This is a genomic window from Methylobacter sp. (assembly GCF_030680395.1).
Classification (GTDB): Bacteria; Pseudomonadota; Gammaproteobacteria; order Methylococcales; family Methylomonadaceae; genus Methylobacter_A.
This window is the reverse complement of the sequence record NZ_JAUXVR010000027.1, coordinates 1-115,343: the sequence shown is the minus strand read 5'-3', so window position 1 is coordinate 115,343 and position 115,343 is coordinate 1. Positions and strand designations below refer to the sequence as shown.

General features: G+C 47.4%; 108 protein-coding genes and 1 tRNA gene (1 of these 109 running past the window's edge). 54 read left to right on the top strand and 55 right to left on the bottom strand.

All coding sequences use genetic code 11. From position 1 onward, the window contains the following. On the bottom strand, positions 1 to 391 hold the beginning of the coding sequence (locus Q8L79_RS12000; RefSeq protein WP_305271560.1) for a hypothetical protein. Its footprint begins 1,262 nt before the window's first position; only the first 391 of its 1,653 coding nucleotides appear in the window; its start codon is at positions 389 to 391; the stop codon falls past the left edge of the window. Positions 392 to 630: 239 nt separating this feature from the next. After that, complete coding sequence (locus tag Q8L79_RS11995) at positions 631 to 1,074, bottom strand: prepilin-type N-terminal cleavage/methylation domain-containing protein (RefSeq protein WP_305271558.1); 444 nt, start codon at positions 1,072 to 1,074, stop codon at positions 631 to 633. A 243-nt stretch (positions 1,075 to 1,317) separates the two neighbouring features. Here Q8L79_RS11995 and Q8L79_RS11990 point away from each other — a divergent pair, with 243 nt between their 5' ends. Continuing rightward, positions 1,318 to 1,776 (top strand): tetratricopeptide repeat protein, encoded by a 459-nt coding sequence (locus Q8L79_RS11990; protein WP_305271556.1) that lies wholly within the window; start codon positions 1,318 to 1,320, stop codon positions 1,774 to 1,776. Positions 1,777 to 2,425: 649 nt separating this feature from the next. Here Q8L79_RS11990 and Q8L79_RS11985 read toward each other — a convergent pair. The 5 genes from Q8L79_RS11985 to gatC form a co-directional block, all read right to left on the bottom strand. Continuing rightward, positions 2,426 to 2,548, bottom strand: coding sequence for a hypothetical protein (locus Q8L79_RS11985; RefSeq protein ID WP_305271555.1), 123 nt, complete (start codon positions 2,546 to 2,548; stop codon positions 2,426 to 2,428). Between the two features lie 71 nt (positions 2,549 to 2,619). Beyond that, positions 2,620 to 4,056, bottom strand: coding sequence for an Asp-tRNA(Asn)/Glu-tRNA(Gln) amidotransferase subunit GatB (gatB, locus tag Q8L79_RS11980; RefSeq protein WP_305271552.1), 1,437 nt, complete (start codon positions 4,054 to 4,056; stop codon positions 2,620 to 2,622). Positions 4,057 to 4,071: 15 nt separating this feature from the next. After that, positions 4,072 to 4,677: a Uma2 family endonuclease gene (locus tag Q8L79_RS11975; RefSeq protein ID WP_305271549.1), complete on the bottom strand. Its 606-nt coding sequence runs from the start codon at positions 4,675 to 4,677 to the stop codon at positions 4,072 to 4,074. A 12-nt stretch (positions 4,678 to 4,689) separates the two neighbouring features. After that, on the bottom strand, positions 4,690 to 6,141 hold the full coding sequence (gene gatA / locus Q8L79_RS11970) for an Asp-tRNA(Asn)/Glu-tRNA(Gln) amidotransferase subunit GatA (RefSeq protein ID WP_305271547.1): 1,452 nt from the start codon (positions 6,139 to 6,141) through the stop codon (positions 4,690 to 4,692). Positions 6,142 to 6,158: 17 nt separating this feature from the next. Further along, positions 6,159 to 6,446, bottom strand: coding sequence for an Asp-tRNA(Asn)/Glu-tRNA(Gln) amidotransferase subunit GatC (gatC, locus tag Q8L79_RS11965; RefSeq protein ID WP_305271545.1), 288 nt, complete (start codon positions 6,444 to 6,446; stop codon positions 6,159 to 6,161). A gap of 129 nt (positions 6,447 to 6,575) precedes the next feature. Between gatC and Q8L79_RS11960 the strand changes: the two genes are divergently transcribed. The 16 genes from Q8L79_RS11960 to Q8L79_RS11885 all read left to right on the top strand — a co-directional run bounded on the left by Q8L79_RS11960 (position 6,576) and on the right by Q8L79_RS11885 (position 22,781). Continuing rightward, positions 6,576 to 7,619 carry a rod shape-determining protein gene (locus Q8L79_RS11960; RefSeq protein WP_006890546.1) on the top strand — a complete coding sequence of 348 codons (1,044 nt, stop codon included), beginning with the start codon at positions 6,576 to 6,578 and terminating at the stop codon, positions 7,617 to 7,619. A gap of 312 nt (positions 7,620 to 7,931) precedes the next feature. Next, positions 7,932 to 8,828: a rod shape-determining protein MreC gene (gene mreC / locus Q8L79_RS11955; RefSeq protein ID WP_370869957.1), complete on the top strand. Its 897-nt coding sequence runs from the start codon at positions 7,932 to 7,934 to the stop codon at positions 8,826 to 8,828. Next, on the top strand, positions 8,828 to 9,310 hold the full coding sequence (gene mreD / locus Q8L79_RS11950) for a rod shape-determining protein MreD (RefSeq protein ID WP_305271629.1): 483 nt from the start codon (positions 8,828 to 8,830) through the stop codon (positions 9,308 to 9,310). Before mreC ends, mreD begins: the two co-directional genes overlap by 1 nt. A gap of 16 nt (positions 9,311 to 9,326) precedes the next feature. After that, entirely contained in the window at positions 9,327 to 11,180 is a 1,854-nt protein-coding gene (mrdA, locus tag Q8L79_RS11945; RefSeq protein WP_305271538.1) for a penicillin-binding protein 2, read from the top strand. Next, complete coding sequence (gene rodA / locus Q8L79_RS11940; RefSeq protein WP_305271536.1) at positions 11,161 to 12,294, top strand: rod shape-determining protein RodA; 1,134 nt, start codon at positions 11,161 to 11,163, stop codon at positions 12,292 to 12,294. The genes mrdA and rodA overlap by 20 nt, the downstream gene beginning before the upstream one ends. Positions 12,295 to 12,409: 115 nt before the next feature. Then, complete coding sequence (mltB, locus tag Q8L79_RS11935) at positions 12,410 to 13,432, top strand: lytic murein transglycosylase B (RefSeq protein WP_305271533.1); 1,023 nt, start codon at positions 12,410 to 12,412, stop codon at positions 13,430 to 13,432. Then, positions 13,429 to 14,223 (top strand): septal ring lytic transglycosylase RlpA family protein, encoded by a 795-nt coding sequence (locus Q8L79_RS11930; RefSeq protein WP_305271530.1) that lies wholly within the window; start codon positions 13,429 to 13,431, stop codon positions 14,221 to 14,223. The genes mltB and Q8L79_RS11930 overlap by 4 nt, the downstream gene beginning before the upstream one ends. 37 nt (positions 14,224 to 14,260) lie before the next feature. After that, a complete protein-coding gene (locus Q8L79_RS11925) occupies positions 14,261 to 15,430 on the top strand; it encodes a D-alanyl-D-alanine carboxypeptidase family protein (protein ID WP_305271527.1) in 1,170 nt (389 codons plus the stop codon). Beyond that, positions 15,420 to 16,262 carry a D-amino acid aminotransferase gene (locus Q8L79_RS11920; RefSeq protein ID WP_305271524.1) on the top strand — a complete coding sequence of 281 codons (843 nt, stop codon included), beginning with the start codon at positions 15,420 to 15,422 and terminating at the stop codon, positions 16,260 to 16,262. The genes Q8L79_RS11925 and Q8L79_RS11920 overlap by 11 nt, the downstream gene beginning before the upstream one ends. Further along, positions 16,259 to 16,522, top strand: a complete 264-nt coding sequence (locus Q8L79_RS11915) for a YbeD family protein (RefSeq protein ID WP_305271522.1) — start codon at positions 16,259 to 16,261, stop codon at positions 16,520 to 16,522. Before Q8L79_RS11920 ends, Q8L79_RS11915 begins: the two co-directional genes overlap by 4 nt. Positions 16,523 to 16,547: 25 nt before the next feature. Continuing rightward, complete coding sequence (gene lipB / locus Q8L79_RS11910) at positions 16,548 to 17,156, top strand: lipoyl(octanoyl) transferase LipB (protein ID WP_305271519.1); 609 nt, start codon at positions 16,548 to 16,550, stop codon at positions 17,154 to 17,156. Further along, complete coding sequence (gene lipA / locus Q8L79_RS11905; RefSeq protein ID WP_305271516.1) at positions 17,153 to 18,115, top strand: lipoyl synthase; 963 nt, start codon at positions 17,153 to 17,155, stop codon at positions 18,113 to 18,115. Before lipB ends, lipA begins: the two co-directional genes overlap by 4 nt. Before the next feature lie 204 nt (positions 18,116 to 18,319). After that, entirely contained in the window at positions 18,320 to 18,571 is a 252-nt protein-coding gene (locus Q8L79_RS11900) for a DUF4160 domain-containing protein (protein ID WP_305271513.1), read from the top strand. Further along, positions 18,543 to 18,980: a DUF2442 domain-containing protein gene (locus Q8L79_RS11895; RefSeq protein WP_305271510.1), complete on the top strand. Its 438-nt coding sequence runs from the start codon at positions 18,543 to 18,545 to the stop codon at positions 18,978 to 18,980. The genes Q8L79_RS11900 and Q8L79_RS11895 overlap by 29 nt, the downstream gene beginning before the upstream one ends. Positions 18,981 to 19,271: 291 nt before the next feature. Further along, on the top strand, positions 19,272 to 20,276 hold the full coding sequence (locus Q8L79_RS11890) for an AAA family ATPase (RefSeq protein WP_305271507.1): 1,005 nt from the start codon (positions 19,272 to 19,274) through the stop codon (positions 20,274 to 20,276). Between the two features lie 15 nt (positions 20,277 to 20,291). Further along, positions 20,292 to 22,781 carry a S8 family peptidase gene (locus Q8L79_RS11885; RefSeq protein ID WP_305271502.1) on the top strand — a complete coding sequence of 830 codons (2,490 nt, stop codon included), beginning with the start codon at positions 20,292 to 20,294 and terminating at the stop codon, positions 22,779 to 22,781. Between the two features lie 39 nt (positions 22,782 to 22,820). Here the strand turns inward: Q8L79_RS11885 and Q8L79_RS11880 are convergent, their stop codons facing one another. The 8 genes from Q8L79_RS11880 to uvrD form a co-directional block, all read right to left on the bottom strand. Further along, positions 22,821 to 23,768, bottom strand: a complete 948-nt coding sequence (locus Q8L79_RS11880) for a class I SAM-dependent methyltransferase (RefSeq protein WP_305271499.1) — start codon at positions 23,766 to 23,768, stop codon at positions 22,821 to 22,823. A gap of 165 nt (positions 23,769 to 23,933) precedes the next feature. Further along, on the bottom strand, positions 23,934 to 24,602 hold the full coding sequence (locus Q8L79_RS11875; protein ID WP_305271496.1) for a flagellar brake protein: 669 nt from the start codon (positions 24,600 to 24,602) through the stop codon (positions 23,934 to 23,936). Positions 24,603 to 24,700: 98 nt separating this feature from the next. After that, positions 24,701 to 25,249 carry a putative Fe-S cluster assembly protein SufT gene (gene sufT / locus Q8L79_RS11870; protein WP_305271494.1) on the bottom strand — a complete coding sequence of 183 codons (549 nt, stop codon included), beginning with the start codon at positions 25,247 to 25,249 and terminating at the stop codon, positions 24,701 to 24,703. A gap of 10 nt (positions 25,250 to 25,259) precedes the next feature. Next, the gene (locus Q8L79_RS11865; RefSeq protein WP_305271492.1) at positions 25,260 to 25,988 is read right to left on the bottom strand and encodes an SDR family NAD(P)-dependent oxidoreductase; all 729 of its coding nucleotides are present in this window, start codon (positions 25,986 to 25,988) and stop codon (positions 25,260 to 25,262) included. Continuing rightward, positions 25,979 to 26,656 (bottom strand): HAD family hydrolase, encoded by a 678-nt coding sequence (locus Q8L79_RS11860; RefSeq protein WP_305271490.1) that lies wholly within the window; start codon positions 26,654 to 26,656, stop codon positions 25,979 to 25,981. The genes Q8L79_RS11865 and Q8L79_RS11860 overlap by 10 nt, the downstream gene beginning before the upstream one ends. 3 nt (positions 26,657 to 26,659) lie before the next feature. Next, positions 26,660 to 27,367, bottom strand: a complete 708-nt coding sequence (gene ubiG / locus Q8L79_RS11855; protein WP_305271627.1) for a bifunctional 2-polyprenyl-6-hydroxyphenol methylase/3-demethylubiquinol 3-O-methyltransferase UbiG — start codon at positions 27,365 to 27,367, stop codon at positions 26,660 to 26,662. Positions 27,368 to 27,582: 215 nt separating this feature from the next. Next, positions 27,583 to 28,662: a class II fructose-bisphosphate aldolase gene (gene fbaA, locus Q8L79_RS11850; protein WP_305271488.1), complete on the bottom strand. Its 1,080-nt coding sequence runs from the start codon at positions 28,660 to 28,662 to the stop codon at positions 27,583 to 27,585. A gap of 185 nt (positions 28,663 to 28,847) precedes the next feature. After that, on the bottom strand, positions 28,848 to 31,025 hold the full coding sequence (uvrD, locus tag Q8L79_RS11845) for a DNA helicase II (RefSeq protein ID WP_305271485.1): 2,178 nt from the start codon (positions 31,023 to 31,025) through the stop codon (positions 28,848 to 28,850). Between the two features lie 138 nt (positions 31,026 to 31,163). Between uvrD and Q8L79_RS11840 the strand changes: the two genes are divergently transcribed. After that, positions 31,164 to 31,424, top strand: coding sequence for a DUF2892 domain-containing protein (locus tag Q8L79_RS11840; protein ID WP_305271483.1), 261 nt, complete (start codon positions 31,164 to 31,166; stop codon positions 31,422 to 31,424). Positions 31,425 to 31,491: 67 nt separating this feature from the next. Here Q8L79_RS11840 and Q8L79_RS11835 read toward each other — a convergent pair whose 3' ends face one another. Next, a complete protein-coding gene (locus tag Q8L79_RS11835) occupies positions 31,492 to 31,929 on the bottom strand; it encodes an FxsA family protein (RefSeq protein WP_305271478.1) in 438 nt (145 codons plus the stop codon). Between the two features lie 100 nt (positions 31,930 to 32,029). Between Q8L79_RS11835 and cutA the strand changes: the two genes are divergently transcribed. From cutA to Q8L79_RS11730, 21 genes are all read left to right on the top strand, one after another. Then, positions 32,030 to 32,356 (top strand): divalent-cation tolerance protein CutA, encoded by a 327-nt coding sequence (cutA, locus tag Q8L79_RS11830; protein WP_305271475.1) that lies wholly within the window; start codon positions 32,030 to 32,032, stop codon positions 32,354 to 32,356. Beyond that, complete coding sequence (gene dsbD / locus Q8L79_RS11825; protein WP_305271472.1) at positions 32,338 to 34,569, top strand: protein-disulfide reductase DsbD; 2,232 nt, start codon at positions 32,338 to 32,340, stop codon at positions 34,567 to 34,569. The genes cutA and dsbD overlap by 19 nt, the downstream gene beginning before the upstream one ends. Further along, positions 34,566 to 35,081 carry a TlpA disulfide reductase family protein gene (locus Q8L79_RS11820; RefSeq protein ID WP_305271469.1) on the top strand — a complete coding sequence of 172 codons (516 nt, stop codon included), beginning with the start codon at positions 34,566 to 34,568 and terminating at the stop codon, positions 35,079 to 35,081. The genes dsbD and Q8L79_RS11820 overlap by 4 nt, the downstream gene beginning before the upstream one ends. Before the next feature lie 24 nt (positions 35,082 to 35,105). Beyond that, a complete protein-coding gene (locus tag Q8L79_RS11815; RefSeq protein WP_305271466.1) occupies positions 35,106 to 37,922 on the top strand; it encodes a DEAD/DEAH box helicase family protein in 2,817 nt (938 codons plus the stop codon). A 43-nt stretch (positions 37,923 to 37,965) separates the two neighbouring features. Continuing rightward, positions 37,966 to 39,651 carry a type I restriction-modification system subunit M gene (locus tag Q8L79_RS11810; protein ID WP_305271463.1) on the top strand — a complete coding sequence of 562 codons (1,686 nt, stop codon included), beginning with the start codon at positions 37,966 to 37,968 and terminating at the stop codon, positions 39,649 to 39,651. Beyond that, positions 39,648 to 41,792: a restriction endonuclease subunit S gene (locus Q8L79_RS11805; RefSeq protein ID WP_305271460.1), complete on the top strand. Its 2,145-nt coding sequence runs from the start codon at positions 39,648 to 39,650 to the stop codon at positions 41,790 to 41,792. Before Q8L79_RS11810 ends, Q8L79_RS11805 begins: the two co-directional genes overlap by 4 nt. After that, positions 41,789 to 43,549, top strand: a complete 1,761-nt coding sequence (locus Q8L79_RS11800; protein ID WP_305271457.1) for a restriction system-associated AAA family ATPase — start codon at positions 41,789 to 41,791, stop codon at positions 43,547 to 43,549. Before Q8L79_RS11805 ends, Q8L79_RS11800 begins: the two co-directional genes overlap by 4 nt. After that, positions 43,549 to 44,631, top strand: coding sequence for an HNH endonuclease (locus tag Q8L79_RS11795; protein ID WP_305271454.1), 1,083 nt, complete (start codon positions 43,549 to 43,551; stop codon positions 44,629 to 44,631). The genes Q8L79_RS11800 and Q8L79_RS11795 overlap by 1 nt, the downstream gene beginning before the upstream one ends. Before the next feature lie 567 nt (positions 44,632 to 45,198). After that, the gene (aroQ, locus tag Q8L79_RS11790; protein ID WP_305271452.1) at positions 45,199 to 45,645 is read left to right on the top strand and encodes a type II 3-dehydroquinate dehydratase; all 447 of its coding nucleotides are present in this window, start codon (positions 45,199 to 45,201) and stop codon (positions 45,643 to 45,645) included. Positions 45,646 to 45,648: 3 nt separating this feature from the next. Then, positions 45,649 to 46,086 carry an acetyl-CoA carboxylase biotin carboxyl carrier protein gene (accB, locus tag Q8L79_RS11785; protein ID WP_305271449.1) on the top strand — a complete coding sequence of 146 codons (438 nt, stop codon included), beginning with the start codon at positions 45,649 to 45,651 and terminating at the stop codon, positions 46,084 to 46,086. A gap of 19 nt (positions 46,087 to 46,105) precedes the next feature. Next, on the top strand, positions 46,106 to 47,449 hold the full coding sequence (gene accC, locus Q8L79_RS11780) for an acetyl-CoA carboxylase biotin carboxylase subunit (RefSeq protein ID WP_305271446.1): 1,344 nt from the start codon (positions 46,106 to 46,108) through the stop codon (positions 47,447 to 47,449). A gap of 187 nt (positions 47,450 to 47,636) precedes the next feature. Then, positions 47,637 to 48,515, top strand: a complete 879-nt coding sequence (gene prmA, locus Q8L79_RS11775; RefSeq protein WP_305271443.1) for a 50S ribosomal protein L11 methyltransferase — start codon at positions 47,637 to 47,639, stop codon at positions 48,513 to 48,515. After that, positions 48,496 to 49,014 (top strand): DUF3426 domain-containing protein, encoded by a 519-nt coding sequence (locus Q8L79_RS11770; RefSeq protein WP_305271440.1) that lies wholly within the window; start codon positions 48,496 to 48,498, stop codon positions 49,012 to 49,014. Before prmA ends, Q8L79_RS11770 begins: the two co-directional genes overlap by 20 nt. 1 nt (position 49,015) lies before the next feature. Continuing rightward, on the top strand, positions 49,016 to 50,212 hold the full coding sequence (locus tag Q8L79_RS11765; RefSeq protein ID WP_305271437.1) for a class I SAM-dependent rRNA methyltransferase: 1,197 nt from the start codon (positions 49,016 to 49,018) through the stop codon (positions 50,210 to 50,212). Between the two features lie 16 nt (positions 50,213 to 50,228). Continuing rightward, positions 50,229 to 50,417 carry a metal-binding protein gene (locus Q8L79_RS11760; protein WP_305271434.1) on the top strand — a complete coding sequence of 63 codons (189 nt, stop codon included), beginning with the start codon at positions 50,229 to 50,231 and terminating at the stop codon, positions 50,415 to 50,417. 13 nt (positions 50,418 to 50,430) lie between these two features. Then, entirely contained in the window at positions 50,431 to 50,958 is a 528-nt protein-coding gene (locus Q8L79_RS11755; protein WP_305271432.1) for a hypothetical protein, read from the top strand. Positions 50,959 to 51,042: 84 nt separating this feature from the next. After that, complete coding sequence (gene dusB, locus Q8L79_RS11750; protein ID WP_305271430.1) at positions 51,043 to 52,026, top strand: tRNA dihydrouridine synthase DusB; 984 nt, start codon at positions 51,043 to 51,045, stop codon at positions 52,024 to 52,026. A gap of 1 nt (position 52,027) precedes the next feature. Then, a complete protein-coding gene (locus tag Q8L79_RS11745; protein WP_305271428.1) occupies positions 52,028 to 52,312 on the top strand; it encodes a helix-turn-helix domain-containing protein in 285 nt (94 codons plus the stop codon). A gap of 44 nt (positions 52,313 to 52,356) precedes the next feature. Further along, the gene (gene purH, locus Q8L79_RS11740) at positions 52,357 to 53,913 is read left to right on the top strand and encodes a bifunctional phosphoribosylaminoimidazolecarboxamide formyltransferase/IMP cyclohydrolase (RefSeq protein WP_305271425.1); all 1,557 of its coding nucleotides are present in this window, start codon (positions 52,357 to 52,359) and stop codon (positions 53,911 to 53,913) included. 189 nt (positions 53,914 to 54,102) lie between these two features. Further along, positions 54,103 to 55,380 (top strand): phosphoribosylamine--glycine ligase, encoded by a 1,278-nt coding sequence (purD, locus tag Q8L79_RS11735; protein WP_305271423.1) that lies wholly within the window; start codon positions 54,103 to 54,105, stop codon positions 55,378 to 55,380. 128 nt (positions 55,381 to 55,508) lie between these two features. Beyond that, positions 55,509 to 56,366 carry a hypothetical protein gene (locus Q8L79_RS11730; protein ID WP_305271420.1) on the top strand — a complete coding sequence of 286 codons (858 nt, stop codon included), beginning with the start codon at positions 55,509 to 55,511 and terminating at the stop codon, positions 56,364 to 56,366. Positions 56,367 to 56,481: 115 nt separating this feature from the next. Here Q8L79_RS11730 and Q8L79_RS11725 read toward each other — a convergent pair whose 3' ends face one another. From Q8L79_RS11725 to msrB, 4 genes are all read right to left on the bottom strand, one after another. Continuing rightward, positions 56,482 to 56,679 (bottom strand): 2-oxoisovalerate dehydrogenase, encoded by a 198-nt coding sequence (locus tag Q8L79_RS11725; protein ID WP_305271417.1) that lies wholly within the window; start codon positions 56,677 to 56,679, stop codon positions 56,482 to 56,484. A 211-nt stretch (positions 56,680 to 56,890) separates the two neighbouring features. After that, positions 56,891 to 57,475 carry an alpha-ketoglutarate-dependent dioxygenase AlkB gene (locus Q8L79_RS11720; protein ID WP_305271415.1) on the bottom strand — a complete coding sequence of 195 codons (585 nt, stop codon included), beginning with the start codon at positions 57,473 to 57,475 and terminating at the stop codon, positions 56,891 to 56,893. A gap of 148 nt (positions 57,476 to 57,623) precedes the next feature. After that, a complete protein-coding gene (locus Q8L79_RS11715) occupies positions 57,624 to 58,931 on the bottom strand; it encodes a M18 family aminopeptidase (protein ID WP_305271412.1) in 1,308 nt (435 codons plus the stop codon). Beyond that, a complete protein-coding gene (gene msrB, locus Q8L79_RS11710) occupies positions 58,928 to 59,326 on the bottom strand; it encodes a peptide-methionine (R)-S-oxide reductase MsrB (RefSeq protein ID WP_305271409.1) in 399 nt (132 codons plus the stop codon). Before msrB ends, Q8L79_RS11715 begins: the two co-directional genes overlap by 4 nt. Positions 59,327 to 59,491: 165 nt before the next feature. On the opposite strand from msrB, the gene Q8L79_RS11705 reads away from it, so the two are divergent. The 3 genes from Q8L79_RS11705 (at position 59,492) to Q8L79_RS11695 (ending at position 62,924) form a co-directional block, all read left to right on the top strand. After that, positions 59,492 to 59,734: an OadG family protein gene (locus Q8L79_RS11705; RefSeq protein WP_305271406.1), complete on the top strand. Its 243-nt coding sequence runs from the start codon at positions 59,492 to 59,494 to the stop codon at positions 59,732 to 59,734. Positions 59,735 to 59,892: 158 nt separating this feature from the next. Continuing rightward, entirely contained in the window at positions 59,893 to 61,701 is a 1,809-nt protein-coding gene (gene oadA, locus Q8L79_RS11700; protein WP_305271404.1) for a sodium-extruding oxaloacetate decarboxylase subunit alpha, read from the top strand. A 95-nt stretch (positions 61,702 to 61,796) separates the two neighbouring features. Next, on the top strand, positions 61,797 to 62,924 hold the full coding sequence (locus tag Q8L79_RS11695) for a sodium ion-translocating decarboxylase subunit beta (protein ID WP_305271402.1): 1,128 nt from the start codon (positions 61,797 to 61,799) through the stop codon (positions 62,922 to 62,924). Between the two features lie 115 nt (positions 62,925 to 63,039). Here Q8L79_RS11695 and Q8L79_RS11690 read toward each other — a convergent pair whose 3' ends face one another. The 6 genes from Q8L79_RS11690 to Q8L79_RS11665 all read right to left on the bottom strand — a co-directional run bounded on the left by Q8L79_RS11690 (position 63,040) and on the right by Q8L79_RS11665 (position 67,456). After that, complete coding sequence (locus Q8L79_RS11690) at positions 63,040 to 63,909, bottom strand: hypothetical protein (protein WP_305271399.1); 870 nt, start codon at positions 63,907 to 63,909, stop codon at positions 63,040 to 63,042. Positions 63,910 to 64,046: 137 nt separating this feature from the next. Beyond that, complete coding sequence (locus Q8L79_RS11685; RefSeq protein WP_305271396.1) at positions 64,047 to 64,250, bottom strand: hypothetical protein; 204 nt, start codon at positions 64,248 to 64,250, stop codon at positions 64,047 to 64,049. Positions 64,251 to 64,276: 26 nt separating this feature from the next. Continuing rightward, complete coding sequence (locus Q8L79_RS11680; RefSeq protein WP_305271393.1) at positions 64,277 to 64,867, bottom strand: DUF502 domain-containing protein; 591 nt, start codon at positions 64,865 to 64,867, stop codon at positions 64,277 to 64,279. Between the two features lie 14 nt (positions 64,868 to 64,881). Continuing rightward, positions 64,882 to 65,604, bottom strand: a complete 723-nt coding sequence (locus Q8L79_RS11675; protein ID WP_305271389.1) for a TSUP family transporter — start codon at positions 65,602 to 65,604, stop codon at positions 64,882 to 64,884. A 147-nt stretch (positions 65,605 to 65,751) separates the two neighbouring features. Beyond that, complete coding sequence (gene draG / locus Q8L79_RS11670; protein WP_305271386.1) at positions 65,752 to 66,636, bottom strand: ADP-ribosyl-[dinitrogen reductase] hydrolase; 885 nt, start codon at positions 66,634 to 66,636, stop codon at positions 65,752 to 65,754. 10 nt (positions 66,637 to 66,646) lie between these two features. Further along, a complete protein-coding gene (locus Q8L79_RS11665; protein ID WP_305271383.1) occupies positions 66,647 to 67,456 on the bottom strand; it encodes an NAD(+)--dinitrogen-reductase ADP-D-ribosyltransferase in 810 nt (269 codons plus the stop codon). Between the two features lie 335 nt (positions 67,457 to 67,791). Between Q8L79_RS11665 and Q8L79_RS11660 the strand changes: the two genes are divergently transcribed. Then, a complete protein-coding gene (locus Q8L79_RS11660; RefSeq protein WP_305271380.1) occupies positions 67,792 to 69,090 on the top strand; it encodes a chloride channel protein in 1,299 nt (432 codons plus the stop codon). 74 nt (positions 69,091 to 69,164) lie between these two features. On the opposite strand, the gene Q8L79_RS11655 is transcribed toward Q8L79_RS11660, so the two are convergent. Together Q8L79_RS11655 and Q8L79_RS11650 are read right to left on the bottom strand one after the other, a co-directional pair. Then, positions 69,165 to 72,986 carry an AAA family ATPase gene (locus Q8L79_RS11655; RefSeq protein WP_305271378.1) on the bottom strand — a complete coding sequence of 1,274 codons (3,822 nt, stop codon included), beginning with the start codon at positions 72,984 to 72,986 and terminating at the stop codon, positions 69,165 to 69,167. Further along, positions 72,986 to 74,278, bottom strand: coding sequence for an exonuclease SbcCD subunit D C-terminal domain-containing protein (locus tag Q8L79_RS11650; RefSeq protein ID WP_305271375.1), 1,293 nt, complete (start codon positions 74,276 to 74,278; stop codon positions 72,986 to 72,988). Before Q8L79_RS11650 ends, Q8L79_RS11655 begins: the two co-directional genes overlap by 1 nt. A 340-nt stretch (positions 74,279 to 74,618) precedes the next feature. On the opposite strand from Q8L79_RS11650, the gene Q8L79_RS11645 reads away from it, so the two are divergent. Both Q8L79_RS11645 and Q8L79_RS11640 read left to right on the top strand, forming a co-directional pair. Then, positions 74,619 to 75,968, top strand: coding sequence for an AAA family ATPase (locus Q8L79_RS11645; RefSeq protein ID WP_305271372.1), 1,350 nt, complete (start codon positions 74,619 to 74,621; stop codon positions 75,966 to 75,968). After that, complete coding sequence (locus Q8L79_RS11640) at positions 75,961 to 76,572, top strand: hypothetical protein (RefSeq protein WP_305271369.1); 612 nt, start codon at positions 75,961 to 75,963, stop codon at positions 76,570 to 76,572. Before Q8L79_RS11645 ends, Q8L79_RS11640 begins: the two co-directional genes overlap by 8 nt. Positions 76,573 to 76,711: 139 nt before the next feature. Here the strand turns inward: Q8L79_RS11640 and dapB are convergent, their stop codons facing one another. The 7 genes from dapB to Q8L79_RS11605 all read right to left on the bottom strand — a co-directional run bounded on the left by dapB (position 76,712) and on the right by Q8L79_RS11605 (position 85,512). After that, positions 76,712 to 77,515, bottom strand: a complete 804-nt coding sequence (gene dapB, locus Q8L79_RS11635; RefSeq protein WP_305271366.1) for a 4-hydroxy-tetrahydrodipicolinate reductase — start codon at positions 77,513 to 77,515, stop codon at positions 76,712 to 76,714. 3 nt (positions 77,516 to 77,518) lie between these two features. Further along, a complete protein-coding gene (gene dnaJ / locus Q8L79_RS11630; RefSeq protein ID WP_305271363.1) occupies positions 77,519 to 78,646 on the bottom strand; it encodes a molecular chaperone DnaJ in 1,128 nt (375 codons plus the stop codon). A 196-nt stretch (positions 78,647 to 78,842) separates the two neighbouring features. Further along, the gene (gene dnaK, locus Q8L79_RS11625; RefSeq protein ID WP_305271360.1) at positions 78,843 to 80,774 is read right to left on the bottom strand and encodes a molecular chaperone DnaK; all 1,932 of its coding nucleotides are present in this window, start codon (positions 80,772 to 80,774) and stop codon (positions 78,843 to 78,845) included. A 70-nt stretch (positions 80,775 to 80,844) separates the two neighbouring features. Next, positions 80,845 to 81,456 carry a nucleotide exchange factor GrpE gene (grpE, locus tag Q8L79_RS11620; protein ID WP_305271358.1) on the bottom strand — a complete coding sequence of 204 codons (612 nt, stop codon included), beginning with the start codon at positions 81,454 to 81,456 and terminating at the stop codon, positions 80,845 to 80,847. A gap of 62 nt (positions 81,457 to 81,518) precedes the next feature. Next, on the bottom strand, positions 81,519 to 82,700 hold the full coding sequence (gene hrcA / locus Q8L79_RS11615; RefSeq protein ID WP_305271355.1) for a heat-inducible transcriptional repressor HrcA: 1,182 nt from the start codon (positions 82,698 to 82,700) through the stop codon (positions 81,519 to 81,521). A 365-nt stretch (positions 82,701 to 83,065) separates the two neighbouring features. Continuing rightward, positions 83,066 to 83,242: a hypothetical protein gene (locus tag Q8L79_RS11610; RefSeq protein ID WP_305271352.1), complete on the bottom strand. Its 177-nt coding sequence runs from the start codon at positions 83,240 to 83,242 to the stop codon at positions 83,066 to 83,068. Positions 83,243 to 83,244: 2 nt separating this feature from the next. Then, on the bottom strand, positions 83,245 to 85,512 hold the full coding sequence (locus Q8L79_RS11605; RefSeq protein ID WP_305271349.1) for a DNA translocase FtsK: 2,268 nt from the start codon (positions 85,510 to 85,512) through the stop codon (positions 83,245 to 83,247). A 213-nt stretch (positions 85,513 to 85,725) separates the two neighbouring features. On the opposite strand from Q8L79_RS11605, the gene trxB reads away from it, so the two are divergent. Further along, positions 85,726 to 86,682, top strand: coding sequence for a thioredoxin-disulfide reductase (gene trxB, locus Q8L79_RS11600; protein WP_305271346.1), 957 nt, complete (start codon positions 85,726 to 85,728; stop codon positions 86,680 to 86,682). Positions 86,683 to 86,746: 64 nt separating this feature from the next. After that, complete coding sequence (aat, locus tag Q8L79_RS11595) at positions 86,747 to 87,439, top strand: leucyl/phenylalanyl-tRNA--protein transferase (protein ID WP_305271342.1); 693 nt, start codon at positions 86,747 to 86,749, stop codon at positions 87,437 to 87,439. On the opposite strand, the gene Q8L79_RS11590 is transcribed toward aat, so the two are convergent. Both Q8L79_RS11590 and Q8L79_RS11585 read right to left on the bottom strand, forming a co-directional pair. Next, entirely contained in the window at positions 87,436 to 88,929 is a 1,494-nt protein-coding gene (locus tag Q8L79_RS11590; protein WP_305271338.1) for an HDOD domain-containing protein, read from the bottom strand. The two genes, aat and Q8L79_RS11590, sit on opposite strands and share 4 nt — an antisense overlap. Positions 88,930 to 89,067: 138 nt before the next feature. After that, entirely contained in the window at positions 89,068 to 89,541 is a 474-nt protein-coding gene (locus Q8L79_RS11585) for a CBS domain-containing protein (protein ID WP_305271336.1), read from the bottom strand. Positions 89,542 to 90,255: 714 nt separating this feature from the next. Between Q8L79_RS11585 and fusA the strand changes: the two genes are divergently transcribed. Next, the gene (fusA, locus tag Q8L79_RS11580; protein WP_305271333.1) at positions 90,256 to 92,340 is read left to right on the top strand and encodes an elongation factor G; all 2,085 of its coding nucleotides are present in this window, start codon (positions 90,256 to 90,258) and stop codon (positions 92,338 to 92,340) included. Between the two features lie 183 nt (positions 92,341 to 92,523). On the opposite strand, the gene Q8L79_RS11575 is transcribed toward fusA, so the two are convergent. The 3 genes from Q8L79_RS11575 to surE form a co-directional block, all read right to left on the bottom strand. Next, the gene (locus tag Q8L79_RS11575; protein ID WP_305271330.1) at positions 92,524 to 94,161 is read right to left on the bottom strand and encodes a tetratricopeptide repeat-containing response regulator; all 1,638 of its coding nucleotides are present in this window, start codon (positions 94,159 to 94,161) and stop codon (positions 92,524 to 92,526) included. A gap of 566 nt (positions 94,162 to 94,727) precedes the next feature. Beyond that, on the bottom strand, positions 94,728 to 95,390 hold the full coding sequence (locus Q8L79_RS11570) for a protein-L-isoaspartate(D-aspartate) O-methyltransferase (RefSeq protein ID WP_305271327.1): 663 nt from the start codon (positions 95,388 to 95,390) through the stop codon (positions 94,728 to 94,730). Further along, a complete protein-coding gene (gene surE, locus Q8L79_RS11565) occupies positions 95,387 to 96,142 on the bottom strand; it encodes a 5'/3'-nucleotidase SurE (RefSeq protein ID WP_305271324.1) in 756 nt (251 codons plus the stop codon). The genes Q8L79_RS11570 and surE overlap by 4 nt, the downstream gene beginning before the upstream one ends. Positions 96,143 to 96,216: 74 nt before the next feature. Between surE and Q8L79_RS11560 the strand changes: the two genes are divergently transcribed. Continuing rightward, positions 96,217 to 96,768: a Smr/MutS family protein gene (locus Q8L79_RS11560; protein ID WP_305271321.1), complete on the top strand. Its 552-nt coding sequence runs from the start codon at positions 96,217 to 96,219 to the stop codon at positions 96,766 to 96,768. Positions 96,769 to 96,802: 34 nt separating this feature from the next. Here the strand turns inward: Q8L79_RS11560 and Q8L79_RS11555 are convergent, their stop codons facing one another. The 15 genes from Q8L79_RS11555 to rnr all read right to left on the bottom strand — a co-directional run bounded on the left by Q8L79_RS11555 (position 96,803) and on the right by rnr (position 110,414). Then, positions 96,803 to 97,879 (bottom strand): phosphotransferase, encoded by a 1,077-nt coding sequence (locus Q8L79_RS11555; protein ID WP_305271319.1) that lies wholly within the window; start codon positions 97,877 to 97,879, stop codon positions 96,803 to 96,805. 78 nt (positions 97,880 to 97,957) lie between these two features. Then, a complete protein-coding gene (locus tag Q8L79_RS11550) occupies positions 97,958 to 98,164 on the bottom strand; it encodes a SlyX family protein (RefSeq protein WP_305271316.1) in 207 nt (68 codons plus the stop codon). 8 nt (positions 98,165 to 98,172) lie between these two features. Next, positions 98,173 to 99,552: an oxygen-independent coproporphyrinogen III oxidase gene (gene hemN / locus Q8L79_RS11545; protein WP_305271625.1), complete on the bottom strand. Its 1,380-nt coding sequence runs from the start codon at positions 99,550 to 99,552 to the stop codon at positions 98,173 to 98,175. Next, positions 99,552 to 100,781 (bottom strand): c-type cytochrome biogenesis protein CcmI, encoded by a 1,230-nt coding sequence (ccmI, locus tag Q8L79_RS11540; RefSeq protein ID WP_305271624.1) that lies wholly within the window; start codon positions 100,779 to 100,781, stop codon positions 99,552 to 99,554. The genes hemN and ccmI overlap by 1 nt, the downstream gene beginning before the upstream one ends. Positions 100,782 to 100,783: 2 nt before the next feature. Next, on the bottom strand, positions 100,784 to 101,257 hold the full coding sequence (locus Q8L79_RS11535) for a cytochrome c-type biogenesis protein (RefSeq protein WP_305271313.1): 474 nt from the start codon (positions 101,255 to 101,257) through the stop codon (positions 100,784 to 100,786). Then, positions 101,257 to 101,787, bottom strand: coding sequence for a DsbE family thiol:disulfide interchange protein (locus Q8L79_RS11530; RefSeq protein WP_305271310.1), 531 nt, complete (start codon positions 101,785 to 101,787; stop codon positions 101,257 to 101,259). Before Q8L79_RS11530 ends, Q8L79_RS11535 begins: the two co-directional genes overlap by 1 nt. After that, positions 101,780 to 103,753 (bottom strand): heme lyase CcmF/NrfE family subunit, encoded by a 1,974-nt coding sequence (locus Q8L79_RS11525; RefSeq protein ID WP_305271307.1) that lies wholly within the window; start codon positions 103,751 to 103,753, stop codon positions 101,780 to 101,782. The genes Q8L79_RS11530 and Q8L79_RS11525 overlap by 8 nt, the downstream gene beginning before the upstream one ends. Continuing rightward, on the bottom strand, positions 103,750 to 104,199 hold the full coding sequence (ccmE, locus tag Q8L79_RS11520) for a cytochrome c maturation protein CcmE (RefSeq protein ID WP_305271304.1): 450 nt from the start codon (positions 104,197 to 104,199) through the stop codon (positions 103,750 to 103,752). Before ccmE ends, Q8L79_RS11525 begins: the two co-directional genes overlap by 4 nt. Positions 104,200 to 104,202: 3 nt before the next feature. Beyond that, entirely contained in the window at positions 104,203 to 104,361 is a 159-nt protein-coding gene (gene ccmD, locus Q8L79_RS11515; protein ID WP_305271301.1) for a heme exporter protein CcmD, read from the bottom strand. Next, entirely contained in the window at positions 104,361 to 105,122 is a 762-nt protein-coding gene (locus Q8L79_RS11510) for a heme ABC transporter permease (RefSeq protein ID WP_305271299.1), read from the bottom strand. The genes ccmD and Q8L79_RS11510 overlap by 1 nt, the downstream gene beginning before the upstream one ends. A 50-nt stretch (positions 105,123 to 105,172) precedes the next feature. Beyond that, the gene (locus Q8L79_RS11505) at positions 105,173 to 106,066 is read right to left on the bottom strand and encodes a hypothetical protein (RefSeq protein WP_305271622.1); all 894 of its coding nucleotides are present in this window, start codon (positions 106,064 to 106,066) and stop codon (positions 105,173 to 105,175) included. A gap of 50 nt (positions 106,067 to 106,116) precedes the next feature. After that, the gene (gene ccmB, locus Q8L79_RS11500) at positions 106,117 to 106,791 is read right to left on the bottom strand and encodes a heme exporter protein CcmB (RefSeq protein ID WP_305271297.1); all 675 of its coding nucleotides are present in this window, start codon (positions 106,789 to 106,791) and stop codon (positions 106,117 to 106,119) included. Next, entirely contained in the window at positions 106,791 to 107,414 is a 624-nt protein-coding gene (ccmA, locus tag Q8L79_RS11495) for a cytochrome c biogenesis heme-transporting ATPase CcmA (RefSeq protein WP_305271294.1), read from the bottom strand. Before ccmA ends, ccmB begins: the two co-directional genes overlap by 1 nt. A gap of 16 nt (positions 107,415 to 107,430) precedes the next feature. Further along, positions 107,431 to 108,177 carry a 23S rRNA (guanosine(2251)-2'-O)-methyltransferase RlmB gene (rlmB, locus tag Q8L79_RS11490; protein WP_305271291.1) on the bottom strand — a complete coding sequence of 249 codons (747 nt, stop codon included), beginning with the start codon at positions 108,175 to 108,177 and terminating at the stop codon, positions 107,431 to 107,433. Then, positions 108,174 to 110,414, bottom strand: a complete 2,241-nt coding sequence (gene rnr / locus Q8L79_RS11485) for a ribonuclease R (RefSeq protein WP_305271288.1) — start codon at positions 110,412 to 110,414, stop codon at positions 108,174 to 108,176. The genes rlmB and rnr overlap by 4 nt, the downstream gene beginning before the upstream one ends. Before the next feature lie 248 nt (positions 110,415 to 110,662). Here rnr and Q8L79_RS11480 point away from each other — a divergent pair. The 5 genes from Q8L79_RS11480 to Q8L79_RS11460 all read left to right on the top strand — a co-directional run. Beyond that, positions 110,663 to 110,749: transfer RNA gene (locus Q8L79_RS11480), tRNA-Leu, on the top strand. 621 nt (positions 110,750 to 111,370) lie between these two features. Next, positions 111,371 to 112,210 (top strand): hypothetical protein, encoded by an 840-nt coding sequence (locus Q8L79_RS11475; protein ID WP_305271285.1) that lies wholly within the window; start codon positions 111,371 to 111,373, stop codon positions 112,208 to 112,210. A gap of 57 nt (positions 112,211 to 112,267) precedes the next feature. After that, the gene (locus tag Q8L79_RS11470) at positions 112,268 to 113,554 is read left to right on the top strand and encodes an outer membrane beta-barrel protein (protein WP_305271282.1); all 1,287 of its coding nucleotides are present in this window, start codon (positions 112,268 to 112,270) and stop codon (positions 113,552 to 113,554) included. 79 nt (positions 113,555 to 113,633) lie between these two features. Then, a complete protein-coding gene (locus Q8L79_RS11465) occupies positions 113,634 to 114,227 on the top strand; it encodes a polysaccharide biosynthesis/export family protein (protein WP_305271279.1) in 594 nt (197 codons plus the stop codon). 150 nt (positions 114,228 to 114,377) lie between these two features. After that, positions 114,378 to 115,343 (top strand): GumC family protein (locus Q8L79_RS11460; RefSeq protein ID WP_305271276.1); only part of this gene is annotated, 966 nt, incomplete at its 3' end.

Sequence of the window (115,343 nt, the reverse complement as noted above, 5' to 3'; positions counted from 1 at the left end):
CAGCCGCATAGACCGAGGCAGGATGCAATGCAAAAATCAATGCGCCAAAAAAGGCTAACCAGTATGGCGACAGGGTCGTGCCACTATCGGGGAGAACCCGTTCAAACAGTCGGCGCAAAAATAGAAACAGCGTGATGATCGTGGCAAGATGCAGCGCCAAGTTACCCAGGCGGAACCCGATCAGATCCAAGCCGAACAGCGCATGAGTCCATTCCAAAGTAGCATAAGGCAACCAGCGCAAATCAAAACTGAATAACTTGCCTAGATATTGCTCGTGTATTGAGCCATCGAAAAAATAGATATCATCAAAGACGACGGGATTCCAGAAAAATTGCCCATAAAGGAGGGTGACCGGCAAACATAAAGCCAGTAAGGAAAGAACAGTTCTCATGATGTTACCTTGTTTCAATCCTGTGCATTAGCGCCTAAACTGTAAAAATTATGAAGCGCGACGAGATGGCTGGCAACGCTTAGGCAATAGGGTTCGCCTATATAACTAAAGATCACAACAACCCTCGGGCACACAATAAAACCACTGAACGGACGCGCATAAAAAAACCGCCCAAGGTTTTGCCTGAGACGGTTTATCGGCGTTTATTGCTGGGTTACGAAACCCAACCTAGCCAGTTATTAGCAAAAACCAGCAGTCTTACAGACACTGGTAGCATCCGACCAAGTTACCTTACTATTAGCGTCCGCTGTTGGTATCAGAATATATGTATCAGTAGTTGCAAATCCGTTGGCTGCAGTAGGAGATACTGTAATTGTGCCATTGTCAGCTGTTGTAACACTATTAATATTACCTAAGACTGTTAAGTCAGCCGGCACTCCATTGGAACCGCCTCCACAACCAGTAATAGCTACGCCAGCAATGGCTTGTGTTTGGACGCAAAGCTCGACAGCAGATTTTGGCGCAGTTGCAGCCATAACAATTTCTGTATAGCGAGCTTTTTTAGTATATTGTGAATAGGCTGGCAACGCAATCGACGCCAAAATACCGATGATCGCGACCACGATCATCAATTCGATTAAGGTGAAACCTTGTTGTGTTTTTTTCATAGATAATGCGTTCATGGGTAAATTCTCTTTTAAGTTAAAAACAAACTACAAAAAGATATAAGCAGGAGCCATGCCAAATAGTCGATCTATTCCCAGAGCAGCCATGTAGGCTGGGTTAGCGTAGCGTAACCCGGTCTACACACTGATCGAAAAATCTGCCGCAATAGAAATGCCTGCCAAAAAGCCCTGCCATGATAAAATGCTGCTTCAAAAGCCCTGCCAAACCCATTGCGCTCATTTGAACCCACGGAATGCCACATGCAACACCTCAGCCTTCAAGCAGCCACTACGCTAACCGAATGGAGCGAGCGCACCCTAAGACGCCGCCTTGCCGATGGCACATTACAGTGCGCCGCCGATAATGAGGCTTATTACAAAACCATGATCTGTTTCGATTCGATCAAACACGACATTTGCATCCCCCTTAATCCTAATGATATTGAGCTGATCAAAAGCGCCGACGCCGGGGATGCAAAAGCGCAAAATGATTTGGCGTTGCTTTTTTTGGAACAAAACAAGCCCAAAAGCGCCGTTTATTGGCTCGAACTGGCGGCCAAGCAGCAGGTTAGCGATGCGATGCACTTGCTGGGCTGTTGTTATTTGGAGGGCAATGGCTTACCTAAAGACGATAATCTGGCCATTATGTGGATTGCCAAAGCGGCTTCGTTGGGTCATCCAATAGCGCTTGCGCAGATTCAGTCGATACGCCTGACTTGAAAGCCTGCGGGGGTGCATATATCGCTTGCACCCAGTCAGTTTGAAATGACTGCGGCGCTGGATTTTCTGTTTCAGGGATTCTGAGAAAATAAAAATGGAGCAATGGACTTTTTGACCCCTAACACCTATCAGCGGTAGGGTACGCGATGCGTACCCTACCGGGCTACAAATAACCGGGAACGCCGAACCCCAGCTCGGCAATGTTCATAATTGCAGACACTCGCCAAGCGGGGGCTTGACATTCCCGGCCACCACCTTAAAACTGTCCCGGCTTAAATGGGTAGCCCACCCAAGCTAGCAGCCGTGCCGCTTCGCTTACTGAAAACGCCAATCGTATCACTTGCATCCGGGCAATTTGAAATGACTGCGGCGCTGAATTTTCTATTTCAGGGATTCTGGGACGCAGCTAAGCCGTAGGGTACGCATCGCGTACCCTACGGGGCTTTAAACAAGAGCTGGACACTTGATATTTCAGATTAAACAACCGCGCTCAATTTAATCAACAACGCTGTAATTAGCGCAGTTTGTAACAGGCCGACACTGACAATCCAGCGGATAAGTTCGCTTTTGGTTTCAGCAAACTTAACCTCGCTTTTTAATTCAGCCTCCCGAAGTCGACTTATCAAGCGATTGATTAGTCGCCAGATTATCAGAGATCATAATCATGCCGCGCTTGCTCAAACGTCGAAGTTACCGCCACCTTTTGTAGCTTGGTAATAATTTCAGCCTGCTCTTTGATAAACTCGCGGGTGTCGAACGTGATGGTTGACATGGCCACTTCTCTATTTTTGATAGTTTAACGTAATAGGGTGGGCAAAAATACGCTGCCCACCCTATATATGTTTACTTTAACTTTTCTTTAAGCATTTTGTTCACTTCGCCGGGGTTTGCCTTACCCTGCATTTCTTTCATCACCTGCCCGACAAAAAAACCGAAGACCTTATCTTTACCGCTACGGTATTGCTCAACCTGATCCTGGTTGTCGGCAATGATTTTATCGATAATGGCTTCTATCGCGCCGGTATCGGTAATTTGTTTCAAGCCTTTCGCTTCGATAATTTCATCAGCTGTAGCCGTGCTCTGCCACAGCTCTTCGAATACCTGTTTAGCGATCTTGCCGGAAATAGTGTCATCGCTAATACGCTTTAACAACCCGGCCAAGCGCTCATGACCGACCGGCGAGTCGGTAATTTCCAAGTCGGCTTTGTTAAGCGCAGCCAAAAGATCACCGGTCATCCAGTTAGCGCACATTTTTGCTTCGCAGCCCGACTCTTTAACCACTGTTTCGAAATAATCAGCTAGCGGACGGGAAGATGTCAGCAGGGTGGCGTTCTCTTCATCCAGCGCATAGTCATCTTTAAATCGCTGTTTTTTTGCTTGGGGCAATTCAGGCAATTGGGCCTTTATTTGCGCTTTAAAATCTTCATCAATCAGCACCGGCAACAGGTCTGGATCGGGAAAATACCGGTAATCATTGGCCTCTTCCTTACTGCGCATGGAACGGGTTTCATCCTTGACCGAATCATACAGGCGGGTTTCCTGAACAACGGCGCCGCCGTTTTCTATTACCTCTATTTGCCGCTCGATTTCGTGATTAATAGCTTTTTCGACAAACTTGAACGAGTTGATGTTTTTGATTTCAGCCCGTGTGCCGAATTCTTTTTGCCCCTTGGGACGCACCGACACATTGGCATCGCAACGGAACGAGCCTTCCTGCATATTCCCGTCGCAAATGCCCAGATAGCGCACCAGCTCGTGCATTTTCCTCATGTAGGCTACGGCTTCTTTAGCCGAACTCATTTCAGGCTCGGAAACGATTTCCAATAATGGCGTACCGGCACGATTTAAATCGATCCCGGTCAAGCCGTGAAAATTGCCATGCAACGATTTGCCCGCATCTTCTTCCAGATGGGCGCGAGTGATGCCGATGCGTTTGACTACTCCATCGACGTCAATATCCAAATGCCCGACACCGACGATAGGCAACTCCATCTGACTGATTTGATAGCCCTTAGGCAAGTCCGGGTAAAAATAATTTTTTCTGGCAAACACAGAATACGGTGCGATATGCGCTTCGATGGCCATGCCGAAGATGACTGCCATACGCACAGCTTCTTCATTCAATACCGGCAATACGCCCGGCAAGCCTAAATCGACCGCGCAGGCCTGGGTATTGGGTTCCGCACCGTAAGCGGTGGACGCTCCGGAAAAAATCTTTGATTTGGTGGCGAGTTGGGCGTGAATTTCCAAGCCGATGACTGTTTCCCATTGTGTATTCATTTTAGTAATTCCGTATTATTCGGCAAAAACGTCGGCCAGATCGATGTCCAGCTCAGGAAAAAGATAGGGTTTTGCGATGTCGTCACCGGCATGCATGGCGAATAGTTGGTATTTTTCGGTATCCTTATCCAGCAGAAATTGATAGACCGCTTGCTCGTAGGGATAAACCAGCCAGTACTCGGTGACGCCGTTTTCCTGGTAAAGGTCGTATTTAAGGCGCATTTCTTTCTTGCTGTTACCAGGCGAGAGCACTTCGATAATCCAATCCGGTGCGCCGTTGCAACCTTGTTCGGTGAGTTTTTCTTTATCGCAGATCACGCATAAATCGGGCTGGACGACACTGAAAACTTCCTGATCGGTTAGTTTTGATTTTTTGCTGTTGTAGAGTTTGACATCGAATGGCGCGTAAAAAAGTTTGCAGGATCTTTTGTGAAAATACTGATAAAGACTTCCACCCAGATTGGTAATAACGCTCTGATGCTTCAGGCTAGGCGCGGGGGACATTGCCATGATCTTACCCTTGAACAGCTCGACCGTTTCGTCCAGCCGCCAGGTCAAATAATCGGCATAGCTGTAAGTACCGTTTAGATCCAATTGCGAAAGTTCTGTGATTTTCGTCATGAGAGCTTCTCCTTATTCAAAACCTTTTGGCATTTGTTGGTGCCAATCGGTGACTTGTTGATACTGGTGGGCAATATTCAACAGCCGGTCTTCGGCAAAATAATTGCCGATGATCTGCAAGCCCACGGGCATGCCTCCAGCAAACCCTGCGGGAACCGACATGGCTGGAACACCGGCAAGATTGATCGCAATCGTGTAAATATCGGATAAATACATTTCAATCGGATTGCCTATTTTCTCGCCGATACCAAACGCGGTTGACGGTGTTACCGGCCCCATAATGACATCGACTTCCGATAGCGCTCTTTTAAAATCTTCGCTGATCAGACGGCGGATTTTTTGCGCCTTAATATAATAAGCGTCGTAATAACCTGCCGACAGCGCATAAGTCCCCATCAAAATGCGACGCTTAACTTCCTTGCCAAAACCTTCACCCCGTGAGCGAGTGTAAAGGTCAGCTAAGTCCGCCGGATTTTCGCAGCGGTAGCCGAAACGCACCCCGTCAAAACGCGACAGGTTCGCGGAGCACTCGGCAGGAGCAATGACGTAATAAGCGGGAATGGCCAACTTAAGCGTGGGCATGGATATTTCCGTTACCTTTGCGCCTAATTTTCGATACTCGTTAATAGCGGCTTCCAGCGTTGCAGCCACATCGCTGTTTAGTCCTTCGCCAAAAAATTCTTTGGGCAAACCGATTGTCAAACCTTCGAGTTTTTTGCTTAACCCGGCCCTATAATCAGGAACAGGCAAATCGACGCTGGTTGAATCCTTTTCATCAAAACCGGCCATGGTTTGCAGCATGATAGCCGCATCTTCGGCACTGCGAGTCATCGGCCCGCCTTGATCCAGACTGGAGGCGTAAGCGATCATGCCGTAACGGGATACCCGGCCATAGGTCGGCTTTAATCCGGTAATGCCGCACAGGGCGGCAGGTTGACGTATCGAGCCGCCGGTATCCGTGCCTGTCGCGCAGACTGTAAGCCGTGCTGCAACAGCCACCGCCGTGCCGCCTGATGATCCGCCGGGAACGGTATTAATATCCCAGGGATTTTTGACTGCGCCGTAATAACTGGTTTCGTTGGATGAACCCATCGCGAACTCGTCCATGTTCAGCTTGCCCAGCATCACCGCACCGGCATTGTTAAATTTATTCACCACGGTTGCATTGTAGGGTGCAATAAAATTATCCAGAATTTTTGAACCGCAGGTTGTTTTAACGCCCTCTGTACAAAAAATGTCTTTTTGAGCAATCGGGATGCCGGTTAAAAGTTCCGCATCGCCTTTTGCCAGCCTTAAGTCGGCTGCTTCGGCTTCCTGCAAGGCCAAGTCTTCGGTGACTGTAATATAAGAATTAAGTGAGCTGTGCTGCTTGATTCTGTCTAAAAAAGCCGTGGTCAATTCCACGCTTGAAAACTCGCCGGAACGCAGGCCCTTGGCTAATTCCGCAATTGTTTTGTTATGCATAGTTATTACTGTTCCCTTTACTCAATTACTTTGGGCACTAGATAAAGTCCCGCTTCTACTTGTGGCGCAATGGCTTGGAATTTTTCGCGGTTATCCTGCTCGGTGACCACATCGGCTCGTAACCTTTGCACTTGATCCATCGGGTGAGCCATAGGCTCGACTCCGTCAGTGTCAAGATCGCTCATCCGTGTCATCAAATCCAGCATCCCGGACAGATCTTTTGCATATGAGACAACATCTTGCTCCTCGATTCCCAATCGTGCTAAATGCGCTATTTTCTTCACATCATCCGCCGTTAAAGACATTTTTAACTCCCAATAAAATTTCAGCGATTCTAAATATTATTGTGTTTATAATACTTTATATCTTGCTCAAACACTCGCTTGATTGATAAAGTAATACAATTTTTATTCCCCCAAAGGATACAGCTAAAAATGTTCAAAAGAATTCGCGGCCTTTTCTCCAACGATCTCGCTATTGACTTAGGAACCGCCAATACATTGATCTACATTCCCGGACAAGGAATCGTACTTAATGAACCATCGGTCGTTGCTATCAAAGAAGACAGAATTCGGGGCAATAAAACTATTGCTGCTGTCGGTCTTGATGCAAAACTTATGCTGGGACGCACCCCAGGCAATATTACTGCAATCCGCCCACTAAAAGACGGCGTAATCGCCGACTTTGCCGTCACCGAGCGGATGCTGAGATTTTTTATCGAAAAAGTCCACCAAAGCAAGTTGCTGCGCCCCAGTCCACGCATTTTAATCTGCGTCCCTTGCGGTTCAACTCAGGTTGAACGTCGCGCTATTCGCGAGTCTGCGGCAATGGCCGGTGCGCGCGAAGTTTACTTGATTGAAGAACCCATGTCGGCGGCTATTGGTGCAGGCTTACCTGTTGATGAGGCCTGCGGCTCAATGGTTTTAGACATTGGTGGCGGCACTTCTGAAGTGGCTGTTATATCAATAAACGGCATCGTCTATTCCTCGTCTGTCCGTATCGGCGGCGATCGCTTTGACGAAGCCATTATCAATTATGTGCGCAGAAACTACGGCACCTTGATTGGCGAGGCCACCGCAGAAAGAATAAAGCATGAAATCGGCACGGCTTACCCCGGCAGCGAAGTCAGGGAAATAGAAGTTAAAGGCCGCAATCTGGCTGAAGGCGTGCCCCGCAGTTTCTCCTTAAACAGCAATGAAATCCTGGAAGCACTGCAAGAGCCGCTATCCGGTATTGTCGGCGCGGTAAAACTGGCATTGGAGCAAACCCCGCCTGAACTCGGTTCGGATGTAGCGACTCGCGGTATATTCTTAACCGGCGGCGGTGCCTTATTGAAGGATATAGACAGACTGATAGCCGAAGAAACAGGCCTGCCGGTCTATATCGCTGATGATCCGCTAACCTGTGTCGCACGAGGCGGCGGCATGGTTCTGGAGATGCTGGATAAAAAAGGAGTCTCTACTTTCTCCTTAGAGTAATGATGTTCATTCTTTAAAATCATTTATTTTGGCAGCAACAAAGTTCGTAGGTTAAGTTACGACTACACGGACAGATGTTTTTCTTCATGCAAGAACTGCATTCCCCACATCCTTACGGGGAATGCAGTAGCCGCGCTGCGGTGTCCCGAGGCGCATCATTTTGCGCCGTAACTCAACAGGCGCGGCAATGACTTGTCGAGTTACATACGCTACGCTAACTCGATCTACGCGTTACCAACATTTTTTAACTGGATAAAGAGGCATCCCGCTATAAAACTTTTATTTGCTACCGGTCCTTCTATTAACACTCGTCTGCTTGTGGCGATAATTGCTTCAGTTGCTTTACTGATAACTGAGCACAGAAGCCACCGACTGGACGCACTTCGAGCCACATTATCAGTTATTGTCGACCCGCTAAAATATCTGGTCGATTTACCGACAGTAATGATCGAGCAGACCGCCGACTCTGTCAGCTCATATTCGACCTTAAAAAAAGAAAACACCCGATTACGCGAAGAACAATTCATCGATAAAACCCGCTTGCTTAAATTCGACTCTTTGGAAAAAGAAAATATTCGTTTGCGAGCCTTATTGGAAAATTCCTTTAAACTCGGCGAACAACTGCTGATCGCGGAATTATTATCGATAAATACTGCGCCCTACGAAAATATAGTGATAGTCAACAAAGGTACTCGCTTCGGCGTCCACCCCCAGCAACCGGTACTGGACGCGAACGGTGTGGTCGGGCAGGTTTTTCGTGCGTTGCCGTTCAGTTCCGAAATCATGTTAATTACCGATCCGAATCATGCCATTCCCGTTCAGGTCAACCGTAACGGCCTGTTGACTATCGCTGTAGGCAGCGGCCAACTGAACCGGCTTAACTTGCCTTTTTTACCTAATAATGCGGATATTCGCCCCGGCGACTTACTGATAACATCGGGTTTGGGCGGTACTTTTCCGTCGGGTTATCCGGTTGCCATTGTCGATGATTTTACCCCAATGTCTAACAAACCTTTTGTCAACATTACGGCCACCCCCAAAGCTATGCTGGACCGAAACAGGGAGCTGCTGATTGTCTGGAGCGACTCATCCCCTGTATCACTCAGCTCACCGCCCACATCGCACGAAAAAGCATCTGAGACGCACCCCAACGACCTACCCACCGGGAGCGAAGCGACTGAAGGGGCACAGACAGGGACTCGTCCGTGATGAATAACTACTACAGCTTTGGTCGTATTACTTTGACTATTATCATGGCGATGTGTTTAAGGATTGTGCCTTGGCCCAGCTTTTTAGTCAGCATAAACCCAGACTGGGTACTTCTGGTGCTTATCTATTGGACAATTGCCGTACCTGAACGTATCGGTATCTTTCATGCATGGACAATCGGGTTGCTGACCGATGTGCTGACCGGGAGAGTATTCGGTCAATATGCACTAGCCTATTCATTAATTATCTATTTTTGCCTGATACTGCATAAACGTTTGCGCCAATTTCCATTGCCTCAACAGGGTTTGTTTATTTTCTTTTGTCTGCTATTTTCCCAAATGCTGCTTTTCTGGTTAAAAAATATTCAACACCCCGCTCAACTGCATACTTCTTTCTGGCTGCCTGTTTTTACCGGCACACTATGCTGGCCCCTGATCTATACAGCACTGCGCCGCGTCCGTTTGTCGCGTCGCGCTAAATAAAGACTTCGTAGTTGCTATGTCCCGTATCTATACTATTAAAAATAAGTTAGTAGAGAGCCGTCTATTTCTTAACCGTATTATTGCCGCATTTATTGTCGTACTGTTATTAACTTCCGGGCTGATTATCCGCCTGGTTTACCTGCAAATTGTCGGGCACGAACATTACGCAACACTGGCAAAAGACAACAGCATTAAAATCGAACCCCTGGTACCGACGAGGGGTATTATTTACGACCGGCACGGCAAAGTCCTGGCCGACAACACGCAGTCTTTCAGCCTTGAGCTAATCCCCGAGCAAATCAGCGATCTTAATGACACGCTGCTGCGCTTGCAAAAACTGCTTAATATCTCCGACGAAAAAATCGACCAATACCAGAAACAACGCAAACGACAAAAACGCTTCGTCAGCACGCCTTTATTGATCAGCATGACCGACGAAGAAATTGCCAAATTTGCCGTAGTCAGGCCTTATTTTCCCGGCGTTGATATTCAGGCACGCCTGGTTCGACATTACCCCTACGCCGAGTTAGCCTCTCATGTGGTCGGCTATGTAGGCCGCATCAACGAAGCGGAAATGAAGTCGCTGCCCATCGCCGAATACCGGGGTTCGAGTCATGTCGGCAAAATAGGCATAGAAAATACCTATGAAACCGAGCTACACGGCAAGACCGGCTATGCGGAAATAGAAACCAATGTCCAGGCACGTGCGATCAATACAGTGAACTCAGTCCCTCCCGTGGCGGGTGAAAATCTTTACTTGACCCTGGATATCGATTTACAAAAAACCGCCTATGATGCTTTAGGTACTTTCAATGGCGCAGTAGTCGCTATTGATATTAAAACCGGCGGTGTACTGGTCTTCGCCAGCCGCCCCGGCTTTGATCCCAATCCTTTTGTGATCGGCATCGCCAATGATGCGTATCAGGCCCTGCAATCCTCCGAGAACCAACCGCTCTATAATCGGGCACTGCGTGGCTTATATCCCCCGGGATCAACTATTAAGCCGTTTATCGCACTGGCCGGACTCGAATACAATGCGATAAACGCCGAGCACAAACTGTTCTGTCCCGGTTATTATCAACTGCCGAATGTCAGCCACCACTATCGGGACTGGAAAAAAGGCGGCCATGGCTCGGTTAATATTACCGAAGCCATTACTCAATCCTGCGACGTGTATTTTTACAGCCTGGCGTCAATGCTGGGCATAGACCGTATGCATAGTTTTCTCCAGCACTTTGGCTTTGGCGAAAAATCAGGCATTGATCTGTCCGGGGAAAAGCCTGGATTATTGCCTTCGCGCGAATGGAAACGCAGTCAACGCAATCAGTCCTGGTATCCGGGGGAAACACTGATCACCGGCATAGGCCAGGGATTCCTTCAGGTTACGCCGATACAGCTTGCCAAAGCTACGGCTACATTGGCCAATAAAGGTAACATCGTCACTCCCTTTCTGGTGAAAAACACCGTCAACCCGAATCCCATCGAGCCTGACACGGAACGTCCACCGAGCAATATTACGGTTAAACCCGAAAATATTAGTAGCATCATCTCAGCCATGGTCAATGTTATTCATGACCCGCACGGCACAGCCAAGAGTATCGGCAAAGACATTAACTATCAAATCGCGGGCAAAACCGGGACGGCACAGGTTTTTAACATTAAGCAGGATGCCAAATACAACGAAAACGACATCGACTTCAAATTACGCGACCATGCCTTATTTATCTCTTTCGCCCCGGCTGATGATCCCAAAATTGCGGTTGCCGTCATCGTTGAGAACGGCGGTCACGGTGGCTCAGTCGCAGCCCCCATCGCGGGGCAAGTTATCAAGCAATTTTTAGGGGGCAACAATGAAAACCGAAACCCGTAGCGAACAATTCCATCCGCCGTCAGTTATCGGTAATATCCTCAGAAAACTCCACATAGACATTCCTTTATTCATCGGCTTGTCACTTATCTCCCTGTTGAGCTTTATTATTCTTTACAGTGCGGGCAGTCAGGATATGGATGTATTGATACGGCAAGCGGCGCGCGTCGGATTGGCTTTTCTGTTAATGACCGCGCTGGCTCATGTTGATCCTTATCAGTTTAAGCGCTATTCCGCACTGCTATTCGGTTTGGGAATCTTGCTGCTCGTTGCGGTACTGGTTATGGGGCAATTCGGAAAAGGCGCGCAACGCTGGCTGGATCTTGGTTTTTTTCGCTTCCAGCCCTCGGAAATGATCAAGATCACCACGCCTATGATGGTCGCCTGGTATTTGGCGGAACACGCATTGCCGCCCAAACCGAAACAATTGCTGATAGCCAGCATACTGATCATTGTTCCGACCTTATTAATTGCCAAACAACCTGATTTGGGCACCGCGTTACTGGTTGCCAGCTCCGGCGCAGCCGTGCTGTTTTTTGCTGGCCTCTCCTGGCGCTTCATGCTGGCAATCTCCACCGTGCTGGCAGGATTGACGCCTATACTCTGGCATTTTATGCGTCCCTATCAACGCGACCGGGTGCTGACCTTTTTAAATCCGGAAGCCGACCCGCTGGGCAGGGGCTACCATATTATCCAATCGAAAATCGCTATCGGCTCCGGCGGCATCTATGGCAAAGGTTGGCTGGGTAGCACCCAGTCGGAACTGGATTTTTTACCGGAAAGCTCTACCGACTTTATTTTTGCGGTCTTTGCCGAAGAGTTCGGGCTATTCGGTTGTTTAGGCCTGCTGTCTTTGTACCTGCTGATCATCAGCCGCTGCCTGTATATTGCTTCGCAAGCTCAGGATACCTACAGCCGCCTACTAGCCAGCAGCCTGGCTTTTACCTTTTTTGTTTATGTTTTTGTCAACATCGGCATGGTGATCGGTGTACTACCGGTGGTCGGTGTGCCATTGCCCTTAATCAGTTACGGTGGCACTTCGATAGTAACGTTGCTGGCCGGTTTCGGTATTCTTATGTCAATTCATACCCATAAAAAGTTTCTACCGCATTCATGAATGGAAAAGCAGGCTAAAGGCTAAAAAATTGTGGGCCTTTGCGTCTTCGATTGATACCTTAACATTTCTGTCTCACTTGTGAATCCCACACAAGCTCAAACACAAGGCTAAAAAGATGCACAAATACAACCTTATATACCGGCTCAGAAGCATCCCCCGCGTCCTTCGCCTTTCGCCATTCGCCTTGTGCCTTTTACTCGCCTCTTGTACCGGCAACATAAAAGACACCGAATCAGTTCATACCTTTATCGAACAAATGGCAGCCAAACACCAGTTCGATGAATCGGAACTTGATGATTTGTTTGAGACAGTCGAGATTAAGCCAGACATACTCAAAAGAATCGCCTCACCCTCGGAAGGCTTGCCCTGGTATAAATACCGCAAAATATTTCTGACCGAAGCGCGCATCGACGCCGGCGTACAATTCTGGCGGGACAATGCAGTGACGCTCGCCGCTGCGGAAAAACAATATGGCGTTCCGGCTGAAATCATTGTCGCCATTATTGGCGTTGAAACGCTGTTCGGAAAAAATACCGGCAACCATCGCGTAATCGATGCCCTGTCTACACTGGCTTTTGCCTATCCACCGCGCAGCAAATTCTTTCTCGGTGAACTTGAAAACTTCCTGCTGCTCTGCCGCGACGAACGCATTAACCCGGCCGATCCAATAGGCTCTTATGCCGGCGCCATGGGCATGCCGCAATTCATGCCCAGCAGTTTCAGAGCTTATGCCGTTGATTTCGATAACGATAATCGCCGCGACATCTGGCACAACAACAGCGATGTCATAGCCAGTATCGGCAATTATTTCGCGAAACATCATTGGCAAACCGGTCAAGCCATTGCTGTTCCCGTTACAGCTAAATACAAAAACTATGAAGCAGTTCTCAATAATGACCTTAAGCCGAATTTAAGTGTTGCTAAGTTAGAATCGCTCAACTTAATTACATCGAGGCAATTACCTTTAGACAGTAAAGTGAAACTGCTTAGCTTTGAACAGCAGCAACAAGGCGAAGAACTCTGGGCGGCATTAGACAATTTTTATGTCATTACCCGCTACAACCACAGTCCTTTATATGCCATGGCCGTTTATCAGTTAAGCCTATCTATTTTAAATAAAAAAGGCTCATTCCCATGAATAAGATCATACCGATATTCCTAATTTTTGTTTTATGCAGTTGTACCGCCGAACAAATCAAAACCAGCGACATCTCAAGCCAAACACCCGTTACAACTGCCCCCTCCAGACATCATTCAAGATTGAATGTTGGTAGTTCAGATACTACCAACACCGCCGACGAAGAAAATCTACTACCCCGTATCGCCCGCTACCTGAAACAGGGTGTAGCCTCCTGGTACGGCTCCGATTTCCACGGCAAAAAAACCGCATCCGGCGAAATATACGACATGTACGCCATGACCGCCGCTCACAAAACACTGCCTATTTCATCTTACGCTCGCGTCACCAACCTGGAAAATCAGCGTAGCGTTATTGTTCGTATCAATGACAGGGGCCCTTATCATGGCAATCGCGTTATGGATTTGTCTTACGCTGCCGCCCAGAAACTGGATCTTGAACAGGCGGGAACAGGGGCCGTTGAAATCAAGGCGATAGCGCCCGATCAGGCTTTAGCGCAACTGCAAAATGCCGCTGAGCAACAAGAAAAAAGCGTCTATTTGCAAGTAGGCACCTTCGGCAACAAAAAGAAGGCGCAGAAATTGCAAAATAAAATTTCCGCCCATCAATTACCTCAGCCTGAAATATTACCCTCAACACACAAAGGCTCTACTCTCTACAAGGTCCAAATGGGGCCTATCAAATCATCGGAAAGTGTCCACAAACTGAATATACAGCTGGCAAAGCTGGGTATAACAGCGACCCAATTTGTTACTGAGGCAGATCAAAAACAAATCGCCATGATACAATAAACATATGTTTTACTGAGCCCAACACCATTAGAGAGCAATGATCCTTTTTAAAAATATCCCCGTTTTATTATTTTTTAGCTTGTTGATTGCCACGACCACGGCAAACGCAGAAGGCACCGAAATCACAACCCCGGCAGCACCTACCATTGCTGCCAGCGGCTATATATTGATGAACCATGACACCGGCAAAGTACTGGCAGAAAACAATGCCGATGTTAAGCTTGCCCCCGCCAGTCTCACCAAGATCATGTCTGTTTATGTGGTGTTCAGGGAAATCAGCAATGGTCACTTACATTTAGACGACCTGGTCACCATCAGCCAAAAAGCCTGGGAAACGCCCGGCTCGCGCATGTTTGTCGAAGTCGGCAAGCAGGTTAAGGTTGAAGACCTGTTATTGGGAATCATCATTCAATCCGGTAACGATGCCAGCGTTGCTTTGGCTGAACATATCGCCGGCAATGAAACCACTTTTGCCGACATGATGAATCAACATGCCGAGCGTCTGGGCATGAAAAACAGCCACTTTCAGGATAGCAACGGGCTACCCATCGACAATCATTACACCACCGCACGAGATCTGTCGATACTCACCAGAGCTTTAATCAAAGAATTTCCCGACTACTACCGTTGGTTTTCACAAAAAGAATTCACCTTCAACAACATCGTTCAGCATAATCGCAATCAGCTGCTTTCTCGTGATGAGACCGTGGATGGCGTTAAAACCGGATTTACCGATGCCGCCGGCTATTGCCTGGTTGCCTCTGCGTTAAGAAACGACATGCGCCTGATTTCCGTGGTGATGGGCGCCAGCAGCCCTAACGCCAGAGCGAATGAAAATCAAAACCTGCTCAATTATGGTTTTCGTTTTTTTGAGGCGCACAAACTGTATCAAGGAAAAACGTCTCTGTCCGAAGCAAGAGTTTGGAAAGGCGACACTAAAAACCTGCAACTTGGCTTGGCGGAAGATCTTTATGCCACGATTCCCCGTGGCCATTACGCTGACCTGAAAGCCGTTATCACCATTGATAAAAAAATTACCGCGCCTGTTAAAGAAGGCACAAAGCTGGGCACTGTCAACGTCACGCTTAAAGATGAAGTGGTCGCCAACAAAGACCTGATAGCTCTTAAATCGGTAGAGCAAGGCAACATTATTCAACGTATCTATGACAGTGCAATGATGATGTTGGAGAAGTCGGATGCACAATAAAGCTGTCTATTTAAATGGGCAGTATCTGCCGCTTTGCGATGCCAAAATATCGGTTATGGATCGCGGCTTTTTGTTTGGCGACGGGATTTATGAAGTAATCCCCTCTTACTCGGGCTCATTGTTTCACTTTCAGGAACACATGGAACGGCTGGAAAACAGCCTGTCCTCGATTCGCCTGACTAATCCGCATGACCGGGCGCAATGGTTGGAAATCCTGACGCCATTGCTGGATAAAAATCTGGATCAATATATTTACCTGCAAATTACCCGTGGCGTCGCCTCCAAAAGAGACCATGCTTTTCCGGAAAACGTTACGCCTACCGTGTTCGCGATGTGCTCAAACATCGTGCCATTTGAAAACCTGGATTCCGGAGTAAAAGCCATCAGCGTTGATGACAGCCGCTGGGAACTGTGCAACGTTAAGGCCACCACGCTGTTGGCCAATATTCTGCTCAGACAACAGGCTGTAGAAAAAGGGTGTGCGGAAGCCATCCTGGTTAAAGACGGCTATGTAACCGAAGGCGCAGCAAGTAACATATTTGCCGTCATTGACGGCATCCTGATTACGCCGCCCATAGGCCATGAAATATTGCCGGGCATAACCCGCAACGTCATTCTGGACATCGCCAGGGAAAACGACATTCCCTACAGTGAAGACATCATTGCATTGGATGCCTTAAAAACAGCCAGCGAAATCTGGTTAACCAGCTCTACGCGCGAAATCGTACCGGTTGTTCAGCTTGATGATGAAACCATTGCAAACGGCAAACCCGGCCCCATATGGCGAACCATGAATCAATTATTCCAGGCTTACAAGCAATCCCGACCATGAGTGAAGAAACCCTATTAGAATTCCCCTGCCGATTCCCAATCAAGGCAATGGGTAAAGCCGATCTGGAACTCGACCTGCTGGTTATAGAAATCGTGCGTCGCCATGTCCCCGACATTCACGAAGGCGCGGTAACGACTCGCCCCAGCAAAGACGGCAATTACATCGCCGTAACCGTTATAATAGAGGCCTCCAGCAAGCAGCAACTGGATGCCATTTATCAGGATTTAACCGACCATCCTTATGTCTTGATGGCTTTGTAGAATCGTTGCAGCGCAACGTCGCCTCATGCCGATAACTATCCGCAATCTGGGCATCCAGCCCTATGAATCCACTTGGCAAGACATGCAGCGATTCACCCAAAATCGCGATGCAGAAACCGCCGATGAAATCTGGCTCACCGAACATCCTCCCGTTTATACGCTGGGCTTAAACGGCAAGCGTGAGCATCTGCTGGATACCGGCGCCATACCCGTCATTAATTCCGACCGGGGCGGACAGGTTACCTATCACGGCCCCGGCCAGCTGATTATTTATACCCTGATCGATATTAAACGGCTGAATCTCGGCGTCCGCCAACTGGTCACAACGCTGGAACAAGCCATGATCTTTGCCTTGGCACAATACGGCATTATCGCCATAGCCAGAGCCGATGCCCCCGGCGTTTACGTAGATAACAAAAAAATCGGTTCCATCGGCCTACGCATTAAAAGAAATTGCAGTTATCATGGCCTGAGTATTAACAATCATATGGATTTGCGCCCTTTCGACCACATCAATACCTGCGGTTATTCAGGACTTGAAGTTACCCAACTGGCCGATCTGGGCGTGACTGTCAGCAATGCTGAACTCTCCATTCCTGTTACCCAAGCTATCATGACGGCATTACAAAAATGACTTATCAAGCACCCTCCCGCTCCACTCCCGACTCCCACCAGCGCAACACCGAAAAGCTGGCAAAAATCCCGATCAAGGTGGAGCCGGCGGAAACGACTTTACGCAAACCCGAGTGGATACGCATAAAAATATCGGCCAGCGACGAAGTCGTCCGCATCAAGCAGTTGTTACGCGAAAACAACCTGCATACCGTTTGCGAAGAAGCCGCCTGCCCCAATCTGAGCGAGTGTTTCCAGCACGGCACTGCCACGTTCATGATCATGGGCGATTTGTGTACACGTCGCTGCCCTTTTTGCGATGTCGCGCATGGCAAACCGCTGGCGCTGGACAAAGACGAACCCCAGCATCTGGCCGATGCGATACAGGTAATGGCCTTGAAGTACGTCGTCATTACCTCAGTGGACCGTGATGATTTAAGAGACGGCGGAGCGGGACATTTTGCCGAATGCATCAGAAAAATCCGCCTGCAAACCCCCACTACCAAAATAGAAATCCTGGTGCCCGACTTTCGCGGACGCATCGAAAAAGCCGTAGCCATATTAGCCGAAGAACCCTGCGACGTATTCAATCACAACTTGGAAACCGTCCCCAGACTGTACAAACAAGTCCGCCCCGGTTCCGACTACCAAGGCTCGCTGAATTTACTTCAGCAATACCACCAAGCCCAGCCGCAAGTCCCCACCAAATCCGGTTTAATGCTTGGTGTAGGCGAACAGCCGCACGAAGTTCATCAGGTCATGAAAGATTTATTGGCCCACGGCTGCTCAATGCTGACCATAGGCCAATACCTGCAACCCAGCAAAGCTCATTTGCCGGTTGAAAGCTACATCACACCCAAACAATTCGACGAATACGGCGCAGTTGCCAAGGCCCTAGGGTTTAAGCAAGTCGCCAGCGCACCGATGGTCAGATCGTCATACCATGCTGACCTTCAGGCTAAGGGCGTAATGCTCGACTGACATACATCGCTATTCTCATCACGCTTATAAATTCGGCACTTTCTACTGACCAGCAATTCTAAGCTACGCGTCATCCCGGCATCTCCTGCCGGGATGACGCGTTATATGAGCTCCTATACATTCAAAGGATAGGCCGGGCTTTTAATCATCCTGTTCTCGCAACAAGGCGGTTGACTTATTCAAATTATTCCATACCATTGCAATATGGCTACGAAACATCGCTTTCGCAACAAATACCGACTTGAGATAAGAGAAGACGATTCTCCGCCGATGCATGCGCACTTGGTTGGAGGCAATTTTGATGTATTTATTAACCTGGAGACCCTGAACTGCACCGGTACCTTCCCGCGCGGATTGCGCAAAGAGGTAATGGAGTGGGTTACGGAAAACCGTGATGAATTGATTGAGGAATGGAATAGTGGCATCAATGAAACGACCCCGCCTGGCAGCGGTTGAACCTTTACCGAACTATCAGCTAAAAATGACCTTTATTAACGGCTGCATAATGACCGTGGATAAGGGTGAAGCTATTTTCGCCAAACCGAGCCTCACGCCTTTGCGCGACCCGGCCGCCTTTGCCAAGGTTCAGCTCGCAAACAGCATAGGTTGGACGATCGAATGGCCGGATTTTGACATTCAAATAGGAGCCGATACCTTGTGGTTGGAAGCGCTGCTTCAAGCGGCCACCGATGAAGACACCCGCACATTCATCGCCTGGCGGCTGCATAACGGGCTGTCGTTAGCCGGTGCAGCCCAAGCATTGGGCATGACCACACGCACCATGAGCGCCTACGGAACCGGTGCCCGCCCCGTCCCGCACCACATTGCCCTGGCCTGCAAGGGCTGGGAAGTTGAGAATCGTTAAGGGGGCTTAATAGGGATGTTTGAGATGTATCGGGCAAAACAAAAATCCGTCGCCATATTGGTCATAAGCTACATGCCCGATCAATACGGCTGATCGTTCGACCGTTTAGTTGTGTTGGTACGCATCGAGTGCCATTTCCCAACCATAACCCTCCAAACTGCCAGATGCGTGCCCTACTGGACTTCGTTGAATTTATAAGTCATTGACGAATCCAGTAATCTTTTATCATTATCATAGGACATACTGATATACTTTTCTTTTCTTTCTAAAACACAGAGTCACCCCACAACCATGGCTAGCGCGGACCAACTCAAAGCCTTACTCAAATCGCATATCGACGGTGACGATGGTCATTTTTACGCTGTCGCAATGCAAGTGGCTGCGCATGAGGCTAAACTGGGTCACGGCAAGCTGGCGGAAGATTTGCGCTCAATGATCGACGCCGGCAAGGTACACCGCTCTACTGTTTCCATCGAAAAACGGCCAACCCCAATCATCCAGCCGCGTGGAGAAATGACCACACTGCTTGACGCTTCTTATCCGAAAGCACGCCTGGCTGAAATTGTGTTGGACATAACTACTGAGGAACATTTGCAGCGGATTATCAAGGAACAACGGCATTTTGCCAAAATTCAAGCTCATGGTCTGTCTCCGCGCCGCAAAATTCTCTTGGTCGGCCCCCCTGGTACTGGCAAGACACTCACTGCCTCGGTGTTGGCTGGAGAATTAGGTATTCCATTGTTTGTGGTTCGGTTGGATGCGTTGATCACTAAGTTTATGGGCGAAACTGCCGCCAAACTGCGGCAGGTTTTCGATAGCATCGCCTCAGTGCGCGGTGTTTATTTCTTTGATGAGTTTGATGCTATCGGTGCGCAACGCGGCTTTGTTAACGATGTAGGAGAAATTCGTCGAGTTCTCAATAGTTTTCTGCAAATGCTTGAACGAGACGAGTCAAACAGTGTCATTATTGCCGCCACGAACCATCCGCAAGCACTTGATTATGCGTTGTTCCGGCGTTTTGACGATGTCATCGAATACGGTTTGCCAAACCGTACGCAGATCATTGAGGTTTTGAAATTCAAACTGTCCGGTTTCAAAATCGTTAAACCAGTATGGGCCAGCCTAGCCGAAATCGCCGAAGGCTTGAGCCATGCTGAGTTGACTCGCGCAGTTCAAGATGCGATTAAGGATGCGGTTATCCATGACAGGAACACTCTGACTTCTGCTGACTTGAAAAAGATGTTGAGAGAGAGGCAAATCATGAAGCAACGCAAAATTTTTACACCTGAAACTTAATTCTCTAGTGACCTTATGGATGAAAGTCGAACCTCCCGCCGATATCATTTTGTTCTTTCCAATACATCACAAACCGAGCCTTACACTCCGATAACGAAAGGGGGCGGAGACAAAAAACTCCCCGAATTGGATCGTGCCACTCATGGACAAACATTGCTTGGTCAGCTATCCAGCCTTAAATCTATCGCTAATGAAGCCAAACATCAACAACAGCAAGCAGGAATAACATCCGGCCTTGGCTTGCAAATCCAATTCTCAAGTCTGCCTGATGTGGAGTTGGCTATACAAAGCCTCTCTAATGCCCGCGCTGGAATCGAACTGTTAAATGTCCGGCGCGATGACCACCACACCTATGCCACTGTATTTGTGCCAGATGGTAAGCTGGATGTGTTCGAACGAAAAATTCAGGATTACATTGCGGAACGTAAAGGCAACAAGGGGCAGGCACTAGACAATAAACCACTAATAAATACCATCAGTGAAATCCGCAACGCCGCTTTCAACGAGTTATGGACAGACGATCCATCGGCCTTACCTGCTACGGAACAGGAACCAATTTGGTGGGAAGTATGGCTTCCTATTCTTAAAGACAGGATGTCAACTATCCATCGCTTTCGCTCTGTTGCCGAGCAAATCGGTTTTGGACTTTCTGCCGACGAGCTGCATTTTCCCGAACGCAGTGTATTGCTCATGTATGGCACACAAGAGCAGATTCAACAGTCCATGATGCTACTCAACAGTGTCGCTGAACTCAAACGCGCAAAAGAAACCGCTGAATTTTTCGACACACTGAACCCAACAGAGCAACGGGAGTGGGTCGATGAATTGCTCGAACGGACGCAATGGCCTTTGGAAAATGTACCCCATATCTGCATACTCGATACCGGCGTTAATATTGGGCATCCATTACTTGCACAAAGTTTGAACGTCGACGACCTGCATACCAATGAACCTGCCTGGGGTGTCGCTGATCAAGCCGGTCATGGTACGGAAATGGCCGGTTTAGCGGTCTGGGGTGACCTGACTCATAGCTTGGCAAGCTCTAATCCAGTCGTACTGACCCACCGTCTTGAATCCGTGAAAATTTTACCTCACAACGGTGGAAATATCGGCCGCCATCACGGCAATTTGACATTGGAAGCGGTCGCTCGACCAGAAGTCTCGGCACCGTATCGTCAACGAGTTTTCAGTATGGCAATCACTGCCAAGGACAATAGAGATCAAGGCAAACCTTCCGCTTGGTCTGCGACGCTAGATCGTCTAGCTTGCGATGTGGATGGTGAAGGACTTATACCTCGTTTGATTATTGTATCCGGCGGCAATATTGACGATATTAATGCTTGGGGCGGCTATCCATTCAGCAACAGTACTGACAGCATTCACGATCCAGGGCAAGCTTGGAATATTCTTACAGTTGGGGCTTACACCGAAAAAACTAACATCACTGAAGCGGACACCCAAGGCTATTCAGCTGTTGCTCCTTTCGGTGGATTAAGCCCTTTCAGCACAACATCAAGGACTTGGCAAAAACATTGGCCTTTAAAACCGGATGTGGTTTTTGAAGGCGGAAATGTGGCAAAAAGTGCGTTAGGGCCAGTGACTATACACAGTCTCAACTTGCTGACAACGCATCACGAACTTACTGAACGTTTACTGACTACAACTAATGCAACCAGTGCTGCCACAGCTTTGTGTTCACGCATGGCCGCGCAACTCATGGCCCAGTATCCTAATCTCTGGCCGGAAACGGTGCGAGCTTTGATTGTGCATTCGGCAGAATGGACCGAGCAAATGAAGGCCGATTTTTTGGACGTACGTGAGCGAAGCGGAGATTATCAACACTTGATTCGTCATTGCGGCTTTGGTGTACCCAACCTGGAGCGCGCCTTATGGAGCGCGTCCAACTCGTTAACCCTAATCGTCCAAGACGAACTTCAGCCGTTTGTACGAGAAGACGATAAGGGAGAGCCAAAATTGCGTGAAATGCATCTGCATTCCCTACCTTGGCCTCAAGAAGCCTTAATGAATTTAGGAGAAACCCCAGTTGAGATGCGTGTGACACTTTCTTATTTTATCGAACCTAGTCCCGGTATTGTTGAACGAGGCGCGGGCGGACGCTATCGTTATGAATCCCATGGTTTACGTTTTGATGTTAAACGTCCTGAGGAAAAAAATGATAATTTTCGTGCCCGCATTAACCAACGGGTACGCGATGCGGAAGATGGAAGCTATTCCGGCGGTGGCTCCGACTATAATTGGCAGTTGGGGACAGCCTTGCGCCATCTTGGCTCACTGCATTCCGACACGTGGACAGGGACAGCGGCAGCACTTGCCGAGCGGGGCGTTCTCGCCGTATATCCGGTGACAGGTTGGTGGAAAACCCGCAAGAAAGAGGGACGTTACGACAAAAAAGCGCGCTATGCCCTTACTGTTTCTATTCGCACACCCAAGACAGATATTGATTTATATAACGCTATCGAAAGCTTGGTCGCGATTGCCACGTAGAAATAAGGTTTAGGCCAGCAGCGCGCATTCTAAATCGCCTTACTTGACCGCCCGCAACAAATTGCCGCAATACAGCTCCTTGCCGGTTTTTGTCCGCATCCATAGTTGTTTTATTTCCAGTTGATTTGCAGAAAAATACTGCCCGGCAGATGCTGCCAAATCTGCCAGCTCTACTTTGGGTGAGTAAGTGTTAAGAATTAAAAACGCCCCCGGATTCATCAGCCCGTACGCTGTTTCTATCAAGCCGGACAGGTGATTTTCCAATTTCCATTTTTCGCCTTTAGCGCCTAATCCCCAGGCGGGTGGGTCCATGATGATGCCGTCGTATTGTTTGCCCCGTTTCAATTCGCGTTGAGCAAATTTTAACGCATCCTCAAGCACCCATTTAATACCGGAAAGATGACTCGGCAATTGCTCCATGCATTGCTCTACCTCCTGCATCTCTGCAGTCGTGCGTTCCATATTCTCGTTGGCCCAGGTGATCATTTGCCTGACCGAATCCACATGCGTCACTTCCGCTCCACTGCCGCGGGCAACCAGCGATGCAGCGCCGGTGTAGGCAAATAAATTCAAGACCTTTTGCCCGGCACTAACCCGTTCTTTAATAAAATGCCAGTTTGCCTGTTGTTCGGGGAATAATCCCACATGCTTGAATTTGGTCAGCTTTAAGCCGAAATTGAAGTTTCCGTAGGAAATAAGCCATTGTTCTGGCGCATGCGGCTTGATGTTAAGCCAGCTGCCTTGTGTTGAGGATTGTTCTTCAAATTCCCAATGCGCCCTGTCTTGCCATTGGGCATAAGACCATCCCGGTTTGAAATTGGCTTGGATTTCCGGACGAATAGTAATGACCGTTCCCCAGCGTTCAAGCTTCTTGCCGTCGCCTGCATCAAGCAGCTCGTAATCAGGCCAGGGCTGGCCATATTCGCGTGGAATTATTCCGGTTTGTGTTTCTTCGTTCATGCAATCGCCATTTTCATTGGCAGACATATCAATATTTCATTTATAAGACATCAAAATCTTTTGCACTAAACTTGCACGATCTTGAATGTTGACGCGTCCGCCGTATTGTAGCATCGAATCGATATTGAATTGACCTGCCTCAAGGCAACATAAGCCCGCCAATAAACTTAGCGCAGCAGCTTGCTCACGCCGCTAGATCAATCTATTCATCGATTCATAGACAAGGTTTAACAACATCACCTGATTGGTAAGCCCAAGCTCATGAAACAGTACCCCATGCGAGAACTTTGGTAGCGCATCTTTCTTTTTGCTGGGCAACTGCTGAATACTTCGAATCGTCACGCTGGTATCTATATGCGCGCTCTGATTGGTCGGTTTTATAGGAAAGTCGAAAGAAATTAAAGCTTCTTCATTAAGCTCACCCAGTGCACTATCGGTAATTATTGCGGCGCCTGTGACACTGATATCGGCAATGACACCGGCTTGAGCTATGCCGTTGATCTGCACCGGCAGATTCACTTTGGCTCTGATAGCACCGCGTAATGTGACGGATTTAATATCCGTGGGAAAGCTTAGATGCATATAATGGTGCGGGGCTCTGAAGATGGTTTTTACATTACAAGTCAACGTAAACACATCCACTCCTGACAATATCCGCAGGGTAACCTGCTCACCTAGCTGAATTTGAATGGAAAGCCCATTCTCAACAGGTGTCTTTATTATCAAGTACTCTTTATCTACGTAGCCGATGAGCTCTGTATAATAAATTAATTGCTTGGAGCCATTTTGCATCGCCATTTGCAAGCGTGCTCCGACTTGCAGATTAATATCCTTAAAAATAATCATCTTGTTTTCATCCAAATTCTAATGCGCTTTTGATTATACAAATAAACAACACAACTAGAAAGGATACTCTCTACCCTACTGACTACCAAGCATAGAATCTACACACGACAACTTCAATACAAGCCCAATTGTAACTGGGCCACTTCCGACATCATTTCTCTCGACCAGGGCGGATCAAGCACCACTTCGACATTAACGCCGGCAACTCCGGGCAATGCGCGGATGCATTTTTCCACGTCGCTCTGGATAACAGGCCCCATTCCGCAGCCTGGGGCGGTCAGGGTCATGATGACATGGACATCATTCAGGCCTTCATCTACCGGGGTTACTTTGCACTGATAAACCAGCCCAAGATCAACGATATTGACCGGGATTTCCGGATCGTAAACCGTCTTCATCACTTCCCAGCAGTTTTTTTCAACCGCCGCCGCATCGGTTTCCGATACCAGCGTATGCAGTTGATTCGGTTCCTTGCCCAAAGCATCGGCATCCGCTCCGGCAATACGCACCATGTGACCGTGTTCGGTGACCACGGTATAGTTGTCGCCGAGCGCCTGATGAATGGTGACTATCTGGCCTTGACTTAAAGTTCCGGTATTGCCGTCAGGGATAGTAACAATATTGACATCTCGGGTTAAAACAACGTCTTCTCTTTCAGCCATAATAGTTCAGTTATAGATAGAAGGTTCGGGCATCGATAGCCTGGCCGGTTACGCCTATACTTTCTGAGCCGAATAAATACAGATAAATGGGAGCCAATGATTGCATTGATGGCAGTCTGCTTTTATCTTCCGCCGGATAGGCCCGTTTTCTTAACGGGGAGTCTACCGGCCCCGGTATCAGGGTATTGACCCGGATTTTGCCGAAGGCTTCATGTTCATCGGCCAGTATGTTTGCCAAGCCTTCCAAGGCTATTTTTGAAACGCCGTACGCGCCTGCATAGGCGGGCGCTTTTCTGGCGGAAGAATCGGACGTGAATACGATAGACGCATGTTCGCTCTTTTGCAGTACCGGTAATAAAACCCTGCACAGTAAAAAAGGCGCATTCAGGTTGACGTTTAAAGTATGCCCCCAATCTTTGGTTTTGTGCGTGGCGATTGGGGAAAAGGCGCTGAACTCTACCGCTGAATGCAAAATGCCTTGCAGCGAACCGTAATTTTCACCAATCTTGTCGGCCAATTCCTCATACTCGTTTTCATTGGCACCGGCCAAGTCAAACGGATAAATGATCGGCTCAGGCGCCTTGATTGTCAGAATCGCATCGTAAACCGCTTCCAGTTTGGCGATGTTTTTATCCAGTAAAATGATGTGCGCACCGTGTTTGGCCAGCGCCAGAGCAGCAGTGCTGCCAAGACCTCCGCCGGCACCGGTAATTAAGATGACTTGATTTGTTAACGGCATGGTAGGGAGGCTATCCAGGTTGATATTTGATCGGGCGACTCGATTAATGCATCAGCGCCCCAGGTTTCCGGAGTATCTCCGGGTTTAATGTAACCGTAAAGCGCAGCCAGTGTTTTCATCTGCGCATTTTTCCCGGCAGTAATGTCATGCAGGGCATCGCCGATATAGACGCATTCCTGCGGATCGACCTCCGCCTGTTTGCAGGCTAGCAGCATCGGTTCCGGATGGGGTTTGGGGTTGGCGGTAGTATCCCCGCTGACGATGCAGGCGGCGCGGTCGGTCAGCTTTAACGCCGCCATCAACGGGTTGGTGAAACGCTCCCGCTTATTGGTAACCACGCCCCACTTCAGTCCTTGCGCTTCAATCGCAGCCAGCGTATCGACCATACCCGCGAAAAAAACCGTGTGTTCGGCAATATTATTCTGATAATGAGTCAGCATGGTTTCCAGAATATCGGTCTTTGATTGATCGTCAAGTTCAGGTTGGCTGGCTTTGATCATTGCCGCCGCGCCATATGATATAAACGGTTTGATAATTTCAGCTGCAACGGTATCAAAGCCGTGGATGTTTAGCGCGCGGTTCAGGCATGAAATCAAATCCGGCGCGGTATCCACCAGAGTACCGTCAAGGTCGAATAATACGCAGGATAATTTGAAATCGGCAGACATGTCTTACGCGGAACGCTTAAAGGCAGCGATGTAATTGACGTCAATGTCTTTGCCAAGGCTGAAATGTTTGGTGAACGGATTGTATTCAATGCCTACCATGCCCTGCAACTCAAGACCTGCCGCACGCGCCGACTGACACAACTCCGACGGCTTGATGAAGGTTTTAAAATCATGAGTACCTTTGGGTAACATTTTCAGGACATACTCCGCTGCAAAGATGGCCAATAAATACGCCTTGGGTTTACGGTTGAGCGTCGAAAAAAACACCATGCCGCCGGGTTTAACCATTCTGGCGCAAGCGGAGATGATCGAGCCGGGATCAGGCACATGCTCGAGCATTTCCATGCAGGTCACATGATCAAAATTTTCCGGCTGCTGTTCGGCCAAGGCTTCGGCGCTGATTTTTTGATAATGCGCGTTAATACCGGACTCAAGCCCGTGCAGGTCGGCAATATCAATCAGGTCTTCGCTAAGATCAATACCCAACGCATCAGCGCCGTGTTTAGCCAGGCCTTCGGTTAAAATACCCCCGCCGCAACCGACATCAACGATGCGTTTACCTGCAATATCCGCATAACGCTGGATAAACTGGAGTCGTAGCGGGTTAATATCATGTAGGGTTTTGAATTCGCCCTGAGTATCCCACCAGCGTTCCGCCATCGAGCCGAATTTATGGATTTCGTGCGGGTGTACATTGTCTGTTGCTGTCATCATGCTAACCATAATTTGAGGTTGATATAGTGTACTATATTACTAGGTTATTCGTCATATGTTGTTCTACGCAAACAGTTTTTATAATACCTGATTTGAGTAAGACACATCCATCATAACGACACCTCATTAATTTTTTATTTTAGGTGTTTGTTGTCTGCCGGACAAAAAAAAGGCCGATGCAACCGCATCGGCCTTCTATTTAACCCATCAATTTACAGGGTATTAACTGCATTCAATTCCTGAAAAGCTTGTTCCAAACGAGTCGCCATGCCGACTTCACCGGCACGTTGCCAGACGCGTGGATCGTAGTATTTCTTGTTTGGTTTGTCGTCACCGTCAGGGTTGCCGATTTGACCTTGCAAATAACCTTCGTTTTGTTTGTAGTAGTTCATGATACCTTCCCAAGTTGCCCATTGGGTGTCGGTATCGATGTTCATCTTGATAACGCCGTAGCTAATCGATTCCTTGATTTCTTCAGGTGTTGAACCTGAACCGCCGTGGAATACAAAATTCAGAGTGTTGGTTGGAACGCCGAATTTTTCAGAAACGTATTTTTGTGAGTTAGCCAAAATGCTGGGCGTCAATTTAACGTTACCCGGCTTATAAACACCGTGAACGTTACCGAATGAAGCCGCAATCGTGAAACGATGGCTTATTTTACTTAACTCGTCATAAGCATAGGCTACATCTTCTGGCTGAGTGTACAGCATGGAATGATCCATATCACTGTTGTCAACGCCGTCTTCTTCGCCGCCGGTGCAACCTAATTCGATTTCCAGGGTCATGCCCATTTTGGTCATGCGCGCCAGATATTGACCGCAGATTTCGATGTTTTCTTGCAGGCTTTCTTCAGATAAATCGAGCATATGCGAACTGAATAATGGCTTGCCGGTTGCTGCAAAATGTTTTTCGCCTGCATCTAACAAGCCGTCAATCCAAGGCAATAGTTTTTTAGCTGCATGGTCAGTGTGCAAAATGACCGGTACGCCATAAGCTTCAGCCATTGCGTGTACGTGTTGAGCGCCGGAAATTGCACCCAAAATAGCGGCTTGCTGGCCTTCTGCTTTAAGGCCTTTACCGGCAACAAATGCTGCGCCGCCATTGGAAAACTGGATTACGACAGCCGATTTTACTTTCGCGGCCGCTTCCAACGCTGCATTAATCGAATCAGTGTTAATGACATTTACCGCAGGCAATGCAAAATGGTTTTCTTTGCAAATCGCAAAGATTTTTTGTACGTCATCGCCAGTTACAACACCGGGTTTTACTATATCTAAAATTTTCTGTGACATTAAGGGTTCCTGTTTCAATCTGTTACGTTGAGAATAATCAAGCCGAGAGTCATTGCGGTTGCGGGTACAAATACCCACAGCCCAATGCGGTCTGCCGGCTATTATAAAGTGTGTTCATATAATAGGCTACTTGCCAATATGGTGACCCAGTGACAATTGCCCATTATTCGGGGCTAAAGCCCCTCCTACAGTACATCCAATTGCGCATAAGCCAGTATCAGCCACTTGAGGCCTACTTGCTTGAAGTTGATCTGCACTCTTTCCTGCGCACCGTCGCCTTCCATCTGCAACACCACGCCTTCACCGAACTTGGCATGACTGACGCGTTGCCCCAGCTTGTATTTCCCCTCTGTTTGCAACAGCTGCGCCTTCGGTTTTACCGAGGTCACCGGACGCGTCACGGTGGCGCGCATCCTGACTTCCTGGATATGTTCCGCCGGAATCTCGCGCAGAAACCGTGACGGCTTGGGATAAGTTTCCCGGCCGTATAAACGCCGGGATTCGGCATAGGTCAGATACAACTGCCGCATGGCGCGGGTAATGCCGACATAGCAAAGCCTGCGTTCCTCTTCCAGCCGCCCGACATCGTCAACAGACTGCTGCGACGGAAACAAGCCTTCTTCCATGCCGACCAGAAACACCTGCTTAAACTCCAGCCCTTTGGCGGAATGCAGGGTCATCAGCTGCACACAATCCTCGAAGTCGTCGCCTTGCAGCTCACCGGATTCCAGTGTCGCATGCGTCAGAAACATATCCAGCTCGCCCAGATTTTCTTGATCTTCCAGATCGCCGATGGTGGTGGTGTCAAAAAGCCGCGCCGCATTGACCAGCTCTTCCAGGTTTTCTACTTTTTCTTCGCCTTTGTCCGCCTTGTCCTTTTGATACAGCTCGATCAGGCCGCTTTTTTCGACCACCAGTTTGACCTTTTCAAAAAGCTCCAAGCCTTCCGCCTGCCCGTCAAACCGCTTAATCAACTCCAAAAAACCTATCAGCGCATTAGTCGCCCTTGCCGACAGGGTGCGCTGATTAATCAGCACGATCGCTGCCGCCCATAACGAAAGGCTTTGATCTCTGGCAATGCTCCGAATGTCGTCGATGGTTTTGGCGCCTATGCCGCGCGTCGGGGTGTTGATCACCCGTTCAAACGAAGCATCGTCATCGCGGTTGGACATCAGCCGCAAATAAGCCAGCGCGTTTTTAATTTCCACCCGCTCAAAAAAGCGCAACCCGCCGTAAACCCGGTAGGGTGTGCCGGTGGTCATCAATCTTTCTTCAAACTGCCGGGACTGGGCGTTGGATCGATACAGAATGGCGGTATCCTTGCGCAGTCCGCCCTCATTGACCCAAGCCCTGATGCGCTCGACCACAAAATGGGCTTCATCCTGTTCGTTAAATGCCGCGTACAGAGAAATCAAATCGCCATCACCGGCATCGGTCCATAGCTCTTTGCCCATGCGACCGTCATTAACGCTGATCACTTTGTTGGCGGCTTTCAGGATATTGCCGGTCGAGCGGTAATTTTGTTCCAGCTTGATGACTTGATGATTCGGGTAATGCTTTTGAAAGCTGTAGATATTCTCGATTTTCGCGCCGCGCCAGCCGTAGATGGACTGATCGTCATCGCCCACCACGAAGATATTATCCTTACCCTCGGTCAACAACCGCAACCAGGCATATTGTATGGTGTTGGTATCCTGAAACTCATCGACATGGACCTGCCTGAAACGCTGCTGATAAAAATCCAGCACATCGGGATTATCGCGCAGCAATTCATGCGCCCGCAGCAGCAGCTCGGCAAAGTCCACCAAACCGGAGCGATCGCACAGTTCCTCATACGCCTTATATATAATCAGCATTTGCCGCTGGTAAGGATCGCCGGTCTCCATCATATGCCGCGCCCTGATGCCCTCGTCTTTTTGCGCATTGATATACCACTGCACTTGGCGCGGAGGCCACTTGTCGGCATCGAGATTAAGCGTACTTAACAGGCGCTTGATCAGCCGCAGCTGGTCGCCGGAATCCATCACCTGAAAAGTTTCCGGCAATTTGGCTTGCTTGGCATGTCGCCTTAATAACCGGTGCGCTACGCCGTGAAAAGTGCCTATCCACATGGATTGTGCGGACATGTTGAGCAAATCCTCAATCCTGCCGCGCATTTCCTTGGCCGCTTTATTGGTAAAAGTGACCGCCAGAATACTATGCGCCGACACGCCCAGCACCTGAATCTGCCAGGCGATGCGATGTACTAAAACACGGGTCTTGCCGCTACCCGCTCCCGCCAAAACCAGCATGGCTTGGGAAGGTGCGGTAACTGCCTGACGCTGGTCATCATTGAGGGGATCGATTATTGAAGTTACATCCATTGCCTAAGGCACCTACTGTTGATATTTTTTCGCTTGCACATTTTTCGGAGCTGTGTATATTGCATGAGGTTCAATAATGACGAACTGAACCGTTGCTTTGTTTAAAGATAATAATAACTACACACAGAGGATTTTAAGATGAATTTTGATTTTAAACGTATGCTTAAATTTGAACACAATGTTGGCGAGAAGGAAAAGAAATACCGTCTATATGCGGGATCGGCACTTCTGGTTATTTCTCTTTTCGTTCCTGGCGGTGAGGTTCTTTTGTTATTGGTGGGCTTGGTTCTTGTTGCAACAGGTTATTCAGGTTGGTGCCCGGTCTATTCAGGGCTTAACAAAAATACCTGCGAAACAACTGAAGGCAGCTCCACAGAAAGCGATTCTACAGAAAGCTAAGCTACAAAGGCACAAGACAAAAACCGGAATTTAGTCTTGTGCCTTTTGTCTTAAATTTCTCATCTTCCTACTCTTCTTTACGAAATTCACCTTCCAACACATTATTTTCAGCCGCTTTTGCCTGCTGAAAGTGCGCTCCAGCCTGTACAAGATAATGTTCAATCACATATTGAGCAATTTTTCTGCGTAATTGTGGAATTAAACAGGCAAAGCCAATTATATCCGTAATAAAACCCGGTGTTAGCAATAAAGCTCCCCCTACCAGAATAAGAGGCCCTTCTACCATTTCATAAGCGGGAATCACTCCTTGCGCCAAACTCTCCTGAAACCGCTGAAATGTTGCAAAGCCTTGCTGTTTCAATAGCCAAGCGCCCAGCATCGCAGTAAACACCACCAGCAAAATGGTCGGAAATGCACCGATAATTGCTCCCACCTGTATCAACAAATAAATTTCTGCAAAAGGAATAATCAGAACGACCAGAAATAGTGTTTGAAAAATTTTCATCTAAAGTACTCTTATTGTAATCATCGTTATTACAATATAAGGGCAATTCCGGTTAATTTCTAGGATAATATCTGACGCTCCAGTTTTTATGACCTGTAACATGCCTGCTAACCATCAAATAATCTTCTGCACTTGCCCTGATAAAGACACGGCGGAAAAAATTGCCCGACTGCTGGTCGCAAATAACGAGGCCGCCTGTGTAAATATTTTACCCGGCATGACCTCTATTTACACATGGAAGGAACAAATTGAATCTGCCCAAGAACATCTACTGCTGATCAAGGCGCATAAAGATCGCTATCAGGCTATTGAAACCACCCTGCGCAATCATCATCCTTACGAACTGCCTGAAATAATTGCCATCCCCATTGAGCGGGGCTTACCTGAATACCTGAATTGGATAGATTCATGCCACTCTTTAAAATAATTGTTCTCTGCTTCCTGTCGCTTGTCAGCCAATCAGCCTTTGCGCTGGGCGCTGACGAAGTTCTGCCGCCTAACCAGGCCTTTAAGGTTTCGGCAAAAGCGCTTGCTGCCGATCGGATTGAAATTTCCTGGGATATAGCCGAAGGTTATTATCTTTACCGCAATAAAATGCATTTTGAGTCCAAAACCGGGCAAATCCGGTTAGGCGAACCCGGTTTTCCGACCGGCCAAACCAAGCATGACGACAACTTTGGCGATGTGGTTATTTACCGCAACGCCCTGAACATCCCGGTTGGCTTAACCATTGAAAACGGCGCATCGTCCCTGCAACTGTCGGTGCAATATCAAGGCTGTGCCGATCAGGGTATTTGCTATCCGCCTCAGAAAACCACTTTCGATCTCAAGCTACCCACGCCTGTTGTCAACGTCGACCCGGTCAAGCAACTGATAAAAGGCGCTCAAAGCTTAAAACTTAACTTGTTTGAAGATGACCAATCCGCCAGGAGCGGATTGGCCCGTTATGAACTGCTGCCGCCGGATCAGGCTTTCGAGTTTTTTGCGTCGGTCAAAGATGATCATTCCCTGCATGTTAACTGGCATATTGCAGACGGTTATTACCTTTACCGGGAAAAAGTTCAATTTGAATTGATTAACGCCGACGGCGTAAAGCTTGGGACTTATGACATTCCCAGAGGTACGCCTAAACAGGATGAAGCCTTTGGTCAGGTTGAGACGTTCCACAACGAACTCGACTTTGACCTGCCTCTTATCCGTTCCAGCCAAGCAGCGCAAACCATTACCCTGCTGGCCAAATACCAGGGTTGCGCCGACCGCGGCGTTTGCTATCCGCCGATGAGCAAAAAAATCGACCTGGCCTTGCCAATAGCACAGCAACGAGCCGCGCAGGAACTTTCCGAACAGGATCAAATCGTGCAGTCCTTGCGCAAGGACAGCTTGCCGATAACCTTGCTCAGCTTTTTCGGGTTCGGCTTGTTGTTATCGCTGACCCCGTGCATTTTTCCGATGATTCCGATTTTATCGGGCATTATCGTCGGACATGGCAACCGGATCACCACCACCCGAGCCTTTTTACTGTCGCTCAGTTATGTCGTCGCCTCAGCACTGACCTACACGGTGTTCGGCATACTTGCCGCGTTGTTCGGCAGCAACTTGCAAACCACTTTTCAGCAGCCTTGGATTATCGGCCTGTTCAGCGCTATTTTTGTGCTGCTGTCCTTGTCCATGTTCGGCTTTTATCATCTGGAACTGCCCAAATCGTTACAGGTCAAGCTGCATAATTCCAGCGAAATACACCGCGACGGTTCGCTTTGGGGCGCCGCTATCATGGGCTCGTTATCCTCACTGATCGTCGGCCCCTGTGTCGCCGCGCCGCTGGCGGGTGCGCTGATTTATATCGGCCAGACCGGCGACGCGGTGTTAGGCGGCAGCGCCTTATTTGCGTTGGGCCTGGGCATGGGCGTACCGTTACTATTGCTGGGTGCCTCCGCCGGAAAACTGTTACCCAAGGCCGGAAACTGGCTTAATTCCACCAAAGCGGTATTCGGCGTGATTATGCTGGCAGTTGCGGTATGGATGCTCAGCCGGATTTTACCGGGCAACGTGATCATGATGCTGTGGGCGATGCTGCTGATATTTCCGGCCATTTACCTCAGCGCCGTCGATCCGCTGCCCGAAAACAGTTCCGGTTGGCGCAAGCTGTGGAAAGGCCTAGGCTTGATGATGCTGGCTTACGGCCTGTTATTATTGATTGGTTTCAGCCTGGGCAACAGCAATCCGTTAAAGCCGCTGCAAGGACTCGGCTTGAGTACTGCTCAAGCCGCAGAGCCGGGGATCGTTTTTGAACGAGTCTCCTCAATAGCGACGCTGGAAGCCCGAATCAAGCAGGCCGCCGCCAATCATCAACCGGTGCTGCTGGATTTTTACGCCGACTGGTGCATCTCGTGCAAGGAAATGGAAACTTATACCTTTGCAGACCCGCGCGTAAAACAGGCGCTCAAAGGCTATGTACTGCTACAAGTTGATGTCACTAATAATTCGGATGACGATAAGGCGCTGTTGACTAAATTCAACCTGATCGGGCCTCCGGCCATTTTGTTTTTCGGTTTGGATCATCAGGAAAAAATCGCCAACCGAGTCATCGGTTATCAGGATATCGAAACCTTTATTAAATCGCTGCCGCGCACCCCATCATGAAACAGACAGGCCTGATTATTATTACCGCGATTATTGCCTTGGCTCTTGGCGTAACCACCCGGCATCTTTTTCCATCTGCTGAGAAAACCGGCATTAGCGCTTTACCCGAGTTCAACCTGCCTGACCTGTCCGGCCATCAGCACAACATTTCCGAATGGCGGGACAAAATATTAGTGATCAATTTCTGGGCGACATGGTGCCCGCCCTGTCTTAAAGAAATCCCCGGCTTTATCGCCTTGCAGGAACAATATGCCGACCAAGGCGTACAGTTTATCGGCGTCGCTTTGGAGGACAGGGAGCCGGTTGCCAAGTACGCCGCCGCAACCAACATCAATTATCCGATTCTATTGGGCAGCGATAATGGCATCGCCTTGGCTCATCAACTGGGCAATAGCGTCGATGCGGTTCCCTACACCCTCATTGTTGACCGGCAAGGGCAAATCATAAGTCGACATCCGGGGGAGTTTTCCAAAGAGCAAATAACGGAAATTATTACTCCCTTATTAAACTAAACATCACCGGCTTAAAGTTAAAAAATGAGTACGGAACAGCAAACCAGAAAAAACATCATCGACAAAGCGCTTGAGTCCGCAGGCTGGAAGATCAACGATCCAACCCAAGTCATACTGGAGTTCGATATAAATGTAGGTTTGCATCCAGATATATCTGAACCGCAAACACCTTACCAAGGCCACCAGTTCAGTGACTATGTGCTGCTTGGTAAAGATGCTAAACCTCTTGCAGTGGTAGAAGCAAAAAAAACCAGCAAAGACGCAGCCTTAGGCCGTGAACAAGCCAAACAATACTGCTACAACATGCAAAAAGACAAAGGTAGCGAACTGCCTTTCTGCTTTTACACAAATGGATTGGAAATCTATTTCTGGGATCTGGAAAATGGCCCGCCTCGCAAGATCGTTGGCTTCCCTACCCTTGATGACCTGGAGCGTTTTAGCTATATTCGGCGAAATAAGAAATCACTTACAGAAGAACTCATCAACACCGAAATCGCAGGGCGCGATTATCAAATCCGGGCTATCCGCGCTGTGCTGGAAGCGATTGAGCGCAAACAGCGTGACTTTTTATTGGTCATGGCTACCGGCACAGGTAAAACCCGTACCTGCATTGCATTGGTCGATGCGCTGATGCGCGCTAGTCATGTCGAGCGGGTATTGTTTTTAGTCGACCGTATCCCCCTGCGCGAACAGGGATTAGCCGCATTTAAAGAATATCTGCCCAACGAACCGCGCTGGCCCAAGGTAGGAGAAAAGCTGATTGCCAAAGACAGGCGAATCTACATCTCTACCTACCCAACCATGCTCAACATTATTCGCGACGAATCCGGCAGCTTATCGCCGCATTTTTTCGATTTGATTGTCATCGATGAAAGTCACCGCTCCATCTACAACACCTACGGCGAAATTCTCGATTATTTCAAGGCCATTAATCTGGGCCTGACGGCGACGCCGACGGACGTGTTAGACCACAACACGTTCAAATTGTTCACCTGCGAAGATGGCCTGCCCACCTTTGCCTATACCTACGAGGAAGCGGTTAATAACCACCCGCCGTATCTATGCAATTTTCAGGTGATGAAAATTCAAACCAAATTCCAGATGGAAGGCATCAGCAAGCGCACCATTAGTTTGGAAGATCAGAAAAAACTTATCCTTGAAGGTAAAGATGTCGAAGAAATTAACTTTGAAGGAACCCAGCTGGAAAAACAGGTCATCAACAAAGGCACCAATACCCTTATCGTTAAAGAATTTATGGAGGAATCCATTAAAGACGGCAATGGCGTATTACCGGGTAAAACCATCTTCTTCTGCGCTTCCATAGCCCACGCTCGCCGTATCGAAGAAATTTTCGACAAACTCTACCCTCATTATCATGGTGAACTTGCCAAGGTATTAGTCTCCGATGATCCAAGGGTTTATGGTAAAGGTGGGCTACTCGACCAGTTCACCAATAATGACATGCCGCGCATCGCTATCAGCGTGGATATGCTCGACACAGGTATCGACGTGCGTGAAATCGTCAACCTCGTTTTTGCCAAACCGATTTATTCCTACACCAAATTCTGGCAGATGATCGGTCGCGGCACGCGTTTACTCGAACCTAAAAAAATCAAACCTTGGTGTACCGAGAAAGACGTTTTTCTGATTCTCGACTGTTGGGACAACTTTGAATACTTCAAACTACAACCCAAAGGCAAAGAGCTTAAGCCGCAACTGCCTTTGCCGGTGCGTTTGGTGGGTATTCGACTGGATAAAATCGAAAAAGCGCTGGAGTTAGGTTGTAAGGACATCGCCGTCAAAGAAAGCACCATCCTGCGCCTGCAAATTCAAGAACTTCCGAAAAACTCCGTAGTCATCATCGAAGCAGCTTCAGCACTGAATCAGATTGCCGATGATAACTACTGGAGCAAACTCAACGCGCAGAAAATCGAATTTCTGCGCGTTGAAATCAAACCTCTTTTTAGAACAATATCGCAGGCTGATTTTAAGGCCATGCGTTTTAGCAAAGATGTACTGGAAATTTCACTGGTCTTATTAAGCAAAGAAATTTGGTCAACAGAAGAAAAAGACCAATTTGAAACGTTAAAAGACGGCTTGGTTGAACAAATCAGCGAGCTGCCTCTAACCGTGCCTATGGTGGCCCGCGAAGAAAACCTGATTAAAAGCGCCCAACAACATTATTATTGGTCAAACTGCACAGATGCCACACTGGACGAGCTGGCGGAAAAACTCGGTCCACTGATGAAATTCCGCGAGCTGCAAAATCCCGGTGCAGGCCCGGTAAAACTCGACCTCACTGATGTCCTGCACAACAAAGAAAAAGTGGAGTTCGGTCCGCAAAATGAGGCAGTTAGTATCACTCGCTACAGGGAAATGGTCGAGGAACTAATAACTGAACTCACCAACAACAACCCGATACTCCAGAAGATAAAAGAGGGCGCTGACATATCAGATTTTGAAGCGGAAATGTTAGCCAAGTTGCTCAACGAAAAACATCCGCATATTACCGAAGACTTACTTCGCAACGTCTATAGAAACCGAAAAGCACGGTTTATCCAGTTTATTCGGCATATACTCGGTATCGAAATACTTACCAGCTTCCCTGATACCGTCAGCAAAACCTTCGATCAGTTTATTGCCGAGCATACCCACCTCAACAGCCGTCAGCTGGAGTTTTTATGTCTGTTAAAGAACTTCATCATTGAACGTGAAAAAGTCGAAAAACGCGACCTTATCCAATCACCGTTCACAGTGATTCATCCCCAAGGCATACGTGGCGTATTCAGCCCCGCTGAAATTAATGAGATTTTAGAATTAACCGAACGATTAGCGGCTTAAGATTAAAAGCAAGCCACGCACAACAAAGATAAGAGAAAAATAAATGCTACAAAATAACCCAGCCCTGAAAAGTAAAATCGACCAACTTTGGAACAAATTCTGGAGCGGCGGCATTTCCAATCCGCTGACCGCCATCGAGCAAATCACCTATTTGCTGTTTATGAAACGTCTGGATGACCTGGATTTAAAGCAACAGGCCGATGCCGAATTTACCGGAGATAAATTTACATCGCGTTTTGCCGGAAGCTGGATTCCGCCTGAGCATCGCGACAAAACAATAGACGATCAGAAATCCTTTGCAGTTGATAAACACAGCTTGCGCTGGAGCGAATTCAAACGCATGTCGGCTGATAACATGCTGAGCCATGTGCAAACAAAAGTCTTCCCGTTCTTAAAAGATTTAAACGGTCAGGCGTCCAGCTTCACCCACCACATGAAAAACGCGGTGTTCATTATCCCCAAACCTTCGTTATTGGTGGAAGCGGTTAAAACCATCGATGAAATGTATGACGAGATAGAAAAAGATTCCGCAGAAAAAGGTCAGGCGTTTCAGGATATACAGGGCGATGTTTACGAATACCTACTTTCTGAAATTGCCTCCGCCGGTAAAAACGGCCAGTTTCGTACGCCACGCCACATCATCAAACTCATTGCCGAATTGGTGCAGCCGCAACTGGGCCACCGTATAGCGGACCCGGCCTGCGGTTCGGCTGGTTTCCTACTGGGCGCTTATCAATACATCGTCACCCAGTTAGCGATAAAAACCGCTAAAAATAACGACAGTAGCGCGGCACAACTGCAAACCGACGAAGACGGCTTTAAACGTACCTCGGTCAGCGCCAGCCTGACCGAAACCGCCAAAAGCATCCTCAATGAGAGTTTGTGGGGGTATGACATCGACAGCACCATGGTGCGCTTAGGTTTGATGAACTTGATGATGCATGGCATCGACGAGCCGCATATCGATTATAAAGACACGCTCAGTAAAAGCTTTGATGAAGCCAGTTACTACGACATCATCATGGCGAACCCTCCCTTTACCGGCAGCATCGACAAAGGCGACATCAACGAGAACCTAAGCCTTGGCACCACCAAAACCGAGCTGTTGTTTATCGAAAACATCTACCGCCTGCTGAAAAAAGGCGGCACCGCCGGGGTGATTGTTCCGCAGGGTGTGCTGTTCGGTTCCGGCAAAGCCTTTGTTGCAGCGCGTAAAATTTTGGTGGATCGTTGTGATTTAAAAACCGTGATTACGCTACCCAGCGGCGTGTTTAAACCCTATGCCGGTGTCAGCACCGCCATTTTGTTATTCACCAAGGTCTACGACTCGCAAGACAAAGTCGATGAACCTGCCACGCAACAGGTCTGGTTTTATGAGATGCAAAGCGATGGCTATACACTGGATGATAAACGCAATAAGCAGGAAGGCTACGGCGATTTACAGGACATCGTCGAAAAATACCACAGCCGTTTGACGGCACAAGAGTCCGAGCGCACCCAAAAATTCTTTAGTGTGCCACGAAAGGAAATTGTCGATGAAAATTACGACCTCAGCTTAAGCCGCTATAAAGAAGATGTGTTTGAAGAAATTCACTATGAAAAACCGGAAGCGATTTTGCAGAAATTGCTGGTCAGCGAAGTGGGTGAGGATTTTGATGTGCAGGCGCTAAGCCAGATTCAGGGGGGGATTGTGAAGGAGTTGTTGGCGTTGAAGGAGATGGTGGGATGAGAAAAATCCCCTTCAACGAAGTTATTACAGATGTAACTTCGAAGTTTAAAAAAATCAAACAAAGCGATTACCAAAAAAATGGGCTATTCCAGATTATTGACCAAGGTAAAGTACATATTGCGGGCTATACCGATAATGCGAATTTGGTAAATGCAAAGCTATCACCAGTCATAATTTTTGGTGATCACACTCGCGTATTTAAATACGTAGAAACTCCAATAGCATTAGGGGCGGACGGAGCGAAAGCACTTTGGATTAACCCTGAAATCGCAAACAGCCGTTATGTGTTTTTGTACCTGAAATCGGTGAAGCTGAATGATGCAGGTTATAGCAGGCACTTTAAGTTTCTGAAGGAATTAAAAATTCCGATTCCATATAAAGATGAAAATCCAGCTCTTGACGACCAAATCCGCATCGCCACATTACTCAGTCGCGTCGAGATGCTCATTGCTACTCGCAAAGACAACCTGCATCAGCTGGATGAATTTCTGAAAAGCACGTTTTTGGAGATGTTTGGTGATCCTGTGCGAAATGACGGATCGTGGGAAAAGAAACCTCTTCAAATTCTAGGTTCAATTAACAGAGGTGTATCGAAACATAGGCCTCGCAATGCCCCAGAACTTCTTGGGGGAAAGTATCCTCTCTTACAAACTGGTGAGGTTTCAAATGCTGGGACTTACATTACTGAATATAAAAATACTTACTCTGAAATTGGATTCAAACAGAGCAAAATTTGGCCTGCTGGCACACTCTGTATAACTATTGCGGCAAACATTGCACAGACCAGTATTCTCACTTTTGATGCGTGTTTTCCTGATAGCGTAGTTGGATTTATAGCTAATCCTAAAGAATCTCATATCCTCTATATTCATTTTCTATTTGGCTTTTTTCAAAGAATATTGGAAAAAAATGCCCCTCAAGCGGCTCAAAGAAATATCAACCTTGAAATTCTTAGAAATCTAGAAGTTCCTGCTCCACCTATTCCATTGCAGGAAAAATTCGCTGTCATTGTCGAAAAAGTAGAATCTCTAAAAAACCACTACCAGCAAAACCTCACCGAACTGGAAAATCTTTACAGCGCACTCAGTCAAAAAGCCTTCAAAGGCGAACTGGATTTATCTCGCATTCCATTGAACCACAAAACACTCGCAGACCTCGAAAATGATCAAGATGAAGTCGTTGCCACTGTTGAAGGGGTTGTACCCGAGAACATCAGTACTACTCTGACAGCCCTAAATGCATTTAATCAAAGCGCAACTAGCTTTAAAGCCGTTGAGAGAGCCGCGCGGGTTTCATCATTGAATCCGGCACAATTCGAATCGGTCAAACAAGCTGCGGCACAACTTGCCGCCTATCATTCTCCTATGGAACAACTGAAGAATATGTCGAGCATTACCTCGGCCATGGAACAGTTCGAGTCAACAATCAAGCCATTAAACCTCAGCCAATTTGATTCTATCTCCAAAAGTGTCGAATTAGCTCGTAACATCGCTTCCGCAATACCCAAGATAGACATGGGCTGGCTTGAACAACACAATGATGTGTTGAAATACGTTGCTGCGCCTTTTGAGGCTATGCATTCAACCATGGCAAAGATCGAATCATTAAATTACGATCGAATTAATTCTATTGCAAAAAAAATGGAATCGGCTCTTGGTCATACAACTGCTATCCCAATATCTAACATTGGATTGTCTGATCAATACAGCGAAGCGCTCAGAAAAATGACTGATCCTTTTGGGAATATGCGTAACGCTGTGGAACGAGCAAGTGCATCTAGCATATACACTCAATACTTAGAAGCTACCAAATGGCTACAAAGCCCCATTCCAGATTTCACCTCTTTGCAAAGACTCGCCAGCAATCCATGGGGAATGTATCTCGATAATGAGGCAGTTTATACCAAGCTGCAATTTCATCATGAGGATGTTATAGATATTCTGGACAATGCAGGTGAACCACTGTCATTCGAGAGTTTAATGCAGCAGCTTGGCGAATTGGAAACGGTCGATTTTGCCGAATATGAAACAATCAAGGACATTCTTTTCGACTTATTGGCGGGGAATCTGGTGACGCAAGTTTTCGACGAAAAACAAAAATCACTTCGGTTCGCTTTAGTTGAAAATGGATTGGAGCAATGAAGCTGCTGCGGCTGAAACTCAACGAGCCGTTTCGTAGCCTGCAAGCCGGTTTTGAGTTACATTTTCTGCGCGAGTGGGATCGTTCAGAAAGCGCCGATGTCAGTGATAGGGAGTTTGCACCTTATATTCTTGCTGGCCCTAATGGCAGCGGCAAATCCAATGTTTTAGAAGTGCTGGCAGCGATTTTTTATCACATTGAATGTCAGCACCTGACTTACCGGCCAGAAACCTTTGCTTTTGACGAAGAGACTAATCCCCAAGGCTTTAAAGAAGAATACGCACAACCCAACGCCTTTGAATTGGAGTATTTGATTCCTACACCGGAAAGACTTCAGGAAGGTGGGGCAGATTTAACGGCTCATATAAAGATCGTTAAAACACCTGATAGCGGTGCGCAACTATTTTGGATCAATCATCCAGGGTTTGGCGAAGAAAAGCCGCTATCGCGTATCGACGCAGTGGAAATGTTGCCGGATTTCGTCTTGGCTTATTCCTCCGGTGAGAACGAAATTCTTAGCCTGCCTTTTTTTAAAATGCGTTTTATCCAACTGGATGAATATCTGGATACGCTTAAGCAGGACTTGCCCTATGCAGGCAGTCCGGAATCCAGGCAAATCTATTTGGATAATGCTTTTAGTCAGGCTATTTTGCTGTGTAATTTGTTGTTTGAAGACGATGAAACACTTGCGCCTTTTAAGCAGGATGTAGGCATTGGAACCTTGCAAGAATTTCGTATCATTCTAAAAAACCGTATTGAAATTTCTGCCGAGCAAGCCAACCTTTATCCAGAAGATTTTTTGATAGTTGAGGAAACTGAGACAGAAGTCAAAAGCTACTTTTTACCCATACTGAAAAAGTTTGAATCAGAACCGGATTCAGAGTTCACTTTTGAGCCGGTTATTAACCGCTTGCGACGCTGCGCAACCAGTTATTTTCAAGATGATGAAACAGGTTGCCTATATTTGGACTATTTGGTTAATGATGCGACCAGGGAAGCCTTTAAAAACAACTTCGAATCAGCCATCGATTTGTTTCAGTCATTTCGTATTTTGTTGACACTAAACTTGTATTCCGTAAGCGACAGCTTAAAAAAAGACCTTTACAGATCTGATAGCTTATATGCGAATGAAACCATCCCCACTTTGCCTTCCGATGAACGCATTATGCGCTTTAAATTTGTGAAGTTTAACAAGACCGATGTGCCCAATGCCGTCATGCTGAAAGACCTTTCCGACGGCGAGCATCAATTTTTACATAGCCTGGGTCTTTGCTTGCTGTTTAAAAATTCCAACAGCCTATTTCTGTTGGACGAGCCGGAAACCCACTTTAACCCCGATTGGCGTTCCAAGTTTATCTCCCGCTTGCGTGATTGTTTTAAGCCTATGGATTCCAAATTGGATGAAAAGAACGTTCAACGCGAAATGCTTATTACCACCCATACGCCGTTTTTGATTTCCGACAGCAAGCCGGAACAGGTGCTGGTGTTTACCAAAGAGGACGGTATCGTTGATGTTAAGCGCCCAGACTACAATACGCTCGGTGCTTCCGTCGATCAGATTACCATGCTGACATTTAATAAATCTTCAACTATTGGGGGATATGCAGAGGATAAATTGCATGAAATGCAACGACGATTTGAAGCAGGAGAAGACAAAAACGCACTGATCAAGGAAATCAATAAACAATTGGGCGATTCTGTTGAAAAAATGCTGTTGATTCGTACCATCCTAGACGGCAGAAATAAGGAAGATGTTTAATGCTTTTCCCATACAAATATGTATCTCATCCAATTGAGAAAATGCAGGAGTATGTAGACTTCATTTTTAATGAGGTATGGTGTAAGGCACCGAATTCTGAATATGGTATTGAATTATTTGAAGAAAATTCTGATTTGAAAGGCATAGTGGAATATTTATGGGATTATGAGTTGGCTGGAAAACCTAAAAAAAGTGCTGTGTTTTTCTTGACTGGACTCAATAAAATATTTAATGCATTTAAAGAACTTGAGCCACCGGATATTGCTCAGTTTAAAGCTTGGTATGCGTCTAATAATGATATTGAAAAATGCTGTTGCAACGATGCTGCTATAGCGCCTATTCGGTATGATCAGCTTACTGTCAAATTTGAAAAGTTGACCGAGGAACTTGAAGAATTCTTTAAGAATTTATATTCCCATAATTTTTTGGCGTTAGAAACCATTAAAAACCATATAGGAACAGTATCAGATCATTATTTAAAATTTGTTCAGCAGAACGATGAAGACATATGCCCATTTTGCGGAATCATGCCGATGGATGGTCAGTTTGACCCAACTCGTGATGCGTATGATCATTATTTGCCTAAGAGTAAATATCCATTTAACTCTATTAATTTTAAAAACCTACCGCCTGCCTGTAATACTTGCAATTCTAAAAACAAGGGTGCCAAAGATCCAATCAATGTTAATGGGGCGACTCGTAAAGCTTTTTATCCTTTCACTCATACCCCATACAAACTGGAATTTGAAATAACATTTAGCCCAAGAAACTGGAATGAATATAAACCTGGGGAAATAACGATATCCGTTGGACCCACGCAGTATGATAACGAAATTAAAACATGGTTTGATGTCTACAGTATCGAAGACCGTTACAAGGCTTTGATGTGTAAAAAAAACGCTGGCAAATACTGGATTACACAAGCACAAAGTTGGGTCAGGAGAGGAGGAAAAGCAGAAGAGTATTTTGTAGAACTTGCAGAGCTTGAAAGTATTTCTCCGTATGCAGATTTTAATTTTCTGAAAAAACCGTTTTTAGAAGCTTGTTATCAATCGGGATTATTTATGATAAATGGCACATAGACTGATAAAAATCGATACTGAAAGTAAAAATTGGTCGCTGTTTTACAGATAGATACTCGCCTGCAAAACTGGAATCTTCCATATTAATTCGATAACGGTTTGGTCATGGGGTCTTGATGCGCTGTTAGGCGGCATGAGGTATTCAGCTAGTTTAATGTTGGGGCGTGGTTTTTGTCTGGCTTGCCAGAGGTCGTATTCTGCTTTTCTCGTTCCCACGCGCCGCGTGGTAATGCAGTTTCAATACGCTACGTTGAGGAGAAAGCCGTAGCGCGTAAGAGCTAGCGCAAATCCTACACCGGCATCCCGGGGAGTTTTCCAAAGAGCAAATAACGGAAATTATTAATCCGTTGCTAAACTAACATCACCGGTTTAAATCAGGCCGTTATTGAAATAAACAACCCTCGCACAAATAACTTTCAAAATCCGCTGACTTGTGCGCAATGACTCCAAACAGCCTGAATTGTGTCGCTATCTTTTGCTAAAAATAGAATATCTGGACAAAACCTTACAAATTGGGCAAAATTAGCGGCTAATTATGCTTTTAAACCCTAACCGACTTGCAGATTGATGGCGACTATTACCGTTCTAAATGGGCCGAATTTAAACCTGTTGGGCATTCGCGAACCCGGTCTTTACGGCAATCAAACTCTCGCGGACATTAGGCAGCATCTGGAGCAAAAGTCTGTGGAACTGGGGCATCAGCTTAACTTCCATCAAAACAACGCAGAACACCAGATTGTAGAATTAATACACGCGGCCTATCATGCCCACGTTGATTTCATCATCATGAATCCGGCAGCCTTTACCCATACCAGCGTCGCCATTCGCGACGCGCTGCTGGCAACCAAGATCCCCTTTATTGAAGTTCATTTATCAAACGTTCATGCACGTGAACCTTTTAGAAAACATTCCTATTTCTCGGATATTGCCAAAGGCGTTATCTGCGGATTAGGCGCAACAGGGTACGAATTGGCCTTACTGGCCGCTCATCAGATATTAGCCGAGAGACACTAAACTATGGATATTAGAAAAATAAAAAAACTCATCGAAATTATCGAGGAATCAGGCATTGCCGAACTTGAAATCAAAGAGGGCGAAGAATCCATTCGCATTAGCCGTTATTCTGCCGCTCCCGCTGCTGTCGCCTATGCGCCTGCAACGGTTGCCGCCGCTCCTGCCATAGCCGCTTCGGCAGCTGTGCCTGCGGAGGAAAAAATTACCGGTCATGTGGTCAAGTCGCCGATGGTCGGCACCTTTTATCGCTCCGCTTCACCCGGCACCAAGGTTTTCGCCGAAGTAGGCCAATCCGTTCAGGTCGGCGATACATTATGCATCATTGAGGCAATGAAAATCCTTAATCAGATCGAGTCGGATAAAAGCGGAACCATCACCAAAATTCTGGTTGAAAACGCCGAACCTGTCGAATATGGCCAGCCATTATTCATCATTGAATAACACAAGGAACGGGGAACTCATGTTCGATAAAATCGTTATCGCCAATCGCGGCGAAATAGCTCTGCGCATTTTACGTGCCTGCCGGGAACTGGGTGTCAAGGTGGTTGCCGTGCATTCCGAGGCGGATCGGGATCTAAAACACGTACGTCTTGCCGATGAATCCGTTTGTATCGGCCCTGCCGCATCTGCCGACAGCTACTTGAATATTCCGGCCATTATCAGCGCCGCCGAAGTGACCGATGCGGAAGCCATTCATCCCGGTTACGGCTTCTTGTCTGAAAATGCCGATTTTTCCGAAAAGGTAAAACAAAGCGGCTTTGTTTTTATCGGCCCGAATGCGGAAACCATCCGCATGATGGGTGACAAGATTTCCGCCAAGAAGGCCATGCTGGAGGCCGGAATTCCTTGCGTTCCCGGCAACAACGACCCCTTGTCGGATGACAGTAAAAAGAACCTGAGACTGGCCCATGAAATCGGCTATCCGGTTATCATCAAGGCTGCCGGCGGCGGCGGCGGAAGAGGCATGCGTACGGTACATACCGAAGCGGCGTTATTAAACGCCATCGCCATGACCAAAGCCGAGGCGGGTACTGCTTTCGGCAACCCTACTGTGTACATGGAAAAGTTCCTGGAAGACCCACGGCACATCGAGTTTCAGATTATGGCCGATTCGCATGGTAACGCCATACATTTAGGTGAACGCGACTGCTCCATGCAGCGCCGCCATCAAAAAGTGGTTGAAGAAGCCCCGGCACCGGGCATCACCGAAGCGCAACGTAAAACTATCGGTGAACGTTGCGCCAAAGCCTGTGTCGACATCGGTTATTTGGGCGCCGGCACTTTCGAGTTTTTGTATGAAAAAGGCGAGTTCTATTTCATTGAAATGAACACCCGGGTACAGGTTGAGCACCCCGTCACCGAAATGGTGACCGGTTTTGACATCGTCAAGGAGCAACTGCGCATTGCAGCCGGTGAACGGCTGTCTATTACTCAGGATCAGGTTAAAATTCAGGGCCACGCCATTGAGTGCCGGTTAAATGCTGAAGACCCCAGAACCTTCATGCCCTGCCCCGGCACCATAGACCAGTTTCATATGCCCGGCGGCCCCGGTATCCGTTGCGAGACCCATATCTACAACGGCTATAAAGTGCCGCCTTATTACGACTCCATGATCGGCAAACTGATTGCCCATGGCGAAGACCGCAAGAGCGCCATTGCCCGTATGAACACCGCATTAAGTGAAATCATCATCGACGGCATTAAAACCAATATCCCGCTACAGCACGACATCATGAATGACAGTGCCTTCGCAGTCGGCGGACAAAACATCCATTACCTGGAAAAAAAGCTGGGCATTTATTAAAAATTCACCACGAAGGCACGAAGAGCACGAAGATTTTAAGTTTATACGTTGAGCTATCGTAATTGCTCCATGCAGTCGCGTAGAGCACGCTGTACGTACCCTACGCAATTCTAAAACTTCGTGTCCTTCGTGCCTTCGTGGTGAATAACTAACCCATCATCCGCTCCTACACATACATTTCCAAATCATGGCCTGGCACCAAATTACCGTTATAACCAATGAAGACATCGCCCCCCGGCTTGCCGACTTTTTCGACAATCTCGGTGCCGTGTCCGTTACTTATATGGACGCTGAAGACGAGCCAGTTTACGAACCGGCTATCGGCGAAACCAAAATATGGAGCAACACCGAAGTCATTGCACTTTATGAATTGGATGCCGAACCCGAGCTGATCAAGACGCTGGTTTACGCCCAGTTTAAAGCAGAGCAATTGCGCAACTGGAAATATGAAGAAGTTGCCGACCAGGAATGGGAACGCGCCTGGATGGAATTTTATAAACCGATGAAGTTTGCCGACAAACTCTGGGTTTGTCCGACCGATCAGGAACAGTACGAGTCCGGCACGGTTTGCCTGACCCTCGATCCGGGCCTTGCTTTCGGCACCGGCACTCATCCGACCACCGCGTTATGCCTGGAATGGCTGGCGAGCCACGACTTGACCGGCAAAACCGTCATCGATTACGGCTGCGGCTCCGGAATACTGGCCGTTGCGGCGATATTGCTAGATGCCAAGGAAGCTCATGCGGTGGATATTGATCCGCAAGCAATCACCGCAACGCAGAGCAACGCGCTAAAAAACAAGGTGCAAGATAAAATTGCCTGCTATCTGCCCGAGCAATTTACGCCGTTTCAGGCGGACATCGTGCTGGCCAACATACTGGCAAAGCCTTTAATCGACATGGCGGAACAGATTTGTAACCTCGTCGCTCCCACTGGTCAACTGGTTTTGTCCGGCATTTTGCATGAACAGGCCGAGGCGGTGATGAACGCTTATCAGCAACACATAGCGTTCAACGCGCCGGTGCAACAGGAAGACTGGATCAGGCTTGACGGCATCAAGCGCTAAGCAGCCCTGTTTACCATGGGATCGAGAGAGCGTACCCGGTAGCACTTATTGGGGCCCAGGACTGATTGTTGCTGTACTGCTGCTGGCCGGGCAAATAGTGTATTTTGAAGGCACGGCGCTCAGCCGGAACCCGGCCTTTCGGCCCGGACTGGAAAGAATATGTCGACAACTGAATTGCCAACTGCCCGCCTACAAGAATTCGGGTGAGTTCGCGGTATTGCAGAGCTCATGGTTCGCTTTACCGGATCACAGCCTGCTATTCAGGGCGGTGATCCGCAACCGGGCCGCTTTTGCGCAGCCTTACCCGAACCTGGAACTGGCCTTGCTCGACTACGCTGAAAATCCATTCGCCCGACGCGTTTTTCGAGCCCAAGACTATTTGCTCAAAACCCAGGCTGCAACGTCAGTCATGTCCCCTGATGCGACTGCCGCAATCAGCCTGAACATCGCCGCACCAAAAACCAATGTCGGCGGTTATAATTTTAAACTCATTGATTAATATGGCTCATCCAGAAATTTATTTAAAAAAGAACGAAGACAAACGTCTGCGCAAAGGCCATCTATGGGTTTTCAGTAACGAAGTCGACACCAAGCGCTCACCGCTTGAACAATTCAGCGCAGGCGACCTGGTCCAGGTAAAAAGCGACGACGGCAAGGTGATGGGCACAGCCTATATCAATCCTCAAGCCCTGATATGCGCGAGAATTCTATCCAGAAAACCCAACTTGAAATGCGGCGCCAATTTCTTCAAAGAGCGTTTGACTACCGCGCTGGCGTTGCGCGAAAAACTCTTTGACAAGCCCTACTACCGCCTTGTTTTCGGCGAAAGCGACGGCTTGCCCGGCTTGGTCATCGACCGTTTCGGCCCGGTTTTGTCGGTGCAAATAACCACCGCCGGTATCGATCAGCGCAAAGAAGCACTGTTTGCCGCGCTGATTGAATTGCTGAGTCCCGAGGCCATTATCCTGAAAAACGATAACAGCCAGCGGCAACAGGAAGGCTTAAGCCTTGAATCCGAGCTGGCCTACGGCAAGCTCCCCGAATCGCTGATCATTGAAGAAAATGGCGCGCAATTTAAAATCGATATTCTGGGAGGGCAAAAAACCGGCTGGTTTTACGATCATCGTAGCAGCCGCGCCCAATTGGCGGGCATTGCCAAAAACCAGCGAGTGCTCGATTTATTTTCCTATACCGGCGCCTGGGGCATTCCTGCCGCGATGGCCGGAGCCTTGGAAGTCACCTGCGTAGATGCCTCGGAAAGCGCACTGGCATTGGCCGTGGAAAACGCAGCGCTGAATCGGGTTCAGGATAAAATGCGCTTTGTGCGCAACGATGTGTTTGAATTCCTGAAGCAGGCCCGTTTGGAAAACCAGCTCTATGACATTATCGTTCTGGACCCTCCCGCTTTAATTAAGCGCAAAAAAGATTTCAAACAAGGCTACGAAGCTTACCGCCGCCTGAATCACTTGGCCCTGCAAGTACTGTCCAAAAACGGCATACTGGTCTCGGCATCCTGCTCTCACCACCTGAGCCGTGAAAACCTGCATGAGATTCTACGCTCGTCAGGGCGACACATAGATCGTCATCTGGTGTTTTTTGCCGGAGGCGGGCAGGGGCCGGACCACCCCATCGACCCGGCAGCGCCCGAGACCGAATATTTGAAAACTTTTTTTTGTTCTGTCTCTTCAAGCTTGTAAAATGTGAGGTCTTTTTATGCTCAATGGAAAAGATAAGGAACCCTGTGTACTCTGCGGTCAGCCGGTAGAAATCACCGGGTTTTCTCTAACCACCAGTGACGGCTTGCAGAAATTTTGCTGCGCCGGCTGCCTGAGCATTTATCAGTTATTTAATGAGGATAATACCAAACCGACTATCACCCCCCTGCTAACAACAAAAAAATGAGGATATAAAAATAATGAAAGCCTGTGAGTCTTGTTCCGGCCGCGTTGAAATCGGCAAAAACCATCAAAAAGTTCCGGTATTGCAAAGAGCCATTGGTATGGTCCTGGTCTACATGCCCATATTTACCCTTCCCTTTGTATTTGCCAGCGCCTATATGACTTACTGGCACTTGCTCATGATGGGCGCCAAAAACCTCAAAACCTATTCCGATTTCCTGCCTGACCGGGCCAGCCATCGCTATACCTTAAAAAATCAAATCATCATGGACGGCTCGTTCAAAGCCAGCGCGTCCCAGTCAAAACTGTTCTGGATACTGAACTGCACCTGGTACTGCCCTTACAGTGTCGCCCTGTTCGAATGGCATGCTTATATGGTCAAGATTGTTGAGAACTGGTGGTGCCCGTTCTCTCATGATAAAAAAGAAAGCTATAACAATGCCAAGATCGATAAGTCTTTCTGGCATATCTATGCTGAAGATGTTGTCAAGCTGGAACCGGAAGACCGCGACAATCCAATCTGGAATGAGGACGGCGATAAGTGACTTAGGTGAAAGGTTCAAGGTTCAAGGCGAAAGAATCATACCCTTGCACCTTGCACCTTGCACCTTGCACCTTTCTCCTCTCTTATGCACATCGGCCCTTACCAACTTAAAAACAACCTGATTCTTGCGCCTATGGCCGGTATCAGCGACCGCCCGTTCAGGGAATTATGCAAACAATTCGGCGCAGGCCTGGCCGTGTCCGAAATGGTGGCATCCAATCCGGCTTTACGCCAGCATAAAAGAACACTATTAAAAGTCGATCATGGCGGTGAAACCGGCATACGTTCTGTACAGATTCTGGGTACCGACCCTCAACAAATGGCAGATGCGGCAAAGCTCAATGCACAACGGGGCGCTCAAATTATCGATATTAATATGGGCTGCCCGGCAAAAAAAGTCTGTTCAGTCGCCGCGGGCTCCGCGTTATTGAAAGATGAAGCGCTGGTAAAGCGAATACTGGATGCAGTCGTTAATGCCGTCGATATTCCGGTTACGTTAAAAATCCGTACCGGCTGGGACTTGCATAGCCGCAATGCCGTTGAAATAGCCAAAATAGCCGAAAATGCGGGCATTGCCGCGTTGACGATTCACGGACGAACCCGTGCCTGCAAATTTGACGGTCAGGCCGAACATGAAACCCTTAAAAAAGTGAAGCAAACAATCAGCATTCCGGTTATCGCCAATGGCGATATTGATTCACCCGAACAAGCCCGGTTTGTGCTTCATTCAACCGGTGCGGACGCCATTATGATCGGTCGGGCCGCCCAAGGAAATCCATGGTTATTTAGCCAAATAAGTCACTTTATCAATCACGGCAAACACCTTGAAAAGCCAACAATTACCGACATACACAGCACACTCATGAATCATTTGGACAAACTATATAGCTTCTACGGCAATGCGAGCGGTGTTAGAATAGCAAGGAAACACATAGCCTGGTATTTCAAGCATCTTGGGTCCGTAGCTCAGGAGACCCAAAGCACTATCAATCAGGCACAATGTCCATCCCAACAAATAACGCTGATTAATTCGGCATTTAATCTTTTAACCACCGACCGTGCTGCATAATATGAACGCATCCCAAAAAAGTGCTGAACTCATTAGCATAGACAGCATAAAAACCGTAACCATACCTTTATGCGTACATGTTAAACAAACGGTGGAGCAATATTTTTTGCATCTCAACGGTCATGATGCGGTAGGTTTGCATGCGATGGTCATCGCCGAAGTTGAAAAGCCTTTATTGCAGGCAACGCTGGAACATTCAGGCTATAACCAAACCAAAGCGGCCAAAGCATTGGGCTTGAGTCGCAGCACCTTGCGCAAAAAACTGGAATTCTACGGCCTGTCCTGATACCCAAACAAGGCTGGCTCCCCCCCTTTCATTCTGAGATCTGCATGAACAAAAAAGTCACTCGCGCGCTGGTCAGCGTATCCGATAAATCCGGTATCGTGGATTTTTGCCTGGAGCTTCATCAATTAGGCATCGAAATCCTGTCCACCGGAGGTACCGCCAAGACACTGGCTGAACATAACATTCCTGCGACTGAAGTTTCCGATTACACCGGTTTCCCCGAAATGATGGACGGCCGGGTCAAAACCTTGCATCCCAAAGTCCACGGCGGCATTTTAGCGCGTCGGGGCATAGACGATGCAGTGATGGCCGCGAACGGCATTAATCCGATCGATATGGTGGTGGTTAACCTGTACCCCTTCGAACAGACTATCGCTAACCCTGACTGCGATTTAGACACAGCCATTGAAAACATCGACATCGGCGGCCCGACCATGATCCGCGCTGCGGCCAAGAATCATGCCGATGTTGCCGTCGTCGTCGATCCGGCCGATTACTCATCGATAGTTGCCGAACTGAAAAACAACAACAGCCTTTCGCATCAAACCCGCTTCAAGCTGGCGCTAAAAAGCTTTGAACACACCGCCCGTTATGACACCGCGATTTCGGCCTACCTAGGCAACATTAGCGGCGTCCAGTTTCCCGACACGCTGAATTTGCAGTTTTACCGTAACCAGACCATGCGTTACGGCGAAAACCCGCATCAAAACGCGGCGTTTTACCGGGAAAAAACACCGGCTAGCGGCACGATTGCCGCCGCCAAGCAATTGCAAGGCAAGGAACTGTCCTACAACAATATTGCCGATGCCGATGCCGCGCTGGAATGCGTTAAATCATTCGGCGACCAGCCCACCTGCGTTATCGTCAAACATGCCAACCCCTGCGGCGTAGCCCAGGCTGACAGCCTGCTTGCTGCTTACGACAAGGCTTATGCCACCGACCCGACCTCGGCGTTCGGCGGCATTATCGCGTTCAACCGTGAACTGGACGAACAAACTGCCGCTGAAATCGTCAAACGTCAATTTGTCGAAGTCATTATTGCACCGTCTATCAGCGCAGCCGCACAAACCGTTTTGGCTGCAAAACAAAATGTGCGCGTGTTGGAATGCGGCCTCTGGAACAGCTCCAACCAAACATCTCTCGATTTCAAACGCGTTGCAGGCGGCTTACTGGTTCAAGACAAAGACATCGGCGAAATCAGCGCATCCGACCTCAAAATAGTCAGCAAGCGCGCTCCGACCGAACAGGAACTGGCCGATTTGCTATTTGCCTGGAAAGTCGCCAAATTCGTCAAATCCAATGCGATTGTCTACTGCAAAAACGGCCAGACTATCGGCGTAGGCGCGGGACAAATGAGCCGTGTCTATTCGGCCAGAATCGCCGGTATCAAAGCCGCCGATGCGGGTCTGGATGTTCCGGGTTCAGCCATGGCTTCCGATGCCTTTTTCCCGTTCAGGGACGGTATCGATTCCGCCGCCGAAGCGGGCATTACCGCCGTCATCCAGCCCGGCGGTTCGATGCGGGATAATGAAGTCATTGCCGCAGCCGATGAGCATAATATCGCCATGGTCTTTACCGGCATGCGTCATTTCAGGCATTAATATTTTAAAAGCATTCACCATGAAGACACGAAGAGCACGAAGTTTCACCTTTTTTCTTCGTGTCCTTCGTGTCTTCGTGGTGAATTAATCAATCTGCTTACGCTTTATTGATTAAATATACGAACTTTCTGTTTCAATCAATTGTTATGGGTGACCGCCCGGTCGTTCTTGCAACTAACGAGTATCATTATGAAAATCCTCATCGTCGGCAGCGGCGGCCGTGAACACGCCCTCGCCTGGAAAGCCAAGCAATCAGCCAAAGTCGAAAAAGTGTTTGTCGCGCCCGGCAATGCCGGTACCGCGCTGGAACCGTCTGTTGAAAACGTCGCCATTGCCGTCGACGATATTAACGCGCTGCTGGCATTCGCCCAACAAGAAGCGATCGACCTGACTATCATAGGCCCCGAAGTGCCTCTGGTTTTGGGCATCGTCGACCGTTTTCAGGAAGCGGGACTCAAGTGCTTTGGCCCGACCGCAAAGGCCGCGCAACTGGAAGGCTCGAAGACCTTTTGCAAAGACTTCATGATCCGCCACAATATTCCGACCGCCGCTTTCAAGTCCTTTACCGACCAGCAGCAAGCCATCGCTTATATCAAGCAACAAGGCGCGCCCATTGTGGTCAAGGCCGACGGTTTAGCAGCAGGCAAAGGCGTCATCGTCGCCCAAACCGAACAGGAAGCGATAGCCGCCGTCGAAGACATGTTATCCGGCAATGTGTTCGGCGAAGCAGGCAACCGTGTGGTCATCGAAGAATTCCTGACCGGCGAGGAAGCCAGCTTTATCGTCATAGCCGACGGCAAACACGCCTTGCCGATGGCGACCTCCCAGGATCACAAAGCCCGCGACAATGGCGACCAAGGCCCCAACACCGGCGGCATGGGCGCTTACTCCCCTGCTCCCGTCGTCACCCCTGAAATACACGATAAGGTCATGCGCGATGTGATCGAACCAACCTTAAAAGGCATGGCGGAAGACGGACTGCCGTATATCGGTTTTCTATACGCCGGATTGATGATTAGTGCCGACGGTTCCATTAAAGTGCTGGAATACAACTGCCGCTTTGGCGATCCTGAAACGCAACCGATCATGATGCGCTTGAAAAGCGACCTGGTAGAACTTTGCGAGGCTGCGCTAGCTGGAAATCTCGACAAAACCAGCAGCGAGTGGGACGAACGCGCCGCATTAGGCGTAGTTTTGGCAGCGGGCGGTTATCCCGACACCTATCAAAGCGGCGCGGCCATTTCCGGCTTACCTGCCGAGGAGCACGAAGACCGCAAAGTGTTCCATGCTGCCACCCAACAAAGCGACAGCTATCTGGTCACGGCTGGCGGACGGGTTTTATGCGCCTGCGCCTTGGGTCATGATATTAAGGAAGCCCAAAGCAAAGCCTATGCGCTGGCTAACAGCATCCACTGGGATAATGTTTATTACCGCACCGATATTGGCTTTAAGGCCATAAAAGGGTAAGGGATGATGAATCCTGGGTTTCTCAAGCTTCATCCAGGCTATCTGGTTTCGATGATATGAACCAGAACACATCCGCAGCAGCGGACATACGAAGATTCGGATACTACATCCCTAAACCCGACGGAACCATGAATATTGTCGTGCGTGGCAGAGTTGCAAATGGAGAAAATATCACCGAATTTCATGAAGTTATTAGTGTCATCTTCAATCTTCAACCAATCATATTTGCTTTTAATGTGATTGAAAGAAATTATCAGGAGCTTACCGATTCAATTCAAGAGCATTGTTCGCAATTGGACAATTCGCTGACGATAACTGCGAAGCCTATTTCGCTCATCATGAATGGAAAAATTTTGGCCATTCAGAAAATCTCCAATTTTCTATCATCTACAAGCGCCTTTCTCGATCAAACAGAAACGCAACTCCGTCGCGTACACGGCGAAGATTCACCCGAGCTAAATGCGTGGGATGAGAAGCGAAAAGACCTGCACGCGTCCACCTTTTCGTACCGTTTTTTGTATGAGCTTCGTCATTTCTCCCAGCACAGAAGCCTTCCTTTTTCGAGCTTCAACATTGCTGGAAGACGCACCTCCCAAAATGCGCCTCTCCTTTTTAGAGCAGAACCCTTGATTTTGCGTGATGAACTTCTCAAAGACGGATGGAATTGGAAAAAACTTCAAATAGAAATTCAGCAGCAGCCTCCTGAGTTCGAATTGTTGCCACTTATCACGGAATATCTTCACTGTTTGCGCCAGCTCTGTCTGGAGGCAGTGCAATTCCAGAGTGTGCGACTTGCTGAGTGTGCCCACTACTTCGATGCGATGCGTAGATCACTAGAAATTCCGACAGGCGCTGTCCCCGTCATTTTTATTGGAGAATCAACCTCAAAGGAGATACCTCCATCACGACACGAGGCAATCCCCATGGAGCAATTTGAATATCTTCTCCGAGAATATGACAAACTACTCAATACTTGCGAAACATAGCACTGTAGGCCGGAATAAGTCGGTTCGAGCGACAGCGAAAACTGGCGTTTCCGGCGTATCGTGCAAATCGCCGGAAACGCCACCTCGCGCTACGCTTGGGTGGTCTTATTCCGGCCTACATGACTTCGTGAACGAAATGCAGGCGAATCATCTTTGGCTTTTTGTCTTCATCGAAATGACAGCGGACTGCATCCTGGACGTTGGCGTGGAGCTCTTCAAGATTGTCCGCATCAGTGTAAATCGATTCGCCGAGCGCCTTGGCCGTATAACCGCCTTCCGGGGCATCTTCTACAATAAAGAAAATTTCGTTCATATTCGCTCCTTTGTCTGCTACGGAAACTAACAAAAATCGCAATTTTATTCTCAGCTCTTCGTGATGTGTACCTGCTTTAAATTTCAGGGCATTTGGAGCCGCGACTTCAGTCGCGGTGATGACTGTTATCATCACTGCCTACGCATGAAGGCTCATGCGCGACTAAAGTCGCGGCTCCGTTTGTGGTTTTCCCTGCCGTTTAAAGAAGACATCAATCCTGCTTAATCCGCCGAAACGTCAAATTAATCCTCGGCGTTTTCATTTTTTTGGTTTTAGGCACCGAATGCATCCAGTGGTGTTGCAAGGTTCCGGCCATCACCAGCAAATCGCCGTGACCTAAAACAATATCCAGTTTTTCTTTGCATTTTTTATGATGCAGCTTGAATACGCGCTCGTCGCCCAGGCTCAATGACGCAATCACCGGGTTCGGCCCCAGCTCTTTTTCATCATCGGCATGACAGCCCATCGAATCGTTACCGTCACGGTACAAATTGGCTAATACGCTATTAAAAGTACAGTGACATTGCCGCTCCACCTTCTCCCTGATTGCCTGCAACATCGGTGTCCACGACATCGGCTGATGATTAACGCCCGAATAACGGTACCAGGCATCATTATCCCCGTACCAGCACATCAGACGAGGCACTTTTACCCACCTGCCGTAGATAAAAATGGCTTCTTCCTGCCAAGCCAAATCGGCGTGTAACTTTGCAAACAGCAGATCGGCCTCCGGCAAGCTGTAAAACTGCTTGATTAAATAAAGCTCGCCGTCAAAGGGGGCTAGATTAACGGTCATCTACGTGTAGTAGAAAATCGACAATTGTCATTTTAATTATTTATCGAAATCATGACATGAAGCACCTTCCGGCAGACGGGGCGGGGCTTATTTTAACCATTATGGTAGGGCGTGCGGTGCGCGCCCTACGCAACTTCGTCTTTGGCCTTTACTCGGCAAAAAACCGTTTCATCACTCTGATCATGTACTCATGATCCAGCACCCCGGCGCTTTCCCTGAGGCTGTGCATAGCCCACATTGGATTGCCGACATCGATTGAGCGGATGCCCAGTTTTGCGGATGTAATCGGCCCGATGGTGCTACCGCAGGGTAGATCGCAACGGTGCGAATATGTCTGATACGGCACATCAGCCTGTTCGCACCAGTTGGCAAACATAGCCGCCGAGACGCTTTCCGAGCTGTAGTTGTGGTTGGCGTTGACCTTAATCACAGGGCCTTTATTGACGCTGACTTTATGATCGGGGTCGTAAGCATTTGGGAAGTTGGGTTGGTAGGCATGCGCCATATCCGCGCTGATCATGAAGCTTTTCGCCAGCGCCCTGGCATAATCCTCGTCATCGGTTGCGGTCGCCAAAGCGATGCGCTGGAGCACATCGGGCAGGAAGCTGCCGTCAGCGCCTTTGTTGCTTTGGCTGCCGATTTCTTCATGGTCGAATAACGCACATACTCGGGTACTGTCCGGCTGTAAATCTGCATTATCAAGCAACGCCTGCAATGCGGCATGGCAGGAGGCCAGATTATCCAGCTGGCTGTTCGCATAAAATTCGCTTTCCGCCCCCCAGAAAGCGCCTTTCTGCGTGTCATACACGGCTAAATCCCAGGATAAAATACGCTCAGCAGCTATGCCTGATTGTTGTTGCAGCAACGCTGAAAAATAAGCTCGCGGCAATTGTTCTTCGGTCGATACCGACAAGATCAACGGCAATTCGGTCTGCTTTTGCAGTTTCAGGCCTTCTTCGTTAACCGCCCTGTTCATGTGGATTGCCAGATTAGGCAAACGCAGCAGCGCTTGATCGAATTTGACCAGCACGCCCGTTATCTGATCCTGATCGTTTTTATAAGCGATTCTTCCTGCAAGGCTCAAATCCCTGTCGGTAAAGGTCGCCAGTATGGGGCCGCCGTATATCTCGACACCCAGTCTCAACAAGCCGTCCGCGCTACTTGCTGCATTCGGCTTTATTCTTAAGCCGGGGGAGTCGGTATGTGCGCCGATAATTTTAAAGCCGGTTTCAGCCAGCGGTTTTTGTCCTTGTATAAACAAAACGATAGACGAATCATCGCGTACCACGTAATACCGGCCGCCCGGCTGCAATGTCCATTTGGCGGTTTCGTCAAGACGTTGCCACGCCGGTGTTTGTGTCGCAAGCTGAGTTTCAATGGTTTTAACGACATGCCAGGGGCTGGGACTGGCATCGATAAAATCCAGTAAACTTTGAACCTGAGCCCTACTATTCATGATCTTTCTTTCAAATCTAATGCCGCTGAATTAATGCAATAGCGCAGCCCTGTTGGTTGCGGACCGTCCTCAAACACATGGCCTAAATGCGCATCGCAGGATTTACAAGTCACTTCAACCCTGCGCATACCGTGACTGGCGTCAACATGTTCAGCAACACTGTTCTCAGACAATACATCCCAAAAACTCGGCCAGCCGGAGCCTGAATCATATTTGGTCGTCGAGTCGAACAACGGATTGCCGCAGCAAATGCAATGATAAATACCGTCTTTTTTGCAATCGGCATATTTGCCGGTAAAAGGCGGCTCCGTGGCTTTCAGTCGGCAAATGTTAAATTGCTCAGGCGTTAATTTCTGTTGCCATTGTTCGTCTTTGTTACGTTCTTTATCTGTCATATTTTTACCTCATAATAACCATTTATAATGGTATGTATTGTACGCGTTCAAGACCGCATCGCCAAAAGACCGGCGATCGCAATCGATATGGAAGAAACAACGATTAGTTATGAATTTTGCCTATGATACAATGCAATAGTTAAGAAATTTAATAAGTGATCAACTATGACAGAACAAATGACTAGCGGGATCGAATTAATGTTTACCGGGATGGGCATAGTATTCCTGTTTTTGACCATGTTGGTAGTCGCTATCAACCTCATGTCGGCATTTGTGCAACGCTATTTCCCGGACATACCGGCCTCAAGGACAGTCCCCGGCATCACCAATGATATTGATAAAAGTGTTGTTGCGGCGATCACTGCTGCCGTGCACCAATATCGCAACGACCGCAAGGGCAGGAAATGATCCAGTCATTTCTCTGCATTCACCACATCCATGTGGTTTATGCGGGAGGTAGAGCAACGCAGGGAGCGGTTGCCGAGAAGCATAACTAACGACACCAAAATTAATGACCCTAGGGTCAATGATTAAAATTTACAAAGGTTTCAGGAGAAACAACAAGCATGTCCACCGATATAAAGCAGCCCTTAGGTATCACCGAAGTCGTTCTGCGTGATGCTCATCAATCCATTTTGGCAACCCGGTTGCGCATTGAAGACATGCTGCCGATTTGCGAAAAACTCGACCAAATCGGTTATTGGTCGATTGAGTCCTGGGGCGGCGCGACCTTTGATGCCTGTATCCGTTACCTGGGCGAAGACCCTTGGGAAAGACTACGCCTGCTGAAAGCCGCCATGCCCAATACGCCTCAGCAAATGCTGTTTCGCGGACAGAATATCCTGGGCTACCGGCATTATGCCGACGATGTCGTGGATAAATTTGTCGAGCGTTGCGTAGTCAACGGTATCGACGTGTTCCGGATTTTTGATGCAATGAACGACATGCGCAACATTGACCATGCCGTCAAGGCCGTGCTCCGCACCGACGCTCATGCCCAAGGTACCATCTCCTACACCACCAGCCCTGTGCATACCATGGATTTATGGGTGGATCTGGGCAAACAGATTGAAGACATGGGCGCGCATTCGATTTGTATCAAAGACATGGCAGGCTTGCTCAAGCCCTACGATGCCTTTGAACTGGTCAGCCGCCTGAAAGCCAGCACCGATATACCGATCCATCTGCATTGCCATGCGACCACCGGCTTGAGTGTCGGCACGCTGATCAAGGCTGCCGAGGCGGGCGTCGACAATGTCGATACCGCCATTTCATCGATGAGCATGACTTACGGACACAGTCCCACCGAGACCATCGTTGCCAGCCTGGAAGGCACCGGCCGCGATACCGGCCTGGATTTGGTAGAACTGGAACATATCGCCACTTATTTCCGGGACATCCGCAAAAAATATGCGCAATACGAAGGCAGCCTGAAAGGCGTCGACAGCCGCATCCTGATCTCCCAAGTACCGGGCGGCATGCTGACCAACATGGAAAGCCAGCTCAAAGAACAAGGCGCCGCCGACAAGTTCGACGAAGTCATGCTGGAAATTCCCCGTGTGCGCGAAGACTTGGGTTTTATTCCGCTGGTCACGCCGACTTCGCAAATCGTCGGCACCCAGGCCGTGATTAACGTAATGAACGGCGAACGCTACAAAAACATCACCAAGGAAACCGCCGGTGTTTTAAAAGGCGAATACGGCGCAACGCCTGCGCCGGTCAACAAAGCCCTGCAAGACAAAGTACTGAACGGCACACAAGCGATTACCTGTCGTCCGGCCGATCTGATCGCGCCGGAAATGGACAAGCTGATTGCCGAAGTGCGCGAGAAAGCCCAAGCCGAAGGCGTAACCCTGGCCGCCAACGTCGAAGAAGATGCTTTGATCAACGGTTTGTTCGCGCAAGTCGGCTGGAAGTTTCTGGCTAACCGGGGTAATCCGGCCGCCTTTGAAGCGACCCCGGATGCGCAAGCCTTTGCCGCCAACAACGCACCTCAGGCAAAATCATCCACTGCCGACAACGCAACCACCCAGCCACAAATGGAAACCTACACCGTCAACGTTGATGGCAGAAATTTCAGCGTCATCGTCGGAGCTAACAACGCAGCCCTGACTATTCAACCTGCGATCAGCAGTGCAACCCATGCCGCACTGATAGCCAGCAGCGGCGCCGTGGTTGAATCTCCAATGGCCGGTAATATTCTGAAAGTCCTGGTCACTGTGGGCAGTATCGTTGCCGAAGGCGATATCGTAGTCATTATGGAAGCGATGAAAATGGAAACCGAAGTACGCTCCAAAACAACTGGAATCGTCAGCACTGTTAATATAAAAGAAGGCAGTGCCGTTGCCGGGGGCGATGTGCTGATTTCTTTATAAAAGGATAACCACAGAAAACACGAAAAACCGTAGTACCCGCGGGCATAAAGAGCGATCATCCGGTCGCTCTACATGATTTAATAAAGAGACATCTCATGGAAAATCTCATTTCACTCTGGCATAGCACCGGCATATACAACTTCACCGGTGGACAGGCCTTTATGATGCTGGTCGGCTTTTTGCTGCTGTTTCTGGCCATTAAAAAAGGCTTTGAGCCCTTGCTGTTGTTGCCGATAGGCTTTGGCGCCATACTCAGCAATATTCCGGTTGCAGGTATCGCCGATGAAGGCGGTATTTTGTATTATTTGTATTTCGGTATTAAAACCGGCCTGTTTCCGTTGCTCATATTTATGGGCGTGGGCGCGATGACCGATTTCGGTCCCATGCTGGCTAACCCTAAAACTTTGCTGCTGGGCGCTGCGGCGCAGTTCGGTATCTTTGCCTCACTATTGGGAGCGCTGGCGCTCAATGCCGTACCGGGCCTGGAGTTTACTTTAAAAGATGCCGCCGCAATCGGCATTATCGGCGGCGCCGACGGTCCGACTGCTATTTATGTGGCCTCAAAATTGTCGCCTGACTTGTTGGGAGCCATTGCTGTCGCGGCTTATTCCTACATGGCTCTGGTACCGCTAATACAACCGCCGATCATGCGCGCCTTGACCACCGAAGATGAACGCAAAATCGAAATGCAACAGCTGCGCGTAGTGGGCAAGACCGAAAAAATCGTCTTTCCGTTAATGCTGCTCGTTATTTGCACCTTGCTGTTACCGTCGGCCGCGCCTTTAATCGGCATGTTTGCACTGGGTAACCTGATGAATGCATGCGGTGTGGTTGAACGCTTGAGTCAAACCGCACAAAACGAACTCATCAACATCGTCACTATTTTCCTGGGACTAGCGGTAGGTTCAAAGCTCAGCGCCGAAGCTTTTTTACAAGTCAAGACACTGGGTATCCTGGCCTTGGGAGCGATTGCTTTCAGCATCGGCACGGCGGCCGGCGTGATCATGGCAAAAATCATGAATAAATTCAGCAGCACCCCGATTAATCCACTGATTGGCGCAGCCGGTGTTTCCGCAGTGCCGATGGCCGCACGGGTGGTCAACAAAGTCGGATTGGAGAGCAATCCACATAACTTCCTGCTAATGCATGCCATGGGGCCTAATGTCGCCGGAGTGATTGGTTCTGCGGTGGCTGCGGGCGTTTTATTGAGTTTGGTTAAATAACCATGCAAGGACGAGAAGTAATACTGTTGCTTTAAACTGTTCTTGATGAAGACAGGCGACCAACCCTCTCGGTCGCCTCGTCATTTTTAGACGCCTGAAGGCGACTATCCTTTATCTAAGCGGCTTCCATCTTGCGCTTGCCATCCCAAAAAGATGATTTTTTTACTACATCGGCAGCTTTTTCAAAACCCTGTTCAGCTCCTGATTTTAACTGCTCAATCAAGCGCTTCAGTAATGCCTCTGCATTGGCGCCAAGCTCTTTTCCAACAACAGGTAACGCTTCTATTTTCTGCATAGCGGGTCCTGCCAGCCACACTTGAAAAATAACCCGACTCTCCATCGGTAGCGCCTGCACAACGACAACAACTTTGTCATACCACAGTTTGCCTGGATATATGATTTTTTGCTCGATCAGATACTGACCGTTTTTTACATTGTTGTCGACCAATCCAACAACTTCCTTGACCACCAACCTGGCCGGTTCAACAACCCATTTTTCAAAATACCTTATCGCTTGATCAGGACATTGCTGGACCATATTTGAAGTCGTATGGATATTTTCGTGAATCAGCATTTTTTTCTTGCTGATGAGATCTCTGGCTTCATAGACAATGCCCTGAATAACCTCAATCTGCTGCTGAATTTGCGCTAACGCAGGGTTGATTATTTTTCCGTCAATTCCGTTTTTGATTTGATCCCTGCATTGGTGAATTGTGAAGATCGCTTTTTTCAACAACGATTGTTGAGCATATATCAATTTTGATTCTAATTCATGAATCTTTAAATCGCGCTCAGTCAAAGATTTTTTCAACAAAACGATAGTTTTCTTATTTGCTTTCAGCTGCTCGGAAAGCTTGGCTACCTCCGCTTCCAGCTGAGTTAATTTCGCCAACCTGCCTGTTTTGGTGCCGTTATCAGATCCCATACCCATCCCCCTCTTATGTAATTGTTTATTATTATTTTTTGCCGGTAAAGGCAGGATCATTCATAACAAACAAGCAACTCAAAGTCAACAAAAATGCTTTCAGCAACTTTCTACACAGGTTTTTCCTTACTGACGCCGACACCGCATAACAATCTGTAGCCTCTGGATGACAGAAAACACATCACTACCCTTCCAAATTATTGCGTTCCCGTCTCTATTTTTTGACTCTGTTGCTCCGCAGCATCCTGAATCTGTTGCTCAACCTGCTTGGCCTGCTCCAACGTTTCCAGTTGCGTTTTTAACGGCCCTGCATCAGCAGTTTTAACCTGTTTATCGTCTTTATCGCAGCCTGAAATTGAAACCAGCATCAGGATCGCCGCCACTCCAATTAATAATTTCATCTATATTCCCATACTACAGTTCAAATTTAGGGTAGTTGACTCATTTCCGAAACCTTGCCGTAATCAACGCCCACACTGATGATAAAACTACTGGCCTCTTCGATATTCATGGCGGATTTAATGACCTTCGATTTCTCGACAATCACCGTAAAACCGGAAGTCGGGTTAGGCGATGTAGGAATAAACAGTACGTATTTATCGTCGTGCCGGTTCGTAACATAAGCAGTCATCCACACACCCTCTTTCGGGTATTCGACATAAACCACTTCCTTTGCGATAGTCCGGTCGTGGGATGAAAACATATTGACAACTTTTTTCAGCACCCGATAAAGCGTATTCATTAATGGAATCCGCTCAATAACATGGTCAAACGCGCCAATAACCCAGGAACGGCCTTCCTGGACTAATTTACGACCAATGTATACCAGAATAAAAAAACTGACCGCAAAAACCAGAATCGTATAAAGATAATTATCTGCATAGCCGTAAACCAGTTGAAACAAATCGGAAACCCGATCTTTTACAAAAATCATGATTTGTAAAATAATGACAATGGGAATAACTGCAAAAATGCCGATCAAGAAATAATTCAATAGTTTTTTAACCAATTCTTTCATTTTTCTCTCCAGTTTTATAAGGATTTCACTATTAACAGAATACCTGATGCAAATAAAAACATTGCAAATATCTTGCTGTATTTTTCATTATCGATTCCGTTATAAAGTATTTCTTCAGTCAATAAAAACATCACCACAGCAATCTGAATAAAGCTTATCTTGTCGGCAAATGACACTGTAAACTCACTGTCTATTAACAATAACGTTGCCAATTGACACAAGGCAAACGTCGCATAGCTGGCCGCAGCCGTTACTCGCATTCTGTTTTTGGGATAGTGCTTGCTGTAAATTATCACTGTTAACATTGAGCCACCCAGGTTGCTCATACCATGAACCAGACCTACCGCCATCAGATAAATCCTTTCATACTTGACTATGAAGCGCAGTGTTTTTTCAATGGTTATTGAAAAATTCTTTAACGCGACAAAAATCAATACGCCGCCAATCACCAGGCTGATATTAATTTTAATCGTAGTAACCAGTAATAAAAGCAGCACTACCAAAGGCGTACTGTAAATCAGTACGTTTTTATAAAATGCGACGTCAACATCTTCATAGTGCCTTATAAATTGTAAAGCGCTTATGGCAATAGAAACCGGTAGCAACACTCCCAGCGCATCGACAAAGCCATATCCGAGTAAAAGCAGCAGCGGGGTGCCAAATAATAATACGCCTACTCCAAAAATAGACTGAACGACGGATGTTGCAAGAACCGTAAGTAAAATATCGACCGGCATTGTGTTCCTCTTTAGATTGATGTTATTTCAGCATGGCATTATACCCGAGGCCGAAAGTAAGCGAATTTATGATTCCCGAATTCCGTTAGAGCAAAGCATCAATTTTTCTACTGTCAAACAACGCAATGCCGATCGAACAGAATGGATTTACAGCAACCCCGCAAGCCGGATAAGTTCCGCTGTTTGCTGACGTATTTGAGCGACAATCTGTTGATCCAACTGCTTTAGCCAACGCTCCGGAATCTGCTCAACGCCATATTTAGCACCTGCCAGCATACCGACCAACGCACCGGTAGTGTCGGCATCGGCACCCTGATTAACGGTTGCAATCAGGCAGGACTCAAAACTGTCGGCGCTAAAAAAATAATGTAAAACCGTCTGTACGGTATCGACAATATAAGCCGAGGCTTTGCCCAGATAGGGGCTGTAGGCAAATTCGCCGTGTTGACTGATCAACTGCTCGACTTCCTGTTGGCAGGCATCCGTATCCAGCCCGTTAATCAAATGATTGACGATTCGCCCCAGTGTTAAGGTGGCGGCATTGGACAACGGATTGTTATGGGTAATGTGGCATTGTTGCAAGCTCCACTCGTTAAAACAGTCCGGCCGATTTAAGGTCGCCAGCACCACCGGCAGGTTACGCATACAAGCCCCGTTGCCTGCATCGTCAGCGCGAGGCAAACCGAACAGTTCGCCGCTATCCCGGTAGCGCATGATGCCGCGCCGACAGGTATTACCTATATCCGGCGGATCGCTTTCCAGCCATGCGACAAAATTATCGGCGACAGCCTGAATATTCCAACCCTGATGATCGATAATGGCCTGCCCTACGGCGAGCGACATTTGCGTGTCGTCAGTGATTTGGCCTGCTTCCAGACCCAGCCAGCCGCCACCGATCATATCCCGATGCACGCCGTAGCGTTTTTGGATTTGTTTCGGCGACATAAACTCTACCGTAGCGCCGAGCGCATCGCCGCAGGCAAAACCTAAATAGGCGCCCAGCGCCCTGTTCAACACTTGATCTGTAGACATATTCCCTCCCTTAACGCTGTACTTTGACTCGATAGTCGCCGCCAATCACCAGATACTCGGCTTCGCCGTGCAAAGCATGGCGCGGTAGCAGCTCATTAAAAAAAACCAGCTTAACCATTGGCACTTCAACTTCCAGAATATACGCGCCGAACTCACTGGCAATACTGCAGCGGTCGGTAAAAGAAACAATACTATTGAAGCGAACGATTTTATGCAGCTTATCTTCATCCTGAACAAGCCAATGATCATCCAGTGAGTTAACGCCACGATAGAGGGTTTTATGGGTTGCCGCCGGAAACTGAAAACGTTCGATAATCCACTGACAATATTCGTAAAGCAGATCCAGTTGCATGTAAATGCAGTTGTTGTGATAACGGCTGTTCATCTTTTCTTCGATATACATGACCCAGTCCTTGCTGATGAAACTGGCTATGTGCTGCTTATGATACGTGGGAAACAGTCCGAAGCGGCTTTCGACCCAGCCTTTAAAAACCGCGCCTTGGGCATTGTTTGAATCCAGCCCCCAATCCTGAATTAACCTGAGATAACTGTTGCGGTAACGGCGCATTCCTGAGTGATCATCGCGCAGTCTTTGCTCCGTTTCAAAGCCGAAAACGACACACATATAGTCTTGAAATATCCGGCCGCAGTCATCGCGTGTCGATTGCCTGCCCAATTGCTCGAACAAACCTGAAGCCGACTCGCGGGTGCCTGCAATATGCATCGGCTTGGGATTTTCGTTAAAGGCATGGCTGGCCATACAAGCAGTCGCCAAACCGATTAAGTTGGTGCTGTGTCCGTGTTGAGAAATATCCGGCATTGGTTGATCAAGGAAGTCTTCAGGCAATGAATGAAACAATCTTTACATGAAATTGTCCGTTTAGCCAGAGAGGGCACGCCGATACAACATGCATCAAGCCATCAGAGCACCCCGTATAGAGGGAATGGAAAGAAATAGGTCGAGTCTGCCAACCCGATGTAGACGACTTGAATACAAGGGATAGAGCACCTATACTGATAAACACGGGTATAGTTTCAGCCTTATTTTCCTCATGTTAGCCGTAAAGTTGCACGGAAAATTTATTCTGCGTTGGTAATACTTACGGAAGAGTTACATTTACCGACGTTAATCTTACGATAGATGGAATTCTTATTTTGGAACAGCCCTTTTCTTTTCTTTCCTATATTGCCTGGAAGCAGCGCCTTGTATTTTGGATAGGCGCAATCATTGTCGGACTGGTTATCGTTATGATGACCTTGCTCAGCGAATGGGCAGCACAAACCTACCGCCTCCTTTCATTACAATACCCCTGGTTTCATTTTATCATTCCACCTGTCGGAATGGGATTTACGGCATGGGTCACTTTTCGCTTCTTTCCCGGCAGCGAGCGCAGCGGCATTCCCCAGGTCAAAACAGCGTTAGGAATTTCCAGTAATCTAAATGAACGATCCAAATTAATTTCCTTAAGAATTGCTTTCGGAAAAATGTTCCTGCCTATTATGGGCCTGCTTTCCGGAGCATCGATTGGTTTTGGCGGCCCCGCTGTACACGTCGGCGCCTCTATTATGTTGTCGCTCGGCAAGACCGTTAAATTCCCGCCTCATTATTTGGAGAAAGGGTTAATTCTGGCTGGCAGTGCCGCCGGGTTTGCTGCTATGTTCAGCACACCGTTGGCGGGTATTATTTTTGCGATTGAAGAAATGGGCAGAACGCTGGAAGAACGAATCAGCAGCCTGGTATTAACCGCTATTATTTTTTCCGGCATTACCGCCTATGCGATATTAAATAGTTACATTTATTTTGAAGATGCGTCGCTCGTCATGCCATTGGGACAAAGCTGGCTTGCGGTGCCGTTATGCGGAATTGTCGGTGGATTTCTGGGCGGTTTATTCAGTAAGAGCACCATTCTCGGCAGCCGGCTTCTCAAGCAAACGGGTATCTCGATTGTTGTGATCGCCATAGTTTGCGGCGGAGTCGTTGCTACAGTAAATTATTTTTCCCATGGCGCTACCGTGGGTACCGGTTACCAACAAACCAAGGCCATATTAAACAATGTTCAACCCATGGATTTTTCTTATCCATTCCTTAAAATGCTCGCCACTTGCGCAACGTTCTTTAGTGGCATACCCAGCGGTATTTTTGTTCCGTCCCTTGCAACCGGGGCCGGATTTGGCGTTAATCTGGCAAGCTGGCTTCCAATAGCGCCTGCTTCGGTGATGATTTTACTGACCATGACCGCTTATTTTTCCGGCATGCTGCAATCGCCACTCACTTCATTTGTGATTGTTATGGAAATGACTAACAGCCATGAAATTCTAATTCCGTTAATGGCTACCGCTTTTTTGGCTAGCGGAACATCAAAACTCATCAATCCAGTACCTTTGTACCTCGCGTTGTGCGATACCTATAAACCTTCTTTAAGCAAAACGAAACCGATTGAGACTATAGCTTGATTCCTGGTTTGTTAATCCCGATATCATTGCGCCGAACCAGATTTACAAGCTATCTGGCGCGGTAAGGCCCATTATCAATATCCCCCAACAATCACAACACGACTCCGCCCTCCGCCCTGTTTTTCAACCACCACCCTGGCACCAATCCGTTCAACCAAAATAGGCACATGCGAGATAACACCGACTTTTCTGCCCAAAGCTTGCAGGGTATCCAGACTGGCGATGGCTATGTCCAAGGTTTCTGGATCCAGGCTGCCGAAGCCCTCGTCAATGAACAATGATTCAACCTGGGTTTTATTGGATGACAAGGACGCCAAACCCAAGGCCAGCGCCAAGGACACCAGGAAGCTTTCGCCGCCGGACAGGCTGTGTACGCTGCGCACATCATCGGCCATGTCGCGGTCTATGATTTGCAGCTCCAGATCGCTGCCCGGCACGCGTTGCAGGGCGTAGCGCTTGGCGAAGTCTTCAAGATGTTGGTTACTGTGCGCCAGCAGCGCTTCCAGAGTCAGACTTTGGGCAAAAGTACGAAACTTGGCGCCATTTTTTGAACCTACTAATTCATTCAGGCTTTCCCATTGTTCCCAGCGGTCTCGTTGGCCGTCCAGCTCGGCTTTCAAAAGACATCCGGCTTCGATTTTTTTATCATCTTCCCGCAGCAGTATGACTTGCTCTTCTTTTTGGCTATGCGCAATCTGTCTTTGCTGCTGCAATTCGTCCGACAGTTTATTGGCGTCCTCCTCAGGTATTTCGACAGGATAGCTTTGGTCGCATGGGTTCTCTGCCACTTGCAACATCCAGGGCGGTCGATGCTTAACGCAATCGTCGGCTTTTACTTTTAATATGGCCGCAGACTCTTGCAGCGCGCGTTCCAGTGCCGCCATTTGGGTTTTCTGTTCAGCCAGCCAGTGCTCGTTTTTTTCCAGCAACCGGCTTAACTGCTCAAGGTCAAGGGCCTGCTTTTCCAGCGACTGATTCAAAGCGCTTAGCGCTTTTTCCAGATTACTATAACGCCTGCCGGTCTCGGCTTGCCAATGCTGCTGATCTTGTTGATGGGTTGCCAGCTCTGTTTCCGCCTGATTGACGGTATGACCGGCCTGCTGATGGGCGGCTCTTGCAGTCTGTAGGTTTTGGTTAACGGTTTGCTCGTAACTGTCGGCAGTGAGCATGGGCAATACTGCATCACGCTCGACTGACAGTTTTTGCTGCTCTTCTGTTTGGGTACTTAACTCGGCCTGTTTAATCCGATGTTGTTGCCGGCATTGCTTTAGCGCTTGCTCGGCGAGCTTTTCATCGTGGTTGATTTTTTCCAGGGCTTTGGCAGCGGTTTCAATTTGCTGTTCGGTGCGCTGAAATTGCTGCGCTTGTGCCGTGCAATCCTGCCTGAATGCTACGGTGGAATCCTGTAAACAAGACCGCCAGTTTTCCAGCTGTTGGAATGGCGTTGCCAATAAATCGATAATAGCTTGCAGTTGTTGTTCTAATTGTTGAATGCCGTTGACGATATGTTCCAAATCGGCTTTGTTTTTGGCGTGTTGCTTATCCAGCGTGGCATGTTCGGCAGATAAGTTTTCCTTGTTAAGCTTGGCCGCATCGAATAAATCTTGTGCCGTTTTAAGCTGTTTTTGTAATTCGAGAGCCGTTTTTTCCTGTTGCTTGATTAGCTCCAACGCGGCACTTATCTGTTCTTCATGACTTTTAAGGATTGCTAAAAGTCGGCTATCGGCGATAACAAAATCAGGCGACTGCCAAGGATGGTGGAAGTGTCGCAATCGGTCGGGAACCGATGCGACCTTATCGTGCATAGCTAAAGCGGCCCAATCATTGCCGCATTGAACCCGCTTTGTCTGCGCCTCGGCCAGCTTTCCGGCCAGTATTGTTTGTTGCTCCTGTCCTTGGCTGATGCTTTTAGTCAGTTCGGCAATAGTTTTGATCAGCGTTTCATTTTGAACTTCCAACTCGGCGACCCGCGCTGTCTGGGCTACGGCATGTTCATTGCCTATGCTGACATGATCTTTCCACGGATGTTCCAGCGCTCCGCAAACCGGACAGGGCCGATCGTCTTGCAACAAAGAGCGGAATTGTTCGGCGTTTTTATGCGTTGTCGCCTGTATCAGCTCCAAGGCCTTTTTTGCTTCGGTCAACGCGGCACCATTAGCCATCTGCTGTCGGCTTAATGTTTGCAGTTGCACTGTACTGTCACTCATCGTCTGTTCGGTATCCGCCAGTTTGTCCGTGTCCTGCCTGATAGTCTGTTCCAGCTCCTGCGCATTATTCGCCAGTTTCAGCGCCAGGGCGACATGCTCGCGCTTGATCTCAAGCTCGTCTTTTGCTTGATACAAGTCTTCAAGAGACTGTCGGCTATCCTGTGTTTTCAGTTGCGCCAGCCTCTGCTGATGCAGTTCCAACTTTTTGTGGCTACCATCAATCGCCAGCTTTAACTCTGCCAAGCTAAGTTCATCCCTGGCCACCGATAGTCTTAACTGCTCCGCGTTGAGTTCGGCTTCTATTTTCCGAATATTCAAGGTTTGATAGCGTTCCAGCTCGGCATCCCATCGATTCCATTCGGCTGCGACAGGTTTAATCGCCTGATGCTGTTCCAGCCAGATATTAAGCTGTTGCAGTGCCGTGGATTGTTCGGCTTGTCGAGCCAATAAAGATTGATGCTCTTTTTCGGCGCTATCCAACACTTTAAGTAATTGGTTTTCTTCAGAGGCCAGCACGCCAACAGCTTGCCGGATAACATCGATTCGGGTGTCCAAGCCGCGCGCTTTGATTAATACCGGTTGCGCCCGCTGCTGTTGCTGTTCGGCTTCGGTTAATGCAGCTGCCAGAATTCCGAGCTGTTCCTTGGCGCTTTGCAGTTTTATTTCAGCGGTTATTTGCTGAACGCTGCTGTCTTTGAGTTTTTGTTCGGCATCCCGATGTTCGGCGTCTGCTGCTTGGTATTGGCTTAACAGCGGTCTTAACGGCTGTGCGGCTTCGATCTTTCGTATCAACTGCCGATCGGCTTCGGCTGCATCCCATGCCTGTTGCGTGTCGGCAAGAGCATTACCGGCAACCCGTTCAGCTTCTTGCAGTTTTTTCAATTCGCCATACCAATCGATGATTTTTTGGTTGCTTGCGATTTGCTGATCCAGATCGACCAACTGGCTGCTAAATTGATCCCGTTGCTGTTCCAGCCGTTGACGAGCCTCTTCATCCAGAGGAATTTGATCCTGCATCCGGTTTGCAATCAGGTTTAACGCGTCTTTTTCGTGTCTGGCCCGATCGAATGCGGCAATGGACAGTTCGGAATAAAGTTCGGTGCCGGTAATGCGCTCCAGCAGACTGGAACGTTCGTCTTTTTTGGCTTTCAAGAACGCGGCAAAATCGCCCTGAGCCAATAATACCGAGCGGCGAAACTGGTCGAAGTTCAGATCGATCAGTTCGCAGATCTTCTCCAGCGTGTTCTTTTTGCCCTGCCCGATGCGTTGGCCGTCGTCAATTTTGCTTAACGTGACTTCCTGCGCCTGCAAGCGTCCGTCCGCTTTGCCTCGGGCTTTGCTGACCTCCCAGCGTGCTCGATAGTGATGCTTGTCCTTGCCGATAAAATCCACTTCGGCATACGCGTTACTGGTGCCGCGGCGCAGTATCGAGCGCACGTCAGTGCTGACCACGCGCAGGTTTTCATCCTCATCTTTATGGCCTACCGCAAAACCGTGACCGTCCGGCAAGCGCGGAATTTTGTCATAAAGCGCCAGACACAAGGCATCCAGAATCGTGCTTTTGCCGGCGCCGGTTTGTCCGGTAATCGCGAATAATCCGGCTTGCTCAAGCGGCCCGGAATTCAGTGAAATCTCAAACGGTTCGGCCAGGCTTGCCAGGTTTTTTCCGCGTATAGCTAAAATGCGCATTATTCCGTTCCTTGCAGGCTTTCGACCAATTCGCTAAACAGCGCATTCATGGCTTCGGGCGCGTCCTTGTCATATTTGTTTTGATAGCAGCGCTGGAAAACATCCAGCGGTTGCAACTCTTCCAGGCGTTCTTCGATTTTTAAATCAGCCAGACTTTTTTCGCTGCCGCTGTAAGCTGTGGATATTTTCAATAAACGCACCGGCAGTTTGGAAATGACTTCTTCAATCTGCTGGCGCAATCCCGGCTCCGGTTTTTCCAGTCTGATGCGCAATTCAAGCAGCGGCCTTTGCCCGATCGGCAGATCGTTGAGGGTCAGGGTTTCCAATTGCCCGATCACCTCAGACAATACGGCAAAATCTTTGCCGTTGGGAATTCTTAATAATTGGACGCTACGGGGGATTTTAACGGCGACGGTTTCAACCGGCTGCCCTGCCCGAACATCGACTTGGACAAGCTGATGCAAATAATCGGTTTCATCGAACGACAGCGGAATCGGCGAACCGCTGTAACGAATATGCTCGTTCGCGCCAACTTTTTGTGCCAAGTGGAGATGGCCTAATGCCACATAAGCAATGTCATCTGGAAATAATTCAACCGGCAGCGCATGCTGGTTGCCGCCCAGTATTTTGCGCTCGCTTAATTCGGACACTGCACCATTGACCATATAACAATGCCCGGTCAGGATCAGGCTTTCGGCATTGCTCGCCTTTTGTTGTAGCTGCGTAAACAACTCGGCATACAGCGTTTTCATGCCGGATATTAACGGATCGTTGTCTTGCTCGCTTAGCCGTTCAATATCGCTTATGACACTGCCGCCATTATCATCCCTGGTAGCCGTAGGCAAATCAGCATTGCGTAAAAACGGCATGGCTCCGCACCAGGCTTTAATCTCGCCCTCCGCATTGGTCAGCGGGACCAATAAGCGATCCCAATCGATATTGCCCTGAGCGTTGAGCGACAAGCCGCCGACCACAGTAACGCCCAGCGCATTGAGAATGGGCGATGGCGCATCCAGCCGTGAAGCGGAATCGTGATTGCCGCCTATTAAAATAATATTCAAATTCGGCAGCCGGGTTCTGGCTTTGACCAGAAAGTCATAAAGCTGAGATTGCGCGGCGGAGGATGGATTTGCCGAATCGAAAATATCACCGGCAACTATCAACGCATCGGCCTGTTTGGTTTGCAATTCATCCAACAACCAGTCCAGAAACTGCTGATGTTCCAGTTGCCGCGATACGCCATGCAGGTGATGACCGAGATGCCAGTCGGCGGTGTGAAATAGTCTTAACATTGGTTGCCTGTTTTAAAGGGTTGGTAAGCAATATAACGCGGATTTAGGCATTTGCATAAAGCGTCGAGTAAGCATGATGATGGCTACTCTCACCAATTAGAAGTATTTATACTGCTCCATGGTTAATAAGGCGTCTATATGATTAATCTACGGCGCTGGCTAAATTGGTCATTGTTCGCCTACAGAAAGTATTATAAAAAAGCTTGGAAGCGAAGAAATGAAGTGGCCTTGTATGATGATTTATTTCAAATAGAGCTGTAAGCATTGAATTTATAAAGCTGTTTCTAGCTGGCTAGAGCCATTATAATGTCACGTATTTTTCAACAATAAGGTATCGCTCGTGCATGTTAAACAACTCAAGCTAACCAATTTCCGACGTTTTGGCGAGCTTACTATACCTTTCGATGATGGGGTAGATGCTAGCGAACCTAATACAATCGTTTTTATCGGTAATAATGGTGCTGGAAAAACAGCTATTTTAGATGCGCTGGCATTAAGTTTAAGCTGGTTGGTCGCTCGAATTAATCGAGAAAAAGGCAGTGGCGGTAGTCTTGCTGATGCGGATGTTTTAAACGGAGAAAATGCGTCAACTATTGATTTACAGATAGACTACGACCAATCGGCTTATCATTGGGTGTTATCTAAAACACTTAAAGGTCGAGTGAAAACATTGGATAGTCAGTTAAGCGACGTGACTAAACTGGCTGGCTGTTTCAGGGAACAACTAACTAATGATCGACAAACATCATTACCACTAATTGCTAATTATCCAATTGAACGTGTCGTATTGGATATTCCATTAAAAATTAGAACCCGCCACAATTTTGACCAACTTGATGGCTACGATAATTCATTGCAGAAAGGTGTTGATTTTAGGCGTTTTTTTGAATGGTTTAGGGACAGAGAGGATGCCGAAAATGAAATTCGCTCATCTAAATTACGACAACAATTCGATGAAATTATTGAACAATACAGAGATAATACTGAAGATATTGCTGATCTGTTCAAAGCACTTGACCGAATAAAAGCAACCGCTCGTGATCGTCAGCTTACTGCTATACGAGTTGCTATTAAATCGTTTATGCCCGATTTTGATAATTTACGGGTACAACGCAAACCACGGTTACAAATGCTGATAGACAAAAACAGCAAAGCATTAGATGTCGGCCAGCTTTCTCAAGGTGAGAAATCATTAATGGCATTAGTCGGCGATATAGCCCGGCGACTGGCGATGATGAATCCGACATTGGAAAATCCGCTTGAAGGTTCTGGTATTGTTTTGATTGATGAAGTGGATATGCACCTACATCCCAACTGGCAACGGGCGATTATCGGCAATCTGAACAGGACGTTCCCAAACTGCCAATTTATTTTAACTACCCACTCACCGATAGTCATTAGTGAAACTCCCAACTTGCTTTGCTATGCACTTAACGATGGTGAACTGGAAAAGTTGCCTAGTCTTTATGGTATGGATGTTAATCAAGTCTTGTTACAGGATATGGATGCCGATATTCGTAACGCTGATATACAAAATGCGCTCGACCAGTTACGAGATAATCTGCAAGACGGTAAACTGGATGCAGCCAAACAGCTTCTTGCTGAACTGGAAAGCAAAATTGCTATCGACCATCTGGAGCTTAATAAAGCCAGATTACTTATCAGGCGATTGGAAATGCAACGTGCGTAAAATTACCAAAGAATCAGAACCACCAAAGTTGACAACATGGAAACGTAGAAATCCGCGTGGACAATATACGGACTTATCTCCTATAGAACGACAGGCTATTAATGATGCAACACGACAAGAGCAGTTTGGCTTATGCGCCTATTGTTGTAAAAAGATTGATGCCCAAAAAAGCCACAATGAACATATTGAAGCTCGTCACTTAGCTCCAAATCGTCAGTTAGATTTCGGCAATATCGTCGCTTCATGTAATACACGTAATCAATGCGGCAAAGCTCATGATTCTCTGCCTTTGCCCTTAACGCCACTGATGGCTGAATGCGAAACCGAATTAAAATTCTATCTGTCTGGCAAAGTAAAGGGGCTAACTCCGCGATCGATAGACTCTATTGCAGTGTTAGGTTTAAATAGTCGTGCCATTCAGGAAGAACGTAAGCAAATGGTAGATAATTTGATATTTCCAGATAAACCTGATGATTTACAACTTCTGGGGGATGATTTACTTGCTGTTTTAATAGATGATTTTCAACAACCTGACTGCGAGGGCCAACTTCTTCCATTCGGCCCTGTTCTGGTCAATATTATCAAGCAGTTTTTAGTTACCTGATGACTTCCATATCGAAAACAATTTAGCCAATATTGTTGGGTCGCGAAAAGATGCAACCCAACCGACTCGACTTCGTAAATCTCATAGTTTTATGCCTTAGATTGATACATATGGATATTAAGGTACTAATACCCGATATTTAAGAAAGCCCCAAAACATCCTGCATATCGTACAAACCGCTATCCTTATCAGCCAACCAAACCGCCGCTCTGACCGCGCCGTTGGCGAAAGTCATGCGACTGGTGGCTTTGTGAGTGATTTCCACCCGTTCGCCGTCGTCGGCAAACATAACGGTATGCTCGCCGACGATGTCCCCGGCTCTAATGGTTGAAAAACCGATGGTTTTTCTGTCGCGCTCACCGGTATTGCCTTCCCTGCCGTAAATCGCGCAGTCTTTTAAATCCCGGCCTAAGGCATCGGCTATCACTTCGCCCATGCGTAATGCGGTGCCGGATGGCGCATCGACTTTATGCCGGTGATGGGCTTCGATCACTTCAATATCGGTGTAATCGCCCATGACTTTAGCAGTCATTTCAAGCAATTTAAGCGACAGGTTGACGCCGACGCTCATGTTGGGAGCCATCACTATCGCCACGTCTTTCGCCGCTTCGCTAATCCGGGCTTTTTGCGCATCGCTGTAACCGGTGGTGCCTATGACCAGCTTTTTTCCGGCCTCGCGGCAAATCTCGATAAAGGCCATTGACGCATCGGGGCGGGTAAAATCGATCAACACGTCGAATTGATCGACCACAGACGCCAAGTCATCGACGACTTTAACGCCGACTACGCTGATGCCAGCCAATTCACCCGCGTCCCGACCTATGGCAAGACTTTCCGGACGGGACACGGCAACGGCCAATTCGGCATGTTTAGCCAGCGCCGCCGCTTTAATCAAGCAAAGGCCCATGCGACCGGACGCACCTACTACAGCAATACGCATCATGACTTATCCTGTTAGTTTATCGAAAAAGCTTTTTACGCCGTCCGTCCATGAGGACTCTTGAGGGCTATGATGTTTACCGCTGCCGGACAGGGATTCGCTGAGCTGCTCAACCAAGGCTTTTTGTTCTTTGGTCAGATGCACCGGTGTTTCAACCTGTACTTTGCATAGTAAGTCGCCGACCGGTCCGCCTCTGACCGGCTTCACGCCTTTGCCGCGCAGCCTGAACTGTTTTCCGGTTTGCGTTTCAGCGGGGATTTTCAACAACACTTTGCCGTTCAAGGTAGGCACTTCCAACTCTCCACCCAAACAGGCTGTAGGAAAGCTGATCGGCACTTCGCAATATAAATTCGCGCCATCGCGGGTAAAAATCTGATGATCTTTTACCTGAACCTGGACATAAAGATCGCCTGCCGGGCCGCCGAATTCTCCAGCCTCACCTTCTCCAGCCAAACGTATCCGATCGCCGGTATCGACACCGGCCGGGATTTTTGCGGACAGGGTTTTATTTTCCTGGACTCGCCCCTGGCCGTAACATACGCCGCAAGGATCTTTTATCTGTTTGCCGGTACCGCGGCAGGTTGGACAGGTTTGTTGAACCGAAAAGAAACCCTGTTGCATCCTGACTTGGCCGTGACCGTGACAAGTTGAACAGATAACTGGACTGGAGCCTTTTTTAGCGCCGGAACCGCTACATTCGCCGCAGGTAACCAGTACCGGCACGCGGATTTTGGCATCGGTCCCGAACACGGCTTCTTCGAGCGTTAATTCCAGGTTGTAACGCAGGTCAGAGCCACGCTGAACGTTGCTCCGCTGCTGTCTTCCTCCGCCAAAAATATCGCCGAAAATATCGCTGAAACTTTCACCGCCGCCGAAACCGCCGGAACGCCCTCCGCCCATCGAAGGATCAATTCCGGCATGGCCGAACTGGTCGTAAGCGGAACGTTTTTTAGGGTCCGATAAAACTTCGTAAGCCTCTTTAATCTGCTTAAACTTGGCCTCAGCCTCTACCGGATTATCTTTATTTCTGTCCGGATGATGCTTCATCGCCTTGCTGCGATAGCTTTTCTTAATCTCTGCATCACTGGCGTTTCTGTCTACACCGAGAAGCTTGTAAAAATCTTCTTTTGCCATGGTTCAATATTCTATTGTTGGATTTTGGTGGTTATCATCGTCTGATTTTGTCTGAGATACCCGGGATAAGAGGTGGTTACTAAACCGCAAAAAGAACACGAAGGGACACGAAGTTTTTTCTTCGCGAGCTTCGTGTTCTTCGTGGTTTTATGCCTTAAGTTAATGCATAGGGGGATAGTGCACCCCAACCTACATCTTATTTCTTATCGTCATCTTTAACTTCTTCAAACTCGGCATCGACAACACCGTCATCAGCCGCATGATGCTCTGAAGAAGCATGAGCGCCGGAAGACTCGCCTTCAGCGGCCGATTTTTGTGCGTAAACGCGTTCGGCCAGTTTTCCGGACAACTCAGTCAAGTCGTTCGTTTTGGCTTCAATTTCCGCTTTATCATCGCCTTTAATCGCAGTTTTCAGTGCTTCAATCGCATGTTCGATGCTGGTTTTTTCATCGGCGCCGACTTGGTCGCCCAGCTCTTTCATCGATTTTTCAGTCGCATGGATCATACCGTCAGCATGGTTACGCGCCGACACCAATTGAGTCAGTTTACGGTCTTCATCAGCATGCGCTTCAGCATCTTTAATCATGCGATCAACTTCATCATCCGACAAACCGCTGGATGCTTTGATAACGATGGATTGTTTTTTACCGGTCGCCTTGTCTTTTGCGGACACGTTCAAAATACCGTTGGCATCGATATCGAATGCAACTTCAATTTGCGGAATACCGCGCGGTGCGGGTGGAATATCGGCCAGATCGAAACGTCCCAACGATTTGTTTGCTGCTGCGACTTCACGCTCACCTTGCAATACATGCACGGTCACTGCAGTTTGATTGTCGTCCGCCGTAGAAAATACTTGCGATGCATTGGTTGGGATCGTGGTGTTTTTCTCGATCAGTTTGGTCATTACGCCGCCCATCGTTTCGATACCCAATGATAACGGGATAACATCCAACAACAACACGTCTTTAACTTCGCCACCCAGAACGCCCGCCTGAATCGCCGCGCCTAAAGCAACCGCTTCATCAGGGTTAACGTCTTTGCGCGGTTCTTTACCGAAAATGGCTTTTACCATTTCCTGTACTTTCGGCATACGGGTTTGACCGCCGACCAAAATCACGTCATTAATATCCGATGCTGATAATTTGGCGTCTTTCAGCGCCATTTCGCAAGGACCTTTAGTGCGATTAATCAGCTCTTCAACCAGCGATTCCAGTTTGGCTCTGGTCAATTTAACATTCAAATGCTTGGGACCTGATGCATCTGCGGTAATGTAAGGCAGATTCACGTCGGTTTGCTGGCTTGAAGACAGTTCAATCTTGGCTTTTTCGGCCGCTTCCTTTAGGCGTTGCAAGGCTAACGGATCGTTATGCACGTCAACGCCGCTTTCTTTTTTGAATTCTGCCGCTAAAAATTCAATGATTCTTGAGTCGAAATCTTCACCACCCAGGAAAGTATCGCCGTTGGTCGATAACACTTCGAACTGATGCTCGCCTTCTATCTCGGCAATTTCAATAATGGAAATATCAAAGGTACCGCCGCCTAAGTCATACACTGCAATTTTAGTGTCGCCTTTAGGCTTATCCATGCCAAAAGCCAATGCAGATGCGGTCGGTTCATTGATAATACGTTTAACTTCAAGTCCGGCAATACGACCGGCGTCTTTAGTCGCTTGGCGTTGCGAGTCATTAAAATAAGCCGGTACGGTAATTACGGCTTCGGTGACTTCTTCGCCTAAATAGGCTTCAGCATCTTTTTTCAACTTCATCAAGATACGCGCTGAAATCTCGGGAGCCGCCATTTTTTTGCCGTGAACTTCAACCCAGGCATCGCCGTTTTCAGCTTCGACGATTTTATAAGGCACCATTTTGATGTCTTTTTGTACGACATCGTCTTTAAAGCGACGACCGATCAAACGCTTGATCGCAAATACGGTATTTTTTGGGTTAGTAACCGCCTGACGTTTTGCAGACTGTCCAACCAATACTTCATCGTCACTGGTAAAAGCGATAATGGACGGCGTAGTACGCGCGCCTTCGCTGTTTTCAATCACTCTCGCTACGCCGTTTTCCAGTACCGCAACGCACGAGTTTGTTGTTCCTAAATCTATGCCGATTATTTTAGCCATTGAGTTCTCCAGACTTGAATTTATTTAAAAAGTAAAAGTTATTACAAATATGAGGCTGCTTTATTTGATTTCAAGCCTGTTCATCGATGCTAGGACTATCTGTCGGTTTTTTTTCAGCGGCTTTAGCAACTAAAACCATCGCGGGACGAAGCAAACGTCCGTTCAACATATATCCTTTTTGGAAAACGTTAACCACCGTATTCGGCTCGGCTCCTTCTACGGCCTGCATAGCCATGGCCTGATGCAGTTCCGCATTAAACGGCTGACCGATGGGATCAATTGCTTCAATTTTGAATTTTGCAAATACTGATTCGAACTGTTTTATCGTTAAGTCGCTACCTTCACGAAATTTTTTCACTTCTTCGCTATCGCCGGTTGCCGCCTGCAAACCTAATACCAAACTGTCTAATACCGGCAATAGCTCCTTGGCAAAACCTGTCAGCGCAAATTTGTGCGCATCTTCTAGATCCTTTTGCGTTCTTCTTTTCAGGTTTTCCATTTCCGCCTGTGCGCGAACTGCTTTGTCCCAGTTCTCCTGAGCTTTTTGCTCAGCTTGGGCCAAGGCCTGCTGTAACTCCTCAATTGTAAGCTCGTGTTCGACTAGTTCGGTATGCGGCGGCTCTACAACCGCTTCGCCTTCAGTTTTAACCTGAGATTCAGGCGATTCCTGATCAGTACTCATTATTTATAGCTCCTTAATATTTAAAATTAATACCCATACCCGAAGGCACAAAAAGACATTATTTATAGTGGGGTCGTTGATTTTGGATTCAAGGCGGCTCCCAACAATTTTGCCGTCACATCGACAAAAGGGATGATTTTCTCATAGGCCATACGCGTCGGCCCGATAACGCCCAATACCCCGACCACTTCGTTGCTGACCGAATAGGATGAGGTCACCAGACTGCAATGATCGAAAGCCCGATAGCCCGATTCTTCGCCGATAAATATCTGCACGCCGTCGGCTTTCATACATTGGTCCAGCAAATGAATAACGCCCTGCTTTTGACTGAACGCTTCAAACAGGCTTTTTAGCCGCTCCATATCCGACAACTCGGAAAAACCCATTAAATTGGTTTCGCCGGTCAGCACATAATCATCTTTTTTATTGTCCTGATCGAACGCCAGTTGCGCCATTTTTACCGCATCCAGCATGCCCTGATTCATGCCGGGCTTTCCTGCCCGACACCCTTCGGGTAAATGCAAATCTGTTCCAGACAGATTTGTCATGCCGGGCTTTCCTGCCCGACACCCTTCGGGTAAATGCAAATCTGTTCCAGACAGATTTGTCATGCGTTCCTGGTCTTCCTGCAACTCTTTTAAAACCGCTTTGCGCACCGCATCAAGGCTGCGGCCGGAATAAATTGAATTTAAATAGTTGGCTGCCTGCTGTAGTTCGGCAGGACTGAATACTTTGGAGGTATGGATGATTTTGTTATGAACTTCCTGCTCATTGGTAACAAAAATAACTAACACGCGGGTGTGAGATAAAGATAGAAACTCGATATGCCGCAAGCATACCTGCTCTCTTTTAGGCAAGGTCACCACCCCGGCCATCTGCGTTAATTCTGAAAGTAGGCGCGATGCGACGCCGATCATATCGCTGCTGTCCTCGCTCAACGACAAGCCTTGGTGCAGTCGGGTTAAATCTTTCGACTCCATTGGCTTAACCGTCAATAAGGTATCGACAAACAAGCGGTAGCCGCTGACCGTAGGCACCCTTCCTGCCGAAGTATGGGGTGAATGCACCAAACCTAGGTCTTCCAGGTCGGCCATGACATTGCGAATAGTTGCCGGACTTAAGTTTAAATCCGAATCTTTTGATAAAGCCCGTGAACCCACCGGCTGGCCATCACTGATATAGCGCTCGACCAGTGATTTCAATAACTGCAACGACCGCTCATTTAAAAATTGCGTATTACTCACACCAACCTCTGCAACCAAATTTAGCACTCCATTAAGACGAGTGCCAGCGAGGCAAAGTATCAGCTCATTGAGCTATTGTCAATAAACCTAAAAGCCCAGTTCATGTTTATCTTTCTTTATATACAAGTCTTTTTATCTCAAAAACTTACTGCCGCCTTATCCATTCGATTTTATTTTTCCAAACATCATGGAGAAGCCGCTATTATTTCAATAAAACCGTCCAAAGGCATAAGTAATCTATTGGATGACCTGTTGAATATTTTGTTTCAAGTACTCCCTTACAAAATCAATTGATGAAACAATACCTTTTATTACTTTATTTTCTGTTATGGCAATATGGTGTATTTTATTCCTTAGCCTGCGCTTTAGCCCATGAACAACCCGAATACAACCAGCTGTAAAAACACCAACCCCCAGAAATAAAGCCCGAAAAGCACTGCCTTGACTTGTATCGGCTGCTGGGGAGAATTGCGTCTGACGATAACCAGGCTGCCCAGAGTCGCCATCAGCACAATAGCGACTCCGCACACCGCAATGTTCATCGTTAATCTCTTACGGGCGACGGCGCCAGTACGACTCTTGAACCATTGCTTTCAGGAGAACTGACAACGCCGGCCGCCTCCATGCCTTCAATCATGGTTGCGGCGCGATTGTAGCCGACTTTAAAGCGTCTTTGTACGCTGGATATTGAGGCTTTACGAGTTTCAGTGACAAATTGCACGGCTTCGTCGTACAAAGCATCAGTCTCGGAATCGCCATTACCGCCACCACCGTTCATGCTGTAACCATCACCGGAAGCGGAAAGTTCGCGGGTGATGTCTTCAAGATAATTCGGCGGTGCGGTTTGTTTTAAAAATTCAACCACGCGATGCACTTCATGGTCATCGACAAAAGCGCCGTGAGCACGGATGGGGATGCTGGTGCCTGAAGGCAGAAACAGCATATCGCCATTGCCTAGCAAAGTTTCCGCGCCGCCTTGATCGAGAATGGTGCGCGAGTCGATGCGAGACGATACCTGAAATGAAATCCGGGTCGGTACGTTAGCTTTAATCAGGCCGGTTAATACATCAACCGATGGGCGTTGCGTGGCTAGAATCAAATGAATGCCGGCCGCGCGGGCTTTTTGCGCCAGCCGGGCGATCAGTTCTTCAACTTTCTTACCGACGATCATCATCATGTCGGCTAATTCGTCGATGACGATGACAATGCTGGGCAGGGTATTTAAGGTAGGGTATTCTTCCCCTTCTTCCAGCGGATTAATCATTTGAAACATGGGGTCCCTGATGGTCTCGCCTCTTGCCGTCGCATCTTCTATCAACTGATTAAATCCGGCAAGGTTTCTGACGCCCATTTTGGACATTAACTTGTAACGTCTTTCCATTTCGGCAACCGCCCAGCGTAGCGCGTTACTGGCTTCCTTCATATCGGTTACGACGGGGGTCAATAAATGAGGAATGCCTTCATAAACCGATAACTCCAACATTTTCGGGTCAATCATGATCATGCGCACCTGTTCTGGTGTTGCTTTATAAAGCAGACTGAGAATCATGGTGTTGATAGCGACCGATTTACCGGAACCTGTGGTACCAGCAACCAGCGCATGAGGCATTTTACCCAGATCGGCAACCATCGGCGTGCCGGAAATATCCTTGCCCATCGCCAGAGTCAACATGGATTTCGATTTTTCAAACGGCGCTGACACCAATAATTCGCGCAAGGTCACCATTTCCCGCTCCCGATTGGGAATTTCAAGACCGACTACCGATTTACCAGGAATAATTTCAACGATACGAACACTGGTAACTGACAATGCTCTGGCCAAATCTTTGGACAGGGTGCTGATACGGCTGACTTTAACGCCTGCCGCAGGTTGTAATTCAAAACGGGTGATAACGGGGCCTGGATGAAAGCCGACGACGGCGACGGCGACGTTAAAATCGGCCAAGATATCTTCCACCAAGCGTGACATTTCTTCCAAATCGGTTTGCGAATAACCTATAACGCGGGTGTCCCGGTGATCCAGTAATTCCAGAGAGGGCAATACGCCTTTGCTGGCGTCGTATTTAATGGCCGGCTGTTTTTTAAGTGGAAGCGCGTTCTTTACTATTTTTTCTACAGGCTTTTCGATATTCGGTATAGCTTTAGCACTGGCTTTTCTCTTAAGCTCCGACTTCGCGGGGCTATCCACCAACGTCTGGGTACGATTGACCGAACGTTCCTGTAACAAGCTTAGAACGCTACCACAAAAAACCCGACATATAAATACGGTATATTTGCCGATAACATCTATTACCGTGACCCATGACACCCCGGTAACCAAAGTAACACCAGCCAATAAAATCACCAGCAAGAATAGCGTCGCCCCCGAATTGCCGAAGACTACCAGCAAGGCATTGCCGGTTTCCTGGCCTAAAATACCGCCGGTGTTGCTGGGCAGTTCGATCCCTATTCTTAATAAATACAAATTCAATAATGCGGCGCCTGAAATGATAGTCGCTATAGACCCTACCCATTGCAGCGCGATAATCATTTTTTCGCGGCCTTGTCTGCCCTGGGTGTAAATCAGGTAACCTTGCCAGAAGATCATGACCGGAAACAGATAAGCGACCAAACCGAAACAGCTGAGCGTGAAATCAGCGATCCACGCTCCAAAGACACCGCAAGCGTTAGAGACTGTCTGTACTGATCCGCTATGCGTCCAGCCTGCGTCCTCGTTACTAAAAGTAATCAGCGAAATTAAAAAAAATAATGCGCCTGCAATGAAGCCTAATAAAGCAACTTCACGCAACCCACGAAAGGTTTTTTCTTCCATTACAGCAGCCATATTTAACAACTCGTCACATAAATTACTAATAAAACATAATTATAGATCAATAATGAGATGTTTTACATTAGTAATGTCTGCAATAAACTCCCGTTCGCATTTCTGCCATTATCCGTCGGCTATTCTGATAAAACAGTTTACGAAACACGCTTTCATCTTCATAATTAATTTCTTCCTGTCTTTCCCCGCAAAGGATTTTTAATGAGTGATTCCAAACATTGCCGCCTTTTGATTCTAGGCTCCGGCCCCGCCGGCTATACGGCTGCAATCTATGCTGCACGAGCCAACATGAATCCGGTTATCATCACGGGTATGCAACAAGGCGGTCAATTAACGACAACGACCGAAGTGGATAACTGGCCCGGCGATATTGAAGGATTGCAAGGACCGGCGCTCATGGAAAGAATGCATAAACACGCTGAACGCTTCGCTACCGAGATAATTTTCGACCATATTCACATGGCTGATTTATCCGCTCGCCCTTTCACATTAACCGGCGACTCAGGCACTTACACCTGCGATGCACTGATTATTGCAACCGGCGCTTCAGCGCGTTATTTGGGTCTGGAATCCGAGGAAGCTTTCAAAGGCAAGGGCGTTTCAGCTTGCGCGACCTGCGACGGTTTTTTCTACAGGAATAAGCCCGTTGCGGTCATCGGTGGCGGCAATACAGCTGTTGAAGAAGCACTTTATTTGTCCAATATCGCCTCAAAGGTCATTGTCGTACATCGCCGCGACAAATTCCGTTCCGAAAAAATCCTCTCTGACAAACTGGTTGAAAAATCGCAAAACGGCAATGTCGTCATTGAATGGAATCATCAACTGGATGAGGTGCTGGGAGACGATATGGGCGTTACCGGCCTTAGAATCAAAAACGCTTTGGATGGCTCGACCAAAGATCTGGATGTACATGGCGTATTTATAGCCATTGGTCACACCCCCAATACCGGTATTTTTGAGGGCCAGCTGGATATGGAGCATGGCTATATTAAAGTCAAAAGCGGCATTCACGGAAACGCCACCGCAACCAGCGTTGAAGGCGTATTTGCTGCAGGCGATGTAATGGATTCCGTTTATAAACAAGCCATTACTTCAGCAGGAGCGGGCTGTATGGCGGCGTTGGATGCAGAAAAATTCCTTGATGAATTAGTCGGTTGAGCTACAATTTTGGTTTAATAACTGACATGGTTTTTCAGTTTTATACCTTAAGTTAAGTCAAACTATGCGACTGACTGTTCTTGACTCCCAAAACCCAAATCAAGATTTCCCTTTGGCGTGCGCAGCCCTCCGAGAACCGGACGGCTTACTTGCCATCGGCGGATGCCTGTCCCAAAACAGGTTGCTAAACGCTTATCGGCACGGAATATTTCCTTGGTATAACAGCGGTGATCCTATCTTATGGTGGTCGCCCGATCCTCGCTTGGTTTTATTCCCCGATAAGCTGATTATTTCCCGCAGCTTGCAGAAAACCTTGCGGAAAAATATTTTTTCAGTCACCTTTGATCAGGCTTTTAATGAAGTCATTACCGCCTGTGCTGATCCTCGCAAAGACGCCGCAGGCACATGGATAACAGCAGAAATCAACGCGGCTTATAATCAACTGCATCAAGCCGGATTTGCTCATTCGGTTGAAACCTGGATTGGCGATGAACTGGTTGGAGGATTATACGGTGTCGCACTAGGGCAGGTTTTTTTGGGCGAATCCATGTTTCATACCAGAACGGATGCATCCAAAGTAGCTTTCGCTACCCTGGTTCAACAGCTTCAATCCTGGGACTACCAACTGATAGACTGCCAAGTCCACACAAGGCATTTGGAAAGCTTTGGCGCCGAGGAAATTGATCGGGATTATTTTATAAAGTTACTCGATCAATATTGTGATAGCCCTGCCAAGCCGTCCGCCTGGCAAGTTTAATAACCGCTGTTCTGGTCAATACTGCTATCTTTTTTTCCATTAACCGCCCGCTGCATACGGTAAATCGCAAGACCTATATTTGCCTGTTGGGCAAAATATTTAAAAGCATTAAAATCCTCCTCAGTTAACGGTTGACTGCTGATTCCCCGATCGGTATAAATTAAACCAATCGGTATACTGTTGGAAAAAATCGGCATAATAAAACATTCGTTTTTTCCAACTACATTAATATCTCGAAGTGTATACAACTTGCCATTAACCAAAGGCTTCGCCCAGAAAGCCTGAGTACCGGCCAGAACATGAAAAAAAATATTGGGTGGTGTTTCCGAGATATTGAAAATAGCCTTATGCTCATACGTGTCTTTGCGCCAACCCAAAGACAGCCTTTCTTTAAGGGACTGTTTGTCGGTGACTAACAGAGAAAAAATAGTTCGATCCATACCGATACCCCGATGAATCCCCTCAAGCACCGTTTCAAGCAATAAATTGATATCAAACTGGTCACTTATGATTGAAATAATATCTTGCGAAATATGGAGTTGCAGTTGTTTTTTATCAATAACCGGTAATGGTTCTTCCAAATCGACCGCTTTATGCAGACGACTTTGAATGAGCATGGCGGCATCAGTCGCGCCGAATTGACAAGCCATATCAGAGGCGTTGGCGGTGTTATTTTGAAGCTTTTCAATTATAACTTTTGGAGACTCCTTGGTAAGAGTTTCAATCTTCCTGATACAAGCATCATATTTCTTTGAACCGACGCCCTCTTTTAATGCCTCGGTAATTTCATACCCTAAGTAAACCAAGCCTACTCTGGGGTTTTTGGACGCTACGCCTGGCTTGATAGACTCTTCAATCAAGCCGCCTAATTTCCAGGCCTTACTTAAGCAAGCACCAAGTTCTGTCAATTTAAAGCCCAGCACTTGCTTCTCCGCTTCTTCGCGAGTGCAATTTCCTTTATTTATTAAAGCTTGAATGCGCTCTCCCTGATCGCCGCAAAAACACCAGAAAGAAATACTGCCGATATGGTTAAGTAACGTGGCAATAAAAACCTCTTCCGGCGATGAATCGCTTGCGGCCATCGCTATGGACTTTGCATGTACCGCAGCATGAATAGCTTGGGCTATTTCTTCATTGGCCTGCTGTTTGTTGGTCGCGGATAGAATGCATTCCAAAAAGGAGCAAACCAACGTTAACTCGCGAATAACCTCGGAGCCAATCATAATAATGGCCCGCGATACCGTAACCATTTTCTGGCGCGACGGATTGTAATGAGGCGTGTTGCTGATTTTTAATAATTTAACCGTCAGATTCGGGTCCTGCAAGATAACAGACGCCAACTCCATAGCGCCTTTTCTATCATCACTTAAAACGTCATGAATACTGAGTGCAGTATTGGAAAATATCGGCATTTCTTCATTACACAACACGTGTGTCCATTCATTAAGAGAATGGGGTTCCGCTATAATTTTGGAGGGGACTACTTCCATGTCCATTTCCATTAAATTAAGGTTTAGAAGATCGTTCTTCGATGTCATTATTTTTTTACCAGTAATACTTCACTTTAAGCCTTGCCAAAACAAGCGACATTTTCTTGTGCGGACAAAGATGATTTTTTGTTGTTTGCCTTACTGATTCCTGTCATTACGCCAATCATGTTTCATAACAAGATATTTATAGTTTTCGGGCGATTGTTGTTTTAAATAATGTATTAAGAAATCCTTCCAGGTAACGATACCCAAGATAACGTTGTCATCGCCTACGACAGGCAGACAGGATACATCCGCATCCAGCATTTTTTGTACGGCAATATTGCAATCGGTTGTTGGTGTCACGGTATCAATTTGGCGCGACATGATTTGATGAGCGCGTTTTTTTAAAGTTTCCTGATCGCGCAAAGTTTCTGCAGCTGTATGAATATAGGGACTTAGAGCACTCAATAAATCACGATCCGAAATAACGCCGGCAATAGTTTTGTCCGCTTCATTTTCAACCAGCAGATGATGAAAATAGACATGATCAAAAATGTCCTTGATCACCAATAGCTCGGTATCCATGTTAACCTTAACCGGATTAGCGGTCATAATATCAGCGACAATCATAATCTGAATCTCCTGCTGTCAATCGAATATTCTACAATAACATATCTGTAAATGTAGCTGTTTTTACGACACTTTAATTCAATTATATATAGATAAACCTCTATTCATATCCCTTTTACGCAGCGCTTTTTCAAACACTGCTTATGGTTGGACGCAGTAACCGGAACAGACTGCCCTTAATCTGATGACATTATCTATAAAAAATAATATCCCATGCCTGTCTTTGCCGATCAACAATACCAAAAACCAACAGGACTATTGCTAAAATACATGGCATTGCGTAGCCCGTCTTTATGCATATAAAAACGCTTGGGACTGTACCATCAAGGTTTCAAGGTTGTCTTTCTTCAAAACACTGACATGAAATGACTAAATAGATTCAGCCATTTTAGTGTGACTACAACATAACACATGGGTTTTCTATATTTTTACCAAAGTTTTTAGGTTAAAATAGCGGGCTTTCGAAGCTGGACGAGTGAGCAGCGATGGTGACTCAAATAAATGCACCTCACTCGGCTTTGAGCTACCCGCATGTACCCAACGCATTTCATCCACTCCGATGGCTACCGCCACCGCGGTCTTAGGTTGTGTGACTGCGGTTATGATATGTAGCCCACCGCCCCGGTACGAGTCCTCAATAAGCGTTCAAACAATGAATGATTATTGAGAGCGGTCACCAAAAAAGTTTTTTATGCCCAACTTTAGAGTAAAAACATGACAGATTTAGCGCATTACAGAAACATCGGCATCTTCGCTCACGTCGATGCCGGTAAAACAACGACTACCGAGCGGATTTTAAAACTTACCGGTAAAATCCACAAAATCGGTGAAGTACACGATGGCGCGGCAACCACTGACTTCATGGAACAAGAGCAGGAGCGCGGCATCACCATTCAGTCGGCTGCAACCACTTGTTTCTGGAAAGACTATCGTTTTAATATTATCGACACCCCGGGACACGTTGACTTTACTATTGAAGTTTATCGTTCACTGAAAGTTCTTGACGGCGGTATCGGCGTTTTCTGCGGTTCAGGCGGCGTAGAACCCCAATCAGAAACTAACTGGCGTTATGCCAACGACTCTGAAGTAGCTCGCGTTATCTATATCAACAAACTGGATCGTATAGGCGCTGATTTCTACCGCGTGGTCAAGCAAGTTGAAGAAGTGCTCGGCGCTGTGCCGCTGGTTATGACCTTACCTATCGGTACTGAAGACCAATTCTCCGGCGTGGTCGACCTACTGACCCGCAAAGCCTGGATATGGGATGATTCCGGCGACCCAATGAACTACGAAATCAAAGACATTCCTGCCGACATGGTGGCAGACACCGAAAAATGGCGTGAAAAAATGATCGACCAAGTTGCCGATCAGTTTGACGATGTCATGGAAAGATACCTTGAAGGCGAAGAACCCGATATCGACACCATCAAACGTTGTATCCGCAAAGGTACGATTAACCTGGATTTCTTCCCGACCTTTTGTGGTTCGTCTTTCAAAAACAAAGGCGTGCAATTGGTTCTTGACGGCGTTATCGATTACCTGCCTTGCCCGACAGAAGTTAAACCACAGCCTGAAGTCGATCTGGAAGGTAACCCAACGGGCACCTTTGCTATCGTTGATGCCGAAAAACCGCTACGCGCACTGGCATTTAAAATCATGGATGACCGTTTTGGCGCGTTGACGTTCCTGCGCATCTACTCCGGTAAACTGGAAAAAGGTACATCAGTACTTAATACCTTTACCGGCAAAACCGAGCGTATCGGCCGTATCGTAGAAATGCATGCTGACACACGTAATGAACTGGATTCAGCGCAAGCGGGCGACATTGTTGCGGTACTGGGCATGAAGAATGTGCAAACCGGCCACACACTATGCGATCCGAAATTCCCGGCAACATTGGAACCGATGGTCTTCCCTGATCCCGTTATCTCATTAGCGATTTCACCGAAAGACAAAGCGGCTTCCGAAAAAATGGGAATCGCGCTGGGCAAAATGATTCAGGAAGATCCTTCTTTCCACGTTGAGACTGATGAAGACAGTGGCGAAACCATTCTTAAAGGCATGGGCGAGTTGCATCTTGACATTAAAGTCGACATCTTAAGACGTACCCACGGCGTTGACGTTATTGTCGGCAAGCCCCAAGTGGCCTACCGCGAAACGATTACCAAAGCGGTTGAAGACGAATATACCCACAAGAAGCAATCAGGCGGTTCAGGCCAATACGGAAAAATCAACTACATTATCCAGCCCGGCGAACCCGGCAGCGGTTTTGTGTTTGAATCCGCGGTTACCGGCGGTAACGTACCCCGCGAATACTGGCCGGCAGTTGAAAAAGGCTTTAAGAGCATGCTGGACAAAGGCGTGTTGGCCGGATTCCCTTGCTTGGACTTTAAAGTCATTTTAACCGACGGTGGTTTCCACGCGGTTGACTCCTCTGCAATTGCGTTTGAAATTGCTGCGAAAGCGGCTTTCCGTCAATCGATTCCAAAAGCAGGACCGCAACTGATCGAACCGATCATGAAAGTTGACACTTTCACGCCATCAGACCATGTGGGTGATGTTATCGGCGATCTTAACCGTCGCCGCGGCATGATCAAATCACAAGATGCGGGCGTAACCGGTGTTCGTATCAAGTCTGATGTACCGCTGAGCGAAATGTTCGGCTATATCGGCGACTTGCGCACCATGACCTCCGGTCGCGGTCAGTTCTCCATGGAATTCTCGCACTATTTACCGTGCCCGAAAAACGTGTCGGAAGAAGTTATCAAAGAAGTGAACGAACGCAACAAAAAGAAGTAAGCTGGAAAAGGTACGCCGGGCAGTTCGCTGCTCGGCTACACCCCCCTCTATATCCCGCGCTATCTTCCTGCATTAACGTAGTAAATCACCTAAAATCAAGCGCATTCTATTTATCGTTACCCGATATCAGCAAACCTGAAAGCCAATTGCTCGCAAAGTTCCCAGATAATCCAATAGGGTAAACTATGATTTTTGGGTTAATGGATTTTGATATTGAATCTTGTCAAGCTCCAGTTGAATACTGCCAATTTGATCGTGGGAAACACCTATTTTAATAGCGTTATTGATATAAGACTGAACCAGCATGGTTTTTTTAGGATCGGGTCTAGATGTTTTAAGATCATGGATACTGATTTTCAGCATGCTTAAAGTGATTGCCTTGTTATTAGGCATTTTTTTGATCGCATCTTCAAAAATTGCGAGAGCCTCTTTAATTTTGCCTTCCTTAAATAAGTTGACTCCAGCATTATTAATACCCACTAACTCCTGTTTTATCCGATCAATCAAATCGTTCGCATAATTATCACCGATAAATGTGTTACACATTTTGTCAATGTCACCGATAAAATGTTTATCATCAATGTTGGTTTTAATTAAATCCGTAAGAATTTCATCGGTGATTTCACTGGCCCCGCTCAGATGACTGATCTTTGCCATTTCCAGGCGTAGTTCTCTGGCTATTTGCTTACCAAACTGCTCGTTTAATTTGAATGCCTTTTCATAAGGCTTCTCCGCCACTACGCCGTTATTTTTTGCTTTTTGGATCTCGATTTCCAATATTGCAGCTCTAAGCCTTGAATCCGGATCATTAAAAAAGCATTTGTTCATGTCATTCAATATCTTCAGTGCATCGCCAGCTGAATTGGATTTTAAGTGAGCTTTAGCCAAACCTGAAAAATCACTGGATGATCCATATACAGAATGTTTGCCTAGACTAATCGCTGCTTTATAGGCCTTTTTTGCAACTTCAATATTTTCAGTTTTATCAGCCAACAAGGCCAGTCTTTGCTGTCTTAAAATAGTTTGAGGTGAAAGATCAATCGCCAGGTTAATCGTGACTAACGCCTCTTCATTGTCACCTAAGGCTTCGTACGACTTTGCCAACCAGTCATAAGCTTCCAACATCATAGGATATTGACCGATAAACTGCTGAAGAGACTCAACAGCCTGCTCATAATTACCATCAAAAAACACGATAACAATTATGCCCAACTTAGCCCAGGGAATATCCTCCCTTTCTTGCAGTATCTCCTCATAAATTCTTTTGGCTGCCTTGAAATCACTGATTACAAGCGCCAAGTCGGCGCGTATCCTCAATACATGTAAGCGCGTTTTTTTATCGCCTTGCTGAAGCAGTTTTTCACAGTTTTGTATCGCTTGATAAACGTTACCTATATCTATTTCACGTTCAATACTGGCAAGATATTCCTTGCGGACAATACATCGTTCGATCCGGGTTGAAAGTTGCAGGCGGTTAAAGGGTTTTATCAGGTAATCATCAGGCTTGCAGTCGAGAGCGCTGAGCACCATATTCTTGCTCTGTTCAACGGTAATCATTATAAAAACAGCATTAAACGGCAGTAACTTAAAATGTTTTGCTTCTTCCAAAACCTGCTGGCCATTTTTCCCGTCGCCAAGATTATAATCGCAGAGGACAATATCGAATTGGCTGCGCCTCATCTCCACTATGCCATTAACGCCGGTTCCCGCTTCAACGATGTGTCGTACACCCAACGAATATAATATGTGTTTAATGGTTTCTCGTATGATCGCCTGATCCTCGATCACCAGAATCTTTTTTGAGTCAAAGTTCATTTTCATAGGAACCGATCTTAACCTTAAATTGATGCGCGGAAAATTCTATAACTGCTTACTTTGTCTCAAAAATAACATGCCACTTATCGTTAATAATTCCAATAAAATAGAAATGCCAACCAGAACACGAATTAACACAAACTTTTATGCTGCTTATTAATATTCATCACTTCAATAGACTAAGCACTGTTGATCGCTTTTAGATTAACTCGAAACAAAAACATACCGCAGAAGAGATGTTAGAAGCAGTGGTCTCCCACCAAAAAAGACAAAAATCACCCTATTAAGAACAGCAGCAGGCATAGTAAAACGCCTTTGTAAGAAATTGGCGCAAATATCGTCCAAAATTCGCACCGTTCGAACCGATTTTTTTTGCTGAAGGGCGACTAATTTTCCGGGTAATGGATGACCTGTAACCAGGGCACAATGCTGTCAAATATAAAAACAGATCAACGTCGGTTATCCGCGAAAAATAGCGTTTTATAACACTAAAATGACTACGGCCCATTGGCGCGGCATCGAAAAAATGAGAATTCTGCAAAAGATTGTGTCATGCAGTTTTCGAAAAAAACTTATTTCCTTCCGGATAAAAAAGGCACAAAAATAACCGGCTCCAACTTTTCAACATCATAACCACTTTCTGTACGCGTTACTCTCTGTAACTGCTGGCTACCGCCTTTGCCAATAGGAATAACCATCACACCGCCGACAGCCATTTGCTGCAACAGCATTTCCGGGATTTCAGGCGGTGCGGCAGCAACCAGAATGCCATCATACGGCGCATGACCCAGCCATCCCCAACCGCCATCGCTGTGCAAGTAACTGACATTTTTGAGTTTTAAGTTCCAGAGCCGATCTTTAGCTTTTTTCTGCAACGGCGCGATTCTTTCAACGGAATAGACATGATCGACAAGCTGCGCCAGAATTGCCGTTTGGTAACCGCAGCCGGTGCCTATTTCCAACACTTTTGCCAATCGACCTGATGAGGCCAACAGCAGCTCTGTCATTTTTGCGACAATATAAGGCTGTGAAATCGTCTGATTGTAGCCAATCGGCAGTGCAGTATCTTCATAAGCGCGACTGGCCAAGGCCTCATCCATAAAAATATGCCTGGGCGTATTGCGTATGACATCCAAAATTTTGTTGCTTCGGATGCCTTGCTCCATTAACCGATTAATCATGCGCTCACGGGTGCGCGAAGAGGTCATGCCTATTCCTTGCAGGCTTTGAATCATAAAACATGCTCCTCGGGCAGCCACGCCTTTAAATCATTGATCCGTTCATACCTGGTCAAATCCAACTGTAACGGGGTAACCGACACGAAACCTGCATTAATGGCATAAAAATCAGTGCCGGGACCTGCATCCTGCTCCGCCCCCGGAGGCCCTACCCAGTAAATAATGCGCCCGCGAGGATCCTGACTCATGATGACCGGCTCCGATTTATGCCGCTGACCGAGCCGGGTTGCCTGATAGCCTTTTAAGTCTTTAAGGGAAACATCAGGCACATTGACATTGAGGATAGTGTCTTGCGGCAAGGGACTGTTGATCAATTGCCGCAACAGCGTCACTGCAACATGTGCAGCGGTTTCAAAATGAACTGGATTACTGCCCGCCAACGAAATGGCAACGGCGGGCAACCCTAAAAAACGCCCTTCGGACGCTGCCGCAACAGTACCCGAATAAAGCACGTCATCGCCTAAATTAGAGCCATGATTAATACCGGCAAAGACCATATCCGGCTCGTTTTTTAACAAGCCGGTTATTGCCAAATGCACGCAATCGGTGGGTGTACCATCGACTTTAATAAAACCGTTGTCCGTTGCATAAGCGCGTAACGGCATTTCCAACGTTAAAGAATTACTCGCCGCGCTACGGTTTCTATCTGGAGCTACTACGGATATTTCGGCATGAGGGCTCAATGCATTGGCTAATGCATTGAGCCCTTCAGCCAAGTAGCCATCATCATTACTTAACAAAATATGCATTATCAATCGCCCTGAAGCCGATTAAGCTATAAAATCGACCATATTAGCAACAATACACAACAAAATCAGCTTTCGTGGCAAAAAAAAACCCTACTCCAGAAGACAGCGATTTATTTCGTCTCACTATCGGTAAAGTACACGCTGTAAAAAGCGATAAAGTGCTATTAACAAAGGATAGCAAACCCAAGCCATTCCCCAAATCCCAGGCCATTAACATAGAGGAACACTTAAGCGGCATAGTCGAATGTGATATTGAAAAAGTGGGTCTTGAAGACTCACTGAGCTTTATGGCTCCGGGACTACAGCATAATGTCTTAAAAAAACTACGCAAAGGACAGTTTGGACTGGATGCAGAAATCGACCTACATGGACTTAACAGCAATGAGGCCAAACGGCAACTGCTGCATTTTCTGTATGACTGCGTAGAAGACGGCTGCCGTTGCGTACATATTGTCCACGGCAAAGGTTATCGTTCGACCGATAACCATCCCGTACTAAAAAACAATCTCAACATATGGCTGAGGCAACACAAAGACGTTCAGGCCTTTTGCTCCGCACCGCCTAAAGACGGAGGGACTGGGGCGGTTTTTGTGTTATTGCAGTTGTCTGAAAAATATGATGCATAAGGACAGGACTCCTGCCGTTCTTATATCCCACGTTTCATATCGGCAGGGCGGAGAAGGCGTCTAGTTCCTCAACAGCCGCCGCCGTTCGGCGTATCAGCTCCAAATTACAATCCAAATTCATCATGCCGCCCACAGCAAGTGTAACCACCATGGCCTCAAAAGCATAAACAAGGTGAGCGCGGTATCGTTGCACTAACCGGGTGTTATCAAAATCTACCACCCCATTGTCCGACAATGTTTGAGCATACTTGACCAACAGCTCTGCCTCATAAAGCTTCCGTGTTTCTGTACTCAGCGCAGTTGACAAAAAATAAGCCACATCGCCGACGCCTTCGCCGATGCGGACAAGTTGCCAGTCAAGAAAACCAACCCTTGATCTGTTCTTGTTCCAGAATAAATTACCGGGATGACAGTCGTGATGAACCAGCGTTTTGGGCGCGTCGGAAAGAAAACGCATTGCGGCTCGGCGATGCCGGGCATAATGAAGGGCTGGAGCATGTAGAACAGAAGGTATATGCACCCCTGCCTGCTGCAAGCCTCGCTTCATCAACGGCACAGCCAAAGCTGTACCCAGTGAATCTTCCAAAATTCGGATCGGCCCGGCTAACCAGCGATATTTTGGGTCAAGATGCACGTTATTCCAAAATCGCGCATGACTACAGGCAAGCTGTTCAACAACCAAAGTCACTTGCTCAAGTGTCAAAGTATCGCTGGCGGCACTGGGAACGCCATCGAACTCCGCAATATCGGCAAGCACCAATGTCGAACCGTAACCAAACCGGCTTTGCGCCGCCAGACAAACAGGCATGCTAAGGGGAATAGCCTCCGCCAATTCATTATAGAAACGCACTTCGGTCTGTAATAGTCGCGGTAACGTCGTAATCATCCTCGCCCGCCATGCCAGTGACGGCAATTTTATAAACCACCGGTTCGGCAAGGTGTTCGGGCCATTATGTTCAACAGCGACACAAACGCGCGTTGTGGTGCCGATGTCTACGGCAACAATATCCACCTTGGTAACGACGGTGTTGGCATCATGTTGTTCAACGACTTGCTGAGCCCAGGAAACCGTTAAGTCGCCTGGATGGCGTACAAGAATGGTCTGCTTCATTTTATTATTATAGTTATGGATAATTCTTTGGCGCTGTTTGTAGCTAATTTGAGTTATAGCTACGATTCTGCTCAACGGCTAATAATGCGGCGGTACTTCCTCGACACTTTCGCCGCCGCTACCCTCAACAGACAAGCTTTTAATTCGCTCATTAAGCATTCTGCAAGTCGCTTCCAAGCGATCTATCTGTTGCTGCTGCTGACCGACTATCTTATTCAATGCCTGCAACAAATCTTCCTGATAAGCGATTTTTATTTCCAATTCGATGATGCGATCTTCATTCATAAGGCGACTTAAATAACTTTTGAAAACTGTTGCTGTTTTTGCGCCAAGTACTTATCGAATACCATGCAGATGTTGCGGATCAGCAGACGGCCTGAGGATAACACCTTGATGCCCTCCGCCGATAAAACCAGTAAACCATCGACTTGCATCGGCGCTAATGCGTGAAGCTCCTGCGCAAAGTAGTCGGCAAAGTTAATGGCAAACTGTTGTTCGATAGTGGCAAAGCCCAAATCGAAATGGCAAATCAGTTGGGTAATCACCGCACGGCGCAGCTTGTCGTCATTATCCAGTTCGACGCCTTTAAATACCGGCAATTTATTCTGAGTGATAAGCTGGTCGTATTCGTCCAGCTCTTTGACATTCTGGATATACGCATCGCCTACCCGGCCGATGGAAGTAATCCCTAAGCCCACCAGATCACAATCCGAATGCGTGGAATAGCCCTGAAAATTGCGGTACAAATGTCTCTCCCGCTGGGCAACGGCGAGTTCGTCATCGGGTTTGGCGAAGTGATCCATACCGATGTAAACATAACCGGCTTCGGTGAGCCGTTGTCCTACCATCTGTAAAATAGCCAACTTGACGTCGGGCGTCGGCATATCGGCATCGTTAATCTGACGCTGGGTTTTAAACCGTGCGGGCATGTGGGCGTAGTTGAAGATCGAGAAACGATCCGGCGCTACCGCCAGAATTTTATCCAGCGTAAGGGCGAAAGTCTCGACCGTTTGCAGCGGCAAGCCGTAGATCAAGTCGATATTGGTTGAACGAAAACCCTCGGCACGGGCGGCCTCCAAAACACTGAACGTCTGCTCTTCGCTTTGCAGGCGATTGACGGCCTTTTGTACGGCCGGATCAAAATCCTGTAGACCCAAACTGACCCGGTTAAAGCCCAGTTCGCGCAGTTGCTTTATGGTCTGGTCGTTGGTTTCCCGGGGATCGACTTCGATCGAATATTCGCCCTTGTCGTCATCCCTTAGCTGAAAATGCTGGCGGGTTACCGCCATCAAGGTTTTCATCTGCTCGTAGCTTAAAAAAGTCGGCGTACCCCCGCCCCAGTGCAATTGATTAACGATTCGGCTGGAGTCGAACAAATAGCCCTGCATCGCAATTTCTTTGCACAAATTCGCCAAGTACGGTTCTGCATGCTTTCTGTTTTTGGTGACGATTTTATTACATGCGCAATAAAAGCAGACGGTATCGCAAAAAGGAATATGGAAATACAGCGATAACGGCCCGCCTGCAGCATTGGATTTGGCGATGTGTCGGCGATATTCCTTGTCGCCGAAGCCTTCGTGCAGTTCCAGCGCAGTCGGGTAAGAGGTATAACGGGGACCGGCCTTATCGTAGCGATTGATAAGGCCCAAATCGAATTTTATAGATTGATCCATCATTTTATTTGGCTGTTAATGACTACTTTATGAGGGCCTTTATCAGTCAACGCTATCTGTTCGACCACGCCTATCAAGTCGCCGGGCTTTTGTATCGCATCGCCGGACTTGGAAATGCGCGCCAGCAATTTGACTTGCTCGAAATTCGATAACTTCATGGTCGGCATCATCGCCATCGCATCGGTCAAGTTGACGGTTACCGGCAATTCGGACACCTGTTTACGCACGATAGCCAGCGGCATTTTGGGGCCGGATAATGCCTGAGCATAAATAAAAACGGTGTCATTAGGGCTGGCTGATTTTTGCAACTCGGGCGCTAAGCTTACCTGAACATCAATATTCACTGCTTTAGCCGGTTGTACGGGTTTTGCTTCCGCTTGCGCAGCAGTACCTGCCGGTACCTGAGTGGAGAGCTTTACCAACAAACCCTGTATTTCCTGCTGAGCTTCGGACCCTGCCGGTAATTGCGCTTCAAGTTTTTTCCACAAATCCATTGCCGCAGCAAAATCGCCTATTTGCGCTTTTGCCATGCCGCCTAGCCATAAACCGGTCACATTATTGGGTTCCATCGCCAAGGCTTTAAACACCAGTTCCGAAGGTTTTCCGGCCATCTGCTCGTTGTTGGCAAAGGCTAAAGCATCGGCGTAAAGCAGCATGATTTCCGGCTGATCGCCTATCAACCTGTACGCATGTTCAAAAGCTTCGACAGCTTTAGGATATTGCTGCAAGTATTTGTAGGACCGGCCCAGCATAGTCCAGCCTAGCGCATCGTCCGGTTGTTTTTGCAGGCGCTCCGCAAGCCCGGCAACCATGCTTTTCATTTGCTCCAGCTCGGGTGTTGCCTGATTTGCTGCCGCCGGTTGATCAACTTGAGTTAATGACGGGTAGTTACCCAGCGCCCAATAAAGCGAACCCGTTACAAAAGGAATTGCCAACATCAGCACCAGCGCCATCCACCGGCCTTGCGATGGCGATGCGTTGACATGGCTCTCTATATCGAGATCATCGCTCAAGGCCTGTTCAAGTTCGACCAGCTGCTCGTCATAAAGTGCCTGAGTTAATGCGCCTGCTTGCAGTTGTTCCTTAAGTTCAGCCAATCGTTGCCTAGCAATGGCGATATTACGCTGATCCTGGTCTGCCTCGGCAACCGGATGTTTTCTCCACAACGGCGGCAGAACAATCAGAAAGGCGATTAAGATCAGTACGCTAACAATAAGCAAAAATAGCATATTCAAGACTGATCACCTTTCTCTAATAAATTGCGGATTTTTGCCAATTTCTCAGCGTTCTCGTTCCCTGTGTTGGCCTGCAGGACGGAGGCAGTCTTTTTACGCCGTGCAAACAAAAACACAACGATCAAACCGATTAACAAAAATACCACCGGCCCTATCCACAATACGCCGGTTTTGGCCTTAAAGGGCGGATTGTATAAAACGAAATCGCCGTAGCGATCGGTCATGAATTGAGCTATGTCTTGTTTTGATTTGCCTTGTTGCAACATTTCGTAGACCTGTCTGCGTAAGTCCGCGGCCAGTTCCGCATTGGAATCGGCGATGGTCTGGTTTTGACAAACAAGACAGCGCAGTTCCGAGGTCAGCGTTTCATAAGCTTCTTGTTGATCAGAATTGGCAAACTGACGATATTCGACACCGGCACAGGCTATGCCGGACAGTATCAGCAAGAGAATGATAGATAAATACTTCATTAGTTTTTAGCTTGTAACTTGGCGATCAAAGGCAGGAATACTTGCTGCACATCGTCAGGCGTAACGGGGCCGGTATGCTTATATCGAACCACGCCCTGTTTATCAATCACGAAGGTTTCCGGCACACCGTAAACGCCCCAGTCTATACCGATACGCCCGTCCTGATCCATGATGCTGACATCGTAAGGATTGCCCAATTGCGCCAGCCAGCCTAAGGCCGCTTCCGGCTCGTCCTTGTAATTTAAGCCGACGATAATGGCCGCTTTTTGTTGCGCCAATTGGTTGAGTATCGGATGTTCGGAACGACACGAAGCACACCACGATGCCCACACATTGAACAGCCAGACCTTGCCTTTCAAATCGGCCCCGGATAATTTTTCCGCAGGCGTTTGCAGCTTGGGCGCTGAAAATGCCGGGGCTGGTTTGTTGATCAGCGGCGAAGGAATCTCGCCGGGATGAAGGTTTAGTCCCAGCGCCAGAAATACTGCCAGAACGGTAAATAATAATAAAGGAAGAAGGTACTTAAGCATCGACCGGTACCTCGCTTGCGCCCAAGTTCTTGCTGGGCAACGGCATTTTATACCGTCTATCACAGGCGGCGATTAGCCCGCCCGCCGCCATAAACAACGCACCCAGCCAAATCCAACGGATAAACGACTTGTAATAAATCCTCATGCTCCATGCGCCCTTATCGCCCAACGGTTCGCCTATCGCAACAAACAAATCCCTGAACAATCCTGCATCGATAGCCGCTTCAGTCATCGGCATTTTTTGCACCTGATAAACCCGCTTTTGCGGCTCCAGTTTGGCGACCTGCTTACCTTCATAACTGACGGTTACAAAAGCCTGTTCGGCAATATAGTTTGGTCCCTGGGTTTGTTTTACGCCGTGAAATTCAAAGATATAGCCGGACATATCCAGCTTGTCGTCAGGCGCCATGCGAACATCTTTTTCGACACTGTAAACGGACGTCAGGGTAATGCCGATCACAAATACGGCAATGCCCAGATGCGCCACGGTCATACCGTAAAAACCGGCCGGTACGGTTTGCAGCCGTTGCCATGAAAAACCCTGCGGACCCATCCTGTCGACAAAAGACATCACGGTAATGGCAACCGTCCATAACGCTAGCGTTAAGCCCAATACCGCGCCCCAGGAATAAAACGGCATGCCCAACGGAAGCAGCAATCCGCCAGCAACACAAGCCAAAACAACCCAACGCACCCGTAATGCAATCACGTTGATATTGTCCCTTTTCCAGCGCAATAACATGCCCAAGCCCACGGCAATCGCCAGCGGTGCCATCAACGGAATGAATACGGCATTAAAGTACGGAGGGCCGACCGAAATCTTGCCCAATCCCAACGCGTCGATCACCAAAGGATACAACGTACCCAACAAAATACTGGAGGCCGTCACCACTAACAGTACGTTGTTCAGCAATATTGCAGATTCTTTTGAAACGAGTTCAAACGTTGCGCTGCTCTTGACGTAGGGCGCTCTTATCGCATACAGCAATAACGAACCGCCCACCACGACGGCCAGAAATATCAGGATGAACAGACCTCTTGCAGGATCGCTGGCAAACGCATGTACTGAGGTTAATACGCCGGATCGAACCAGAAAGGTACCCAGCAAACTTAAAGAAAACGCAAAAATCGCCAGCAATACCGTCCATGTTTTAAACGCGCCGCGTTTTTCAGTGGCCGCCAAAGAATGAATCAACGCTGTGCCGACCAGCCAGGGCATGAATGAGGCGTTCTCGACAGGATCCCAAAACCACCAGCCGCCCCAGCCCAATTCGTAATAAGCCCACCAACTGCCCAAGGCGATGCCGATGGTTAAAAACATCCAGGCGATGTTGGTCCAAGGTCTTGACCAGCGCGCCCAAGCCGCATCCAACCTACCTTCAAGCAACGCGGCAATAGCGAAAGCGAACGCCACGGAAAAGCCTACATAGCCCATATAAAGCATCGGCGGATGTATCGCCAATCCCGGGTCCTGCAACAAAGGGTTTAAATCGCGGCCTTCCAGCGGCGCAGGAAACAGTCGTTCAAACGGATTCGAGGTCAGCAATAAAAACAGGATAAAACCGATAGAGACCAGTCCCATTACCCCTAAAACCCGGGCAACGGTAGTATCGGGAATAGCGCGACTGAACATCGCAACCAAACCTGTCCAGCCGGATAAAACCAGCGCCCAAAGCAATAACGAGCCTTCATGCGCGCCCCAGACACCGGAAACCAAATACAAAACCGGCAATGCGGTATTGGAATTTCTGGCAACGTAGGCGACGGAAAAATCATGCGTCAAAAATCCATAGGTCAGGCAACCGTATGAAACCGCCATGAATAATAGTTGTCCAAACGCGGCGGGTCTTGCGACAGCGATCCAGCCGGAAATAGACCTGGAAGCACCGATAATGGGCAATATCCCCAAAGTAACAGCCATGCATAAGGCCAGAATGAGTGAAAAATGACCCAACTCTGCAATCATGATTTTTGGCCTGTAACTGGCGCAGGCTGGTTTTTTAAACTGTCTTTTACTTCCGGTGGCATGTAATTTTCATCATGCTTGGCCAGCACTTCTTCGGCGATAAATACGCCCTGTGCATTTAACCTGCCGTGGGCAACGATACCCTGCCCTTCCCTGAACAAGTCCGGCAGGATGCCCGTGTATTCGACGGTCACATCCTTACTGAAATCGGTCAATTTAAAGCGCACCATCAGTCCGTCATTCGGCCTTTCCACGGAGCCTTTAATAACCATACCGCCCAATCGAAACAAGGTGTCTTTGGGCGCTTTGCCTTCTACAACATCGGTAGTGGAAAAAAAGTACATCAAATTTTCATTGAAGGACTTAAGCGCGAACCCCGTGGCTAGACCGGCTCCGATGACCATCAGGCCGATAAGCATTAAACGCTGTTTTCTGGCTGGTTTCATGATTTACTGCCGTTTTTGCTTGAGCGCTAAGGAACGTAAAAACTGTTTGCGTTGCGCCACCGGAATAATAATATTGGCAAGCAGCACGATTAAGGTCAGGCCGTAAGAGGTCCAGACATAAAAGGCATAACCGCCCATTGCGAAAAATTCCTGCATACTCATTATTTCGACTCCGAGATCATGACCTTAACCCACTGCGCATTACGTTCACGCAGCAACAATTCGGTACGCGCCCTCTGCAGCATGGCGATCAGGTAATAAAACTTGAACGCTACCGCCATCAGCAACAGCGGGATCAACATACTGACATGGATGGACGGCTTATCCATTTTTGTTACCGTCGGCCCTTGGTGCAGCGTATTCCACCATTCGACTGAGTAATGGATAATCGGGATGTTGACCACGCCGACCAAGGCCAAAATAGCCACGGCCCTGGACGCGGTGCGCTTATCGTCTATCGCGCCGTAAAGCCCGATAACGCCGAGATACAAAAACAGCAATATCAATTCAGACGTTAACCGCGCGTCCCAGACCCACCAAGTCCCCCACATTGGTTTGCCCCACAAGGAACCGGTCACCAGCGCGATAAAGGTAAAGCTGGCACCGACCGGCGCGCTGCTGATAGCCACAATCTCCGCCAGCTTGATACGCCAGACCAAGCCTATTGCGCCTGAAACCGCCATAACGACGTAGATAAATAACGACATCCAGGCGCTGGGCACATGAATATAGATAATGCGGTAGCTGTCGCCCTGCTGATAATCGGCAGGCGCAAGATACAGGCCGCCGTAAAGGCCGGCGGCTGTTAGCAGCAGAAAAATAACCACCAGCCACGGCATTAATCGCTCGGTAAACGCGTAAAAATGCGGCGGAGATGCCATGCGATGAAAAAATCGGACTACAGGATCTGGAATTAAAAACATAGGAAATCAGGCTAAAGGTTCAAAACTAAAATATACGGAAAGTCTGTATTTTAGGCTTTGCAGTATGAAGGAATCCAGCTGCGTTCGATCATATACTCAGGTAATTCATTAAAATCAAAAGCGACGCCGTCTTTAATCATCTGCTCAACGTCGAACAATTGCCCAACTTCAGGAATATCATTAAAGAACATCGTATAAAAAGGCTTAACCAGCCATTTTGAGACTTTGATGCCTATCGGCCCGACAAAATTTCTTCGTTGTCCGACATGCGCCACTTCATCAAGGGTAATTTCATCCAGCAATTCTTTTAAACGGTCGCGCACTTCGGGCTCATCGGTCAGTACTTCGTCAAACAGGCGATATAAATGACAATAGAACGTCACCCCCATCAACTCGGTGACGAAAGCCGGAGCGTCCATTAAAAAACCGGGCAATTTAGGAAACTGCTCATAGATCTTTTCTTTGATCGGCCCTAAAGGAACCCACTCTACTTTATTCAAACCGCAAGTGCGGAGCATTTCATCAAATAAGCGCACATGGCAAAATTCTTCAGCCAAATGCACGCGACTGATTTTGTCTTCCAGGGTATGTGAATTCGCCATATCGGGTATTGCATCCCAGGCGCCTTTAATGCCCACCCATTCATGTCTGGCAAACTTGTATACGCCTGTCAGCATCAGCGTCATACGATCCAGTGATTTAGGGTCGTCTTGCATATCAACGTAATTGCGATAAAAAGCATCAGGATCAGCCAGTGGCTGGCGCAATTTAACCGGGTTATCCTGAAAATGCTTCAGTCGATCACGTTTTTTAGCCAAATCCTTATCGTCTTCGAACAGTTCCCCACCATGCTGCTGGGTAAACTCCCAGTACTTATCAAAATTTTCTTTTCTTTGTTGCTGGGTAGCCGGTGCAAAAACAGACAAATACTTAGCTGATGCCATCATCATTTATTCCAAGTCGATAATATGATCGATTATTCTACGAGATATTATCAATTAATACTCATTTTTAATGCTGACGCTACCGGCAGAGGCGCCAGCACTAAAGCCATTAATAAAATGGAAATCAAAATATTGATTTGCGCATCGACAGGCAATCCACTGCCTGCCATCTGTACCGCATTACCGGCGAAAATCAACACTGGAACATACAACGGTAAAACCAGCAGCGACAAAATCATGCCGCCCCGACGCAGTCCCACGGTTAGCGCAACGCCAATCGCGCCTATTAAACTCAATACGGGGGTTCCCAGCAGCAAGGTCAGCAACAAGATTCCCAGAGCATGATTGGGCATGCCTAAAAAAACCGCCAGCAGCGGCGCCACAACCAACAGCGGTAAACCGGTCACTAACCAATGAGCGATAATTTTAGCCAGCACCAGCACCGAAGTCGGATGCGGACTTAATAAAATCTGCTCCAGTGAACCGTCATCAAAGTCCGAACGAAACAAGCTGTCCAGAGACAACATCGCCGCCAGTAACGCGGAAACCCAGATAATTCCCGGCGCGATGGCTTGCAATAAATGCGGCTGCGCGCCGATGCCCAAGGGGAACAGGGTTATTACCAGAATAAAAAACAGCAGCGGGTTGGCTATTTCCGAACGGCGCCGTAAAGCCAAAACCAGGTCGCGCCGAATAACGGCAAAAAATGCGCGGGATAGAGACATCAGGATAAATTAATACGCTGGACATCCACACCATGTAAGTCTATGTCATGATGCGAGGTGAGAACAATCATTCCGCCGTTGGCGCAATGTTCGGTCATTAAGGTTTCGATCAGGGCAATGCCCTGCTTGTCCAATGAGGTGAAGGGCTCATCGAGTATCCATAACACATTTTCGGTAATCAACAATCTTGCCAAAGACAGCCGCCTTTTCTGGCCCGCCGATAAAGCCTGAACGAGAACATCATCGTAGTCTGCCATATGAACCTTGGTTAAAGCCTCATCAATGGAATACTGGCCGGCACTGCTTAAAGCCACAGACATTTTTAAATTTTCCAATACGGTCAGTTCTTTTTTAATGCCATCCAAGTGACCGACATAAGCCATCTGCGCATAAAACTGACTGTCTTTTACCGCGTCGCCGCACCAGTTAATCTCGCCCGCATCAGGCTCCCGAAATCCGCATAAAATGCGCAGCAATGAGGTCTTGCCGCTGCCGTTTTTACCTTCCAGCAATAAAACCTGCCCTGAAACCAATTTAAAAGCCAGTTCTTCAAACAGCACCCGATCATCGCGAATACAGCTTAAACCCGTACCTACAAGGGAGTATGTTGATTTTGTTCGCATTACGTAAAAGTGACAATCAAGCAGTAAGCAATCGCTGCCGCACGGTTTCATAAAGCAGCACACCGGTTGCAACCGACAGATTAAGACTTTCTACTTGGCCCAGCATGGGTAATTTAACCAGCACATCGCATTGTTCCTTGGTCAACCGTCTTAATCCTTTTCCTTCTGCACCCACGACCAAAGCCAAAGGCACCGTAAAATCGGTTTGATAGACGGTCTGCGTTGCTTCACCCGCAGCTCCCATAACCCAGATGCCTTGGTCTTTGAGCCAGCGCAAGGTTCTGGACAAATTGGTCACCTGATAAACAGGCACGGTTTCAGCAGCGCCGCTAGCCACTTTACAGACTGTCGGGGTAATCCCCGTGGCATTATCTTTGGTGATAATGACCCCATGCACGCCGGTAGCGTCAGCGGTTCTAAGACAAGCGCCGAAATTATGCGGATCCTGAACATTATCCAGCACCAAAAATAGAGGCGTTCCAGACAGCGTTAATACAGCGTCCTTTAGATCGCTTTCCGACAACTCGCCGGGCATTTCAACTTCGATCACTATGCCTTGATGATTGCTGCCTTCCGCAAAACGATCCAGTTTTTTACGATCAACTTTTTCCGGCTCTATGCCCAAATCCAATAAATCATCGATTAGCTGCGTCAAGCGCTTGTCTTGTCTTTGGCTGTCAACCCAGGCTTTACCGATTTTTTTAGGGGAATAATCTAAAGCCGACTGTACCGAATGTATGCCGTATATTTTGCTTAATTTCATTTTTTACGGCGTCTTTTTTTAGGTTTGGTATCCATCGCGGCTTGTTTTTGCGCCAGCTCAAAATCAATCTTCTTTTCGTCCAGGTCGACGCGGACGACCCTGACCCTGACGCTGTCGCCCAGCCGATAATTAATGCCGGTACGCTCGCCCCTTAACTGGTGACTGGTTGGGTCAAAATGAAAGTAATCTTGCGCCAGATTGCTGATATGAACCAAACCTTCAACATAGATTTCGGCCAGTTCAACAAAAAAACCAAACGAGGTAACCGCTGAAATAATGCCGGGGAATTCCTCTCCGACTTTATCCATCATGTATTCGCATTTAAGCCAGCTCACTACATCCCGCGTGGCATCATCGGCGCGTCGCTCATTGGCGGAGCATTGCTCGCCCAACACCACCATATCGGGAACCCCATAGAAAAAGCTTTCCACCGGTTTGCCCTGCAAACAATGCCTGATCGCGCGATGAACCAGTAAATCAGGATAACGCCGGATAGGCGACGTAAAATGCGCGTAAGCTTCCAGCGCCAGGCCGAAATGGCCTTTTAACTCGGGACTGTAGACGGCCTGCGACATTGAGCGCAACAATACAGTCTGAATCAAATGCGCATCTGGCCTGTCTTTGATTGACTCGATCAGATGCATATAATCCAGCGGCGTCGGCTTGGCACCTCCGCCTAAACTCAAACCCAGTTCACCAAGAAACGTTTTCAGGTTAAGCAGCTTGTCGGCACTCGGACCGTCGTGTATCCGCAACAGCTTGGGCATTTTTTTACTATTTAAAAAACGCGCCGCCGCCATGTTCGCGGTGATCATAAACTCTTCAATCAATTTGTGCGCATCGTTACGCACCACAGGCACTATCTTTTCGATTTTACGCTCTGCACCGAAAACAATCCGGGTTTCCTGAGTGTCAAAATCCATAGCACCGCGTTTTTCACGGCTCACCCGCATAACCTTATAAAGCGCATATAACTCCTGCAAGTGCGGCATTAAGGCTTTATATTTCTCGGCTAATGCCTTATCGCCATCGACAAGCATTTTTGCCACTTCGGTATAGGTCAATCTTGCATGAGAGCTCATCACCGCATCAAAGAAACGCGATCGTGTAACCTGCCCTTCCTCGTTAATATACAGTTCACATACCATGCATAAGCGGTCTACATGCGGATTAAGCGAACACAATCCATTGGACAAAATCTCCGGCAACATCGGTATGACCTGTTCAGGGAAATACACCGATGTACTGCGTTTTTGAGCTTCTTTGTCCAAAGCCGAGTTAATCTGCACATAATGCGAAACATCGGCAATCGCAACCAGTAATTTCCAGCCTTTAGGGGTTTTCTGGCAATAAACGGCATCGTCAAAATCGCGGGCATCTTCGCCATCAATGGTGACTAACGGAGTTTTCCGCAAATCGACCCGGTTCTCTTTAGCTGACTCTGGCACCTCATTTTTAAGCGGTTTAATTTCTTCCAACAACTCATCAGGCCAATGATTAGGCAGTTCATAGGAACGAATCGCCATGTCGATTTCCATTCCCGGCGCCATGTGCTCACCCATGACTTCAATGATTCGGCCAATAGGCTGTCGAAGCTGAGTCGGTTGATCAATAATTTCCGCGACGACAATCTGCCCTTGTTTTGCGTTGCCGGTGCCGCCTTTTTGAACCAAGACAGTTTGCGCTATATTTTTATTATCAGGCACTACATAGGTAAAGCCATCTTCCTTATAAAGTCGGCCTACAATTTGATGCGTATTTCTCTGTAGAATCTCAACAACAGCGCCTTCCCTGCGACCTTTTTTATCGACCCCGGCAACACGCACCAGCGCCCGGTCATTGTGCAGCAAGGGATTCATTTCTCGTGGCGATAAAAACAGATCGTCCGACCCATCATCCGGCTTAAGAAAACCAAAACCATCCGCATGGCCGATAATACGCCCGGCAATTAGATCTTCATTATTTACCAGACAATATTTTTTGCCCCGATTAAACAATAGCTGCCCGTCCCTTTCCATTGCCCGCAATCGGCGGCGTAAAGCCTCTAGCTGATCTTCGGCTTCAAGAGAAAACGCTTCTGCGATTTCTTCACGGCGCAAAGGCTTTCCAGCATGTTCGATTAATTGGAGAATTAATTCGCGACTGGGAATAGGGTTCTCATATTTCTCAGCTTCGCGCTGAGCATATGGATCTTTTGTTGAATTAAAATCAACGTCTTTTTTAGACTTCAATGTCATTTAAATAATTAAATAGAAGAGGATGGATACAATAAACATATCTTATACAAGCTTAGTATATCGATTAGGATTGAAAGAGAAAAGTTTTTGGGTCGTATAACAAAGAACTATTCTCCGTTAGCTCGAGGTAACGTCACTATGTCTAACTCGAAATCATTTAAGTTTAGGTAAAAACTTCGCGCTTAATTGACAAAATCAAAGAGGGTGGGTATAGTGCGCGCTCACTTTAGCTTTTACAGCTAGCCTCTGCCGAGGTGGTGAAATTGGTAGACACGCCAGCTTCAGGTGCTGGTGGGGGCAACCCCGTGGAGGTTCAAGTCCTCTCCTCGGCACCATTCGATTATATCCCTTTCTTATTGATTTTACCCGTTTTTTAGCAAAACGTGGAGAGTAATTTTCTCTGTTTTATACAAACTGTCTCTCCGCTTCACCTCAATATCTCATTAAACGCCGCCCCACCTCGTTCTGAGGCCGTTGTTCGGCCGACTTGAGTTCATCATATGATGACTATTTTGATCAACTCATCTATGAGGAAATAATAAAAAAATACGGCCGCCTGATCCCCTAAAATAATTGGCCTTACTATCAAAACGGACACCAATGGCAATAAACATGTTAAGTTTTCCGTGGAAGAAATTATTGCACTGCGCGCGGCGGGATTTACAACCGAAGATATCAATTCCCTCATACAGACTGCACAGAGCAGTAACCCTGAGTTTACAAGAATCAGTGATAAGCCAATTGACGAAATTACCAGAGTCGATGCCAATCTGGTTTTAAACCGAATCAAATTACTACCGGCTAATACAGCAAACTATCGAAACAGCACCAGCAATCCTCATAATGAGAATTGCTTTAGGTATTAGTACTTATTTAATTAACGGCAAAATTTTTTTATGATTTGAAAGTTTGACCCGCGTTTTCATAGACAATGAGAGCCAAAAGCCTATAATTCTATGCCATTGCATTTGGTTCTTTCTGAACATGAACAAATAATAAGAAATCAAAGTGGTGGTAAAACAATGAATGAGCTAGTTGATAAGTTTAAATTAATTGTGTTGGCTGTATCGCTAGGTGTGCCGTTAACGGCACATGCCGATTTCAATCCAGCCCAAGTACAGCAAATAATCACAACAGCGGCAAAAATACAATTTACGGACCAGACGGGCAATCCTCTGGATTCTAAAACTGTTGAGGCTATTGCAGAGAAAGCTCTGTTAGCGGCGGTAGCCGATCCTGATAGAGTACTGGAGATTACAAAAGCATTTGTCGCAGCAAATCCAAATGCGGCGGCGGCTATCGCATACGCGGTTGCAAAAGTGTTTCCTGAGAGTGCGGTGAAGATTGTGACAACAGCTATTGCTGCTGCGCCATCTACGTCCACGACAGCTATTACAAAGGCCGCTGTCACTGCGGCCCCAGCTGAAATGGCAAAAATCACGGCAGCAGCTGTCGCCGCAGCGCCTCAGTTAGCTTCGGATATTGTAAAGGTGGTTGTTGGCGTGGCAGTTATTTCACCGAGTCATGTTTTTGCCCAATCAGAATCAACGACAAGTAATTCCGCTGTTAAACAAAATGCTATAACAAATGCTTTAGAAAGCACACTCAAGAGTTGCACTGATGACTCGTGTAAAATTGCCGCTGCTGTTGCAGCAATGAGCCAAGGCGGCTCTAGCCCTGATTTAGCGGGATCGCTGGCTGGAGAGATAATCAGAGCGGTAATAACTATTAATCCTAATCTGCAGACGAAAATCATCGATATAGTCGAAAATAAAAAACCTGTTAGCCCGAATTAAATGCACTCTCGATTATAACAAGCGACCTTTAATTTAAGATTAATAACCAAACCTACCATGCATAAGAAAAATAATCTCTTGGTCATTTCTTTGTTAAGTATTGCAAGCTGTGGAACCGTATCGGCTTATGACAGTACAGACGACGCCAAAGTAAACAAAGAACGTCAAACTTCCGAGTATGAGAAAGTCGGCATACGCGCAAGATCTTTTATCATTTCACCCAAGTTGGATATTGATAACCAGTACGATTCCAATATTTATAAGCAGGACAAAAAACTGAGTCCGGTAGATAGTTATGTTGCGCATTTTAAGCCCGGTTTGAATGTACGTTCGGATTGGAGTCGGCACGCGCTTAACTTGATGTTTGATAGCGATTTTACACAGTATGCCACCCAAGGTAATCTCAATAATTATCAAGATATGTTTACCCGCCTGGATGGACGACTGGATGTCGTTCGGGATAGCCATTTGGATCTAGGATTCGCCTATAACAGCTTACATGAAGACCGGGGATCTCCTGATCAGATTGCCGGCAAAGGTCCGACCTTTTACGATAGCAAAGTTATGGGAGCTTTTTATTCGCATAAGCTAAACCGGGTGTCGATTAAGACGGGTTTAGATACCGTTCGCTATGATTATCAAGATGTATTCACTTCGCTAGATTCAGTGTTAGCAATGAGCACTCGTAACCATTGGGAACATGCGCCTTCGATTCGTTTAGGATACGAGATCCAACCGGAATATGAGGGCTATATAAACCTGGTGTATAAAGAGGTTGATTATGATGATTTGGTACGTTCCAGCGGTTCCGGCATAGCCTATAATCGTAATTCGTCAGGCTACAATGCGTTGGCTGGTTTGGCGTTTGAAATGACCGAATTGGTGACAGGCGATATGTCTGTCGGTTATTTGCAACGTGATTATGTAGATTCCCGATTACCAAGCATTTCCGGAATTAACGGATTTGTCAAATTAAAATGGCGCCCTACAGCGCTTAGCACTTTTAACGGTAAACTCAGTCATGATATTAATGAAACCACGCAGGAGGGTGTTGCTGGCGTTTTAACAACCGGTGTAAGTTTGGGCGTTGATCACGAATTACTGCGTAATGTTCTTCTTAGCGCTAACGGCAGCTTTACCAATAATGACTATCAAGGCTCTGCTGTTGCAAACCGGGAAAATCGTCAGGATAAAATTTATGGCGCTAATGTAAGCGCCAAGTATTTGCTGAATAGAAATTTATCTACAGTTCTGTCGTATACTTATCAAAGCCGGGATGTTAACTATCTGTTTAGTAACTATGAAGTGCATCAAGTAATGCTTAATTTGAGAGGAGAGTTTTGAACCCGGCGCGGTTGAGTTTTAATATACATTAAGGTAATGTGTGACACCGATTCATAAATAGCATGTTTTGTGAGAAAAGATGAGCCAGTACCGTATTAAGTTTTTTTCACTCCCATCATTATTGTTGTGCAGTGTATTTTTTTATCCATCCTTGTGCGCTGCTAAAGAAAATAATACGCAACAAGCGCAAAATCAGGATTCAGCTTCATTAAATAGAGAGTATCGCTTAGGTTCCGGCGATTTACTGAAAATTACCGTGTTCAATCAGGAAGACTTGTCAGGCGAGTACACTATCAATGGCGCAGGCCAGATTTCCTTACCGTTGATCGGCGATGTTAATGCTAAAGATTTAACGGTAAAACAAGTTGAACAAGGCATTGCCGATAAATTAAAGCCCGATTATTTGCTTAATCCCCGTGTTAGTGCGCAAGTACTTAATTACCGACCCTTTTATATTTTGGGTGAAGTCAAGGAACCTAAGTCTTACCCTTATGTCGATGGTATGACCTATCTTAATGCTGTGGCTATTGCCGGAGGTTATACCTATCGGGCTAAAGAAGATTACGTCGTGGTTATTCATATGAATGATCCGGAAAAGCGCGAGCTTACCCTCAACATGGATGAAAAAGTATTACCTGGCGATGTGATTCACATTAAAGAGCGTTATTTTTAGTTATTACATTGTCATCAAATACAGCACGGATAACGCCTATTTGGCTAATAAATAAATTCGTCAAGACCCGTTTAAATCAGTGTCATCCATGTTCCATCTTTCGATATTTTCAAATATCCCACCTTTTTTAATATTACCGAGAAAACCGTCGTGTACGATTCAAAAGATCAATCGTTAGTGTCCAACGAATTTTCACAAAATGATAATACAGAGCTTTCACTGATTAACTTTTTTCATACCCTGTGGCTGAGAAAGCGTTTATTGATGAGCGTGACTTTTTCTCTTAGCATATTGGCGATATTGATTATTTATCAGCTAGTGCCTCGTTATACGGCTACAACGCAATTGCTGATTGGCATCAACGCTGCCAAAGTAGTCGATATTGAAGAGGTTATGACCGGTAATCTGAAAGGCGATTCGGCAGTAATTGGCGAAATGGAAGTGGTTAAATCGCGTGAATTAGCGCATAAAATTATTGATATTTTGCATTTGGAACAATACAAAGAATTTAATCCTGAACTTGGAAAGCCCGGCTTTTTAGCGCAATTCAGTCTTAAAAATTTCTTGCCTGAATCCTGGCAAGAAGCTATAGGACTAGTGAAAATTGATAGTCGTACTGATGAAGAAAAAGAAGAAGCGCGCTTAACGAGATTGACCAATACTTTCCTTGGAAAACTGAACGTCTCGCAAGTCAAACGTTCGCAGGTCATTAATGTAGGGTTTGAATCCGAAGACCCTAAACTAGCAGGAAAAATCGCCAATGAAATTGCCGATAAATATATTGTCGGGCAATTACAAGCCAAGTTTGATGCGACTAAAAAAGCGACCGACTGGCTAAATGACCAGCTTGGCGAATTGAAGCTCAAAGTAGAGTCTTCAGAACGTGCCGTGGAGCAATATCGTAAAACCCATGACTTACTGGAAGTGAAGAAAGAGGTAGGGCTTACGCAACAACAAATGTCGGAAGTCAACAGCCAGTTAATTATCGCCCGCGCCCAGCGGGCGGAAGCTGAAGCCAAATATCAGCAAATAGAAGCCATTGCCAAAAGCGGGCGTGACATTGACAGCGTCTCCGAAGTGTTGAATTCGTCTTTAATATCGAGTTTACGCCAACAA

What these genes read in the sequence shown, in the direction of transcription:
- aroQ (WP_305271452.1), top strand. Translation starts at nt 45,199, where the DNA reads ATGGCGACTATTACCGTTCTAAATGGGCCGAATTTAAACCTGTTGGGC.
- rlmB (WP_305271291.1), bottom strand. Translation starts at nt 108,177, where the DNA reads ATGAAATTAAGCAAAATATACGGCATACATTCGGTACAGTCGGCTTTA.
- dapB (WP_305271366.1), bottom strand. Translation starts at nt 77,515, where the DNA reads ATGATGCGTATTGCTGTAGTAGGTGCGTCCGGTCGCATGGGCCTTTGC.
- Q8L79_RS11915 (WP_305271522.1), top strand. Translation starts at nt 16,259, where the DNA reads ATGAGTGAAGAAACCCTATTAGAATTCCCCTGCCGATTCCCAATCAAG.
- Q8L79_RS11885 (WP_305271502.1), top strand. Translation starts at nt 20,292, where the DNA reads ATGGATGAAAGTCGAACCTCCCGCCGATATCATTTTGTTCTTTCCAAT.
- Q8L79_RS11865 (WP_305271492.1), bottom strand. Translation starts at nt 25,988, where the DNA reads ATGCCGTTAACAAATCAAGTCATCTTAATTACCGGTGCCGGCGGAGGT.
- rnr (WP_305271288.1), bottom strand. Translation starts at nt 110,414, where the DNA reads ATGACATTGAAGTCTAAAAAAGACGTTGATTTTAATTCAACAAAAGAT.
- oadA (WP_305271404.1), top strand. Translation starts at nt 59,893, where the DNA reads ATGTCCACCGATATAAAGCAGCCCTTAGGTATCACCGAAGTCGTTCTG.
- mltB (WP_305271533.1), top strand. Translation starts at nt 12,410, where the DNA reads ATGCACAAATACAACCTTATATACCGGCTCAGAAGCATCCCCCGCGTC.
- Q8L79_RS11650 (WP_305271375.1), bottom strand. Translation starts at nt 74,278, where the DNA reads ATGTTAAGACTATTTCACACCGCCGACTGGCATCTCGGTCATCACCTG.
- draG (WP_305271386.1), bottom strand. Translation starts at nt 66,636, where the DNA reads ATGTCTACAGATCAAGTGTTGAACAGGGCGCTGGGCGCCTATTTAGGT.
- Q8L79_RS11465 (WP_305271279.1), top strand. Translation starts at nt 113,634, where the DNA reads ATGAGCCAGTACCGTATTAAGTTTTTTTCACTCCCATCATTATTGTTG.
- prmA (WP_305271443.1), top strand. Translation starts at nt 47,637, where the DNA reads ATGGCCTGGCACCAAATTACCGTTATAACCAATGAAGACATCGCCCCC.
- sufT (WP_305271494.1), bottom strand. Translation starts at nt 25,249, where the DNA reads ATGGCTGAAAGAGAAGACGTTGTTTTAACCCGAGATGTCAATATTGTT.
- dnaJ (WP_305271363.1), bottom strand. Translation starts at nt 78,646, where the DNA reads ATGGCAAAAGAAGATTTTTACAAGCTTCTCGGTGTAGACAGAAACGCC.
- aat (WP_305271342.1), top strand. Translation starts at nt 86,747, where the DNA reads ATGCGACTGACTGTTCTTGACTCCCAAAACCCAAATCAAGATTTCCCT.
- Q8L79_RS11475 (WP_305271285.1), top strand. Translation starts at nt 111,371, where the DNA reads ATGCCATTGCATTTGGTTCTTTCTGAACATGAACAAATAATAAGAAAT.
- Q8L79_RS11745 (WP_305271428.1), top strand. Translation starts at nt 52,028, where the DNA reads ATGAACGCATCCCAAAAAAGTGCTGAACTCATTAGCATAGACAGCATA.
- Q8L79_RS11690 (WP_305271399.1), bottom strand. Translation starts at nt 63,909, where the DNA reads ATGATCCTGCCTTTACCGGCAAAAAATAATAATAAACAATTACATAAG.
- fbaA (WP_305271488.1), bottom strand. Translation starts at nt 28,662, where the DNA reads ATGTCACAGAAAATTTTAGATATAGTAAAACCCGGTGTTGTAACTGGC.
- ccmB (WP_305271297.1), bottom strand. Translation starts at nt 106,791, where the DNA reads ATGTCTCTATCCCGCGCATTTTTTGCCGTTATTCGGCGCGACCTGGTT.
- Q8L79_RS11920 (WP_305271524.1), top strand. Translation starts at nt 15,420, where the DNA reads ATGCACAATAAAGCTGTCTATTTAAATGGGCAGTATCTGCCGCTTTGC.
- ccmD (WP_305271301.1), bottom strand. Translation starts at nt 104,361, where the DNA reads ATGAGTATGCAGGAATTTTTCGCAATGGGCGGTTATGCCTTTTATGTC.
- Q8L79_RS11975 (WP_305271549.1), bottom strand. Translation starts at nt 4,677, where the DNA reads ATGACGAAAATCACAGAACTTTCGCAATTGGATCTAAACGGTACTTAC.
- msrB (WP_305271409.1), bottom strand. Translation starts at nt 59,326, where the DNA reads ATGACAGATAAAGAACGTAACAAAGACGAACAATGGCAACAGAAATTA.
- Q8L79_RS11755 (WP_305271432.1), top strand. Translation starts at nt 50,431, where the DNA reads ATGAAAGCCTGTGAGTCTTGTTCCGGCCGCGTTGAAATCGGCAAAAAC.
- Q8L79_RS11525 (WP_305271307.1), bottom strand. Translation starts at nt 103,753, where the DNA reads ATGATTGCAGAGTTGGGTCATTTTTCACTCATTCTGGCCTTATGCATG.
- Q8L79_RS11760 (WP_305271434.1), top strand. Translation starts at nt 50,229, where the DNA reads ATGCTCAATGGAAAAGATAAGGAACCCTGTGTACTCTGCGGTCAGCCG.
- purD (WP_305271423.1), top strand. Translation starts at nt 54,103, where the DNA reads ATGAAAATCCTCATCGTCGGCAGCGGCGGCCGTGAACACGCCCTCGCC.
- Q8L79_RS11925 (WP_305271527.1), top strand. Translation starts at nt 14,261, where the DNA reads ATGATCCTTTTTAAAAATATCCCCGTTTTATTATTTTTTAGCTTGTTG.
- Q8L79_RS11725 (WP_305271417.1), bottom strand. Translation starts at nt 56,679, where the DNA reads ATGAACGAAATTTTCTTTATTGTAGAAGATGCCCCGGAAGGCGGTTAT.
- Q8L79_RS11900 (WP_305271513.1), top strand. Translation starts at nt 18,320, where the DNA reads ATGGCTACGAAACATCGCTTTCGCAACAAATACCGACTTGAGATAAGA.
- Q8L79_RS11835 (WP_305271478.1), bottom strand. Translation starts at nt 31,929, where the DNA reads ATGAAAATTTTTCAAACACTATTTCTGGTCGTTCTGATTATTCCTTTT.
- Q8L79_RS11510 (WP_305271299.1), bottom strand. Translation starts at nt 105,122, where the DNA reads ATGTTTTTAATTCCAGATCCTGTAGTCCGATTTTTTCATCGCATGGCA.
- Q8L79_RS11960 (WP_006890546.1), top strand. Translation starts at nt 6,576, where the DNA reads ATGTTCAAAAGAATTCGCGGCCTTTTCTCCAACGATCTCGCTATTGAC.
- Q8L79_RS11610 (WP_305271352.1), bottom strand. Translation starts at nt 83,242, where the DNA reads ATGAACATTGCGGTGTGCGGAGTCGCTATTGTGCTGATGGCGACTCTG.
- Q8L79_RS11820 (WP_305271469.1), top strand. Translation starts at nt 34,566, where the DNA reads ATGAAACAGACAGGCCTGATTATTATTACCGCGATTATTGCCTTGGCT.
- Q8L79_RS11685 (WP_305271396.1), bottom strand. Translation starts at nt 64,250, where the DNA reads ATGAAATTATTAATTGGAGTGGCGGCGATCCTGATGCTGGTTTCAATT.
- Q8L79_RS11655 (WP_305271378.1), bottom strand. Translation starts at nt 72,986, where the DNA reads ATGCGCATTTTAGCTATACGCGGAAAAAACCTGGCAAGCCTGGCCGAA.
- Q8L79_RS11840 (WP_305271483.1), top strand. Translation starts at nt 31,164, where the DNA reads ATGAATTTTGATTTTAAACGTATGCTTAAATTTGAACACAATGTTGGC.
- fusA (WP_305271333.1), top strand. Translation starts at nt 90,256, where the DNA reads ATGACAGATTTAGCGCATTACAGAAACATCGGCATCTTCGCTCACGTC.
- Q8L79_RS11895 (WP_305271510.1), top strand. Translation starts at nt 18,543, where the DNA reads ATGAAACGACCCCGCCTGGCAGCGGTTGAACCTTTACCGAACTATCAG.
- rodA (WP_305271536.1), top strand. Translation starts at nt 11,161, where the DNA reads ATGAAAACCGAAACCCGTAGCGAACAATTCCATCCGCCGTCAGTTATC.
- ccmE (WP_305271304.1), bottom strand. Translation starts at nt 104,199, where the DNA reads ATGAAACCAGCCAGAAAACAGCGTTTAATGCTTATCGGCCTGATGGTC.
- dusB (WP_305271430.1), top strand. Translation starts at nt 51,043, where the DNA reads ATGCACATCGGCCCTTACCAACTTAAAAACAACCTGATTCTTGCGCCT.
- Q8L79_RS11665 (WP_305271383.1), bottom strand. Translation starts at nt 67,456, where the DNA reads ATGCCGGATATTTCTCAACACGGACACAGCACCAACTTAATCGGTTTG.
- Q8L79_RS11880 (WP_305271499.1), bottom strand. Translation starts at nt 23,768, where the DNA reads ATGTCTGCCAATGAAAATGGCGATTGCATGAACGAAGAAACACAAACC.
- Q8L79_RS11730 (WP_305271420.1), top strand. Translation starts at nt 55,509, where the DNA reads ATGAATATTGTCGTGCGTGGCAGAGTTGCAAATGGAGAAAATATCACC.
- gatA (WP_305271547.1), bottom strand. Translation starts at nt 6,141, where the DNA reads ATGCATAACAAAACAATTGCGGAATTAGCCAAGGGCCTGCGTTCCGGC.
- dnaK (WP_305271360.1), bottom strand. Translation starts at nt 80,774, where the DNA reads ATGGCTAAAATAATCGGCATAGATTTAGGAACAACAAACTCGTGCGTT.
- accB (WP_305271449.1), top strand. Translation starts at nt 45,649, where the DNA reads ATGGATATTAGAAAAATAAAAAAACTCATCGAAATTATCGAGGAATCA.
- Q8L79_RS11800 (WP_305271457.1), top strand. Translation starts at nt 41,789, where the DNA reads ATGAAGCTGCTGCGGCTGAAACTCAACGAGCCGTTTCGTAGCCTGCAA.
- Q8L79_RS11995 (WP_305271558.1), bottom strand. Translation starts at nt 1,074, where the DNA reads ATGAACGCATTATCTATGAAAAAAACACAACAAGGTTTCACCTTAATC.
- Q8L79_RS11550 (WP_305271316.1), bottom strand. Translation starts at nt 98,164, where the DNA reads ATGAATGAAGATCGCATCATCGAATTGGAAATAAAAATCGCTTATCAG.
- Q8L79_RS11795 (WP_305271454.1), top strand. Translation starts at nt 43,549, where the DNA reads ATGCTTTTCCCATACAAATATGTATCTCATCCAATTGAGAAAATGCAG.
- Q8L79_RS11990 (WP_305271556.1), top strand. Translation starts at nt 1,318, where the DNA reads ATGCAACACCTCAGCCTTCAAGCAGCCACTACGCTAACCGAATGGAGC.
- Q8L79_RS11715 (WP_305271412.1), bottom strand. Translation starts at nt 58,931, where the DNA reads ATGAATAGTAGGGCTCAGGTTCAAAGTTTACTGGATTTTATCGATGCC.
- gatC (WP_305271545.1), bottom strand. Translation starts at nt 6,446, where the DNA reads ATGTCTTTAACGGCGGATGATGTGAAGAAAATAGCGCATTTAGCACGA.
- uvrD (WP_305271485.1), bottom strand. Translation starts at nt 31,025, where the DNA reads ATGGATGTAACTTCAATAATCGATCCCCTCAATGATGACCAGCGTCAG.
- cutA (WP_305271475.1), top strand. Translation starts at nt 32,030, where the DNA reads ATGCCTGCTAACCATCAAATAATCTTCTGCACTTGCCCTGATAAAGAC.
- Q8L79_RS11695 (WP_305271402.1), top strand. Translation starts at nt 61,797, where the DNA reads ATGGAAAATCTCATTTCACTCTGGCATAGCACCGGCATATACAACTTC.
- Q8L79_RS11570 (WP_305271327.1), bottom strand. Translation starts at nt 95,390, where the DNA reads ATGATTCAAAGCCTGCAAGGAATAGGCATGACCTCTTCGCGCACCCGT.
- surE (WP_305271324.1), bottom strand. Translation starts at nt 96,142, where the DNA reads ATGCATATTTTGTTAAGTAATGATGATGGCTACTTGGCTGAAGGGCTC.
- dsbD (WP_305271472.1), top strand. Translation starts at nt 32,338, where the DNA reads ATGCCACTCTTTAAAATAATTGTTCTCTGCTTCCTGTCGCTTGTCAGC.
- Q8L79_RS11810 (WP_305271463.1), top strand. Translation starts at nt 37,966, where the DNA reads ATGCTACAAAATAACCCAGCCCTGAAAAGTAAAATCGACCAACTTTGG.
- Q8L79_RS11585 (WP_305271336.1), bottom strand. Translation starts at nt 89,541, where the DNA reads ATGATTGTCGCTGATATTATGACCGCTAATCCGGTTAAGGTTAACATG.
- Q8L79_RS11720 (WP_305271415.1), bottom strand. Translation starts at nt 57,475, where the DNA reads ATGACCGTTAATCTAGCCCCCTTTGACGGCGAGCTTTATTTAATCAAG.
- ccmI (WP_305271624.1), bottom strand. Translation starts at nt 100,781, where the DNA reads ATGCTATTTTTGCTTATTGTTAGCGTACTGATCTTAATCGCCTTTCTG.
- Q8L79_RS11470 (WP_305271282.1), top strand. Translation starts at nt 112,268, where the DNA reads ATGCATAAGAAAAATAATCTCTTGGTCATTTCTTTGTTAAGTATTGCA.
- mreD (WP_305271629.1), top strand. Translation starts at nt 8,828, where the DNA reads ATGAATAACTACTACAGCTTTGGTCGTATTACTTTGACTATTATCATG.
- Q8L79_RS11575 (WP_305271330.1), bottom strand. Translation starts at nt 94,161, where the DNA reads ATGAAAATGAACTTTGACTCAAAAAAGATTCTGGTGATCGAGGATCAG.
- Q8L79_RS11860 (WP_305271490.1), bottom strand. Translation starts at nt 26,656, where the DNA reads ATGTCTGCCGATTTCAAATTATCCTGCGTATTATTCGACCTTGACGGT.
- ubiG (WP_305271627.1), bottom strand. Translation starts at nt 27,367, where the DNA reads ATGACAGCAACAGACAATGTACACCCGCACGAAATCCATAAATTCGGC.
- Q8L79_RS11765 (WP_305271437.1), top strand. Translation starts at nt 49,016, where the DNA reads ATGGCTCATCCAGAAATTTATTTAAAAAAGAACGAAGACAAACGTCTG.
- Q8L79_RS11505 (WP_305271622.1), bottom strand. Translation starts at nt 106,066, where the DNA reads ATGGCATCAGCTAAGTATTTGTCTGTTTTTGCACCGGCTACCCAGCAA.
- trxB (WP_305271346.1), top strand. Translation starts at nt 85,726, where the DNA reads ATGAGTGATTCCAAACATTGCCGCCTTTTGATTCTAGGCTCCGGCCCC.
- grpE (WP_305271358.1), bottom strand. Translation starts at nt 81,456, where the DNA reads ATGAGTACTGATCAGGAATCGCCTGAATCTCAGGTTAAAACTGAAGGC.
- purH (WP_305271425.1), top strand. Translation starts at nt 52,357, where the DNA reads ATGAACAAAAAAGTCACTCGCGCGCTGGTCAGCGTATCCGATAAATCC.
- Q8L79_RS11680 (WP_305271393.1), bottom strand. Translation starts at nt 64,867, where the DNA reads ATGAAAGAATTGGTTAAAAAACTATTGAATTATTTCTTGATCGGCATT.
- accC (WP_305271446.1), top strand. Translation starts at nt 46,106, where the DNA reads ATGTTCGATAAAATCGTTATCGCCAATCGCGGCGAAATAGCTCTGCGC.
- ccmA (WP_305271294.1), bottom strand. Translation starts at nt 107,414, where the DNA reads ATGCGAACAAAATCAACATACTCCCTTGTAGGTACGGGTTTAAGCTGT.
- lipA (WP_305271516.1), top strand. Translation starts at nt 17,153, where the DNA reads ATGACTTATCAAGCACCCTCCCGCTCCACTCCCGACTCCCACCAGCGC.
- Q8L79_RS11985 (WP_305271555.1), bottom strand. Translation starts at nt 2,548, where the DNA reads ATGTCAACCATCACGTTCGACACCCGCGAGTTTATCAAAGAGCAGGCT.
- Q8L79_RS11605 (WP_305271349.1), bottom strand. Translation starts at nt 85,512, where the DNA reads ATGGAAGAAAAAACCTTTCGTGGGTTGCGTGAAGTTGCTTTATTAGGC.
- hemN (WP_305271625.1), bottom strand. Translation starts at nt 99,552, where the DNA reads ATGGATCAATCTATAAAATTCGATTTGGGCCTTATCAATCGCTACGAT.
- lipB (WP_305271519.1), top strand. Translation starts at nt 16,548, where the DNA reads ATGCCGATAACTATCCGCAATCTGGGCATCCAGCCCTATGAATCCACT.
- gatB (WP_305271552.1), bottom strand. Translation starts at nt 4,056, where the DNA reads ATGAATACACAATGGGAAACAGTCATCGGCTTGGAAATTCACGCCCAA.
- Q8L79_RS11815 (WP_305271466.1), top strand. Translation starts at nt 35,106, where the DNA reads ATGAGTACGGAACAGCAAACCAGAAAAAACATCATCGACAAAGCGCTT.
- Q8L79_RS11590 (WP_305271338.1), bottom strand. Translation starts at nt 88,929, where the DNA reads ATGGAAGTAGTCCCCTCCAAAATTATAGCGGAACCCCATTCTCTTAAT.
- Q8L79_RS11675 (WP_305271389.1), bottom strand. Translation starts at nt 65,604, where the DNA reads ATGCCGGTCGATATTTTACTTACGGTTCTTGCAACATCCGTCGTTCAG.
- Q8L79_RS11530 (WP_305271310.1), bottom strand. Translation starts at nt 101,787, where the DNA reads ATGCTTAAGTACCTTCTTCCTTTATTATTATTTACCGTTCTGGCAGTA.
- mrdA (WP_305271538.1), top strand. Translation starts at nt 9,327, where the DNA reads ATGTCCCGTATCTATACTATTAAAAATAAGTTAGTAGAGAGCCGTCTA.
- Q8L79_RS11805 (WP_305271460.1), top strand. Translation starts at nt 39,648, where the DNA reads ATGAGAAAAATCCCCTTCAACGAAGTTATTACAGATGTAACTTCGAAG.
- Q8L79_RS11930 (WP_305271530.1), top strand. Translation starts at nt 13,429, where the DNA reads ATGAATAAGATCATACCGATATTCCTAATTTTTGTTTTATGCAGTTGT.
- Q8L79_RS11535 (WP_305271313.1), bottom strand. Translation starts at nt 101,257, where the DNA reads ATGAAGTATTTATCTATCATTCTCTTGCTGATACTGTCCGGCATAGCC.
- Q8L79_RS11555 (WP_305271319.1), bottom strand. Translation starts at nt 97,879, where the DNA reads ATGAAGCAGACCATTCTTGTACGCCATCCAGGCGACTTAACGGTTTCC.
- Q8L79_RS11890 (WP_305271507.1), top strand. Translation starts at nt 19,272, where the DNA reads ATGGCTAGCGCGGACCAACTCAAAGCCTTACTCAAATCGCATATCGAC.
- Q8L79_RS11705 (WP_305271406.1), top strand. Translation starts at nt 59,492, where the DNA reads ATGACAGAACAAATGACTAGCGGGATCGAATTAATGTTTACCGGGATG.